The organism is Williamsia sp. R60, from assembly GCF_054063855.1.
In genome coordinates, this window is the sequence record NZ_JBSSGR010000002.1 from 1,134,913 (window position 1) to 1,250,255 (window position 115,343).

General features: G+C 65.3%; 104 protein-coding genes and 1 tRNA gene (2 of these 105 only partly in view). 62 read left to right on the forward strand and 43 right to left on the reverse strand.

From position 1 onward, the window contains the following. Positions 1 to 121, forward strand: the end of a protein-coding gene (locus ACVWY6_RS12225; protein ID WP_457538272.1) for a glycine betaine ABC transporter substrate-binding protein. The gene continues 887 nt to the left of window position 1, outside the view; only the last 121 of its 1,008 coding nucleotides appear in the window; its start codon lies beyond the left edge, outside the window; the stop codon is at positions 119 to 121. A 2-nt stretch (positions 122 to 123) separates the two neighbouring features. Here the strand turns inward: ACVWY6_RS12225 and ACVWY6_RS12230 are convergent. After that, positions 124 to 197, reverse strand: a tRNA-Leu gene (locus tag ACVWY6_RS12230). 261 nt (positions 198 to 458) lie between these two features. On the opposite strand from ACVWY6_RS12230, the gene ACVWY6_RS12235 reads away from it, so the two are divergent. The 6 genes from ACVWY6_RS12235 to ACVWY6_RS12260 all read left to right on the forward strand — a co-directional run bounded on the left by ACVWY6_RS12235 (position 459) and on the right by ACVWY6_RS12260 (position 7,244). Continuing rightward, complete coding sequence (locus ACVWY6_RS12235; RefSeq protein ID WP_084248573.1) at positions 459 to 1,130, forward strand: TetR/AcrR family transcriptional regulator; 672 nt, start codon at positions 459 to 461, stop codon at positions 1,128 to 1,130. A gap of 31 nt (positions 1,131 to 1,161) precedes the next feature. Next, entirely contained in the window at positions 1,162 to 2,340 is a 1,179-nt protein-coding gene (locus tag ACVWY6_RS12240) for an oxygenase MpaB family protein (protein ID WP_457538275.1), read from the forward strand. A 133-nt stretch (positions 2,341 to 2,473) separates the two neighbouring features. Then, positions 2,474 to 4,756 carry an MMPL family transporter gene (locus ACVWY6_RS12245; protein ID WP_457538276.1) on the forward strand — a complete coding sequence of 761 codons (2,283 nt, stop codon included), beginning with the start codon at positions 2,474 to 2,476 and terminating at the stop codon, positions 4,754 to 4,756. Then, positions 4,707 to 5,405 carry a TetR/AcrR family transcriptional regulator gene (locus tag ACVWY6_RS12250; protein ID WP_457538277.1) on the forward strand — a complete coding sequence of 233 codons (699 nt, stop codon included), beginning with the start codon at positions 4,707 to 4,709 and terminating at the stop codon, positions 5,403 to 5,405. Before ACVWY6_RS12245 ends, ACVWY6_RS12250 begins: the two co-directional genes overlap by 50 nt. 47 nt (positions 5,406 to 5,452) lie before the next feature. Beyond that, positions 5,453 to 6,214: an SDR family NAD(P)-dependent oxidoreductase gene (locus ACVWY6_RS12255; RefSeq protein WP_457538278.1), complete on the forward strand. Its 762-nt coding sequence runs from the start codon at positions 5,453 to 5,455 to the stop codon at positions 6,212 to 6,214. A gap of 157 nt (positions 6,215 to 6,371) precedes the next feature. Beyond that, positions 6,372 to 7,244 carry a Bax inhibitor-1/YccA family protein gene (locus ACVWY6_RS12260; RefSeq protein ID WP_116915854.1) on the forward strand — a complete coding sequence of 291 codons (873 nt, stop codon included), beginning with the start codon at positions 6,372 to 6,374 and terminating at the stop codon, positions 7,242 to 7,244. An 82-nt stretch (positions 7,245 to 7,326) separates the two neighbouring features. On the opposite strand, the gene ACVWY6_RS12265 is transcribed toward ACVWY6_RS12260, so the two are convergent. After that, complete coding sequence (locus ACVWY6_RS12265; RefSeq protein ID WP_030170871.1) at positions 7,327 to 8,547, reverse strand: acetyl-CoA C-acetyltransferase; 1,221 nt, start codon at positions 8,545 to 8,547, stop codon at positions 7,327 to 7,329. Between the two features lie 108 nt (positions 8,548 to 8,655). Continuing rightward, positions 8,656 to 9,567: an SGNH/GDSL hydrolase family protein gene (locus tag ACVWY6_RS12270; protein ID WP_031333579.1), complete on the reverse strand. Its 912-nt coding sequence runs from the start codon at positions 9,565 to 9,567 to the stop codon at positions 8,656 to 8,658. A 60-nt stretch (positions 9,568 to 9,627) separates the two neighbouring features. On the opposite strand from ACVWY6_RS12270, the gene ACVWY6_RS12275 reads away from it, so the two are divergent. The 4 genes from ACVWY6_RS12275 (at position 9,628) to ACVWY6_RS12290 (ending at position 14,428) form a co-directional block, all read left to right on the forward strand. Next, on the forward strand, positions 9,628 to 11,016 hold the full coding sequence (locus ACVWY6_RS12275) for a cystathionine beta-synthase (RefSeq protein WP_023963018.1): 1,389 nt from the start codon (positions 9,628 to 9,630) through the stop codon (positions 11,014 to 11,016). Positions 11,017 to 11,098: 82 nt separating this feature from the next. Then, positions 11,099 to 12,271 (forward strand): cystathionine gamma-synthase, encoded by a 1,173-nt coding sequence (locus tag ACVWY6_RS12280; protein ID WP_030170888.1) that lies wholly within the window; start codon positions 11,099 to 11,101, stop codon positions 12,269 to 12,271. A 198-nt stretch (positions 12,272 to 12,469) separates the two neighbouring features. Next, complete coding sequence (ilvA, locus tag ACVWY6_RS12285; RefSeq protein ID WP_457538281.1) at positions 12,470 to 13,687, forward strand: threonine ammonia-lyase; 1,218 nt, start codon at positions 12,470 to 12,472, stop codon at positions 13,685 to 13,687. Positions 13,688 to 13,726: 39 nt separating this feature from the next. After that, a complete protein-coding gene (locus ACVWY6_RS12290; RefSeq protein WP_457538283.1) occupies positions 13,727 to 14,428 on the forward strand; it encodes a Tellurium resistance in 702 nt (233 codons plus the stop codon). 18 nt (positions 14,429 to 14,446) lie between these two features. Here ACVWY6_RS12290 and speB read toward each other — a convergent pair whose 3' ends face one another. Genes speB through ACVWY6_RS12330 form a run of 8 tightly spaced genes read right to left on the reverse strand, consistent with a single transcriptional unit; the run spans position 14,447 to position 21,640 of the window. Next, on the reverse strand, positions 14,447 to 15,409 hold the full coding sequence (gene speB, locus ACVWY6_RS12295; protein ID WP_457538285.1) for an agmatinase: 963 nt from the start codon (positions 15,407 to 15,409) through the stop codon (positions 14,447 to 14,449). 9 nt (positions 15,410 to 15,418) lie between these two features. After that, complete coding sequence (locus tag ACVWY6_RS12300) at positions 15,419 to 16,183, reverse strand: class II aldolase/adducin family protein (RefSeq protein ID WP_457538287.1); 765 nt, start codon at positions 16,181 to 16,183, stop codon at positions 15,419 to 15,421. Further along, the gene (locus ACVWY6_RS12305) at positions 16,183 to 17,379 is read right to left on the reverse strand and encodes an aromatic ring-hydroxylating oxygenase subunit alpha (protein ID WP_457538289.1); all 1,197 of its coding nucleotides are present in this window, start codon (positions 17,377 to 17,379) and stop codon (positions 16,183 to 16,185) included. The genes ACVWY6_RS12300 and ACVWY6_RS12305 overlap by 1 nt, the downstream gene beginning before the upstream one ends. Beyond that, entirely contained in the window at positions 17,379 to 18,284 is a 906-nt protein-coding gene (locus ACVWY6_RS12310) for a sugar phosphate isomerase/epimerase family protein (protein ID WP_457538290.1), read from the reverse strand. The genes ACVWY6_RS12305 and ACVWY6_RS12310 overlap by 1 nt, the downstream gene beginning before the upstream one ends. Further along, a complete protein-coding gene (locus tag ACVWY6_RS12315; protein WP_457538292.1) occupies positions 18,281 to 19,285 on the reverse strand; it encodes a C-terminal binding protein in 1,005 nt (334 codons plus the stop codon). Before ACVWY6_RS12315 ends, ACVWY6_RS12310 begins: the two co-directional genes overlap by 4 nt. Before the next feature lie 26 nt (positions 19,286 to 19,311). Then, positions 19,312 to 20,079 (reverse strand): amino acid ABC transporter ATP-binding protein, encoded by a 768-nt coding sequence (locus tag ACVWY6_RS12320; protein ID WP_023963035.1) that lies wholly within the window; start codon positions 20,077 to 20,079, stop codon positions 19,312 to 19,314. Next, positions 20,076 to 20,804 carry an amino acid ABC transporter permease gene (locus tag ACVWY6_RS12325; RefSeq protein ID WP_457538294.1) on the reverse strand — a complete coding sequence of 243 codons (729 nt, stop codon included), beginning with the start codon at positions 20,802 to 20,804 and terminating at the stop codon, positions 20,076 to 20,078. Before ACVWY6_RS12325 ends, ACVWY6_RS12320 begins: the two co-directional genes overlap by 4 nt. A 5-nt stretch (positions 20,805 to 20,809) precedes the next feature. Beyond that, positions 20,810 to 21,640 (reverse strand): ABC transporter substrate-binding protein, encoded by an 831-nt coding sequence (locus ACVWY6_RS12330; protein ID WP_033335516.1) that lies wholly within the window; start codon positions 21,638 to 21,640, stop codon positions 20,810 to 20,812. Positions 21,641 to 21,893: 253 nt separating this feature from the next. Here ACVWY6_RS12330 and ACVWY6_RS12335 point away from each other — a divergent pair, with 253 nt between their 5' ends. From ACVWY6_RS12335 to ACVWY6_RS12350, 4 genes are all read left to right on the forward strand, one after another. Then, on the forward strand, positions 21,894 to 22,787 hold the full coding sequence (locus tag ACVWY6_RS12335; RefSeq protein WP_023963039.1) for an Lrp/AsnC family transcriptional regulator: 894 nt from the start codon (positions 21,894 to 21,896) through the stop codon (positions 22,785 to 22,787). A 44-nt stretch (positions 22,788 to 22,831) separates the two neighbouring features. Next, complete coding sequence (locus ACVWY6_RS12340; RefSeq protein ID WP_457538296.1) at positions 22,832 to 23,473, forward strand: hypothetical protein; 642 nt, start codon at positions 22,832 to 22,834, stop codon at positions 23,471 to 23,473. 186 nt (positions 23,474 to 23,659) lie between these two features. Next, positions 23,660 to 24,661, forward strand: coding sequence for an AurF N-oxygenase family protein (locus ACVWY6_RS12345; protein ID WP_023963041.1), 1,002 nt, complete (start codon positions 23,660 to 23,662; stop codon positions 24,659 to 24,661). Between the two features lie 2 nt (positions 24,662 to 24,663). Continuing rightward, the gene (locus ACVWY6_RS12350; RefSeq protein WP_457538298.1) at positions 24,664 to 26,208 is read left to right on the forward strand and encodes a 4Fe-4S binding protein; all 1,545 of its coding nucleotides are present in this window, start codon (positions 24,664 to 24,666) and stop codon (positions 26,206 to 26,208) included. A 32-nt stretch (positions 26,209 to 26,240) separates the two neighbouring features. Here ACVWY6_RS12350 and ACVWY6_RS12355 read toward each other — a convergent pair whose 3' ends face one another. From ACVWY6_RS12355 to ACVWY6_RS12370, 4 genes are all read right to left on the reverse strand, one after another. Then, entirely contained in the window at positions 26,241 to 26,495 is a 255-nt protein-coding gene (locus ACVWY6_RS12355) for a hypothetical protein (protein WP_400726170.1), read from the reverse strand. Positions 26,496 to 26,626: 131 nt separating this feature from the next. Beyond that, positions 26,627 to 27,121: a transcription elongation factor GreA gene (gene greA / locus ACVWY6_RS12360; protein ID WP_030170928.1), complete on the reverse strand. Its 495-nt coding sequence runs from the start codon at positions 27,119 to 27,121 to the stop codon at positions 26,627 to 26,629. 96 nt (positions 27,122 to 27,217) lie between these two features. Beyond that, the gene (locus ACVWY6_RS12365; protein WP_457538300.1) at positions 27,218 to 27,991 is read right to left on the reverse strand and encodes a queuosine precursor transporter; all 774 of its coding nucleotides are present in this window, start codon (positions 27,989 to 27,991) and stop codon (positions 27,218 to 27,220) included. Between the two features lie 119 nt (positions 27,992 to 28,110). Beyond that, a complete protein-coding gene (locus ACVWY6_RS12370) occupies positions 28,111 to 28,539 on the reverse strand; it encodes a DUF4307 domain-containing protein (RefSeq protein ID WP_023963045.1) in 429 nt (142 codons plus the stop codon). 129 nt (positions 28,540 to 28,668) lie between these two features. Here ACVWY6_RS12370 and mca point away from each other — a divergent pair, with 129 nt between their 5' ends. Genes mca through ACVWY6_RS12385 form a run of 3 tightly spaced genes read left to right on the forward strand, consistent with a single transcriptional unit; the run spans position 28,669 to position 31,803 of the window. Continuing rightward, complete coding sequence (gene mca, locus ACVWY6_RS12375; RefSeq protein ID WP_023963046.1) at positions 28,669 to 29,541, forward strand: mycothiol conjugate amidase Mca; 873 nt, start codon at positions 28,669 to 28,671, stop codon at positions 29,539 to 29,541. After that, a complete protein-coding gene (locus tag ACVWY6_RS12380) occupies positions 29,538 to 29,792 on the forward strand; it encodes a hypothetical protein (RefSeq protein WP_023963047.1) in 255 nt (84 codons plus the stop codon). Before mca ends, ACVWY6_RS12380 begins: the two co-directional genes overlap by 4 nt. Continuing rightward, on the forward strand, positions 29,764 to 31,803 hold the full coding sequence (locus ACVWY6_RS12385) for a thioredoxin domain-containing protein (RefSeq protein WP_457538303.1): 2,040 nt from the start codon (positions 29,764 to 29,766) through the stop codon (positions 31,801 to 31,803). The genes ACVWY6_RS12380 and ACVWY6_RS12385 overlap by 29 nt, the downstream gene beginning before the upstream one ends. On the opposite strand, the gene rocD is transcribed toward ACVWY6_RS12385, so the two are convergent. Further along, positions 31,716 to 32,951 carry an ornithine--oxo-acid transaminase gene (gene rocD, locus ACVWY6_RS12390; RefSeq protein ID WP_457538606.1) on the reverse strand — a complete coding sequence of 412 codons (1,236 nt, stop codon included), beginning with the start codon at positions 32,949 to 32,951 and terminating at the stop codon, positions 31,716 to 31,718. The two genes, ACVWY6_RS12385 and rocD, sit on opposite strands and share 88 nt — an antisense overlap. Before the next feature lie 254 nt (positions 32,952 to 33,205). Between rocD and ACVWY6_RS12395 the strand changes: the two genes are divergently transcribed. Further along, a complete protein-coding gene (locus ACVWY6_RS12395) occupies positions 33,206 to 33,652 on the forward strand; it encodes an Lrp/AsnC family transcriptional regulator (protein WP_031333588.1) in 447 nt (148 codons plus the stop codon). Positions 33,653 to 33,909: 257 nt separating this feature from the next. Beyond that, positions 33,910 to 34,989 carry a 3-deoxy-7-phosphoheptulonate synthase gene (locus tag ACVWY6_RS12400; protein ID WP_099381836.1) on the forward strand — a complete coding sequence of 360 codons (1,080 nt, stop codon included), beginning with the start codon at positions 33,910 to 33,912 and terminating at the stop codon, positions 34,987 to 34,989. Between the two features lie 25 nt (positions 34,990 to 35,014). On the opposite strand, the gene trhA is transcribed toward ACVWY6_RS12400, so the two are convergent. Next, positions 35,015 to 35,641: a PAQR family membrane homeostasis protein TrhA gene (gene trhA / locus ACVWY6_RS12405; protein WP_457538609.1), complete on the reverse strand. Its 627-nt coding sequence runs from the start codon at positions 35,639 to 35,641 to the stop codon at positions 35,015 to 35,017. Between the two features lie 103 nt (positions 35,642 to 35,744). Here trhA and ACVWY6_RS12410 point away from each other — a divergent pair, with 103 nt between their 5' ends. After that, complete coding sequence (locus ACVWY6_RS12410; RefSeq protein ID WP_030170951.1) at positions 35,745 to 36,527, forward strand: isoprenyl transferase; 783 nt, start codon at positions 35,745 to 35,747, stop codon at positions 36,525 to 36,527. Positions 36,528 to 36,551: 24 nt separating this feature from the next. Here ACVWY6_RS12410 and coaA read toward each other — a convergent pair whose 3' ends face one another. Next, positions 36,552 to 37,484, reverse strand: a complete 933-nt coding sequence (gene coaA / locus ACVWY6_RS12415) for a type I pantothenate kinase (RefSeq protein WP_023963057.1) — start codon at positions 37,482 to 37,484, stop codon at positions 36,552 to 36,554. A gap of 97 nt (positions 37,485 to 37,581) precedes the next feature. On the opposite strand from coaA, the gene ACVWY6_RS12420 reads away from it, so the two are divergent. The 3 genes from ACVWY6_RS12420 (at position 37,582) to ACVWY6_RS12430 (ending at position 41,156) form a co-directional block, all read left to right on the forward strand. Beyond that, positions 37,582 to 38,817, forward strand: a complete 1,236-nt coding sequence (locus ACVWY6_RS12420) for a DUF885 domain-containing protein (protein WP_457538306.1) — start codon at positions 37,582 to 37,584, stop codon at positions 38,815 to 38,817. A 99-nt stretch (positions 38,818 to 38,916) separates the two neighbouring features. Then, positions 38,917 to 40,215 carry a serine hydroxymethyltransferase gene (glyA, locus tag ACVWY6_RS12425; protein WP_062799935.1) on the forward strand — a complete coding sequence of 433 codons (1,299 nt, stop codon included), beginning with the start codon at positions 38,917 to 38,919 and terminating at the stop codon, positions 40,213 to 40,215. Positions 40,216 to 40,292: 77 nt separating this feature from the next. After that, positions 40,293 to 41,156 carry an acyl-ACP desaturase gene (locus ACVWY6_RS12430; RefSeq protein WP_457538309.1) on the forward strand — a complete coding sequence of 288 codons (864 nt, stop codon included), beginning with the start codon at positions 40,293 to 40,295 and terminating at the stop codon, positions 41,154 to 41,156. A 35-nt stretch (positions 41,157 to 41,191) separates the two neighbouring features. Here the strand turns inward: ACVWY6_RS12430 and ACVWY6_RS12435 are convergent, their stop codons facing one another. After that, positions 41,192 to 41,872, reverse strand: a complete 681-nt coding sequence (locus ACVWY6_RS12435) for a GOLPH3/VPS74 family protein (protein ID WP_457538311.1) — start codon at positions 41,870 to 41,872, stop codon at positions 41,192 to 41,194. A 314-nt stretch (positions 41,873 to 42,186) separates the two neighbouring features. Between ACVWY6_RS12435 and ACVWY6_RS12440 the strand changes: the two genes are divergently transcribed. Continuing rightward, entirely contained in the window at positions 42,187 to 43,494 is a 1,308-nt protein-coding gene (locus tag ACVWY6_RS12440; protein ID WP_023963065.1) for a PhoH family protein, read from the forward strand. 198 nt (positions 43,495 to 43,692) lie between these two features. Here ACVWY6_RS12440 and ACVWY6_RS12445 read toward each other — a convergent pair whose 3' ends face one another. Then, entirely contained in the window at positions 43,693 to 45,294 is a 1,602-nt protein-coding gene (locus tag ACVWY6_RS12445) for a serine/threonine-protein kinase (RefSeq protein WP_457538313.1), read from the reverse strand. Between the two features lie 212 nt (positions 45,295 to 45,506). Between ACVWY6_RS12445 and ACVWY6_RS12450 the strand changes: the two genes are divergently transcribed. Further along, entirely contained in the window at positions 45,507 to 46,115 is a 609-nt protein-coding gene (locus tag ACVWY6_RS12450; protein WP_457538315.1) for a L,D-transpeptidase family protein, read from the forward strand. An 84-nt stretch (positions 46,116 to 46,199) separates the two neighbouring features. Here the strand turns inward: ACVWY6_RS12450 and ACVWY6_RS12455 are convergent, their stop codons facing one another. The 9 genes from ACVWY6_RS12455 to ACVWY6_RS12495 form a co-directional block, all read right to left on the reverse strand. Then, a complete protein-coding gene (locus ACVWY6_RS12455; RefSeq protein WP_457538317.1) occupies positions 46,200 to 47,609 on the reverse strand; it encodes a class II fumarate hydratase in 1,410 nt (469 codons plus the stop codon). 90 nt (positions 47,610 to 47,699) lie between these two features. Beyond that, complete coding sequence (gene glpX / locus ACVWY6_RS12460) at positions 47,700 to 48,707, reverse strand: class II fructose-bisphosphatase (RefSeq protein ID WP_023963074.1); 1,008 nt, start codon at positions 48,705 to 48,707, stop codon at positions 47,700 to 47,702. Positions 48,708 to 48,762: 55 nt separating this feature from the next. Beyond that, a complete protein-coding gene (locus ACVWY6_RS12465; protein ID WP_457538319.1) occupies positions 48,763 to 50,574 on the reverse strand; it encodes an NAD(P)/FAD-dependent oxidoreductase in 1,812 nt (603 codons plus the stop codon). 87 nt (positions 50,575 to 50,661) lie between these two features. Then, on the reverse strand, positions 50,662 to 51,837 hold the full coding sequence (locus ACVWY6_RS12470) for a transcriptional regulator (RefSeq protein ID WP_457538320.1): 1,176 nt from the start codon (positions 51,835 to 51,837) through the stop codon (positions 50,662 to 50,664). 109 nt (positions 51,838 to 51,946) lie between these two features. Continuing rightward, positions 51,947 to 54,196, reverse strand: coding sequence for an MMPL family transporter (locus ACVWY6_RS12475; protein WP_457538321.1), 2,250 nt, complete (start codon positions 54,194 to 54,196; stop codon positions 51,947 to 51,949). Between the two features lie 89 nt (positions 54,197 to 54,285). Continuing rightward, a complete protein-coding gene (locus ACVWY6_RS12480; RefSeq protein WP_030170993.1) occupies positions 54,286 to 54,888 on the reverse strand; it encodes a DUF4245 domain-containing protein in 603 nt (200 codons plus the stop codon). Positions 54,889 to 54,952: 64 nt separating this feature from the next. Then, positions 54,953 to 55,231, reverse strand: a complete 279-nt coding sequence (locus ACVWY6_RS12485) for an exodeoxyribonuclease VII small subunit (RefSeq protein ID WP_457538323.1) — start codon at positions 55,229 to 55,231, stop codon at positions 54,953 to 54,955. Positions 55,232 to 55,240: 9 nt separating this feature from the next. After that, positions 55,241 to 56,485 carry an exodeoxyribonuclease VII large subunit gene (xseA, locus tag ACVWY6_RS12490; RefSeq protein ID WP_457538325.1) on the reverse strand — a complete coding sequence of 415 codons (1,245 nt, stop codon included), beginning with the start codon at positions 56,483 to 56,485 and terminating at the stop codon, positions 55,241 to 55,243. 7 nt (positions 56,486 to 56,492) lie between these two features. Beyond that, positions 56,493 to 57,086 carry a lipid droplet-associated protein gene (locus tag ACVWY6_RS12495; protein WP_457538326.1) on the reverse strand — a complete coding sequence of 198 codons (594 nt, stop codon included), beginning with the start codon at positions 57,084 to 57,086 and terminating at the stop codon, positions 56,493 to 56,495. Between the two features lie 69 nt (positions 57,087 to 57,155). On the opposite strand from ACVWY6_RS12495, the gene ACVWY6_RS12500 reads away from it, so the two are divergent. Then, complete coding sequence (locus ACVWY6_RS12500) at positions 57,156 to 58,124, forward strand: 4-hydroxy-3-methylbut-2-enyl diphosphate reductase (RefSeq protein ID WP_051406676.1); 969 nt, start codon at positions 57,156 to 57,158, stop codon at positions 58,122 to 58,124. A gap of 262 nt (positions 58,125 to 58,386) precedes the next feature. Here ACVWY6_RS12500 and mycP read toward each other — a convergent pair whose 3' ends face one another. Both mycP and eccD read right to left on the reverse strand, forming a co-directional pair. Then, on the reverse strand, positions 58,387 to 59,727 hold the full coding sequence (gene mycP / locus ACVWY6_RS12505; RefSeq protein ID WP_457538611.1) for a type VII secretion-associated serine protease mycosin: 1,341 nt from the start codon (positions 59,725 to 59,727) through the stop codon (positions 58,387 to 58,389). A gap of 98 nt (positions 59,728 to 59,825) precedes the next feature. Continuing rightward, positions 59,826 to 61,310: a type VII secretion integral membrane protein EccD gene (gene eccD / locus ACVWY6_RS12510; RefSeq protein ID WP_457538328.1), complete on the reverse strand. Its 1,485-nt coding sequence runs from the start codon at positions 61,308 to 61,310 to the stop codon at positions 59,826 to 59,828. 178 nt (positions 61,311 to 61,488) lie between these two features. Between eccD and eccCa the strand changes: the two genes are divergently transcribed. The 9 genes from eccCa (at position 61,489) to ACVWY6_RS12555 (ending at position 72,395) form a co-directional block, all read left to right on the forward strand. Further along, the gene (eccCa, locus tag ACVWY6_RS12515; protein WP_457538330.1) at positions 61,489 to 65,496 is read left to right on the forward strand and encodes a type VII secretion protein EccCa; all 4,008 of its coding nucleotides are present in this window, start codon (positions 61,489 to 61,491) and stop codon (positions 65,494 to 65,496) included. Between the two features lie 11 nt (positions 65,497 to 65,507). Continuing rightward, positions 65,508 to 66,743, forward strand: a complete 1,236-nt coding sequence (locus ACVWY6_RS12520; protein ID WP_457538332.1) for a type VII secretion-associated protein — start codon at positions 65,508 to 65,510, stop codon at positions 66,741 to 66,743. 194 nt (positions 66,744 to 66,937) lie between these two features. Beyond that, positions 66,938 to 67,381, forward strand: a complete 444-nt coding sequence (gene rplM / locus ACVWY6_RS12525; RefSeq protein WP_023961983.1) for a 50S ribosomal protein L13 — start codon at positions 66,938 to 66,940, stop codon at positions 67,379 to 67,381. Beyond that, entirely contained in the window at positions 67,378 to 67,926 is a 549-nt protein-coding gene (gene rpsI, locus ACVWY6_RS12530) for a 30S ribosomal protein S9 (protein WP_437423786.1), read from the forward strand. Before rplM ends, rpsI begins: the two co-directional genes overlap by 4 nt. Positions 67,927 to 68,023: 97 nt before the next feature. Continuing rightward, complete coding sequence (glmM, locus tag ACVWY6_RS12535; protein WP_457538334.1) at positions 68,024 to 69,382, forward strand: phosphoglucosamine mutase; 1,359 nt, start codon at positions 68,024 to 68,026, stop codon at positions 69,380 to 69,382. 11 nt (positions 69,383 to 69,393) lie between these two features. Next, positions 69,394 to 70,074, forward strand: a complete 681-nt coding sequence (locus ACVWY6_RS12540; protein ID WP_457538336.1) for an HAD family hydrolase — start codon at positions 69,394 to 69,396, stop codon at positions 70,072 to 70,074. A 47-nt stretch (positions 70,075 to 70,121) separates the two neighbouring features. Beyond that, positions 70,122 to 70,448, forward strand: coding sequence for a hypothetical protein (locus ACVWY6_RS12545; protein WP_457538337.1), 327 nt, complete (start codon positions 70,122 to 70,124; stop codon positions 70,446 to 70,448). Continuing rightward, on the forward strand, positions 70,441 to 72,006 hold the full coding sequence (locus tag ACVWY6_RS12550; RefSeq protein ID WP_457538338.1) for a hypothetical protein: 1,566 nt from the start codon (positions 70,441 to 70,443) through the stop codon (positions 72,004 to 72,006). Before ACVWY6_RS12545 ends, ACVWY6_RS12550 begins: the two co-directional genes overlap by 8 nt. Beyond that, on the forward strand, positions 72,003 to 72,395 hold the full coding sequence (locus tag ACVWY6_RS12555) for a hypothetical protein (protein ID WP_457538340.1): 393 nt from the start codon (positions 72,003 to 72,005) through the stop codon (positions 72,393 to 72,395). Before ACVWY6_RS12550 ends, ACVWY6_RS12555 begins: the two co-directional genes overlap by 4 nt. Positions 72,396 to 72,456: 61 nt before the next feature. On the opposite strand, the gene ACVWY6_RS12560 is transcribed toward ACVWY6_RS12555, so the two are convergent. Beyond that, positions 72,457 to 73,308, reverse strand: coding sequence for a dienelactone hydrolase family protein (locus ACVWY6_RS12560; protein ID WP_062799996.1), 852 nt, complete (start codon positions 73,306 to 73,308; stop codon positions 72,457 to 72,459). Between the two features lie 122 nt (positions 73,309 to 73,430). Here ACVWY6_RS12560 and ACVWY6_RS12565 point away from each other — a divergent pair, with 122 nt between their 5' ends. Next, on the forward strand, positions 73,431 to 74,843 hold the full coding sequence (locus tag ACVWY6_RS12565) for an alanine--tRNA ligase-related protein (RefSeq protein ID WP_457538341.1): 1,413 nt from the start codon (positions 73,431 to 73,433) through the stop codon (positions 74,841 to 74,843). 90 nt (positions 74,844 to 74,933) lie between these two features. On the opposite strand, the gene ACVWY6_RS12570 is transcribed toward ACVWY6_RS12565, so the two are convergent. Then, positions 74,934 to 77,063 carry a bifunctional lysylphosphatidylglycerol flippase/synthetase MprF gene (locus ACVWY6_RS12570; RefSeq protein ID WP_457538343.1) on the reverse strand — a complete coding sequence of 710 codons (2,130 nt, stop codon included), beginning with the start codon at positions 77,061 to 77,063 and terminating at the stop codon, positions 74,934 to 74,936. A gap of 113 nt (positions 77,064 to 77,176) precedes the next feature. Beyond that, positions 77,177 to 78,463 (reverse strand): alpha/beta hydrolase, encoded by a 1,287-nt coding sequence (locus ACVWY6_RS12575; RefSeq protein WP_457538345.1) that lies wholly within the window; start codon positions 78,461 to 78,463, stop codon positions 77,177 to 77,179. A 379-nt stretch (positions 78,464 to 78,842) separates the two neighbouring features. Here ACVWY6_RS12575 and glmS point away from each other — a divergent pair, with 379 nt between their 5' ends. From glmS to tsaD, 8 genes are read left to right on the forward strand one after another with little or no spacing between them, the layout of a single operon-like run. Next, complete coding sequence (gene glmS / locus ACVWY6_RS12580) at positions 78,843 to 80,705, forward strand: glutamine--fructose-6-phosphate transaminase (isomerizing) (RefSeq protein ID WP_457538347.1); 1,863 nt, start codon at positions 78,843 to 78,845, stop codon at positions 80,703 to 80,705. A 13-nt stretch (positions 80,706 to 80,718) separates the two neighbouring features. Then, entirely contained in the window at positions 80,719 to 82,179 is a 1,461-nt protein-coding gene (locus ACVWY6_RS12585; RefSeq protein WP_457538348.1) for an NAD(P)H-hydrate dehydratase, read from the forward strand. Continuing rightward, entirely contained in the window at positions 82,176 to 83,351 is a 1,176-nt protein-coding gene (gene alr, locus ACVWY6_RS12590) for an alanine racemase (RefSeq protein ID WP_457538350.1), read from the forward strand. Before ACVWY6_RS12585 ends, alr begins: the two co-directional genes overlap by 4 nt. Next, positions 83,351 to 84,397 (forward strand): alpha/beta fold hydrolase, encoded by a 1,047-nt coding sequence (locus tag ACVWY6_RS12595; RefSeq protein ID WP_457538352.1) that lies wholly within the window; start codon positions 83,351 to 83,353, stop codon positions 84,395 to 84,397. The genes alr and ACVWY6_RS12595 overlap by 1 nt, the downstream gene beginning before the upstream one ends. Next, positions 84,394 to 84,855, forward strand: a complete 462-nt coding sequence (gene tsaE, locus ACVWY6_RS12600; protein ID WP_317713057.1) for a tRNA (adenosine(37)-N6)-threonylcarbamoyltransferase complex ATPase subunit type 1 TsaE — start codon at positions 84,394 to 84,396, stop codon at positions 84,853 to 84,855. The genes ACVWY6_RS12595 and tsaE overlap by 4 nt, the downstream gene beginning before the upstream one ends. A gap of 60 nt (positions 84,856 to 84,915) precedes the next feature. After that, on the forward strand, positions 84,916 to 85,617 hold the full coding sequence (gene tsaB / locus ACVWY6_RS12605) for a tRNA (adenosine(37)-N6)-threonylcarbamoyltransferase complex dimerization subunit type 1 TsaB (RefSeq protein ID WP_457538355.1): 702 nt from the start codon (positions 84,916 to 84,918) through the stop codon (positions 85,615 to 85,617). Next, positions 85,614 to 86,108: a ribosomal protein S18-alanine N-acetyltransferase gene (gene rimI, locus ACVWY6_RS12610; protein WP_457538357.1), complete on the forward strand. Its 495-nt coding sequence runs from the start codon at positions 85,614 to 85,616 to the stop codon at positions 86,106 to 86,108. The genes tsaB and rimI overlap by 4 nt, the downstream gene beginning before the upstream one ends. After that, positions 86,105 to 87,136: a tRNA (adenosine(37)-N6)-threonylcarbamoyltransferase complex transferase subunit TsaD gene (gene tsaD, locus ACVWY6_RS12615; RefSeq protein ID WP_457538359.1), complete on the forward strand. Its 1,032-nt coding sequence runs from the start codon at positions 86,105 to 86,107 to the stop codon at positions 87,134 to 87,136. Before rimI ends, tsaD begins: the two co-directional genes overlap by 4 nt. 7 nt (positions 87,137 to 87,143) lie before the next feature. On the opposite strand, the gene ACVWY6_RS12620 is transcribed toward tsaD, so the two are convergent. After that, complete coding sequence (locus tag ACVWY6_RS12620; protein ID WP_457538361.1) at positions 87,144 to 87,584, reverse strand: MarR family winged helix-turn-helix transcriptional regulator; 441 nt, start codon at positions 87,582 to 87,584, stop codon at positions 87,144 to 87,146. A 155-nt stretch (positions 87,585 to 87,739) separates the two neighbouring features. On the opposite strand from ACVWY6_RS12620, the gene ACVWY6_RS12625 reads away from it, so the two are divergent. The 3 genes from ACVWY6_RS12625 to groL all read left to right on the forward strand — a co-directional run bounded on the left by ACVWY6_RS12625 (position 87,740) and on the right by groL (position 91,397). Next, positions 87,740 to 89,197 carry an MFS transporter gene (locus tag ACVWY6_RS12625; RefSeq protein WP_457538613.1) on the forward strand — a complete coding sequence of 486 codons (1,458 nt, stop codon included), beginning with the start codon at positions 87,740 to 87,742 and terminating at the stop codon, positions 89,195 to 89,197. A 180-nt stretch (positions 89,198 to 89,377) separates the two neighbouring features. Beyond that, positions 89,378 to 89,677 (forward strand): co-chaperone GroES, encoded by a 300-nt coding sequence (groES, locus tag ACVWY6_RS12630; RefSeq protein ID WP_030171070.1) that lies wholly within the window; start codon positions 89,378 to 89,380, stop codon positions 89,675 to 89,677. 91 nt (positions 89,678 to 89,768) lie between these two features. Next, positions 89,769 to 91,397 (forward strand): chaperonin GroEL, encoded by a 1,629-nt coding sequence (gene groL / locus ACVWY6_RS12635; RefSeq protein WP_030171079.1) that lies wholly within the window; start codon positions 89,769 to 89,771, stop codon positions 91,395 to 91,397. 207 nt (positions 91,398 to 91,604) lie between these two features. On the opposite strand, the gene ACVWY6_RS12640 is transcribed toward groL, so the two are convergent. After that, on the reverse strand, positions 91,605 to 91,901 hold the full coding sequence (locus ACVWY6_RS12640; RefSeq protein WP_031333284.1) for a WhiB family transcriptional regulator: 297 nt from the start codon (positions 91,899 to 91,901) through the stop codon (positions 91,605 to 91,607). 439 nt (positions 91,902 to 92,340) lie between these two features. On the opposite strand from ACVWY6_RS12640, the gene ACVWY6_RS12645 reads away from it, so the two are divergent. From ACVWY6_RS12645 to ACVWY6_RS12655, 3 genes are all read left to right on the forward strand, one after another. Then, a complete protein-coding gene (locus tag ACVWY6_RS12645) occupies positions 92,341 to 93,171 on the forward strand; it encodes a hypothetical protein (RefSeq protein ID WP_457538364.1) in 831 nt (276 codons plus the stop codon). A gap of 115 nt (positions 93,172 to 93,286) precedes the next feature. After that, positions 93,287 to 93,853 (forward strand): sigma-70 family RNA polymerase sigma factor, encoded by a 567-nt coding sequence (locus ACVWY6_RS12650; protein ID WP_023962026.1) that lies wholly within the window; start codon positions 93,287 to 93,289, stop codon positions 93,851 to 93,853. A gap of 5 nt (positions 93,854 to 93,858) precedes the next feature. Next, the gene (locus ACVWY6_RS12655; protein ID WP_457538366.1) at positions 93,859 to 94,767 is read left to right on the forward strand and encodes an anti-sigma-D factor RsdA; all 909 of its coding nucleotides are present in this window, start codon (positions 93,859 to 93,861) and stop codon (positions 94,765 to 94,767) included. Positions 94,768 to 94,796: 29 nt separating this feature from the next. Here the strand turns inward: ACVWY6_RS12655 and ACVWY6_RS12660 are convergent, their stop codons facing one another. After that, complete coding sequence (locus ACVWY6_RS12660; protein ID WP_023962030.1) at positions 94,797 to 95,189, reverse strand: DUF5319 domain-containing protein; 393 nt, start codon at positions 95,187 to 95,189, stop codon at positions 94,797 to 94,799. A 280-nt stretch (positions 95,190 to 95,469) separates the two neighbouring features. Here ACVWY6_RS12660 and guaB point away from each other — a divergent pair, with 280 nt between their 5' ends. From guaB to ACVWY6_RS12685, 5 genes are all read left to right on the forward strand, one after another. After that, on the forward strand, positions 95,470 to 97,014 hold the full coding sequence (gene guaB, locus ACVWY6_RS12665) for an IMP dehydrogenase (RefSeq protein ID WP_062800274.1): 1,545 nt from the start codon (positions 95,470 to 95,472) through the stop codon (positions 97,012 to 97,014). A 136-nt stretch (positions 97,015 to 97,150) separates the two neighbouring features. Next, positions 97,151 to 98,269: a GuaB3 family IMP dehydrogenase-related protein gene (locus ACVWY6_RS12670; RefSeq protein WP_369792669.1), complete on the forward strand. Its 1,119-nt coding sequence runs from the start codon at positions 97,151 to 97,153 to the stop codon at positions 98,267 to 98,269. Between the two features lie 153 nt (positions 98,270 to 98,422). Beyond that, positions 98,423 to 100,147: a GMC family oxidoreductase N-terminal domain-containing protein gene (locus ACVWY6_RS12675; protein ID WP_457538615.1), complete on the forward strand. Its 1,725-nt coding sequence runs from the start codon at positions 98,423 to 98,425 to the stop codon at positions 100,145 to 100,147. A gap of 64 nt (positions 100,148 to 100,211) precedes the next feature. Then, the gene (guaA, locus tag ACVWY6_RS12680) at positions 100,212 to 101,804 is read left to right on the forward strand and encodes a glutamine-hydrolyzing GMP synthase (protein WP_243404374.1); all 1,593 of its coding nucleotides are present in this window, start codon (positions 100,212 to 100,214) and stop codon (positions 101,802 to 101,804) included. 403 nt (positions 101,805 to 102,207) lie between these two features. Beyond that, complete coding sequence (locus ACVWY6_RS12685; protein WP_457538369.1) at positions 102,208 to 102,873, forward strand: class I SAM-dependent methyltransferase; 666 nt, start codon at positions 102,208 to 102,210, stop codon at positions 102,871 to 102,873. A 52-nt stretch (positions 102,874 to 102,925) separates the two neighbouring features. On the opposite strand, the gene ACVWY6_RS12690 is transcribed toward ACVWY6_RS12685, so the two are convergent. After that, positions 102,926 to 103,141: a hypothetical protein gene (locus ACVWY6_RS12690; protein ID WP_457538370.1), complete on the reverse strand. Its 216-nt coding sequence runs from the start codon at positions 103,139 to 103,141 to the stop codon at positions 102,926 to 102,928. Next, complete coding sequence (locus tag ACVWY6_RS12695; protein ID WP_457538372.1) at positions 103,134 to 104,471, reverse strand: PspC domain-containing protein; 1,338 nt, start codon at positions 104,469 to 104,471, stop codon at positions 103,134 to 103,136. Before ACVWY6_RS12695 ends, ACVWY6_RS12690 begins: the two co-directional genes overlap by 8 nt. 237 nt (positions 104,472 to 104,708) lie before the next feature. Here ACVWY6_RS12695 and ACVWY6_RS12700 point away from each other — a divergent pair, with 237 nt between their 5' ends. Then, positions 104,709 to 105,947, forward strand: coding sequence for an ATP-binding protein (locus ACVWY6_RS12700; protein ID WP_243404373.1), 1,239 nt, complete (start codon positions 104,709 to 104,711; stop codon positions 105,945 to 105,947). A 13-nt stretch (positions 105,948 to 105,960) separates the two neighbouring features. Further along, on the forward strand, positions 105,961 to 106,632 hold the full coding sequence (locus tag ACVWY6_RS12705) for a response regulator (RefSeq protein WP_023962046.1): 672 nt from the start codon (positions 105,961 to 105,963) through the stop codon (positions 106,630 to 106,632). 69 nt (positions 106,633 to 106,701) lie between these two features. Here the strand turns inward: ACVWY6_RS12705 and ACVWY6_RS12710 are convergent, their stop codons facing one another. Then, positions 106,702 to 107,880, reverse strand: a complete 1,179-nt coding sequence (locus tag ACVWY6_RS12710) for a serine/threonine-protein kinase (RefSeq protein ID WP_457538375.1) — start codon at positions 107,878 to 107,880, stop codon at positions 106,702 to 106,704. Positions 107,881 to 108,072: 192 nt separating this feature from the next. Between ACVWY6_RS12710 and ACVWY6_RS12715 the strand changes: the two genes are divergently transcribed. From ACVWY6_RS12715 to ACVWY6_RS12725, 3 genes are all read left to right on the forward strand, one after another. Further along, on the forward strand, positions 108,073 to 108,888 hold the full coding sequence (locus ACVWY6_RS12715; protein WP_243404372.1) for a hypothetical protein: 816 nt from the start codon (positions 108,073 to 108,075) through the stop codon (positions 108,886 to 108,888). After that, positions 108,889 to 110,487, forward strand: a complete 1,599-nt coding sequence (locus tag ACVWY6_RS12720) for a DNA polymerase Y family protein (RefSeq protein WP_457538378.1) — start codon at positions 108,889 to 108,891, stop codon at positions 110,485 to 110,487. It abuts the gene before it with no gap. 139 nt (positions 110,488 to 110,626) lie between these two features. Next, on the forward strand, positions 110,627 to 112,000 hold the full coding sequence (locus ACVWY6_RS12725) for an LLM class flavin-dependent oxidoreductase (RefSeq protein ID WP_030171128.1): 1,374 nt from the start codon (positions 110,627 to 110,629) through the stop codon (positions 111,998 to 112,000). 21 nt (positions 112,001 to 112,021) lie between these two features. Here ACVWY6_RS12725 and ACVWY6_RS12730 read toward each other — a convergent pair whose 3' ends face one another. Genes ACVWY6_RS12730 through ACVWY6_RS12740 form a run of 3 tightly spaced genes read right to left on the reverse strand, consistent with a single transcriptional unit; the run spans position 112,022 to position 114,896 of the window. Further along, on the reverse strand, positions 112,022 to 112,564 hold the full coding sequence (locus ACVWY6_RS12730; protein ID WP_030171131.1) for a DUF1697 domain-containing protein: 543 nt from the start codon (positions 112,562 to 112,564) through the stop codon (positions 112,022 to 112,024). Next, positions 112,564 to 113,829: a serpin family protein gene (locus ACVWY6_RS12735; RefSeq protein WP_457538381.1), complete on the reverse strand. Its 1,266-nt coding sequence runs from the start codon at positions 113,827 to 113,829 to the stop codon at positions 112,564 to 112,566. Before ACVWY6_RS12735 ends, ACVWY6_RS12730 begins: the two co-directional genes overlap by 1 nt. Then, positions 113,826 to 114,896, reverse strand: a complete 1,071-nt coding sequence (locus ACVWY6_RS12740; RefSeq protein WP_457538616.1) for an alanine racemase — start codon at positions 114,894 to 114,896, stop codon at positions 113,826 to 113,828. The genes ACVWY6_RS12735 and ACVWY6_RS12740 overlap by 4 nt, the downstream gene beginning before the upstream one ends. 276 nt (positions 114,897 to 115,172) lie before the next feature. Between ACVWY6_RS12740 and ACVWY6_RS12745 the strand changes: the two genes are divergently transcribed. Next, positions 115,173 to 115,343, forward strand: the 5' end (the start) of a protein-coding gene (locus tag ACVWY6_RS12745; RefSeq protein ID WP_457538383.1) for an error-prone DNA polymerase. 3,117 nt of this gene lie beyond the right edge of the window; the window shows 171 of its 3,288 coding nt (coding positions 1-171); it begins with the start codon at positions 115,173 to 115,175; the stop codon falls past the right edge of the window.

Below are 115,343 nucleotides of genomic sequence, written 5' to 3' on the forward strand. Positions count from 1 at the left end.
CGCGGCACTCACCAACGAGGTGATCACCGATCTGAACAAGCAGGTCGACGTCGACGGCCGGGATCCGAGCATCGTCGCGCGCGACTGGATGGTGTCCAAGGGGTTCATCACCAAGGAATAGGGTGCCCCCAGTCGGATTCGAACCGACACTTGACGGATTTTAAGTCCGGTGCCTCTGCCGATTGGGCTATGGGGGCGTTCCCGGACGCAGGATCCCGGGCGAGACCAGAATCTCACGGGAGCTCAGGGCCGCCGCGGGGCCCCCGGCCGAGTCGGGGCGGAAGCCGGTCTGAACGCTCCCGAGCGATCGGCGGCCCAAGAGCTGACCGCGAGACAAGCTGTTTCGACCTGCACAAGTGGACGGGGACGGCCGGCTCACTCGCCGCAGGCATGTGACGAATCGCCGTAATTGACCTCGGGCAACTATGTGAGGCAAGGAAAGTGGCAAACTGAACGACATGTCTGACGGATCCACTCGACGCAGTCGCGGCCGACCGCCTGGCCCCGGTGTCGATCCTGGGGCACGGCGCGAGGAATTGCTTGATGCCGCTGAGGCGGAAATCATCGAAAACGGGGTCGATTTCGGTCTCGCCGGTGTCGCGAAACGAGCTGGCTTGACCCGCTCGGCCGTGTACGCGGCGTTCGCCGACCGCAGCGATCTCCTGGCCGCGCTCGCGCAGAGACACACCCAAAACCTCGTCTTAGAGGTCGGGACCATGGTGAACACCCTGCACGACCCCAAGGAACAGACGCGGTCGGTGATCGACATCCTCGCCCGGTGGATGGAGGACAACAGCAAGCTTGCAGCTGTTCTGGCTCCACGCATGCAGGTCGGCGTCGGTTCGGCCGAGGTCACCGGATTCATCGAGCAGGTCCTGGACATAGCCCTGGCGCAGCTCGGGGCCGACACCCGGGCGTCCGGGCCGTGGGCGCGTGCCCTGGTCGGAGCCATCTGGACCGCCGTGGACTGGTGGAGCAAAACGCCCACGATGGATCGTGCCGAACTCGTCGACCACATCACCGAACTGATCTGGGCCGGCTTTGCCGGCGTGGGCGGCGAACGGGTGCGACTGCCCGAGGTCGAGCTGCCGGTCGAGACAGACGAAGCCGGAGAAGTGGTCAAGGGTTGACCTCGAGCACCTGTTAAATACACCATGATTCATGGGTGCATCGGAGATCACAGGCGCAGCGAATTGGGACGTCGTCCGCGAACGCCATCCTGACCTCGTCGATCGGCTCGAGGCCGGGTTGCATATGGGTGACCCGCTTGCCCAAGCCGCCATCGAGGAGATGTTTGCCCTCGAAGGATATGGCTGGCGAGACATCCTGCGAATCCTGGACGATCCGCTCGGTCTGATCGACGACGCGCCGCACTGTTTGCGGGCTCTGCTCGATGCTGCGTCGACGCCGCCGCCGTGGTTCGACTCGGCCGTCGCTCAAGCGGGTGGTCGAGCGTGGTGGAAGTTCGGAACCCTCCAGTCCAGCACGCTCTATCAGTCGTTGATCTACGGCTATCAGGCGCGCGGATTCGTCCGGCCGCTCGCGGCCACCGGCCGGTTCGAGGAGCACACCTACGACCGTGTGCTGGGTACCGGTCGCTGGATCGCGCTGGCGACGGCACCGGGTCAGATGCTTCCCGGCAATGCAGGTTGGGTGCAGACTCTCCGGATCCGCCTGGTCCACGCGATGGTCCGACACCATCTGATCACCGAAGGTGGCTGGGATGTGACCGAGTGGGGCGTCCCGATCAGCCAGACGTACAGCGCCCTGACCATCGGTGGGGGGTTCTTGGCGTTGCCGATGAAGGTGGCACGCGACCTCGGCATCCAGTACTCGGCAGCCGAGCACGAAGCGATCGCGCATCTGTGGCGCTGGATCGGCTGGGTCATCGGGGTGGACGAGCAGTTGCTGCCCAACAACTTCGGCGCCGCCAACGAATTGTTCGATGTGGGAGCACAATTCGACCTCGAACCAGATGAGGCGTCGAAGACCTTGACCCGGGCATTGCTGCGGGAGGGCTACCGGATAGACATCCCGCTGATGCCGGGTCCATTGGCCACGATGATGAACTCGGTACTGCGGCCCATGTTGTCCGTGTCGTTTTCATCGATCTCGACGCGATGGATGGACAAACCGTCCGCGGGAAAGATGGGCCTTCGCCGCACGCCGTTGCATCACCTCGTCGATGTGGCCAGGCCAGCGGTTCGCGCCCGCGAGGTGGCACGGGTGATCGGATTGCTCGGCGACGAGGATCGGGTGGTCCGGCGCGAGATGCGGGTTGTCATGTGGGGCCTGGGCATGGACGCTCAACAGATCGCCCACGTGGACTCGGTTGCGTAGTGCCCGTGCTCTGGTCGGGCATGGGTTGCAGACCTTTTCCCGATCATTAGCGCTGGTAAATGGCATTGACCCCGCTAAGATAGTGCTGATAACTTAACGGCGATCACTTGAGAATGACTCGAAAGGATCTGCCGTGTTGTCCTCGTTGGCCCGTGGCGTCATCGCCGCCCCGAAGCGCGTCCTGGCCGGAGCGCTGCTGTTGCTCATCATCTGCGGGGTCCTCGGCTCGTCGGTGTCCGGTCAGCTGGCCGCCGGCGGTTTCCAGGACCCGGATTCCGAATCTGCCAAGGCGATCGAGGTGATGAGCGACACCTTCGAGCGCGGGGGCCTGCAGGTGGTCATCCGCCTGCACGAGCCGGGAACACCCAACATCTCCGACAGCGATACTGCGCGGACCGCGGCAGACGCCGTGGTGCGCGAACTCGAGTCGTTGAGTTTTGTCGAGAGGCCGATCATCTCGGCGTGGAACAACCCGGAAGCAGCAGCCGCGCTCATTTCCGAAGACCGCACATCCGGGCTGATCACGTTCACGGTCGCGGGGGGCGACAAGGACGCTGCGGGCAACGGCAGGATGATCGAAGATCGTTTCAGCGCCCCGTCTTTCACCGGCCAGTTCCCCGGGATCGACGTTCTCGTCGGGGGACAGGCGATGGTCTACTCACAGGTCAACGAACAGACCAGCCGTGACCTGTTCGTCGCTGAGGCAGTGGCGATCCCGATCAGTTTCCTGCTTCTCATCTGGGTGTTCGGAGGACTCACCGCGGCAGTGCTACCGCTGGCGATCGGTATCTTCGCGATCATCGGAACAACGGCTGTGCTGCGAGGTTTCACACTCTTCGCCGACGTGTCCGTCTTCGCCCTCAATCTGACGACGGCCATGGGGCTCGCGCTGGCCATCGACTACACACTCTTGATCATCAACCGCTACCGAGAAGAAGTGCAGGCCGGACGGAACCGGGATGACGCCCTTGTCGTCACCGTCGCGACGGCAGGCCGCACAGTTCTGTTCTCCGCTGTGACAGTGGCCTTTTCGCTCGCTGCGATGGCGATCTTCCCGATGTACTTCCTGCGCTCGTTCGCCTATGCGGGACTGGCCGTGGTGGCGCTGGCCGCCGCTGCCGCGCTCGTGGTGGCACCGGCAATCATCGCTGTGCTCGGCCCGCGCATCGACTCACTCGATGTACGCAGGCCCATCCGGAGGCTCCTCGGCCGAGACGAACCGCGTGTGCCCGAACCCGAAGAGTCGATGTGGTACCGCTCCACACAGTTTGTCCTGCGTCATGCCGTCCCGGTCGGGTTGGCCGTCGTCGCGTTGCTCCTCGTCCTGGGTGCCCCGTTCCTCGGTATCAAGTTCGGCTACCCGGACGACCGTGTGCTCCCGGAGTCGGCGTCTGCGCGCGTACTCGGTGACGAACTGCGAGAAGACTATTCGCAGAACGCATCCGCGTCCGTCAACATCGTGATCCCGGAGGCCCGCGACCTCGACGAGCCCGCGATGTCGCGGTATGGCCAGGACCTCTCCCAGGTGGCCGACGTCACCGCGGTCACCACCCCGGTCGGAACGTTCGTCGACGGACAACGGGTGGGCAACGGTGGCAACAACATGACCGCCGACAACGCCGCCTATATCACCGTCTCCTCGACCGTCGATCCGTTCTCCGAACGCGGTCAGGACCAGCTCGACGCGCTTCGTGAGGTGCCGGCACCCGCCGAGACGTTGTTCAGCGGTCTGGCACAGCAGAACATCGACAACGTCAACAGCATCATCGACCACCTACCCGAGGTGTTTGTTGTCATCGTCGTGACGACGTTCATCCTGTTGTTCCTGCTCACCGGTTCGGTGCTGCTACCGGTGAAAGCGCTGGTGCTCAACGTGTTCTCGCTGACGGCGACATTCGGCGCGATGGTCTGGATCTTCCAGGATGGCAATCTCGGAGGGCTCGGAAGCACCACCACCGGCACGCTCATCGCCAACATGCCCGTACTCATGTTCTGCATCGCTTTCGGGTTGTCGATGGACTACGAGGTGTTCTTGCTGTCGCGGATACGGGAAGAGTGGCTCAAGTCCGGCAGGACCAGGGCGGACAACGATCACGCGGTCGCGTACGGCTTGGCCCGAACCGGCCGGGTTGTGACGGCCGCCGCGCTGCTGATGGCCATCGTCTTTGCCGGAATCGCCTTCTCGCAGGTGTCTTTCATGCGGATGTTCGGTGTCGGTCTCGCGTTGGCGGTCTTGATGGACGCGACGTTGATCCGCATGTTCCTCGTTCCTGCATTCATGAAGATCGCCGGACGGGCAAACTGGTGGGCACCGGCGCCCCTACGCAAGTTCCATGACAGGTTCGGTCTGAGTGAGGAAGGTGGCCATGACAGTCGAGCGACTGAGGCGCCGCAGGTCCCCTCGCGGCTCGGGTGAGCAACTGCGCGCGGAGATCCTCACCGCTGCAACCGAATTGCTTCTCGAGAGTGGAGACGAGTCAGCGGTCTCGATCCGTGCTGTCGCCAATCGGGTAGGGGTCACGCCGCCGTCGATCTATATCCACTTCGCGGACAAGGACACACTGATCGACGAAGTGGTCGCGCAGTACTTCACCCGACTGGACGAAGTGATGCGGGCTGCCGGGGCCGAGCACGAGGACAGCTGGGAAGCGGCACATGCGCAGGGGATGGCCTATGTGCGTTTTGCGGTCGAGAACGCGGAACTGTACCGGGTGGCGACCATGAAGGTCTGCGCCGAGGGCACCGATGCCGACGCCGTTCTCGGGCAGTCGGCTTTTGTTCATTTCGCCGAGACGATCGAGCGTTTGATGGACGAGGGGTTCGTCGACAAGGGCGACCCGACCCCCGTGGTGCTCGAGTTGTGGACCGCCGCACACGGAGTCGCCGCGTTGATGATCGCAAAGCCTTACATTGCGATCGGCGAGGATTACGAACTCGCCGAAAGAGTCCTGACTTCTGTGTGCCTCGGGCGGGCCACCAAGGACTTGATCGGTGGAGACGTCGGGCCCACGAAGATCCGCGACTTCATCGTCGAACAGCGAAGCCGCCGAGGTCCCGATTCGTGACTCCATTCGCGGGGTGAACGTGTTCTAGTTTCGCTAGTGTCTGCTGCATGGGAGTTCTGGACGGCAAGGTTGCGTTGATCACCGGCGGCGGCAAAGGGGTGGGCTTCGGCATCGCTTCGGCACTGAGCAAGGAAGGTGCCGACATCTTCATCTGCGGCCGTCACGAGAATCCGTTGGCCGCGGCCGCCGAGAAACTGCAAGCCAACGGTGTGCGGGCAGAGTACCTGGTGGGCAACGTCAGCGAGGCCGACGATTGCTCCACCATCGTCGAGGCGTGCGCAGAACGGTTGGGTGGGGTCGACATCCTGGTGAACAACGCCAACGATGCGATGCCGATCCCGCTGCTCGACGTGTCCGACGACGACTTCACCAGGTTTTTCCGAACCGGGCCGCTCGCCGTGTTGCGGTTGATGAAGGCCTGTCATCCGCTGATGGTTGCCAGAGGTGGGGGATCGGTGATCAACCTGGTGACGTCGTCGGCGGTCCGCTGGGACATGGCCACATATGGGCCCTATGCCGCCGTCAAGGAGGCGACGCGCTCGTTGACCCGGGCGGCGGGCTGCGAATGGGGTAAGGACAACATCCGCGTCAACGCCATTGCGCCGCATGCCATGACGCCGTCGTTGCAGTGGTGGACCGAGACGTACCCGGAGGAGGCCGAAGCGTTTGTCAAGAGCATCCCGCTGGGCCGGATCGGTGATGCCGAGCAGGACATCGGTCGAATCGCGGTGTTCCTGTGCAGTACGGATGCGGCGTATCTCAGCGGTGTGACGATTCCCGCCGATGGCGGTCACAGCCGGTGGGGCTGACCAGATCGATGCTCTGAGCCGACTTTTCGGCCCGACAGCTGATCCCGCAGGGGAGTCGACTGCACCGAAGTTCAAGAGAAGGTAAAGTCGGAACTCGATAGCCACGCCGCTCGTTGAGCGTGCATAAGTGGGATCACTTGATGAAGGGACCAAAACGGTGCGTGAAAGCAGCAATCCGGTGATGCGCGGAGTAGTGCGCAGCAACCAGGGACCCGGCGGCTACGCCGGCTTTGGCGCTGGTGCAGCCGGCGCCGGCCAGGGCGCGATGTGGAATCAGCAGACGGGGCAACCGCCTGCCGATCCGTTCGCCCGTCCAGGGCAGCAGGTCGGATCGCGAACCCTGACCATCGACGACGTCGTGATGAAGACAGCCGCCACCCTCGGTGTCCTCATCCTCTCGGCGGCCGTCTCGTACTTCCTGGCCAGCCAGAACGAAGCATTGGCGATGCCGCTGATGCTGGTCGGCGCGCTGGGTGGGCTCGGCCTCGTCCTCGTCGCGACATTCGGTCGTAAGCAAGACAATCCGGCCATCGTGCTCAGTTACGCGCTGCTCGAAGGTCTGTTCGTCGGTACGGTGTCGTTCGTCTTCGCCAATTGGGTTGTTGCCGGCGACGTCAGCGCCGGTGTCCTGATCGGCCAGGCGGTGCTCGCGACATTCGGCGTCTTCGGCGGCATGCTGATCGTCTACAAGACTGGCGCCATCCGCGTCACCCCGCGGTTCACCCGGATGATCTTCGCGGGCCTGATCGGCGTGCTCGTGCTGATCCTCGGCAACCTCGTCATCGGGTTCTTCAACGGTGGCGACGGACTGGGCCTTCGTGACGGCGGACCGATCGCGATCATCTTCTCGCTCGTCTGCATCGCGCTTGCGGCATTCAGCTTCCTGATCGACTTCGACGCCGCGGATCAGCTGATCCGTTCGGGCGCACCGGAAAAGGCGGCCTGGGGCATCGCTCTCGGACTCACCGTCACCCTGGTCTGGCTGTACGTCGAGATCCTGCGCCTGCTGAGCTACTTCAACTCGGACTAGTTCGACAGCGCTTCGGCGACCAGAACCACCAAAGAGCCCCGCGACCACAGGTCGCGGGGCTCTTTGGTGTTCTGCTGAGTGATCAGCTGAGGCGTTCGAGCACCATCGCCATGCCCTGTCCGCCGCCGACGCACATGGTCTCCACACCCAGGCTCTTGTCGTGGGTGCTGAGGTTGTTGAGCAGCGTCGCGGTGATGCGGGCACCGGTCATGCCGAACGGGTGGCCGAGGGCGATCGCGCCGCCCGAGACGTTCAGCTTGTCGTGGTCGATGCCGAGCTCGTTGGCCGAGCCGAGCACCTGGACCGCGAAGGCTTCGTTGATCTCGAACAGGTCGATGTCGCCGATGCCCAGGCCGGCGTACTTCAACGCCTTGCGCACGGCTTCGATCGGTCCCAGGCCCATGATCTCGGGGGAGAGGCCCGTGGCCGCGGTGGAGACGATGCGGGCCAGCGGGGTGAGGCCGAGCTCCTTGGCCTTGGTGTCGCTCATGACCACCAGCGCGGCGGCGCCGTCGTTGAGCGGACACGCGTTGCCGGCCGTGATGGTGCCGTCGGGACGGAAAACCGGCTTGAGCTGACTGATCTTCTCGTACGTGGTTCCGGCGCGGGGACCGTCGTCGGTGGTCACCTTGGTTCCGTCGGCAAGGGTGAGCGGCTCGATCTCGCGTTCGAAGAAGCCCGACTTGATGGCTTCCTCGGCACGGTTCTGGCTGCGCACACCCCAATGATCCTGGTCTTCGCGGGAGATGCCGGTGTAGGTGGCGACGTTCTCGGCAGTCTGGCCCATCGGGATGTAGACGTCGGGGATCAGGCCTTGCTCACGCGGATCACTCCATGTGCCTGCGCCACCGGCGGTGGCCTTGTCGGTGCGTTCCATCGCTTCGGCGAACATCGGGTTCTTGGTGTCGGGCCAGCCATCGGCGCTGCCGGTGGCGAAGCTCGACACGCTCTCCACACCGCCGGAGATGAACACGTCACCCTCGCCCGCCTTGATGGCGTGGAATGCCATGCGGGTGGTCTGCAGCGACGACGAGCAGTAGCGGTTCACCGTGACACCGGGAACGTGGTCGAGGCCGAGTTGCACGGCAACTGAACGCGCGATGTTGAAACCGGCCTGCCCTGCGGGCTGCCCACTGCCCAAGTGCAGATCATCGATGTCTGCGCGGTCGAGCGATGGCACCTTGTTGAGCACGGCTTCGATCATCTGGCGGGCCATCTCATCGGGCCGCAGATCCTTCAGTGACCCCTTGTTCGCGCGCCCGATCGGTGAACGGGCGGTGGCGACGATGACTGCTTCTGGCATATGGACTCCCTGTCGAATCAAGTTGAACACGCAAGTGTTTAAGGGTTTCTGATCGAACGTTACGCCAGCTGGAGAACACGCTTGCCGGGACCTGACCGCTCGCTGTGATCAACGATGCCGGGCAGCGCGTTCCACGTACTCGCGCATTCGGCGGCTCCACCGGTTGTCCTCCGCGATCGCGGAGACCTCGGGTGGGTCCGGTAGCGGCCCGCTGCCCCATTCGCCGACGGCCGCGAGGACGGCGGGCAGCAGAGTGCGCGCGGCAAGTTCGTATCCCGCTGCCGACGGGTGATAGTTGTCGGCCGACAGCATCCGATCGGGCGCGGCCAAGAACTCGCGGGCAAGGAGATCGGCGAGGGGCACCGGCTTGCCGCCGGCGGCGGTGGTCTCGACGGACTGCGCCGCGGCCAGACGCAGGCCCCACTGGCGGATCACCGTGCGCAACGGCTGCGGGATCATCGCGACCACTCCGAGGTCGGGACATGTGCCGACCACCACATGCGCGCCCGCATCGCGCAGCCGCCGTACCGCGGAACCCAGCCGTTTCGCCGAGGCGCGGATCCCGCTGGTGCTGGTGACGTCGTTGGCCCCGATGAAGATCACCGCGACGTCGGGCGGGGGGCCGGCGATGAGCATGGCGTCCACCTGACCGGACAGCCCACGTGACGTCGCACCGACGATCGCCTTGGTACTCAACCGGATACGCCGGCCCGTCTCGTCGGCGAGCATTCGCGTCAACTGGACGCCGGGTGTCTCGTCGGCGACCTCGGCGCCGAGACCGGCCGCCGTCGAGTCGCCGAAGATCATCAGGTGCAGATCAAAAGGTTCGCTCCGCCGGAAACGGATCGGTCCGACGCCGTCGGGGCCATAGATCCCGTCGCCGTTGGGCGCGTTGTCGGTGCGGTGCGGGATGACTGTGCGCGCTGCTCGCGCCTGGCCGTTGAGGAAGGTCCACGCACCCCACCCGGCACCTGCCGTACCCGCCGTGGCGGCCGCGGTTGCTGCGAGGTCGCGAATCATCCGCTGCCTTGATCCGGACACAGCTCCAACATAATCGAACGCGTCTGGGACCATGGAGTCATGCGCATCGCAAGTCACGTCGTCGATCTGATCGGGAACACACCTCTGGTCCGGCTGAACTCGGTTGTCCAACCGGGATCTGGCCTGGTCGCCGCCAAGATCGAGTACCTCAACCCAGGCGGTAGCTCCAAAGACCGCATCGCCGTCAAGATGATCGACGCCGCCGAGGCGTCGGGCGAGTTGAAGCCCGGAGGCACCATCGTGGAGCCGACCTCCGGCAACACCGGCGTGGGGCTCGCCCTGGTCGCCCAGCAGCGGGGCTACCACTGCGTGTTCGTGTGCCCCGACAAGGTCGGCGAGGACAAGCGGAACGTGTTGCGTGCCTACGGGGCCGAGGTCGTGGTGTGCCCGACTGCGGTTCCGCCCGAGCACCCCGACAGCTACTACAACGTCTCCGATCGCCTCACCAGGGAGATCGAAGGCGCATGGAAGCCCAACCAGTACGCCAATCCGGCAGGACCGGAGAGCCACTACGAGACCACCGGCCCCGAGATCTGGAACGACACCGACGGCAAGATCACCCACTTCGTCGCGGGCGTGGGCACCGGCGGAACGATCACCGGCACCGGGCGCTACCTCAAAGAGGTGTCCGGCGGGAAGGTCAAGATCATCGGTGCCGACCCCGAAGGATCGGTGTACTCGGGCGGCACCGGTCGTCCGTACCTCGTCGAAGGTGTCGGTGAGGACTTCTGGCCCACCGCCTACGACCCGGCGATCCCCGACGAGATCATCGCGGTCTCCGATGCGGACTCGTTCGAGATGACCCGGCGGCTCGCCCGCGAAGAGGGACTGCTCGTCGGTGGCTCCTGTGGCATGGCGGTTGTCGCCGCACTCCAGGTCGCCGAACGTGAGGGCCCGGACGCGCTTGTGGTGGTACTGCTGCCCGACGGTGGACGTGGCTACATGGGCAAGATCTTCAACGACAGGTGGATGAGCAGTTACGGCTTCCTGCGTACCCCGCTCGACGGCAACGCGAAGAAAGAACCACTGGTCGGCGACGTGCTGCGCGGCAAGTCGGGAGCACTGCCCGACCTGGTGCACACCCACCCGTCCGAGACGCTGCGTGACGCCATCGAGATCCTGCGCGAGTACGAGGTGTCGCAGATGCCCGTCGTCGGGGCCGAGCCACCGATCATGGCCGGTGAGGTCGCCGGCGCTGTCAGTGAACGCGAGCTCCTCAGCGCCGTGTTCGAGGGCCGGGCAAACCTCGCCGATCCGGTCAGCGCTCACATGGGCGAGCCGTTCCCCCTGATCGGCTCGGGCGAACCGGTGTCGGCGGCCACAAAAGCACTCAGCGACACCGATGCCCTGATGGTCGTCGAAGACGGCAAACCGATCGGCGTCATCACGCGGCACGACCTGCTGGCCTTCGTCAGCTCGATCGGTTAGCCAGACCAGGTCACCCAGGGCGGAAACCGGTTCGCATCGGCCGAACTGCAGGCCGGGCGGGCCGGGCTCTACCCTGGATGTCATGAGTGAGCAGCGCAGCAAGACCGACTCGCACAACTGGCAAGGATTCTCCACCAAGGCGATCCACGCCGGTTACGAACCCGACCCCGCGACCGGTGCGGTCAACGTACCGATCTATGCCAGTTCGACCTTCGCCCAGGACGGCGTGGGAGGCATGCGCGGCGGCTTCGAATACGCGCGTACGGGCAACCCCACCCGTCAGGCACTCGAGGCCAACATCGCGGCCCTGGAAGAGGGCAGCTTCGGCCGGGCCTTCGCCTCGGGCATGGCCGCCACCGACGCCCTCCTGCGTGCAACGCTGCGTCCCGGCGACCACCTGGTGATCCCCAACGACGCCTACGGCGGCACGTTCCGATTGATCGACAAGGTGTTCAGCCAATGGGGCATCGAGTACTCGGTCGCGCCGGTCACCGACGTCGACGCCGTGCGTGCCGCGATCCGACCCAACACCAAACTCGTCTGGGTCGAGACACCCACCAACCCGTTGCTGAACATCGGTGACATCGAGGCGCTCGCCGCAGTGGCGCACGAAGCGAAGACAAAACTGGTGGTGGACAACACCTTCGCGTCGCCCTACCTCCAGCGGCCTTTGACACTCGGCGCCGATGTGGTGCTGCACTCGACCACCAAATACATGGGCGGGCACTCCGACGTGGTGGGTGGCGCACTGGTCACCGACGACGAACAGCTCGACGTCGACATCGCGTTCCTGCAGAACGGCGCCGGAGCAGTACCGGGACCGTTCGACGCCTACCTCACCATGCGGGGCATCAAGACACTCGGCGTCCGGATGGATAGGCACAGCGACAACGCCGAAAAGCTCGTCGAGTTCCTCAGCTCCCATCCCAAGATCGACTCGGTGCTGTACCCGGGCCTTCCCAACCACCCCGGACACAAGGCCGCCGCCAAGCAGATGACCCGATTCGGCGGCATGATCTCGGTGCGCGTCTCCGGCGGATCGGAAGCAGCACAACAGTTCTGCGACCGCACCGAGGTGTTCACCCTCGCCGAGTCACTGGGCGGCATCGAATCCCTCATCGAACACCCCGCCGCGATGACCCACGCCTCCACCGCCGGCTCACTGCTCGAGGTCCCCGCCGACCTCGTCCGCCTGTCGGTCGGGATCGAAGACATCGGTGACTTGATCGGGGATCTCGAGAACGCGCTCGGCTAGTCTGCTCGCTGTGTTGGTCTGGCTCGCTTCGCTCGCGGGTGAGCGGCCCCCAGGTCGCGTGCTCTTCCTTCGTCGACTCAGTCGCTGCGCTCCCTCGCTCCTCTGTCCAGAGCACGCGGGGCCACTCACGGGTTTGAACAACACTTCGTTGCTCGCTCGAATGCCACGGGCGCGCCAAAACTAGACCATTATTGTCAGATGGTGAGTGCACAGCCGCTGGTGGACCTGGCCCACATCGACCGGGCGGTGCAACTGCTGGCACCGGTGATGCGCCGGACTCCGGTGGTCGCGTCGCGGGCGCTGTCCGAACGTTGTGGTCATGATGTCTGGTTGAAATGCGAAAACCTGCAGCGCACCGGATCATTCAAACCCCGGGGTGCTTATCTGCGGATTGCCGGACTCGACGAGCAGCAGCGGGCACGAGGTGTGGTCGCGGCCAGTGCCGGCAATCATGCCCAAGGCGTGGCCTGGTCGGCGGGCACGCTGGGGATCTCGTCGACGGTCTTCATGCCCACCGGTGCCTCACTTCCGAAGGTGGCGGCCACCAGGGCGTACGGCGCAGACGTCATGATGCACGGTGCCACGGTCGATGAAAGCCTGGATGCCGCAATTGCTTTCGCCGACGAGACGGGGGCCGTGCTGATCCACCCGTTCGATCATCCGGACATCGTGGCCGGGCAGGCCACCATCGGCATCGAGGTGCTCGAACAGATGCCTGATGTGGGAACAGTGCTGGTTCCGCTGGGTGGTGGGGGTCTGCTCGCCGGCGTCGCAGCCGCGATCAAGCTGCACAACCGCGCCATCCGGGTCATCGGGGTGCAGGCAGCGGCCGCTGCGGCGTGGCCGGATTCGCTGGCCCGCGGCGGCCCGGTCAAGGCGACGTCGATGAACACGATGGCCGACGGCATCGCGGTGGCCAAACCCGGAGTGGTGCCGTTCGCCCATGTGTCCGAACTCGTCGACGAGGTGGTCACGGTCAGCGAAGAGGCGATCTCCCAGGCGCTCGTCCTGGTACTCGAACGCGCCAAGCTGGTGGTCGAACCGGCAGGCGCCACAGCGGTCGCTGCCATCACCAGCATTCCCGACCTGCGGCTCGACGGGCAGGTGTGCGTGGTCCTCTCGGGCGGCAACATCGACCCGCTCCTATTGACCCAGGTCACCACCCACGGCTTGCGGGCGGCCGGTCGATACCTGACGATCACCGCAACAGTTCCGGATCGTCCCGGCGGCCTGGTCGCCCTGCTGGAGCTGCTGCGGGACATCGGGGTGAGCGTGGTCGACGTCATCCACTCCCGCGTCAGCGGCGAGCTGAGACTCGGCGAGGTGGAAGTCACCGTGAGTCTGGAGACCAAGGGGCCCGAACACCAGGCACGCGTACGCGCGGCGCTCACCGAATCCGGGTACTCGTTCACCTGACCGCACGCGCGGGTGTCCGAATTTCCCTAGGCTCAACCCATGGCCATCGACTACACCAAGCGTTCCAAGCCTTCGCAGGCACCGTCGACCCCTGCGCCGGTGCCTCCCGCGACACCGGCACCAGCGGCCGCGTCGGCGGTGAACCTCAGCAAGATCGCGCTCACCAAGCAGGCGCCGTCGGTGAACCTCGCCAAGCCCGGAGCATCCGGCGGCACGATTCGGATCAACCTGAACTGGGCGCAGGGGGAGTCGTCAGGAGGGCTGTTCGGCAAGCGCAAGAAGGGCGTCGACCTCGACCTGCGATGTCTTTATGAACTGGCCGACGGCTCCCGTGGCGGGATCGGTGCGCTCGACCGTGTCTTCGGCTCCCTCGAGAGCAGGCCGTTCATTCAACTGGACTCCGACGACCGATCCGGTAATTCGGCGGGCGGTGAGAACATGTTTGTCAACCTCGCCAATCCTGCTGTGTTCCGGCGCATCCTGGTGTTCGCCGACATCTACGCGGGAAGCCCGAACTGGGCCGCAGTTGATGGCGTGGTGACCGTGGAGTCGCAGTTCGGACCCCCTATCGAGGTCCGGATGGACTCGGCCAAGAACAACCTGCGTACCGCATCCATCGCGCTCATCGAAGTCGGCGCTCAAGGAGTGACCATCACGCGAGCGGTCGAGTACTTCTCCGGCGGAGACAAGATGGACAAACATTTCCGCTGGGGCCTGAACTGGGGCCGAGGTAGCAAATAGCCTGCACCCCAGTCCCTCTCAGCTCGTCGACGGTTGCGCGTCGGCGGCCATCACCGACAACAGTTCGTACGCCACATGTGCGGCGGCGATACCCGTGATCTCGGCGTGGTCATACGCGGGCGCCACCTCGACGATGTCGGCACCGACGATGTCGAGCCCGGACAGCCCGCGCAATGTGTTCAGCAATTCGCGCGACGTCATGCCGCCCGCTTCCGGAGTGCCCGTACCCGGTGCGTGCGCGGGGTCGAGCACGTCGATGTCCACGGACACGTACACCGGGCCTCCGGCGACGCGGCGATGGATGCGCTCGATGATGCTGCGCACCGTGTCGAATTGATAGTCGTCGGAGCGGATCAGCTGAAAGCCGAGCACGCCATCTGCTTCGAGATCTTGCGCGCTGTACAGCGGCCCCCGGATACCCACGTGCATCGACCGTTCCATGTCGATGAGACCTTCTTCGCTGGCCCGCCGGAACGGGGTGCCGTGTGTGTACGGCGCCCCGAAGTAGGTGTCCCAGGTGTCCAGATGGGCGTCGAAGTGGAGCACCGCCAGCTTTCCGCGCTCACGATGCAGCGCCCGCAGCAGCGGGAGTGCCAAGGTGTGGTCACCGCCCAGCGTCAGCAGCCGCGCCCCGTCCGATCCGAGGTGCGTCACGGCACGGTCGACCGTGTCGAGGGCTTCGACGATGTCGAAAGCGTTGACCGCGACGTCGCCTGCGTCGGCAACCTGGTGCACGGCGAACGGCGAGATGTCCATGGCGGGGTTGTAGGGCCGCAACAGCTTTGACGACGCGCGGATGTGGCCGGGGCCGAAACGTGCACCGGGGCGGTAGCTGACTCCGGTGTCGAACGGGACACCCACGATCTTGACGGCGGCCGACCGGACATCATCGAGACGCGGCAGGCGGGCGAAGGTGCCGGGTTCGGTGTAGCGGGGCACCAGACTTGCATCGACTGGGCCTTGAATCGAGTTCAACGTCACTGCTTTTCCTCAGTCCTTGTAGTCAGGTGCAATGCGCTCGACCAACCGCACCATGGCGGACCAGGCGAGGTCGATGCCGATGTCGTCGGTGAGATCGTCGCCGGTGTCTTCGGCGTTCAGTTGACGTGCGGTGTGTTCACGGATCGCCTCGTCCGGGACGATGACCTCTCCCGCCCGGGTGGCGGCGACCTGTATCTCGCAGGCCTTGTTGAGGTAGTACATCCTCAGAAAAGCTTGCGCGGGTGTGGAACCCACGGTGAGCAGACCGTGGTTTCGCAAGATCAGCGCTGGATGGTTGCCGATGTCCCGAACCAGCCGCTCTTGTTCGTCGAGGTTGAGAGCGACGCCCTCGTAGTCGTGGTAGCCGACGCGGTTGTGGAACTCCATCGAGATCTGGTTCAGGCCGAGGAGGCCGGTTGCCGAGGCCGCCACGGCGCAACCCGCCACCGTATGGGTGTGAAGTACACAGTGCGCGTCTGGCCGGCTCCGATGAATGGCACTGTGGATGACAAACCCGGCCGGATTGACCGGCGGACCAACGGGTTCGGTCAACTGACCGTCCACATCGATGCGGACCAGATTCGATGCGGTGATCTCCTCGAACAGCAGCCCATAGGGATTGATGAGGAAATGCTCGTCCGGGCCGGGGAGTCGAACCGAGATGTGTGTGAAGATTAGATCGGTCATCCGGAAATGCGCGATCAACCGGTACACAGCGGCCAGTTGTCTGCGTACTTCGAGTTCCTCGGCCGGAATGGTCGTGAGATCCGGCATCAGTAGCCGACCTTTGCGGACACCAGCTTCTGGAACATCGCGGTGATCTGATCCCAGTGTGTGACCAGATTGGTGCGGTCCGCCGCGGGGGATCTGCGACCGCTCTGCAGCTTGTGCAGGATTGGCATGTCCTGCTCATTGACCTCGAACAATATGTCCGTCAATCGCTTTCGCTCGGTGCTGAACCGCTCGCCCGTCGCCGTCTCGTCGACAAACACGGCCATGTGCTCGACGGTTCGTTCCGGGCCGGCGGCGTCGAATCCGATCACCTGGAACCAATCCGCTTCCAAGAACAGCAGGGCGTTCGGGAACACACAGAAGATGTCCTGGCTCTCGGTTCGAGCGGGGGGAACGTCGCCGAGGAATGGCAGCGCCTCGTCGGTCTTGGCGGCCTTACCGGCTGCGCCATGCGGGTAACAGCCCCCGAGGATGTGGTCGGCCAAACGGACATCGTCCACGTCCAGCGACGCACTGACCGGCCCGACCTGCGGGTGGATGAACGGCAGGTGGTAGAAGTCGAGGAAGTTCTCCACCACCAGTTTCCAGTTCACGGCGATGTCGAACCGGCGCTCCTCGGCCAAGTGGATGCGGTTGAAGTCGACGTGGTCCCATCGCGCCAGGATCGGTGCGAGCATGGCGGCGAAATCGGCATCGATCTGGTCCGTTCCGCCGGCCTCGGCGCTCTCGAGTGCCAGATTGACGAAGACCATGCCCGCCCACACCTGGCCGGCGACAGGCAGCAGACCCAGGTGCTCGGCACCGTCGGGTACCGCGCGCGTGCGCTCCCGGGTGAAATACGGTGTGGCGTGCAGACTTCCGTCGAGGTTGTAGGACCAGCAGTGGTACGCGCACTGAATCCGCTTGCGAACCTTCACCGGCTCGTCGGTCATGGCCATGCCACGGTGTCTGCAGGAGTTGTGGAACACCCGAATCTGGTCGTCGTCGCCGCGGATGATCAGAAGGGGCTTGCCGCCGATGTCCACCGGATGCACCATCCCTGGTTCGTCGACCCAGTGCGCGTAACCGGCCCACACCCAGCCGGACGAGAAGATCCGCTCCTGCTCGAGTGCGTATTCGGCCGGCCCGCTGTAGGCGCGCGCCGGGATGAGCGCGTGTCCGGTGGTGTCCGAGGACAGTGGGCCCGGCAAAACCTGGTTGCCGGTGGCGGTGACCGGGTTCGGGCTGTGTGTGGTCATCAATGACTCCCGTGAGGTGATGGAACGGTGATCGGCGAAGTGGCCGGGGGAGAGGAGGGTTCGATCGCCGAGGCAGCGAACGCCTCGTGGGCCCAGCTCTTGAGGATCAGGGCCTCGGTCCACCGGTCCGACAGTTCGGCTCCTGCGGCGTCGGTGATCGCGTAGGGACGCGTACCGAGCTCGGTGCAGAACATGATCTGCCGGCCTGGGGAACTCCGCGCCCGAATGGATCGGAAGCCCTGTTCCCACCATCCACGGAACCGTTGCTCCCAACGCTCACCCGCTGGGGTGCCGAGGGGGATCTGGACCTGCGCGCGGGTGGCGATCCTGCCCTGAAGTGATCCGCAACGGTCCAGGATGGCGGTCACCAGGTCTTCGTATTCACGCGTGGGTTCGTCGGGCATCTCGTTGGCGCACACATAATGGGAGAGATCTCCGGCAAGCTCGATGCGTGGGTCCAGGTGACGCAGGAGCAGCTCGCTGAATCGGATGTCGTTGGTGACGGTGTTGCGGTGTGTCTCCAACTGCATGTCGATCTGCTCGTCACGGCACAGCTCGTACCACCTCGCCACGGTGCCGGCGAGGGCTTCGGGATCGAACCCGTAGATCTGCGCGCACACGACCATCTGGCCGGCGCCGACCTGGTGGGCGTAGTCAATCGCCGCACGCAGATCGTCGATGGTGTGAACAAAAGCGAAGACGGCGGCGTTCAGGTCTGACCCCTGGATGAGTGGGGCGAGCTCAGCGGCAGCAGGCGCCCGCCGTGCCCCGAGATCCACCGCAACGCCGTTGAAACCCGCGGCGGCGATGAGATGGATCTGCTCCGGAAGCGACCACTGATCTGCGGTGTTGGGTAGGTCCTCCATAGCCCACATTGACTGGAAGACAGCGAGTTCCGCGCTCATGGCACCGGCACCACGGGGTCGTTGACGGTCAGCACGGGTGTGCCGGTCTGCATCCACCGGACCACGTTCTGCGCCTGAGCGACGATGTACCCACGCGTCGTGGCATCCGACAGGTACGCGACGTGAGGGGTCGAGAGCACATTCGGGTGCCCGATGAGGGGATCGGCGGGATCAGGGGGCTCGGTGTCGAAGACGTCGAGTGCGGCCGCCGTGACACGCCCGGTGTCGAGAGCACGACGCAGCGCCGCCGAATCGATGAGTGTGCCGCGCGCGACGTTGATCAGATGGACTCCCTGACGCATCCTGGTAAATGCGTTGTCCCCGAGGAACTCCCGGGTGTCCTCGGTCAGCGGGAGGTGCAAGGAGATGACGTCGGATCGGCTCAGCACGGTGTCGAGGTCTGTCACCCGCGCGCCGTCGATGCCTACCAGCCCGTTGCCTGCGGCCGGTTCCGGACGGTCGGTGCGGATGTCGAAGCCCAGCACCTCGCGCACCGTCGGTGCCGCAAGGGCAGCATATCTACGACCGGTGCTGCCCAGACCGAGTACGCCGACCGTCATCTCGGACAATCGCCGCGGCAGAGGGGTGGGACGGTCCAGCCAGCCGCGTGTGGTGGGGAACCCGGAGAAGAAGGGGAGCCGGCGAATCAGTGCAAGTGTGAGGGTCCAGGCATGAGTGGCCACCTCCTCGGCCGCGACATCACCCACCGTGCACACCCAGATGCCCAACTCGGCTGCGGCATCCACATCGACGTTGTCGTGTCCACGCGAGAGCAACGCGACGATCTTCAGGTTCGGCAGCCGCAGCAACAGATCTCGGTCGATCGGTGCGTAGCCGACGAGTAGAGCGGTGGCCCCGGCGGCGTCGCGGGCGATGACGTCTGGGTCCCGTGTCTGCAGTACTTCGACCCGAAAGCCATTGTCTCTCAGCAATTGACACCCGATGTCGGGGTCAAGGTCGTCGGTGTCGGTGTAGACCGCGAGCGGTCCGTTGTCGGGCATCGATGCTCCAGGATCAGCGCAGACGTTCAGCGCAGGTGCGAAAGGAATTGTTGCGTCCGTCGGTGTTGCGGGTCGTCGAAGAACGGCCCCGGCGGTCCGGCTTCGACGATCATCCCGTCGTCGAAGAGAGCGACCTCGTCGGCGACGCGACGCGCGAATCGCGTCTCGTGGGTGACCACCACCATGGTCATTCCCTGTTCGGCGAGCTGTTCCATCACCTCGAGCACTTCTCCCACCAGTTCTGGGTCGAGAGCCGACGTCGGTTCGTCGAACAGCATCACCGACGGGTTCATCACCAGTGCACGGGCAATTGCCACCCGCTGCTGCTGACCACCGGACAGTTCACTCGGAAAGTGCCTGAGCCGGTGTGCCATACCGACCCGTTCGAGCATGGCGGTGGCCTGTTCTCTGGCCTCGGTCCGTCGTATCCCGCCGACCTCGGTGAGCGCCAGGGTGACGTTGTGGAGCACATCGAGATGTGCGAACAGGTTGAACCGCTGGAACACCATGCCGATGTCGCGGCGCTGACGGGCCAGCTGGGTCTCCCGCAGAGACCGCGTCGCCCCGGTTGATCCGACGGACACACCCAGTTGTTTGCCGTGTAGCAAGATCTCACCCTGGTCCGGTGTCTCGAGCAGAGCCATCAAGCGCAGGATCGTGGACTTGCCCGAACCCGAAGGGCCCAGCAGGGCTTTGACCTCACCCTTGTTCACCGTCAGGTCGACTCCCTTGAGCACTTCGGTCTGGCCGTAGGAACGGTGCAGGTTGATCGCCTGCAGGACTGGGCTGCTCATACTGGGACCTTCTGCACGGTCGGGGTGATGCCGGATGTGTTGTGACCTTTGGAAATCCATCGGTATCGAGCCTCGATGAAGTACTGGATGACCATGGCCACACTGACGATCACGAGGTAGTACACCAGGGCGGCCGAGTAGTACTCGGCGTAGCGGAAGGTCACAGACACCTCGGCTTGCGCGGTGGTCAGCAATTCTCGTAGTGAGATGACCGATGCGAGTGACGTGTACTTCAGCATGGCGATGAACTCGTTACCGCTGGGCGGAATCGCAACCTTGATGGCTTGAGGGAGAACCACTTTGAACAACACCTTGTGCGGCGGAAGGCCCAGTGCCCGCGCCGCGATGTGCTGGCCGTCGTCGACGCTGAGCAGCGCCGACCGCAGGATCTCGGCCATGTATGCGGCCTCCACCACCGCGAAGCCGATGAAGGCCGCAAGGAAGGGGGTGAACCAGTTCTCACGAAGGCCGGGGAACAGCTGTGGTCCGGCGTTCCAGATGAGCAGCAGGACAAGCAAGGTGGGTATGGCCCGAAAGAACCAGACGTAGACCCAGCCCGCAGCACGGGGAGCGGGATTCTTGGCGATGCGCAGGAGGGCAACAAGGAACCCGATCACGGTGGCTGCGATCATCGCGCTGATGGCCAGGCCAAGCGACAGCAGCGCGCCGCGGAAGAATGTCCCGGACGTCAAGGCGTCGGTGAAGACGCTCCACTCGAAGACCATCGCGGTCAGGTGACTATTCGGTTGGGATCGAGACCATACTGCTCGGCGAGCTTGCCGAGTGTGCCGTTGGCGTCGAGCTCTTTGAGGCTGGTGCTGACCGCTGGGCTCAGCGGCGAACCCTTGAGCGTGAAGACGCCGAACTGGGTGTCGGCGGGGAACACATCGGGGATGGACTTCAGCTTGCCCTGGGACTTCTCGACCATGTCGACGACGGCAACATCGGTCTCAATGAGAGCGTCGGCCTTCGAATTGGAAAGAGCAGCAACAGTTTCTGATGTCTTGGGGTAGGGCTGCACCGTGATTCCCGGCTTGCCCTCGGACTCGAATCGGCTCGACAGATCACGCAGGGTCTGTTCGTTCGACCCGCCGCCCTGCACCGCGACCGTCTTGCCCGAGAGATCGTCGGCCGTGGTGATGTCGCTCGTGTCCGTGCGCACGATCAACCCGGGGCCGGTCTCCATGAAGGGTGAGCCGTCGGCGACCTCGAGTCGCTCGGGACTCATGTAGAGCGCGGCCCAGAGGATGTCGCACCGTTTTGCCTGCAGGGCCGGCATCAGTCCGTCGAAAGCCGTGTTCTGCCACTTGATGTCGAGTTCCCAGAGATCCGCGAGTGCCCGCGCCGCGTCGGGATCGAAGCCGACGGGACTGGAGGTGTCGCCGTCCTTGAAGTACTCCATCGGCGGGTACTCGGGGTCGGTGCACACCGTCAGTTCGCCGCTCTTGAGAAGTCCCGCAGGCGCTTTGCCGGAGGCCTCGGTGCTTTCCGCACCGCCACCGCAGGCGGCGATGGTGGTGGCCAGCAGTACTGCGGCCGTAGTCGCTAGAACTCTTCGCATGTGTGGATCCTCAGGGTGTTGATTCATGAGCACCGGCGATGGTGCGGAACTGTCGGGTCTCACCGTAGGATCGCCGGCATAGGTCAGCAAGGCGAAATCTGCAATCAAACCCGGATCGATTGAAGGAAAGCCCAATTATGTGTGCATTTTGTAAACAAAGATCTACTGATTATGCACCCACCTGCAAAAACGTCCCGCCGACGATCGGACCGGTCAATTGTTAAGTTCTCGTGAGCAGAGTCGATCGGGCCCGATGCCCGAGGTCGACATGCGCATCGTGGAGGCTCTCCGTCGCGATGGCAGGGTCTCTACCCACGAGCTCGCCGACCAGCTGGGCCTGTCCAGAACCACCACGGCCAGGCGCCTGAGCCATCTGCTCGATGGTGGATTCGTCAGCGTGGTCGGTCTCGTGCACCCGCTGACCATCGGGATCAAATCGCTTGCCCACATCTCGATCTCGGTGGACCGGCCCGTGCGCCGAGTGGCCGAGGCCATCGCCGCCATGCCGGAGGTGCCTTTTGTGAGTCTGGCCTCGGGTGCCTTCCCGCTCATCGCCGAAGCCCGTGCCTACAGCGATGGTGATCTCGCGACTGTGCTCGATCGGGTGCGCTCGGTGGACGGGGTTCGTTCCACGGAGACACTCTTCTACACAGAGTTGGTGGTCGACGTGCTGCGCCCGACCCGAGCTGACGCTGTCGAGATCGACCGGGTCGATTCGCGGCTTCTGATGCAGTTGCAGATGGACGGCAGGCTGTCGTACACAACCCTGGGCGAGCGGGTCGGGGTGTCGACCGGCACCGCCAGGACACGGGTGCTGCGCATGATCGACGAAGGAGTCGTACGGATCGGCGCGATCGCGAGGTCGGGCCGCGATACGGAATTCGATGTCGGGGTGGGTATCTCGTTGCGGGGCCCCGCCTCGACCGGGGGCGACCTGCTGTCGGAGATGCCCGAGATCCGCTTCCTGGCAGCCACTTTGGGGCGCTATGACCTGCTCGCCACCGTGCACGCGGATTCGCTGGCCGACATCGTCAGCGTTCTCGACCGGTTGCGTGCGCTGCGACCCGTGCTCAGGCTCGACAGCTGGGTCCACCTCGACACCGTCAAAGAGAGCTACCACTACCCGGTGGAGGCGATGAAGCCGTGAGCGCGCGTGGGGCGTCGTGGCCGACGCCGTCAACCTCTGGTCCGGTGCGGGCACGTGTCGTCGCTCCGCAGGCGACCTCGGGACGCGTCGACCCCACGGTAGCGGCCGGGTTCGCAGCGGCCGGACTGATCTCCGGGGGCACTGTCCTCATTCGCAACTGGCCACGGGAACGCGGACCCGGTGAAGCCATCTGCGACGTCTTCGCCGAGATGGACGGCTACGTGGTGACGTCGGATGCCGGTCTCACGGTCACCTCGCGGTCGACCAGCGGGGTACTCGGTCCTGTCGACGTGGCGGTGCGCGACGCCGCGGGTCTCATCCCGTTGATCGCCGTGCTGGCCACGCGAACAACGGGGGTGAGCCGCCTGAGGGGCGTCACCGAAGACGACGTCACCGGCGTCATCGACAACGTACGCAGACTCGGAGGTGTCGCCGCCGTCGTCGATGAGGAGCTGATCATCGAGCCTCGACCACTGGCCGCGGGTGTGTGGGATGCCGAGGGCAGTGCCCCATCGGCCATCGCGGGCGCGGTCCTCGGGCTGGTCACTCCGGGCGTGCAGGTGGCGGGCTGGAACGTTGCGGAGGATATGTATCGGGGGCTGACCACCGAGTGGCTACGCATGATCTCCGCCGACGAATACCTCGTTCCGGGCAGCGCGAAGCTGCCTCATGAGTACATGCACTGAAAGTTCGTGTCGCCGGCAACCGGTTCGCGTCACGAGCGGGAAGTTCCTGCTCAGGGCGGGTCGATCAGCCAGATGACATTGTGGGGTGTGCCAATCGTGGTTGATTTATGACAACGGACGTTGACAAGCTAGGGCGTACCCCCTAGCGTTCGTCTAGAACACGTTGCACAGGCCAGGAGAGTCGTTTTGACGAAAGCGCTGAAGTACGTCCCGGAACACACCCGAGACACCGATGGGCACGACTACGGCCAGGTCCTCGACGACCTGTCCAGCGCCTCGGTGCACAGGAACTTCGACCCGTATCTGGACATCGACTGGGACGCGCCGCACATGGCGATCACTGAGAACGATCCGCGGTGGGTGCTGTCCAAGGTCGTCGACCCGATCGGCAGGCATCCCTGGTATCAGCAACAGCCGCTCGACAAGCAGATCAAGATCGGCATGTGGCGTCAGGCCAACGTTGCCAAGGTGGGCCTTCAGTTCGAGTCCGTCCTGATCCGCGGTCTGATGCAGTACAGCTTCAAACTCCCCAACGCAGCCAAAGAGTTTCGCTACACGACTCACGAGGCCAAAGAGGAGTGCAACCACACCCTCATGTTCCAGGAGTTCATCAACCGCACCGGGGTGGACGTTCCCGGCGCCAAGCTCGGTTACCGGTTGATCTCGCCCCTGGTCCCGTTGGCCTCCACCATCTTTCCCACGATCTTCTACTTCGGCGTGCTCGGTGGGGAAGAGCCCATCGATCACATCCAGAAGGACTTCCTGCGCAATCGCGACGAGATGCACCCGACCATGATGGCCGTGATGCAACTGCACGTCGCCGAGGAAGCCCGGCACATCTCCTTCGCCCACCACCTGCTGCGCGAGACGGTGCCCCGCAAGTCCTGGGTGCAGCGCTTCCTCCTGTCGCTGATGCTGCCGATCGTCATGCGGGTGCTGTGCGGGGCGATCACCGTGCCACCCAAGTCTTTCGAGCGCGACTTCGACATCCCGCGCGAGGTCATGAAGGACATCTTCTGGAAGTCCGAGAGCTCCAAGCAGTTCCTCCGGAACGTCTTCGGTGACGTCCGGATGCTCGGAGAGCAATGTGGCCTGATGAACCCGGTGTCGCGTGTGTTGTGGCGACTGCTCGGCATCGGCGGACGTCCTTCGCGCTATCGCAGCGAACCGACGTACACGGCGGCCTGAGAGTGCCCCATGTGGTGACGCAGGCGTGTTGCGCCGATGCGTCGTGCGTCTACGCGTGTCCGGTCAACTGCATTCATCCGACTCCGGACGAGCCCGATTTCCTCACGTCGGAGATGCTGTACATCGACCCGGCCACCTGCGTGGATTGTGGTGCATGCGTGAGCGCCTGCCCGGTGGGCGCGATTGTTCCGGGCAACCGGATCGAGCCCGCGCACGAGCGCTATCCGGCCATCAACGCCGACCACTACTCCGATGCAGCAACCCCGGCGGTCCGATTCCCGGTGGATCCGGGACTGCGCCTGCCCTTGGCGCCCATCTCGAAGCCCAAGCCGATGGCGTCGCCCGGCGGGGAACCGGTGCGCGTGGCAATCGTCGGCTCAGGCCCGTCTGCAATGTATGCCGCCGACGAACTGCTCCGGTACCCGAACGTGAGCGTCACCATCCACGAGAGACTGGACAAACCGTTCGGTCTCGCCCGTTACGGCGTTGCGCCCGATCATCTCTCGACACGCAAGGTGATGGCGCTCTTCGACGAGATCGCACGAGACGATCGGCTCGACATCCTTCTCGGAAGCGAACTCGGTCGCGACATCACCTTGGACGAACTGCAGCGCGACAATCACGCCGTGATCTATGCCGGCGGAGCCGGCACCGACCGCCGATTACAGGTTCCCGGCGCGGATCTGCCCGGTGTGGCCAGCGCGACGGAGTTCGTCGGCTGGTACAACGGCCACCCCGACTTCGCCGACCGTCGATTCGACCTCTCATCGCGGCGGGTGGTGATCATCGGCAACGGCAATGTCGCTCTCGACGTCGCACGCATCCTCGCGACCGACCCGCAGCGGCTGGCTCCGACATCCATCTCACGGACCGCGCTCGAGGCGTTGCGTTCGTCAAAGGTCGAAGAGATCGTCGTCGCCGCGCGCCGTGGTCCCGATGGCGCCGCCTTCACCCTCCCCGAACTGATCGGGCTGGCCGACGGGGGTGTCGACGTCACACTCGACCCCGGTGCGCTGGACGCTGTGAAGGCAACCGCGCCAACCGATTCGACTGCGGCGGCCAAGCTGCAACTGCTGGCCGAGCTGGCAGGTCGTCCCCGTCGCACCGGCCCGAGCATCAGGCTTGCGTTCCTCCGATCGCCCGAACGCTTCGAGTGTGACGCGGCCGGGATGCTCGACGGCGTCACTTTCGGGATCAACCGGCTCGATTCGCAGAGGGGTGGAATCGAGCCGACCGGTCAGGTCGAAACCGTTGCCGCCGGAGTGGTTCTCACGTCCATCGGATACCGAGGCGTGGAAGTTCCCGGCTTACCCTTCGACCCTGTGCGCGGGGTGATCCCGAACGAGCAGGGCAGAGTGGTCGCGTCGGCGGGCCCGATCCCCGGCCTGTACGTGACCGGATGGATCAAGCGAGGCCCCTCCGGTTTCATCGGCACGAACAAATCGGACTCGGCCGAGACCGTCGCCCGTCTACGGGAAGACCTCGAAGCCGGCCGACTGGTCGGACCGGCGAAGAAGAGCCGTCGCAAGCGCCTGTCGGTCCACTGAGCAACCTTCATCATCGCCTGCGGCGAGCAGGGTCAGGTGGTGGCGTCGGGCGCCGAATCGCGTTGCGCCCCACCGGCCTCGAGTACGTCTTGGACAGCCTCTGGGGTGGTGGTGCCGCCATTGATGACGTAGATGCGCTCTCCTTGGTGGGAACCGTTGGCCCACGTGTCGTTCTGCTGCCAGTCGATGATTTTGCCGTCGTTGTCGAACGCGATGGCGTCGTAGTCGGGATGCTCTCCCGCGAAGTGGGCGATCTGACGGGCTGTGGCGCTGACTTCTTCAGACATGGCGCCCGAGTACCCGGACTGCAGCCGTTCGACACATTGTGTGGCCCGGCCGGTGTCGGTGGCCTGCACACAAAAATGCCCTACCGGCGACGTCCTTCGTGGACGCCCCGATAGGGCACTCGAGTGCTTGCTCAGGCGTGGTACGGCTCCGCGCTCACCAGGGTCACCGAGATGGTGGCCCCGCTGGGCACGGTGTACTTACGGGTCTCGCCGACCTTGGCGTCGATCAACGCGCCGCCCAATGGCGACTTCGGTGAATAGACCTCGAGCTTCTCGTCGGACGAACCCTGTTCGCGGGTCGCGATCAAGAAGGTCTCGGTGTCGTTCTCGTCGCCGTCGTAGTACACCTTCACCACGGAACCGGGCAGTGCAACCCCCGACTGCGTCGGCGTCTCGCCGACCTTTGCGGTGTTGAGCAACTCCTGGAGCTGACGGATGCGGGCCTCTTGCTGACCCTGCTCGTCGCGGGCGGCGTGGTAGCCACCGTTCTCCTTGAGGTCACCCTCTTCGCGGCGCTCGTTGATCTCGGCGGCAATCACCGGACGATTCGCGATGAGGGCGTCGAGCTCCTCTTTGAGCCGATCATGGGACTCCTGGGTAAGCCAGGTCACCTCGGTGTCGGTCATGCTCGTCACTCCCTCTCGTTAAATACAGCAACACGGCCCCTCTCGGGACCGTGTATCAGCCAAGAGTAGCAGGACATATGGACACGGCTCGAATTCTTATCGAATTGTGCCCTGCTGGGCGAGGGCTGTGCGGTAGGTGGGTTCACGGCTCTTGAGCCACCCGACCACCAGGTACGTCAGCGGCATGATGGCCAGCTCGACCAGCGTTTTCCACACGAATCCGATGAGGGTGTAGTTGATGAAGTCGGACCAGGTCGAGATGCCCAGGGCCGACGCTGCGATGGAACAGAAAACCAGGGTGTCGAAGAACTCGCCGACCACGGTGGAACTGAAAAGCCGGGCCCACAAACGTTTTTCTCCCGAGCGCTCTTTCATCTTCACGAGAACCCAGGAATTTAGGAATTCACCCACGACATATCCGGCGAGTCCGGCGGCGAGGAATTGCGGAACCACTCCCGCAACGGTCTCGAACGATTCTTGACCGTCGTAGAAGTCGGCGGCCGGCAGGTGGACGGTGAGCCAGAAGCACAGGGAAGCGATCAGGAGGACGGCGAAACCGGTGAGGATCGTGCGGCGCATCGCCTTGAACCCGTACACCTCGCTGATCACGTCGCCCAGCACGTAGGCGAGGGGGAATAGGTAGAACGCTCCGTCGGTGACCAGGCCGTCCATGGACAGTGGCCCGAAGTCGAAGTGGAGGTCGGGGAACAACACCACACCTTTGGTGCCGGTGATGTTGCTGATCATCATCACGCCGACGAAGAGTCCGACGAGTGTGGGGAAGTAGTGACTGGTGATGGTGGCGAACGCCGGGCCCGTTCCCTTGGCGGTGAGCGGGTCCGGCTGCCCAGACTGTGTTGTTGGTGTCATGGGTGCCGATTATGGGGCACGTCCGGACCGGCCGGTGCGCCGGTCACGCGCTGCGCTGAGCGTCACGCGTCGGTGTGAACCGGTGCGCGAGGCACAGGGCCGTGCGCACTATGGAGAAGTCAGGGGGCCACGAGGTACGGCGGCACGGTGTCACTGCATCCGTAGACCTCGCCGACCGCGGGAGGGGCAGAGGTGCGGACCACTGCCGACATCGGCAGCCGGGTGTCCTGGGATGCCGGGACGTACACCTCGCGGCGCCCGGTCTCGGACCCGTCCTTGGATCTGGCCCGCACCACACAGGTGGCGGGAATGGTCGGGTCCTTGCGGTTGACGGTGAACTTCACCTCCACCGAGGTGTCGTCGAGGATGTCGTATCCGGTCGCTTCGCCGGAGATCTCCGGATCGGCGAATCGCTGGTAGGCGACCCAGGCGATCAATACACCGATGATGATCACCAGGCCGGTGAGCGCGAGGAACCAGCGTCTGCGTGATCGAGGTGAGCGTTCGGCCGGATAGCGGCCCTGCGGGAGGCTGCGGGCGCTGGTCATGGGTTCATACCTACCATGGAGTGGCAGAACCGAGACCGGCGCGGCGCGAGCCCGGGGTGCGGTGGGAGTATGGACAGGCGATTGACGACGGTGTGAAGGTGAGGACTACGCGTGGGTGGACTACGACTCATGGCGGTGCATGCGCACCCTGACGACGAGTCCAGCAAAGGTGCGGCCACCATGGCCAAGTACGCAGCCGAGGGTCACGACGTGTTGGTGGTGACCCTCACCGGTGGCGAGCGCGGGGACATCCTGAATCCGGCGATGGATCTGCCGGGCATCAAGGATCGGATGCCGGAGGTCCGTCGCGAGGAGATGGCCAAGGCGGCCGCAGCTCTCGGTGTACAGCAGACCTGGCTCGGATTCGTCGACTCGGGGTTGCCCGAAGGTGACCCGCTGCCACCGGTACCCGAGGGCTCGTTTGCCACGGTCCCGCTCGACGAGGCCACCGAGGCGCTGGTACGGGTGATCCGGGATTTCAAACCGCACGTGATGATCACCTATGACGAACTCGGCGGGTATCCCCATCCCGACCACATCCGGTGCCACGAGGTGTCGATGGCGGCGTACGAGACGGCGGGCGATCCGGACCGGTTCCCTGACGCCGGCGAACCGTGGACGGTGTCGAAGATCTACTACACGCACGGCTTCATCCGCGACCGGATGGTGTTGTTCTCCGACGAGTACGCCAAGATCGGCAAGGAGAGCCCCTTCAAGGAGTGGCTCTCGAAGTGGGATCCCGAACGCGGCAACCTGATGGGCCGCGTGACCACCCAGGTGACATGCGGCGAGTACTTCCCGCAGCGCGACGAGGCGCTCCGGGCCCACGCCACGCAGATCGACCCCAACGGCGTGTTCTTCGCGGTCCCGATGGACTGGCAGCTCCGACTGTGGCCGACCGAGGAGTTCGAGTTGGCGAAGACCAGGGTCAAGACCGCAATCCCCGAGACCGACCTGTTCGCGGGTATCGAACCCGATGCAAATGAAGGTGAGGCGTCATGAGTGCCACTGCATATGCTGCGGCGCAGCTCACCGACGTGTTGGCCAAGACCGAGGGCCCGGAGTTCGGCAAGGCGTCGCCGCTCGGCCTCTTGGTCATCTTGTTGCTGCTGGTGGGAACCGTCTTCCTGATCTGGTCCATGAACCGGCACATCCGCAACCTGCCCAAGAAGTTCGAGCGGGACCATCCTGAGGCCGACCAGGCCGCCGACGACGGGACCGACCTTGACCCGAGACACCAACAGCCTCGCTGAGGCCACCAGTCCCTACCTCCGTCAGCACGCCGACAACCCGGTCCACTGGCAACAGTGGAGCGCCGACGCGCTCGCCTGGGCGCGCGAACGTGACGTGCCGATCCTCCTCTCGGTCGGTTACGCGGCATGTCACTGGTGCCACGTCATGGCGCACGAGTCGTTCGAGGACAACAACACCGCGGCCGTGATGAACGCGAACTTCGTGTGCATCAAGGTCGACCGTGAAGAACGCCCCGACATCGACGCGATCTACATGAACGCCACCGTCGCGATGACAGGGCAGGGCGGGTGGCCGATGACGTGCTTCCTGACTCCCGATGGCCGTCCCTTCTACTGCGGCACCTACTTCCCGCCACGGCCCGGTCGCGGTATGCCGTCGTTTGTCCAACTGCTCGAGGCGATCACCCAGACGTGGGAGCACAAGCGTGACGAGATCGACCGTGTCGGTTCTGCCGTTGCAGACCAGTTGCAGGCCAATGCTTCCGGCCTGCCCGAAGCTCAGGTGCCCATCGACCCGGAGCTGCTCGACCATGCGGTGACCACGATCCTCGAGGACGAGGACCGCACCAATGGTGGATTCGGTGGCGCACCCAAGTTTCCGCCATCCGCTCTGCTCGAAGGGCTGATCCGGGAGACCGAGAGGTCCGGTGACCTCCGGGCGCTCGACGCTGCTGTGCGGACCGCGTCGGTGATGGCCCGGGGCGGTATCTATGACCAACTCGGCGGGGGTTTCGCGCGGTATGCGGTGGACCAGAACTGGGTGGTACCGCATTTCGAGAAGATGCTCTACGACAACGCGCAATTGCTGCGGGTGTACGCGCATCTTGCGCGCATCACCTCGGATCCGTTGGCGCAGAGGATCACCGAGGAGACGGTTGCCTTCCTCGAAGCCGACCTCAAGGTCGTCGGTGGTTTTGCTTCCGCCCTTGATGCCGACACCGACGGTGTCGAGGGACTCACCTACGTGTGGACGCCCGCGCAACTTGCAGAGGTTCTGGGGGCCGACGACGGTGCCTGGGCCGCCGACTTGTTCACCGTGACGCCCACCGGAACCTTCGAAGAGGGGGCGTCCACGCTGCAACTGCGGCACGACCCCGACGATGTCGAGCGATACCGTTCGGTGCGGGCGCGGCTTTCGGCGGCACGGGCCGAACGCCCGCAACCCGCGCGTGACGGCAAGGTGGTCAGCGCGTGGAACGCCATGGCCATCACCGCGCTCGTCGAAGCGGGCGCCGGACTGAACCGGCCGGACTGGGTGGATCTGGCGACCTGGTGCGCCGAAGAGCTGTTGCAGCGCCACATCGTCGACGGACGGCTGAGACGCTCCTCGCTCGACGGGCACGCGGGTGCCCCGCTGGCCGTCCTCGACGATCATGCGGCGCTGGTGACCGCTCTGCTGGCGCTGCATCAGGTCACGGGCGAAAGGCGTTGGCTCGAGGCCGGACTCGACTTGCTCGACACCACCATCGACCTGTTCTCGGATCCGGAAGCGACCGGTTCGTGGTTCGATGCAGGCGTCGACGCCGAGGGCTTGCTGACCCGACCGCGCGATCCGATCGACGGCGCGACCCCCTCGGGCACCTCGTTGATCGCCGAGGCGCTGCTGACCGCGGCCCCGCTGTCGCCGGTGCAACGCCGCCCGCGTGGATCGGGTGAGTACGCCGCGCTCGTCGATGCAACGTTGGCGCGCGGAGGCGTACTGCTGGCCAAGTTGCCGCGGTCGGCCGGACACTGGCTGGCAGTGTCGTCCGCAGCGGTCGCAGGTCCGGTGCAGATAGCGGTGGCCCAGACGGACACCGAGCCGACCGCACTGCTGACCCGGGCTCGCGTTCTAGCACCAGGCGGCACCGTGGTGGTGGGAGGAACGCTCGACTCGGCGCCCCTGCTCGAGGGCCGACCACCCGTGGACGGCAGGGCCGCGGCCTACGTGTGTCGTGGGTCGGTGTGCGGCCTACCGGTGACCTCGGCGGAAGCGCTGGCCGAGCAGCTGGCCAGTACGTCCGCGAATTGATCCATCGCCCAATCGATCTCGTCGACCGTGATGACGATGGGTGGGGCGAAGCGCAAGGTTGATCCATGAGTGTCCTTCACCAGCACACCCCGCTGGGCCAGTGCGGTGCTCAGTTCCTTGCCCGTTCCCAGAGAAGGGTCGACATCGATGCCGGCCCACAGCCCGAGGCCGCGAATGCCGGTGAGGCCCTTGGTGCTCAGCTCGTGTAAGCGGCGATGAAGATGGTCTCCGAGTAGGGCGGCGCGCTCTTGCCAGTAGCCGGTCTCGAGCATGCCCACCACAGTCGAACCCACCGCCGCGGCAAGCGGATTGCCGCCGAATGTGGAGCCGTGCTCTCCCGGGTGCAACACTCCCAGCACCGAGCTGTCGGCCACCACTGCCGATACGGGCAGGACACCCCCGCCGAGCGCTTTGCCCAGGACGTAGAGATCGGGGACCACCTGCCAGTGGTCGGAGGCGAAGGTCTTCCCTGTTCTTCCCAGGCCGGACTGGATCTCGTCGAGGATGAGCAGAACGTCTGTCTCCGAACAGATCCGGCGAACCGCCGGCAAGTAGTCGGGCGGTGGAACGATGATGCCCGCCTCGCCCTGGATCGGCTCGAGCAGGACCGCGACGGTGGTGTCGTCGATGGCTGCGGCCAAGGACTCGGCGTCGCCGAAGGGGACGGTACGAAAACCCGGCGTGAATGGGCCGAAACCGCGGCGCGCGGTCTCGTCGTCGGAGAAGCTCACGATCGTGGTGGTCCGCCCGTGGAAGTTCCCACTCGCCACCACGATCGAGGCTGTCTCGGCGGGTACGCCCTTGACGTCGGTGCCCCATTTGCGAGCGACCTTGATGGCCGATTCGACGGCTTCGGCACCGGTGTTCATGGGTAGGGCCATGTCCTTGCCGCACAGGTCGGCAAGATCGCGGCAGAAGGGGCCGAGCCGGTCCGAGTGGAGCGCGCGACTCGTGAGCGTCACGCGTGTGAGCTGATCGGACAGCGCGGCATGGATCTCGGGGTTGCGATGTCCGAAGTTGAGCGCTGAATAGCCTGCGAGGCAGTCGAGGTATCGCGCACCTGCGACATCGGTGATCCAGGCACCTTGTGCCGAGGCGGCGACCACCGGCAGGGGCGAATAGTTGTGTGGGACATGGCGGGCGGCCATCGCGATGTGCTCGGCAGCGGCGAGACCGGGACGGGGGATCGGCGAGGGGATGTCGGTGTCGAGGGTCATCTGCTCAGGGCCGGATCGAGCGGCGGCAAACGTGAGCAGGAGGGCTTCATTCATCAAGGGTAGGGACACCATCTGACGCAAGCAATGCTCGTGCATTGCGCACAGAGAGCATATTTGTTGTCGTATCTGGCAAAATGGGGCGATCCGTTGCGTCGGGTCAGCGGACCATCGAGCGGAAGTGACGACTGGCTGTGTTGGACAACCTCGACGAGGCGATCCTGGGATGTCTCACCAAGGACGCACGACAGACCTACGCCCAGATCGGCGAGCAGGTCCGGTTGTCGGCACCGGCGGTGAAACGCCGGGTCGACCGGTTGGTGTCGTCCGGTGTCATCCGGGGTTTCACCGTTGTGACCGACCCGGCGGCACTGCAGTGGACAACCGAGGCGTACGTGCAGGTCTTCTGCCGCGGAACCGTCGCCCCGGACATCTTGGCGCGGTCGTGGGAACACATCACCGAGGTGGTCAGCGCCGCGACGGTGACGGGGAAGGCCGACGCGATCCTGCGTGTGGTGGCCCGCGACGTCCAGCATCTCGAGGAGGCGCTCGAACGGATCCGCTCGGCGGAAACGGTGGACCACTCCGAGAGCATCATCGTGCTGTCACGAGTGATCGACCGCGGCCGGCCCTGATCGCTCCGGAGACCGCGCCTGACATGCGACATTGGGCACCGTGGCATTCCCGTGCTACTTTGGCCGACGTGAACATCAGTGCGCGCGTGTATTGGCGCTTTATCGAGGCTCCGGGTGGAGCCGCCGATACAGCGCTACGCTGACGCGTCCACACACCCGGAGCCCCGAGCAGTGACCACCTTTGGTCGCTGCTTTTTTCTTTGTCAGGGCACCGGTCAACAGGTGATGGTGCCCTTCGAATCAGGAAGGCACACAACATGACCAGCGGACTCCACGGACACGGAACGTTGTCCGGTCCCAACACCTCGGACCGCAGGATCCGCGCGCTGCGCGAGATCCCTTCACCCGACACCGTGCGCGCCGAACTGCCGCTGACCGGCCGTCGGGCCGAAGTGGTGCAGCGCGACCGCGACGAGATCGCCGACATCCTGGCGGGTCGCGACGATCGGCTGCTCGTCATCGTTGGGCCGTGCTCGGTGCATGACCCGGTCGCCGCGATCGACTACGCGCGCCGGCTGGCACCCATCGCAGCCGAACACGCCGATCGGCTGAAGATCGTGATGCGGGTGTACTTCGAGAAGCCGCGGACCACGGTCGGGTGGAAGGGCCTCATCAACGACCCCGGCATGGATGGCAGTTTCGACGTGGAACGCGGACTGCGCGTCGCCCGCGGCCTGCTCCTCGACCTCATCGATCTCGGCCTGCCCGTCGGTTGCGAGTTCCTCGAACCCACCAGCCCGCAGTACATCGCAGATGCGGTGGCGTGGGGCGCGATCGGCGCCCGCACAACGGAGTCGCAGGTGCACCGGCAGCTGGCCTCTGGCCTGTCGATGCCGATCGGCTTCAAGAACGGTACGGACGGGAACGTCCAGGTGGCCGTAGACGGTGTGAAAGCCGCTGCAGCGCAGCACGTCTTCTTCGGAGTCGACGACTTCGGTCGCGGTGCGATCGTGGAGACCGAGGGAAACACGGACTGCCACATCATCTTGCGCGGCGGCACAGCGGGTCCCAACTTCGATGTCGGCTCGGTGGACGGGGCGCTGGCATCGCTCGCCAAGGCAGGTCTTCCCGAACTCGTCATGATCGACTGCTCCCATGCCAATTCCGGTAAGGACCACATCCGGCAGGCAGAGGTTGCCACCGAGGTCGCCGCGATGATCGCAAGCGGTCAGCGCGGGATCAGCGGGGTCATGCTGGAGAGCTTCCTCGTCGCCGGTGCCCAGGCCCCGGACGCCGAGCCCCTCACCTACGGACAGTCGGTCACCGACAAGTGCATGGACTGGGATGCGACGGTGACTGTGATGCAGGCGCTTTCGGCGGCCAAGACGCGGATCTGACCGCAGCGGGTGGCTGGTCGGTGACCTATTCGAACAGGACCAGCCACACGGCGATGTAGTGCACGATCGCCGCGATCACCGTGCATGCGTGAAAGAACTCGTGATGTCCGAAGGTGGTCGGCCACGGGTCGGGCCAGCGGGTGGCGTAGAGGACGCCGCCGATCGTGTAGAACAGGCCACCGACCGCCAGCAGCACCACCACCGCCACCCCGACGGAGTCGATCAGCTCGGGGATGACGGCCACGATGGTCCAGCCCAGCAGGATGTAGAGCGGGACCCCCAGCCATCGGGGTGATCCCGGCCAGAGGACCTTGAGGGTGACGCCCGCCAGGGCGCCGGTCCACACGACGACGAGGACGGCGACCTGTTCGGGGGGTTCGAGCCCCATCACGCAGAACGGGGTGTAACTGCCCGCGATGAAGATGAAGATCATCGAGTGATCGGCCCGCTTCATCCAGAGCTTTGCCGTGTCGGAGGTCCAGTCGACGCGATGGTAGGTGGCGCTGACGCCGAACAGACCACAGACGGTCAGGGCGTAGATACCGCACGCCAGTGCTGCCATCGGACCAATCAGTGCCCACGCCACCGCAACCAGGACGAGGCCCGTGATGATGGCGACGAAACCTGCGTACAGGTGGATCCAACCGCGCATTCGGGGCTTGAGCTCGGCCAGCAGCGCCAGTTCGGAATCGATCACAACTTACGGTACCGAAGGTTCGGGCTGACCTCCATCGTCGCCGCGTAAGGTGTAGCGGGTGAAGCTCATCCCCGACGCCATGCGCGGACCCATGTATCGGGTCTACGAGCGTCGGCTGACTCACTATCTGGATCCGTCACAGAACCCCAGGCACATTGCGATCATCTGCGATGGCAACCGGCGATGGGCTCGCGAAGCCGGATTCGAGAACGTCAACCACGGGCACCGGGTCGGGGCGCAGAAGATCGCCGAGGTTCTCCGGTGGTGCAGTGAACTCGGCATCGAGACCGTGACCATCTACCTGCTCTCCACCGAGAACCTGAATCGTGATTCGGCCGAGCTCGGCGAGCTGCTGCAGATCGTGCCCGACATCGTCGAGGAGATCTCGGCGCCGGGCCAGCCATGGCGGGTACAGATAGTCGGCGCGCTCGACCAGCTGCCAGACGAGGTTTCCGCGCGGCTCAAGGCGGCGCAACAACAGTCCTCCGGACGTACGGGACCCAACGTGAACGTCGCCGTGGGCTACGGCGGCCGCCAGGAGATCGTCGATTCCGTCCGGTCCCTGCTGGCCGACCGCATCGCGGCGGGCGACTCACCCGATCAGCTCATCGACGCCGTCACGGTGGAAGCCATCGACCAGAACCTCTACACCCGCGGCCAGCCGGACCCTGATCTGGTGATCAGAACATCAGGGGAGCAACGGCTCTCGGGATTCCTCCTGTGGCAGAGCGCGTATTCGGAGATCTGGTTCACCGACGCCTACTGGCCGGCGTTCCGGCGCGTGGACTTCCTGCGCGCACTGCGGGATTACGCCGCCCGCAGCCGACGCTTCGGCAAGTGATCTGAGCCGGGTCGGCGTCTGGCGTCAGATCTTGCGCAAGCGCACGCGGTTGATGGCGTGATCGGCGTCTTTGCGGAGTACAAGAGTGGCGCGCGGCCGGGTCGGGAGAATGTTCTCCACGAGGTTCGGCCGGTTGATCCCGTTCCAGATGTCGCGGGCGGCAAGGGTGGCCTGTTCGTCGGTCAGCGACGAGTAGTGGTGGAAGTGCGAATGTGGATCGGCGAATGCGGTGGTGCGCATCGCGAGGAAACGATGGATGTACCAGTCCTCGATGTCCTCGATCCGGGCATCGACGTAGATGGAGAAGTCGAAGAGGTCCGACACCATCAGCCGTGACCCGGTCTGCAGTACGTTCAGCCCCTCGACGATGAGGATGTCGGGTTGTTGCACATGGTGTTTCGTGTCGCGGACGATGTCGTAGGTGAGGTGGGAGTACACCGGCGCCGAGACATCGGCGGCCCCTGATTTCACCTCGGTGACGAACCGGAGCAGAGCGCGGCGGTCGTACGATTCCGGGAAACCCTTGCGGTGCATGATTCCGCGCCGTTCGAGTTCGGCGGTGGGGTAGAGGAATCCGTCCGTGGTCACCAGGTCGACCTTCGGATGACTCTCCCACCGCGCCAGCAACGCCTGGAGCACACGCGCGGTGGTCGACTTCCCGACGGCCACACTGCCGGCGACCCCGATGATGAAGGGCACCTGGCGTTCGGGCTGCCGCTCGCCGAGGAATGTCGCCGTGGCCGCGAACAACCGTTGCCGGGCGGCGACCTGGAGATGGATCAAACGGGACAGCGGCAGGTAGACGTCGGCGACCTCGGTGAGGTCGATCTGCTCACCGAGCCCTCGCAGGTCGCGCAATTCACCCTCGGTCAACACCATGGGCATCGACTGACGAAGGTCGCGCCATTGCCTGCGGTCGAGTTCGATATACGGACTCGGCTCGGTCATTCGCGACATGTCAACAATCGATCCGTGGGACCCATGGCATGTCATCAGTCTTGCGAACGCCTGGCAGGCAGGTGACTTCGGGGTGGTTTCGGTACCGTTTGACCCCATGCACACCAATGCTGTCGTCGAGCAGTATCTGCGGCTCGGGCTCGCTTTCGATCGCCTTGAACCGGGCTTCGTCGATGCCTTCACCGGCGATCCGGCCTTGCGCCGAGAGGTCGAGAACGCGGCGGCGCCCGATCCCCGGGAACTGGCGCGCCGAGCCGCGACGCTTCGGGCCGAAGCGGGCGGGGCGGGTCTGACTCCTCAGCGTGCCCAGTTCCTGACCTCCGCTCTGCGTGCGCTCGAATGCTCCGCCCGAAAGTTCGCCGGCGACGAGATCACCTTCGTCGACGAGGTGCACAACTACTTCGACGTCGACATCGAGATGGGCGACCCCGAGCTCTATCGGCAGGCGCATCTCGATCTCGACGCGCTCCTGCCCGGTGGTGATGACCTCGCGGATCGTTACGCCGCGCATCGCCGCTCCGAGGAGATCCCAGCCGACAAGATCGCCGATGCGGTCTCGGCCTTCAGCAGCGCCCTGCGCGACAAGGTGCGCGGCACCTACACATTGCCGGACACCGAGGTCGTCGACTTCGAGGTCGTCGCGGACAAACCGTGGTCGGGTTTCAACTATTACCTCGGTGACTACCGCTCCCGCGTCGCCATCAACGGCGACCTCACGCAGTACATGTCGTCGCTGCCACATCTGATCGCGCACGAGGCCTACCCGGGACACCACACCGAACATTGCCGCAAAGAGCAGATCCTTGTGGGTGGGGGACAGATCGAGCAGACGATCTTCCTCGTGAACACGCCCCAATGCCTCATGGCCGAGGGCCTCGCCGACCATGCGCTGGTCGCCGCGGTCGGTCCTGACTGGGGTACGTGGGCGCAGGAGATCTACGCCGACCTCGGCCTGCGTTTCGACGGCAGGCGCGCCGAGGCGATCGGCAAGGCAACCGGGGGACTGCTCGGTGTGCGCCAGGACGCGGCGCTCCTGCTGCACGACAGAGGTGCCGACCACGACACCGTTGCGGCGTACCTGCGGCAATGGTTGCTGGCGACAGACGAGCGGGCCAGGCAGATGCTGCGTTTCCTGTCGTCGCCCCTGTGGCGCGCGTACATCAGCACCTACGTCGAGGGCTATCGGCTGCTGCAGACGTGGCTCGAAGCCGGTGTCGCGGAGGGCGCAGACACTTCGGTTCCTGCCGGTGGCCACCTCGCTCGGTTCGGCCGCTTGCTCGACGAACCCCTCACCCCGGCGGCGCTGCGCGCCGAACTCGCTTTCCAGAGCTGATCGGCTCAGGCGCAGTTTTCACCACGTCGTACCCGTCTCCTAGACTGGCGGACGAGTACTCACCACCTCTTACGCTGCTTCGCGCGCCCAAGGAGAACAATGACCGACGTCAACACCGCATCCCTGGCTGAGCTAGATCCGGATGTGGCGGCCGCGATGAACGGGGAGCTGACCCGTCAGCGGGACACCCTCGAGATGATCGCGTCGGAGAACTTCGTACCGCGCGCGGTGCTGCAGGCGCAGGGCAGTGTGCTCACCAACAAGTACGCCGAGGGCTACCCGGGTCGCCGGTACTACGGCGGATGCGAATACGTCGACGTCGTCGAGGACATCGCCCGCAACCGGGCCAAAGAACTGTTCGGTGCCGAGTTCGCGAACGTGCAGCCACATTCGGGTGCCCAGGCCAACGCTGCCGTGCTGGCTGCCCTGATGGAACCCGGCGAGACGCTGCTCGGGCTCGACCTCGCCCATGGCGGCCACCTCACCCACGGCATGCGGCTGAACTTCTCCGGCAAGCTCTACGAGAACGCTTTCTACGGCGTGAGCAAAGAGGACTTCCGGGTGGACATGGACGAGGTGCGCAAGATCGCCCTCGACACCAAGCCGAAGGTGATCGTCGCCGGCTGGTCGGCCTACCCCCGGACCCTCGATTTCGAGGCCTTCCGGTCCATCGCCGACGAGGTCGGTGCCCACCTCTGGGTCGACATGGCCCACTTCGCCGGGCTGGTCGCCTCGGGGCTGCACCCGTCACCCGTGCCGTACGCCGATGTGGTGTCGTCCACGGTCCACAAGACTCTCGGTGGCCCGCGGTCGGGGATCATCCTCGCGAAGCAGGAATGGGCGAAGAAGCTGAACTCGGCCGTGTTCCCCGGTCAGCAGGGCGGCCCGCTCATGCACGTGATCGCCGCGAAGGCCGTGGCCTTGAAGATCGCCGCCAGCGACGATTTCAAGGAGCGACAGGAACGCACTCTGGTGGGCGCGAAACTGCTCGCCGAGCGGCTCACCGCCAAGGACGTGAGCGACGTCGGCGTATCGGTCCTCACCGGTGGTACCGATGTGCACCTCGTGCTCGTCGATCTGCGCAACAGCAATCTCGACGGTCAGCAGGCCGAGGATTTGCTGCACCAGGTCGGGATCACCGTGAATCGCAACGCTGTGCCGTTCGACCCGCGACCGCCGATGGTCACCTCCGGTCTGCGCATCGGAACCCCGGCACTTGCGACACGGGGCTTCGGTGAGGATCAGTTCCGCGAGGTCGCCGACATCATCGCGTCCGCGCTTGTCGGTGGTCAGTCGGCCGACGTCACCGCCCTGCGTCAGCGGGTGTCCCAGCTCGCTCTCGACTTCCCGTTGTACGAGGGCCTCGAGCAGTGGGGTCTGCTCAGCACGACACGCTGAGCGTCGACGGCCGAGCGCCCGCAGTGCGGACCCGCCGGGCATTTCGCATATCCCGGGTCGGCCTCTAGTCTGTCCGGGTGAATGATTTGACCCAGGACGAGCTGCTCTACGCCTTGGAAAAGGCGATTCCGGAGATCATGGAAGAGCACCACGCTGCTGCCGAGGCATGGAACCCGCATGACTGGGTGCCGTGGGACGACGGCCGCAACTTCGCCTTCCTGGGCGGCGTCGATTTCGACCCCGATCAGCCGGCGCCGCTGCCTGCCGATGCCGCAGCCGCAGTGCTCGCGCTGCTGCTGACCAAGGACAACATGCCGTCCTACCACCGGTTGATGGCACAGAAGGCGTCGATCTTCGGTGCCTGGCAGCAGGTCATCGGTTCGTGGACGGCCGAGGACAACCGGCATTCGATCGCGTTGCGCGACTATCTGGTGGTCTCGCGTCTGGTCGATCCCGAGGTCGCCGAGAATCTTCGGCTGCATCACATCACCAAGGGCAAACTCCAAAGTCCGGTCTCGCTGACCGACTATCAAATCCTCGACGTGATGGCGTTGCTCGCCGTGCACGAGTTGCAGTGCGTGGCCTTCGAAGAGAAGCTGCTCGCCGATTCGGACAACGAGGTGCTCACCGCCATCGTCAGCCGCATCCTCCACGACGACCGCGTTCAGGCCAAGACGTTCACCAACTTCTTGAACGCCGGCGTGGACGCCAACATCTCCGAGTTGGTCACCGCCGTCGACAAGGCGATCTCCGAGATGGAACTGATCGGTGCCGACGTGGACAATTTCGGTGATCTCGACCTCATTGCCAAGTACAACGCGGATGCATCAACCTATGTCGCGTCGACGTTGGTCGCTGACCTCAAGCTGCAGAGCCTCGGCGGGCTGAGCGACAAAGACGAGGCCGCACGGCTACGGATCCTGGCGGCCGCGGGCCTGTAGGCCTCCGGCACAGAGCCGGCCGGAACCGATCTGGTTCAGCCGCCGCCGTTGCTCGTCCCTGCGGCGGCAGCCGCGATCGTGGCCGTCGTGATGGCTGTCGTGGCGGCGGCAACCGCGTCTCTCACGGCATCGGCAGCCCAGGCGCCCTCGGCGACCTTTTTCGCGCGCTTCTTGATCTCGCGCCCGGGTACGTCCGAGCCGTCCACCGTCTTGTGTGCACGGTCGACCGCCGACAGCAACGCGATGAGGGCGCCCGCGCGGTCGTCGGGCGGGACCTGACGCACGAGAACCGTGGTGATCGCCTTCTTCAGCTCGTTCTTGTGACCGGTGTCGAGTGCGGGAAACCGGGTGCGGCGGATTCCCAGCACCTCGGTGTCGTGGCGGTCGAGGAGCCCCCGTTTCACCATGCGTTCGGCAAGCTCGGTCTTGAGTCCCTTTCCGATCTTGTTCACCAAACTCTGCGCAGTCCGGTCTTTCTCCGCGATTGTGCGAACCGCCCGCGCGAGAAGCGGGTCGGTGACGCGCGCAGCATCGACCACGTGCACCTTGGGTTGCTTCCAGCGACTCCGTTTGCCGGCATCCACAGCACCGGCGAGGGCCAATTCGAGGAGAACCGCGCCGCCGAGAGCTGTGCTCACGGCCGTACCGGACGGGGTGGTGCCCTTGTTGTCATCGAGCAGCAGAAGCAGAAGGTCTTCGGCGATGAGGGTGCTCATGTCCATCGACGTCAGCAAGATGGCGTCCGAAATCGGGCAAGGAACAGCCTGCTGTCACCCACTGGACAGTTAACCGATTATTCACGGACACGCGTCGTTTCCGACGAGCCGACACGCCGCACTCGGCGTACTTTGACGAGTGACGGGCCGCGGGGAAGTGGTTCGTCCGGGAGGTTCGATCGTTGACTTGCTTGCGTGAGTGCGAGGGGACCGGCCCCGGTCCTTGTGGACGTGGCAACCCTGCCACTTCTGCCAGAACCGACCGGTCCAGCAACACCAGTCGAAGTGGTGCCACTTCGTCTTAGGAGCCCTTCGTGACCACACGCGATGCTCGTACCTATGTCCTCGACACCTCGGTGTTGCTGTCCGACCCTTGGGCGGTAACACGATTCGCCGAACACCACGTGATCTTGCCGCTGGTGGTCATCGGTGAACTCGAGGGCAAACGCCATCATCATGAACTGGGCTGGTTCGCCCGCGAGGCGTTGCGGATGCTCGACGACCTCCGCCTCGAGCACGGCCGGCTCGATCAGCAGATCCCGATCGGGGATCTCGGTGGCACCGTCCAGGTAGAGCTCAACCACACCGATCCGGCAGTCCTGCCGGCGGGCTTCCGCACCGACACCAACGATTCGCGAATCCTGGCTTGCGCGTTGAATCTTCGTGCAGAGGGCAAGGATGTGACGCTGGTGTCCAAGGACACCCCGTTGCGGATCAAGGCCGGAGCGGTGGGGCTGGCTGCCGACGAGTATCACGCTCAGGACGTGGTGACGTCCGGTTGGTCGGGTATGACCGAACTGGATGTCGATTCTTCGGTGATCGACACGTTGTTCGCCGACGGCGTCGTGGATATCGATTCAGCACGGGATCTGCCCTGCCACACCGGAATCCGGTTGCTGGGAACCAATTCGAGCGCCCTTGGTCGGGTGAACCCGCAGAAGCAGGTGCAGTTGGTCCGGGGGGAGCGTGAGGTGTTCGGACTGCGTGGTCGCAGTGCGGAGCAGCGTGTGGCCCTCGATCTGTTGCTCGACGACAGCGTGGGCATCGTGTCGATGGGCGGCAAGGCCGGCACCGGCAAGTCTGCTCTGGCCCTGTGCGCAGGTCTCGAAGCGGTGCTCGAGCGGCGAACCCAACGCAAGGTGGTCGTCTTTCGGCCTCTGTATGCCGTTGGTGGACAAAACCTCGGCTATCTCCCGGGCAGTGAGTCCGAGAAGATGGGGCCCTGGGCGCAGGCCGTGTTCGACACCCTGGAGGGGCTCGCGTCCACGGAGGTGATCGAGGAGGTCCTCAGTCGTGGCATGCTGGAAGTTCTTCCCCTGACCCACATTCGGGGCCGTTCACTGCACGACTCCTTTGTGATCGTCGACGAGGCGCAATCGCTGGAGCGCAATGTCTTGCTGACGGTGTTGTCGCGCTTGGGATCTGGTTCGCGTGTGGTGCTCACCCACGACGTGGCCCAACGCGACAATCTCCGTGTCGGTCGGCACGACGGCGTAGCTGCGGTGATCGAAAAGCTCAAGGGTCATCCACTTTTCGCGCATGTGACGTTGACGCGTAGTGAGCGGTCGCCGATTGCGGCCCTCGTGACGGAGATGCTGGAGGAATTCGCGCCGGGAGCGTAGCGAGCGGGCGAAGTTCGGGCGCAGCGCGCCGGGAGCGTAGCGAGCGGGCGAGTTTGGACTCAGCGCGCCGGGAGCGTAGCGAGCGGGCGAGTTTGGACTCAGCGCGCCGGGAGCGTAGCGAGCGGGAGAGGTGCGGCAGATCGCAGTGATGCGGTCTGCCGCACCTTTGTTTGTGGCAGGGTTGTCCGGCGGTGGGCGTCAGCAGTTGTCGGGCGAGATGGGAATGTCGGGGTCGCTGGTGGTGTCGAGCACTTTGCCGTAGCGCTCCGGGTAGGCGGGGAGCGCGGCGCAGACTGCCGATCGTCCTTGTCCGACAACCACATAGGCGGCATAGATCAGGTTTCCGCTGTCGTCGCGTGGTCGCAGTGACGGACACGACTGGTCGGTGCGTAGGTATCGCGCGCCGGGGTGGTTGTCCAGGGCGGCGGCCATGTCGCTGCGGTATCCGGCTGGATCGGTGGAGTTGGCGACCACGATGATGCCGGTTCCGTCGCATGCCGGAATGCTGATCGGTGTCGACAGTCCGAGGTCGGCAGCGTTGGTTACCTGCTGAACCGAGGGCGTCGAGGTGGTGGCCCGCACCCGCTGCGACTGTTCGGCCTGCTGTGGGGGAAGTGGTGCCGGTCCCAGGGCGGACTGCGTGATGGTGGTGACACTCGTTTGCGGTCCGGGATTCTGCTCCCCGGCGGCGGCGGGTTCGTCGTCTGACTTCGGCCAGAGGACTGTTGCCGCCACCACCGAGGCCGCGATGACGAGGACGGCGAGCAACCCGATGATCAATGGTGTGTGAGACCGGCCGGTCGAGGGTGAAGGCGGGGGTGGTGGTCCCGCAGGTCCCGGGTACCCGGGGCGCTGCATCACGGTCGGCGCCGTCGCGGCGGACGAGATGTGATCCGGCGGTGGGGTGGTGCCCGGTGGGTTCGTAGGCGGTACGGAGGGCAATCCGAGCAGGGTGGGGGCGTGCTGGGCGTCGTGTTGGGTGTGCGCGGCGGGGGGCGGAGATCCGGGCGTCGGTGGAAGATTCATGGCGGCGCTCAGTTCGTGAGCGAACTCGCCACACGAGTTGTAGCGGTCGCCGGGTTCGGTGGCCAGAGCCCGATCGAGAACGGGACGGATGGCGGGAGGGATCTCGCGACCGGCGCCAGGAGGCGCACCGGTCAGCAGCGCGAACACAGTGCACCCTAGAGCGAACACATCGGCTCGGGCATCGACGGGTAGGCCGCGGAGCTGCTCGGGTGCGGCGTAGGCCATCGTGCCCACCACAGCGCCTGTCGAGGTGAGTCCGGCGACGTCCGAGGCCGGGCGCGCGATGCCGAAATCCATGAGCATCACGCGGTGCGGGATGGATTCGGTGAGCATGATGTTGCCGGGTTTGACGTCCCGGTGCAGGAGCCCCCGTCCGTGCGCGTAGTCGAGTGCGGCGGCCACCTCGGTGGCTATCTGGACAACCAACGCCGGCTTCACGCCGCGCGGGTAGATGGCCAGCAACTCCGCGGCATCGGTCCCCGGCACGAAGTCCATGCTGATCCATAGGTTGCCTTCGAACTCTCCGCGGTCGTGCACGGTCACGATGCCGGGATGCCAGAGTTGGGCCGACAGATCGGCTTCGCGGATGAAGCGACGCCTGAACTCATCGTCGGAGGCGGTACTCGAGCCGGGAAGGGATGCCGGGAGGACCTTGAGGGCGTCCGACCGCGGCAGCCGTGGGTGCTTGGCGAGGTAGACCTCGCCCATTCCGCCGGCACCGAGCTGACGTTCGATGGTGTAGCCGGCAAAGACGCTGCCCGATGCGAGCGGCATGAAGACCCCCGATTTTCTCCTGTGGCGACCGGCATCGAAGCACTTTCCCCTCGTGCACACGGTCGGCAGTGATCAGATTAGTGCAACCTTGTGATCGGTCTGAGACGCACTACGAAGAACCGCCCTGGCATACTCACGTGGTGCTGATGTTGTCTGTGAGGCGTATGTGGTCAGTGTTGTCACTGCTCGCCGCCATATGTGTCGCAACCGCGATGGTTGCTCCCACCCGTGCCGGTGCTGTCGAGGTGGTGACCCCGCCGGCGTTCCCGACGTCGACCCAGATGATCACGGTGAGTTCGGCGACCGTGACCGACACGACGGCGACCCTGACGGCTTGGGAACGCGACGAGGCGGGCACCTGGACCGCGGTCATCGGACCAACCGAGGCTTATCTCGGTGCGGAGGGAATCGGCATTCCCCGCGACAACGTCTGGCGGACGCCGATGGGTGTGTTCGCGCTCGACCAAGCCTTCGGCAATCAGCCGAACCCCGGTACTGAGATGCCCTATTTCCAGGCCGACGACCAGGATTGGTGGGACGCCCTGCCAGGGTCGCCGACGTACAACACCCATGTGCGTGCACCGCAGAGCCCGGGTGGCGACAGTGAGCACATCCGGTCCACCGGTGACATCTACGACTACGTGGTGAACATCGCGCACAATCCGCAGCGGGTACAGGGCTACGCGTCAGGCATCTTCCTGCACGTCACCAATTACGAGCCGACCTGGGGCTGTGTCGCCATCGACCGCGACATCATGCGTCAGATCGTGCAATGGCTCGACCCGTCCCGTCAGCCCGTCATCAACATCGGGCTCGCCTGACCCTGATACCGAAAATGTGCCCTTTTGGCGAATGAAAGCCCAGGTCGGGCTCGCCAAAAGGGCACATTTTCGGGATGTGGAGAGCTACCGCTCGCGGTCGAGGTTGGCCATCTTGAGCACGTCGAGGCGCTTGTCGAGTTCTTCCTCGCTGAGCTTGTCGCCGATCAAACCGCGATCGATCACGGTCTGACGGATGGTCTTCTTCTCTTTCAATGCCTGCTTGGCCACCGCGGCGGCCTCTTCGTAGCCGATCGCGCTGTTGAGTGGGGTGACGATCGAGGGAGACGATTCTGCGAGGGTCTTGAGGCGCTCTTCGTTGGCCTCGAGGCCGATGATGCAGCGATCGGCGAATAGCCGGGACACGTTGGCGAGGAGTTTGACCGACTCGAGTACGTTTCGCGCCATCATCGGGATGTAGACGTTGAGTTCGAACGCCCCGTTGCCACCGCCCCATGTGACCGCCGCGTCGTTGCCGATGACCTGCGCGGCGACCTGCGTAACAGCTTCGGGCAGAACCGGATTGACCTTGCCGGGCATGATGGAGCTGCCGGGCTGCAGATCGGGCAGCTGGATCTCACCGAGACCGGTCAGCGGGCCCGAACCCATCCAGCGGATGTCGTTGGCGATCTTCGTGAGCGAGACCGCCACGGTCTTGAGTGCACCCGACAACTCGACCAGCCCATCGCGTGCGGCCTGGGCCTCGAAGTTGTCCTTTGCCAGCGAGAGTTCGTTGACACCGGTCAGATTGATCAGTTCGGCGACGACCTTGGTCCCGAACCCGTCGGGAGCGTTCAGACCAGTACCCACCGCGGTTCCACCGATGGGCAGTTCACCGACCCGGACCAACGTGGCCGAGACGCGCTCCGCCGAAGCCTCGAGCTGGCGGGCGTACCCACCGAACTCCTGGCCGAGGGTGACCGGCACCGCGTCCATGAGGTGGGTGCGACCGGACTTGACGACCTCGCGCCAAGCAGAAGCCTTGTCGGCCAGGGCTTCCTGCAGATGCTGCAGGGCCGGGATCAGATCGGTGACCGCGGCTTCGGTGGCAGCCACGTGGGTCGCGGTGGGGAAGGTGTCGTTGGACGACTGCGACATGTTGACGTGATCGTTGGGGTGGATCGTGACGCCGTTGTTCTTTGCGATCGAGGCGATGACCTCGTTGGCGTTCATGTTGGAGCTGGTACCCGACCCCGTCTGGAACACGTCGATCGGGAACTGACCGTCGTGCTTGCCGTCGGCGATCTCTTTTGCTGCCGAGATGATCGCGTCGGCCTTGTCACCGTCGAGCAGACCGAGATCCTTGTTGACCTGAGCACATGCCGCCTTCAGCAAACCCATCGCGCGGATCTGGGTGCGCTCGAGTGGCCGGTGGCTGATCGGGAAGTTCTCGACCGCGCGCTGGGTTTGTGCTCGCCACAACGCGTCGATCGGCACCCGGACCTCGCCCATGGTGTCGTGCTCTATCCGGAACTGTTCGGCAGGTGAGTCGCTCATGCCTCGATACTTTGCCACCTGTGGTGAGGGTGCCCGAAGGGCACCCTCACTGTGCTGCGGCTCCGCAGTGCGGAGCGCAGCTCGGCGGGATCAGTCCTGGAAAGTGTTCGCGGCGATCTCGGCGACCTTCTGGCGGGTGTGGCGGCCCTCGACTGTGCGAATGGTGCCCGAGCGCGAGCGCATCACCAGCGAGCGGGTGGTCGCCCCGTTCGCCCGGTAGCTGACACCACGGAGCATGTCGCCGTTGGTGACGCCGGTGGCGCAGAAGAACATGTTCTCGCCGCTGACGAGGTCTTCGGTCTTGAGTACCCGATCGAGATCATGGCCGGCGTCGATGGCCTTCTGCTTCTCGGCCGCGTTGCGTGGCCACAGTTTGCCCTGGATCTCGCCGCCCATACATTTCATCGCCACGGCGGTGATGATGCCCTCCGGGGTGCCTCCGATGCCCATGAGCATGTCGACGGAGCTCTCCTCCTGCGCCGCGGCGATCGCGCCTGCGACGTCGCCGTCCGAGATCAGTCGGACCTTGGCGCCCGCGGCGCGGATCTCGCCGATCAGACCCTCGTGGCGCTCGCGGTCGAGGACCACGACGGTGAGGTCGGCGACCTCGATGCCCTTCGCCTTGGCAACGGCCTGGACGTTGAACTCGACGGATTCGTTGATGTCGACGACGCCCGCCGCATCGGGACCCACGGCGATCTTCTCCATGTAGAAGACGGCAGACGGGTCGTACATGGTGCCGCGCTCGGACACTGCGAGCACGGCGATCGAGTTGGGGCGACCCTCGGCCATCAGGGTGGTGCCGTCGATCGGATCGACGGCCACGTCGACCTCGGGACCTTCGCCGTTGCCGACCTCTTCGCCGTTGTAGAGCATCGGCGCTTCGTCTTTTTCGCCTTCGCCGATCACGACGACACCGCGCATCGACACGGTGGACAGCAGTTGCCTCATCGCGTCGACCGCGGCGCCGTCGCCGCCGTTCTTGTCGCCTTTACCAACCCAGCGGCCCGCGGCGAGAGCGGCCGCTTCGGTCACGCGCACCAACTCCATTGCCAGGTTGCGGTCCGGGGCCTCGAATTGGTGGGAATCGGCTGACATGGAGGGCCTCCTGGAATCGCGGCGAATACTGTTGAAGGCCATCCTTTCATGCCCGTTACTGCAGGTGGTGCACCGGTGCCTGGCCGTAGACGTGCACGTTCATCCCTGCCTCGCGGGCTTTGAGCTGCAACGCGAGGTAACGCGAGTAGTGCCGGGACTGGTGCAGATTGCCGCCGTGGAACCACAGGTTCGCCTGTGCGGTGGGCTTCCACATGTTGCGGAGCTCGCCTTCCCAGGGCCCCGGGTCCTTGGTCGTTCCCGATCCCAGCCCCCAGCACTTGCCGACCTTGTCGGCCACCTCCTGCGAGATCAGCTGTGCGGCCCAGCCGTTCATCGAGCCGAACCCGGTCGCCATGACGATCAGATCGGCGTCGAGCTCGGTGCCGTCGGACAAGATCACCGAGTGCGAACGGATCTCGGTGATGTGGGCGGGTGCCTTCAACGCGACCTTGCCGTCGGCGATGAGTTCGGAGGCGCCGACGTCGATGTAGTAGCCCGAGCCGCGACGCAGATACTTCAGGAACAACCCCGATCCGTCGTCGCCGAAGTCGAGCATGAACCCGGCGGCCTCGAGACGGTCGTAGAACTCCTTGTCCTGCTCCCGGATCGTGTTCCATGCGGGGATCTGGAAGTCGGCCAGCAGGCCGTACGGAATGGACCCGAAGATCAGATCGGCCTTCTCGTGGTCGATGCCGTTTGCAAGTGCCTCCTCCGAATAGAGCGGACCGAGCACCTCGCGCATCAGCGACTCGGACCGCACGATGTGTGTGGTCGACCGCTGGATCATCGTGACGTCGGCGCCGTTCTCGTACAGGTCAGCGCAGATGTCGTGTGCGGAGTTGTTGGCTCCCAACACAACAGCCTTCTTGCCCGCGTACTTCGCGCCACCGGTGTGCTGCGAGGAATGCACCAGATCACCCTGGAAGGTCTCGGCGCCGGGAATGTCGGGGATGTTGGGGATGCCCGACATTCCGGTGGCCATCACCAGCTGAGTCGGCTTGAGCGTCAAGGGTTGTCCATCACGTTCGAGTTCGACCGTCCACTCCTGGGCCGCGTCGTCGAACGAGGCGCGGTGGCACACGGTGTTGCTCCAGTAGTCGAGCTCCATGATCTTGACGTAGCTCTCCAGCCAGTCGCCCATCTTGTCCTTCGGGGTGAACACCGGCCAGTCGTCCGGGAAGGGCAGATAGGGCATGTGGTCGTACCACACCGGATCATGAAGGGACAGTGAGTAATACCGGCTTCGCCATTGGTCGCCGGGCCGGGGGTGCTTGTCGATGACCAGTGCCGAGACCCCGAGGCGCCGGAGCCTTGCGGCCAGCCCGATCCCGCCCTGCCCTCCGCCGACGATGAGCACGTACGGCTGGGCGGTGGTGCCGAGCGATTGCTGCTGTTCGGTTCGCCGGTCGAGCCAGTTCTTACGCCCGGGGACCACACCGTGTTCAGCCCCTTTGATGCGCCGGTTTCCCTTGCTCTCGGGGAACTCGAGGAGTTCCTGCGCCGAGGTGAGGAAGGTCCAGCACTTGCCGTCGCGCAGGCGCATCAGACCCTTGCCCCGCAGGACCGGGGTCGTGAACGTGTACCAGGCCTCCGTCACCCCGTCTGCTTCGGTTGCCTCGCCGTCGAGCCGAAAATTGCTCGGAGCCGACGTCGGCAACGTCGCCGAGAGCATCGCGGCCAGATCGTCCTTGCCCTCGGCGGTGGTGAGGTTCCAGCTCAACGCCACCAGATCGCGCCAGTAGCAATCGTCGACGAACAGTTCGGTGACAGCACTGACGTCGCCGGTGTCGCGGGCATGTGCAAGGGCGCGTTCCAGGTCGGTGAGGAAAGCCTGCGCCGTCTGAGTAGGCGAGACGGTGGTGGTCATGTACAACTCCTTCGCGTGAGGTGGATCACACCTGACGGTAGGGGTCGATGTGGACGCCCGGGAGGGTTGCAGGGGGTTGCAGCGAGGTCACATGACCGAGGCGGGGACCGTCAGCCGATAGGGCCGGGTGGCCAGAAGTGGGCCGAGCGTGCGGCGGATCCGCGAGATCTCGGCGCGAACGCTCACCGTGTGATCACCTGGCCCGTACAGCCGGGCGGACAGCTCCCTCGCGCTGAGCCCACCGGGATGCGCTGCGAGAAGCCGCAACACATCGAACTGCCGTGGGGTCAGCGGGTGCGAGGTGTGGTCGTTGTCGTCCACCGAGATACGGGCACACGGTGGTTCGGCGGTGAGCTCGAGGGTGGTGAGGCGTTGGGTAGATCGCTCGAGCTGCCACAGATCTCCGACCGGGAGGCTGTCGAAGTGCCCGAGGCTGGGGATCCAGACGGTGCCGGGGCGCAGTCCGCCAGGGACGAACAGCCGTTCACTGACCGCGAGGCCCCGGGTGGCGACGACCCAGCCGCCGCGGTCGAGAACCAGCGCATCGACGCCGCCGGGCTCGAGCAGGCCGGCCGCGGCCTGGCTGTGGGTTCGGAGGCTCTCAAGGTGCAATGACCGTAGTTCGGCATTGATGGCATCAAGCGTGGAGCACACCAGCGACAGCGTGTGCGGGTGTGCTGTGCGCAGGCCGCCGGAGAGCGTGACCGCTCCGAGCACCGAATCGTCTCGTGGGTCGATCAACGGCCCGCCCGTGCACACCCAGCTGTGGTGGTCGGGGTGCGCGTGCTCGGACCCGAAGATCTGCACTGGTGACCGGTCGGCGAGGGCGGTGCCCAAACCATTTGTGCCGACGGCCTTCTCGGTCCACGACGCGCCCTCGACGAAGCCGAGCGTCTCGGAGCGCCGACGCACCTGTGGTGGGCCGGCCACCCACAGGACCACACCGTCCCTGTCGCAGAGCACGAGTTCGGTGGCGGTGTCGGTGCAGCTGGCCAGCAACCGTTCGCGTAAGGCGTCAGACGCGTGGGTGAGCAGTGGGTCGGCCCGGCGCCGATGGGCCACCTCGTCTGCCGGTCGATGGTCGGGATCCTGGTATCTGGGCGGCTGCCGCTCCCACGATCTCGCCACCTCTTTCCGGACGCCGGTCGGGATGGCACCCGTCGCCGACCACTGCTCGAACATCGCGTCGAGCCGTCGCATGTGGACACGCGGGTCCTGGTCGATACGCAACGCGCTCGACGGGCGGGTCAACGGTGACGACACAGGGTTTCTCCGGCTCTGATGGACACCGTGATTCTACGTGAGCCGGGTCACACAACACTCACCCCCGTGGACACGTGTCGACGGGGGTGAGGTGGCCGGTGACGCGAGATCAGTCGGCGGAACCGACGGTGGCAGGCTGCGGCTTGTCGTCGCCGGCGTCCGAATCGATCGGGATCTTCCGGATCGCAGTGCCCTCCATGTCGACATTGGGCAGGACCTTGTCGAGCCACTTGGGCATCCACCAGGCCTTGTCGCCCATGATCGTGATCACCGCAGGCACGATCACCATGCGCACCACAAACGCGTCGAAGAACACGGCCGCCGCGAGAGCGAAGCCCATCATCTTCGAACTGGTGTCGGGTGCCAGCATGAACGCCGCGAACACGGCGATCATGATGACGGCTGCCGATGCGACCACGCGGGCACCGTGCTTGTAGCCGATGATCACCGACTCCTTGGCGGACAAACCGTGCACGTACTCCTCACGCATACGGGTGACCAGGAAGACCTGGTAGTCCATCGCCAAGCCGAACACCACACCGATCATGAAGATCGGCAGGAACGAGATGATCGGCTGGGTGTGCGTGATCAACCCGAAGTGGCCGAGCTGGAAGATCGCCACCGTGGCACCAAATGTCGCGCACACCGAGAACAGGAACCCGATGGTCGCGGTCAGGGGGACCAGGACGGAACGGAACACGACCATCAAGATCAGGAAGGCCAGCCCGACCACCAGGACCAGGTAGGGGATCAGAGCTGAACTCAGCTTGGCCGAGATGTCCGACATGATCGCCGTCTGCCCACCCACGTTGAGGGTGACGCCCTCGGCATCCGTGGTCGAGGAGTAGTCGCGGATCTGTTCCATCAGATCGTGGGTCTGCGGACCGCTCGGTGACTGCTGCGGCGTGACCGAGATGAGGGCTGACGTCGCGCCGGCCTTCGTGTCCTGTTTGTTCGGACCGTTGCCCGTCCAGGTCAGCTGACCGGGATTGGCGACGTTCTGCAGGGTCTTGATGTGCTCGACCGTCTGGTCGGCCGCAGCGGCGACGGACCCGCCGTCGGTGTCGTTAAGCACCACCAGGAGTGGGCCGTTGATACCTTCACCGAATCCTCGCTGCAGCAGTTCGGTCGCGGGCACCTCAGCGTCGGTTGTCGATGACAGCCCGAGCTCCAACTTCGACATCGGCAAGGCGACCACAACAAGCGCGAGCAGCGACACGACCGCGATCGGCCACGGGTATTTCGTCACGAACTTCGCGAAGCGATGGCCGTTGGACATCGAGTCCTCGGGCTCGTCGCCGTGACGGACCTTGGGGATGCGCGGCGAGAAGGCGAACCGACCGAACGCCCCCAGCAATCCCGGGATCAGAGTGATGGCGCCGAGCACCGCGATCAAGACCGCGAGTGCCGCCGCCAGGCCCATCTGCGAGATGAACGGGATGCCCACCACCGACAGTGCGGCGACGGCGATCATCACCGTGAGACCCGCGAACACAACTGCCGAACCCGCGGTTCCGACGGCACGGCCCACGGCGGCCTCTCGAGATCCGCCCAGGTTCAGTTCACTGCGATAGCGGGAGACGATGAACAGCGCGTAGTCGATGGACACCGCGATACCGAGCATGGTGATGATGCCGGTTGCGCTCTCGTTGATGTTGAACACGCCGGCGCCCAGGGTGACCAGCATGATGGTGATCATCACACCGAGGATGCCGGTGATGATCGGGATGAATGCCGCCACGATGGCACCGAAGGCAACGATCATCACCACGAACGCGATGACGAATCCGAGCATCTCGGCGGTGCCGCCCTGCTCGAAGACCTGCATCAGGGAACCGGTGCCCTGGACATCGAGACCGCCGACGCGGAACTCCTTGAGGATGTCCTCGAATTGCTCTTTGTCCTCGAGGGTAAGGTCTTCGACGTTGATGTACTGATCGATCTGCATCAAACCGACCCGGCCGTTGTCTCCGAGGACGTTGGGGGCCAACGCCGGGTCGGCCGCGGCCACCTCGACCGGGTTGACGATAGTGTCGGGCGCGACCAGATCGGGCAAGGTCCTGAGTTTCGCGACGAGTGCGTCGATGTCCGCGGTGTGCGCTTCGAGCCCGTTGTCCGCGGCGACGAGAACACTCGTGGACGCCTTGAACTGCTCGTCGTTGATTGCCGGGAAGTTCTCCTTCATGAGGGACATGGCTTTGTCCGAGTCGGTACCCGGGAGCTCAAAGTCCTTGGAGAACTTGGGATTCAGACTGCTCACCAGTGTGATGACCAGGGCCGCAAGCAATAGCCAACTGACGATCACCCACCATTTGTGCCTAAACGAGAATCGTCCGAGTCGATACAGAAACATTGCCATAGCGCCAGAGCCTATAGCCCTAGGGCGACAACAGTCCTCACCCGGAAGATTGATATTCAGGGAACATTCCCGGCCGACGGGTCGGACAACTATCCGGTGGGGAGAACCCGTCCGTTCGAGTTGGCGCCCGGCAACGGCGAGGCGGCCAGTACCGCCGATGCCAGTGTCGAGAAGTCGTCGTCCTTCGCCTTGTTGGACTTCAGTCCGATCCGGACGTCGCCGAGGTCGGTGACCCACACCGTCCGGCCACCGTCGGGTTTGCCATAGGCAACCCATTTTCGGCCGCCAACATCGCGGGTGCCCGCGCCGAGCAGGGTCTCGTCGTCCGAGAGGTATCCGACCACGGCATCCTGGGTCGCATTCGTCTGACTGAGCTGAATGTAGACGCCGTTGGCCGTGATGTAGCCGGCATTGGAGACGACGGTGTTCTCCAGGGCGACGGTGGTACCCGAGTTGGGCTTCCAGTCCGCCGGTGTCTGGGGCAGCCGGATGGGGAACGTGACCGATCGGGCATCGGCACGGAGCCCGTTCGCGACGTCGTACGCCGGGACCTTGTCGTCGCCGGAACCGCCGGTCAATCCGACCGAGCAGTTACCGGACACGACCGCGATGAAGGCACACAGCAACAGCAAGGGGATCAACGACCAGATCATGTCCTTGTTGTTATTGAGGATGCGGGGTTTTGCGGCCACGATCCGAGTATTGCAGGCAGCGGCGATCGGTCATAAACGCCGAGTACGGGGCAGTGGTGCACGCTCAGTCCTGATCGTCGAAGTCGTCGTCTTCGTCGTCGGCGTCTGCAAGGTCCTCCTCGGAGCCCAGGACTGCCTCGATGCGTGTGCGTGCGCCCTCGAGGTGTTCTTCGCACCGGCGTGAGAGGGCCTCCCCACGCTCCCACAGTTCCAGGGACGCATCGAGGTCGAGGCCGCCCTGTTCCAGGGTGCGCACGACGACGATCAACTCGTCGCGTGCCTGTTCGTAACCCAATTCCGATACCGGGACCGGTCCTTCGATGTCCTGCTTCTTCGCTGCCACGTCTGTCCTCTACTTCTCCACGCCCATCACCGCTGCACGGGTGGCGCCGTCGGCGACCCGGACACGGAGCTGGGTGCCGATCGGCATGTCCAGCACCGAGCTGACCACGTGTGGGTGGTCATCCGGTGTGTTCGTACTAGCCGAGCCGGGCACCCGCTGAACGACGGCGTATCCACGCGCCAATGTCTGGGCCGGACCCAAGGTAGCCAATCGCGCCGACAGATGTTCCACGCGCTGGTCCTCGTGGGCGACGAGCCGCGCCACGTCACGGCGGATGTCCGAGGCCGCGCGATCAAGCCATGCGCTGCGCTCATCGATCATGCGGAACGGGTGCGCGAGCACCGGGCGTCCACGCATCGCATCGAGGCCGCGGACCTGTGTGGTGACCCAATTACGCAGTGCTCCTGCACTTCTGGACCGCAGGTCGCGGATCATCGCGAGCTCCGAGGCGACGTCTGGCACCACTCGTTTGGCCGCATCGGTGGGCGTTGCCGCCCGAAGATCGGCCACGAGGTCGAGCAGGGGCGAGTCGGGTTCGTGCCCGATCGCGCTCACCACCGCGGTGGTCACCTTGGCCACCGCGCGGCACAGGGCTTCGTCGGAGAACGGCAGCAGGTCCTCGACACTGCCGCCACCCCGGGCCAGGATGATCACGTCGACGTCCGGGTCGGCGTCCAGCTCGGCAAGATGGCGAAGAATGCGGGGGACCGCGGTCGGCCCCTGGACCGGCGCGTCGCGGATCTCGAAACGCACTGCGGGCCAACGACTCTGCGCGACCGAGACGATGTCGCGCTGAGCTGCGCTGGCGCGGCCGGTGATCAGTCCGATAGTTCCGGGCAGGAACGGAAGTGGTCGTTTGCGAGCCGTATCGAACAGGCCCTCAGCGGCGAGGAGTTGTCGTAGCCGCTCGATGCGGGCCAGGAGCTCGCCGATCCCCACCGGCCGGATCTCGGTGACGCGGAGCGAGACGGTGCCCCTGCCGGTGTAGAAGACCGGGCGGCCGAGCATCACCACGCGGGCGCCCTCGGTGAGTGGAACCTGGGCGCGGGTGAGCAGATCGGGGTTGCACGTCACCTGGATCGAGATGTCGGCAGCGGGATCACGAAGGGTCAGGAAGGCGGTACGCGTGCCGGGTCGCCGGTTGATCTGGGTGAGTTGACCCTCCACCCAGACCTGCCCCAGTCTGTGTAGCCAGTCCGCGATCTTGGTGTTGATGGTGCGAACCGGCCATGCCGTGTCGGGCGTATTGCTCACCCGGGTACTACTTGCTCGCGGCGGTCACACGATTGTCGAGCATCGTCAGGAACGGTGCCCGCGAGCGGTGGGACCTCTCATACGCCGCAAGGTCCTGCAGTTCGCTCAAGCCGACCGTCTTCAACTTCGCGCGGAGTTGCGCCAGGGTGAGGTCGTTGTAGTCGAGCAGTTCGACGATTTCCGGGACGTCGTCGGACGGCGTCGTCGAGACCAGTTGCACATCGTCGGTGTCGATGTCGGGCGCCGAGCTGTACAAGGCGAACCGTCCGGCTCCGGCAGCCGGTGCGGCACTCTCGCCGGAGTCATCGGAGTCGCCACCGGGAACCAATGTGGGCGCGGACGGATGTGCGAGATCGTCGTCTTCGTCGAAGGTCGCCCACTCCGGCTCTTCTTCGTTGTGCCCCAGCAACGCGTCGAAAACATCGTCTCCCTTGATCGCCATCTCGGCGATCTGCTGCTGGAAACGCATCAGAGTCTGGAGAGTCTGACTCACGGCGGTCATCGGAAGTGTGATCGCGGTGGTCGGCAGTTTTCGAGTCTCTTCCAGCACCGTTACAACAACCCCGGCGGCGACCCTTGCGGCATAAGGTGGTCGGATCATCCCATTACTGTGCCTCATGCCACCGGTCGTGACCACCAGGAGGGTCGTATTGCCCGTACCCTGAACATCATGAGTTCGGCCGAAATCAGCCCTGGAGGCAAGACAGTCCTGCTCGCCGAGCCGCGCGGTTACTGCGCCGGTGTCGACCGAGCCGTCGAAGCGGTGGAAAAAGCGCTCGAGAAGCACGGTGCGCCGGTGTATGTGCGTAAGGAGATCGTGCACAACCGCCACGTCGTCGAGACGCTCGCCGACCGCGGCGCGGTGTTCGTGGACGAGACCGACGAGGTGCCCGAGGGCGCACTCGTCGTGTTCTCCGCGCACGGTGTGTCACCGGCGGTCCACGAGTCCGCCGCGGAACGCAACCTGCGCACCATCGATGCGACATGCCCGCTGGTCACCAAGGTGCACCAGGAGGCCAAGCGGTTCGCACGCGACGACTACGACATCCTGCTCATCGGCCATGAAGGCCATGAGGAGGTCGAGGGAACCGCCGGAGAGGCGCCCCAGCACGTCCAGTTGGTCGATGGACCCGACAGCGTCGATGCCGTGACGGTGCGTGACGAATCGAAGATCGTCTGGTTGTCGCAAACCACGTTGTCCGTCGACGAGACGATGCAGACGGTGTCACGGTTGCGGGAGAAGTTCCCCCTGCTCAACGACCCACCGAGCGACGACATCTGCTACGCCACGCAGAACCGTCAGGTGGCGGTGAAGGCGATGGCGCCGAAATGCGATCTGGTCATCGTGGTGGGTTCGAGGAACTCGTCCAACTCGGTGCGGCTGGTAGAGGTGGCCCTCCAGGCCGGGGCACGCACGTCCTACCTGGTCGACTACGCACGTGACGTGGATCTGACCTGGCTCGAAGGGGTCGAAACCGTCGGTGTGACGTCGGGTGCATCGGTGCCGGAGGTGCTGGTGCGGGGTGTTCTCGATCTGCTCGGTGAGCACGGATACAACAACATCGAAAAGGTCACCACTGCCGAGGAGACGCTGACGTTCGCGTTGCCGCGTGAGCTTCGGCCGGCGCGCGCGAAGTAGCGGCCCAAGCTCGCGAACATCTCACGCACGGGCGCGGTGGCGTTCAACTTCAACAGCACCGAGTACGGTGGCGACGTCGCTGTGTTCCGGGGCACCGCCCGGTTGGACCCGGAAGGGCCGACACCCGAGGAATGGGAACAGTACGTCGCCAAGTACCGTGGCGGCTTCGCTTCGCTCGAGACCTCACCGGAGGAATTCCGCGATCAGTATTCAACGCTGATCGAGTGGTGCTGGAGCATGTGCGGGGCTGGTGAGCCCGAGCTCAGTATTCTTCCGGTTCCAGCCGCCGTAGTCGTCGGGCAGGCAGGGACACCGCCCATCCTGCGACCAGTATCACCGCGCAGACACCGCCGCCGATGATGGCCACCGTGCGTGCGGAGTGGTCGGGCGCGGGTGGTCGCAGCGGAGGCGGAATCGCTTGCGACGCAGTCCAATCAGACTTCTCAGGGGGTAGTTCGTACGTCAGGGCGGCAACCGGGTCGACAACGCCGTGGCCCACCGTGTTGTCGCGTCCGGTGCCCGGTGAATGCGCCGTCCTGGTGATGCGCTCGATCACCTCTGCGGCACCGAGTTCGGGAAACCTGGATCTGACGAGTGCCGCCACACCCGCGACGTAGGGCGCAGCGAAACTGGTGCCCTCCACTCGTACGGGACCTTTCTCGGTGGACTGGGCATCAACGATCCGTCTGGATCCGCGGGCGCTGTCAAGACTGACGATCGCGGTTCCGGGAGCGGCGACGCCCACCCATGGTCCGGCCAGACTGAATGGCGCCGGCGCCCCGCCGACCGAGTCGACCGCGGCAACGCTCAGCACATAGGGCGTGTACCACGCTGGGCTGGCGACTGTGGTGACCGTGTCCCAGCCGGCGAGGTCGGGGTCTGCCGGGTCCGGCAGAGGATTCTGCTGCGCACACTGGGAATTGCTGACGAGGTTGCCCGCCGCCGCGACCACCACGACATCGCGGTCGAACGCGTACTTGACGGCGGCTCCCAGCTGCGCGTCGTGGAGGTCACCACCGGCGGGGCCGCAGGCCACCTCGGAGATGTTGATGACGTCGGCGCCGAGGTTGACCGCACGCACAACGGCATGTGCGAGGGTCTGCACCGTGCCGAATCCTGTTCCGACGGTTGGCTTGTCGCGGGTCTCCGAGCGTCGGTCCTTGGCGACGAACGCGGCGCTGGACTGCCGGATCGCGATGATCGAGGATTCGGGGGCAACGCCGCTGAAGGCGTCATCGGGGGACGGGACCGCAGCGATGATGCCCGCCACCAACGTGCCGTGGCCGTCGCAGTCCTCAGTTCCGTCGGTGCGGGCGACGTAGTCGCCACCGGCGGTCAGTCGCGGCAGCCGCGGATGCCGGGTGACGCCGGTATCGATCACCGCGATCTTCTGCCCGGCTCCCCGGCTGAACCGCCAGGCGTCGGGTAGTCGCATCATCGTCTGTGCCGCCGACGGGACCTGCGGATCGGTGCCGGGCGACAGCACCGGTTCCGCGCACAAGGTGTCCTGCTCCGTCGGTTCGGGCGGACCCACGGGTGCGTCGCGGATGACGGCACGCGGATCGATCGAGGGCGGCGTGATGCCTTGTGCCGGGACGGGCATGCTCGCCAGCACCACCAGGAACCCGACGGCCGACAGCGCTGCGATGCGAACGCGCTTGGATGGGGGGCGAGGATGACAACGGGTCGATGCCAACGCAGTCACAGGTCGCGGACCGCTGCATAGAGATTCATGATCCAGAACATCAAGGGGACGATGGTCGCGATCAAGAGGTACTCGATGATCTCCACTGTTCGCCGCACCACGGGCGAGAAGCTGGATCTCGGGGCAACCACGCCGCAGAGCAGCGCGGCCACGCTCACCGCCGCTGCCGCGCCGGCGGCCACGACGACATGATCGCCCGGTCCCAGGGCCACTTCGCCTACCACGGCGGCGAAGCCGACAGCTCCTGCGGCGATGAGGACCGCTGCCTGGGCGAGGTCGGCGTGTGATCTGCCCCGTAAGCACAGGACCGTGGTGATGATGAGGGCGAAAACCGTGCAGCGCCAACTGAAGTCGTCTGCAGGGTAGGCGACCAGGGCAATGCCCGCGACCGCTGCGACCGCAGTGCCGGCGATGATGCCGGTGAGATAACGACCGGCGGTGTGCGCGCGGAGTTCCAGTGCGGCTGCCGACGGCAACGCCATCGCCCCGATCGCGCCGATGCCCTCGATGGCCGGGCGAGGCGCTGAATCGGCCGGGTCGATGGCGGCCCCGGCTGTGGGAACCGGCGGCAGTGGCAGTCGGGCGAGGGCGATCGTGAGGCGGGGCGCCATCGAGATGGCCAGTACCGACCCGGCGCAGAGCGCCGCCCCGACCCGCACGGTGCCGGGCGACCACAGCAACTGGGCCGCTGCGGCGGCGGTGGCGAAGGCGGTTGCCGTGACAATCGCGGAATGGATCAGCGGCCCGGCTGTGGAGATCCGGTAGGACAGCACCGCGACGACGGCGGCGACGCAGCCACCGAGGGTGAGGTGGGCGGCGCCGAAGTCGCCGGGAGGCAACATCATTCCCGTTGCGAATGCGAGAGGAAACGAGCACAGCGAACACATCGCCGCCGTCGAGCGGTCGAGGTAGAAGCGACCCACGACAGCTCCGGCGACAACAAACGCCAGCGCCAGCAACCCGGTGACGATCGCAGGCCACAGGTCGCCGTACGCATTCCGTTGCTGGAGGAGGGCGAGAGCGGTGAGGGTGGACGCGCCCACGGCCACCGCGTAGCCCATCGCCTGTGCCGCGCCCGCCGACCACCCGCTGGACTGGGCTCCACCCAGGCGCGCCACCGCATCGATGACGTCGTCGAACAGAACTGCGGTCTCGCGCGCCGGAACGGACCGGAGGATCAGCAGGTCCCCGTCGCGCACACCTGCCTCGGCGAGACTGCGTCCGGGCGCGATGGGGTCGTGGCCGACCCGGGAGAGCGTCCAGTGGTCGCGAACAGGTCCGGGACGTGCCTCCGAATCGTCGGTCTCCGGTGCCCGGGAGGTGATGAGCGACACCAGATCCGGGATCAACGCCGCGACGGGAACCGCGGCGGGCAACCCGACGTCGAATTGGGTTGTGCCCCCGATGACGGAAACACGTGCAAGCGCCGGTTGGATGCCGGCAGCAGCATCCAACTCGGCCAAAAGATCGGCAGCGGTCATGAATTTCCCCCCAAGGTCCCCACCAGTACCGAAGACCATAGCGAATGAGACCGACAACCGTTGCCGTCGGATGACGTTTTCGCACCCTTGCGGGTGCCGCCGACGGAGTAATGGTGAATGATGGGCGGCCGGGGGAAGTTTCTGTTCCAGGGGTGGGGTAACAATCCATGATGTTCAGGTGACGGCAGGCACGACCGAAGGGTTTGTGCGGCGGGCACGCGTGCCTGCTCCACGCGCGCCCGGCGGCGAGGTCAATATTCAAGTGCCACCGGATGTTCCGCGTGTGGTTCCGGGCAGTCTGCTGATGAAGATGATGCCTGTGGTGATGGTGGTCGCCGTGGTGGGCATGATCTCGATGATGGTCGTGACCGGCGGCCGGAACATGCTGTCCAACCCGTTGTTCATGATGTTCCCGATGATGATGCTGATGTCGATGTTCGGCATGTACGCGGGTTCGGGCAATCGTGGTGGCAAGCGCGCCGCGGAGCTGAACGAAGAGCGCAAGGACTACTTCCGGTATCTGTGTCAGGTACGCGACGAGGTCCACGACACCGGAGCTGCTCAGCGTGAGGCACTGGAATGGAGTCATCCCGAACCGGCCGCTCTACTGGGTGTCGTCGGCGGCCGGCGGATGTGGGAACGCCGGCGCGCCGACAGCGATTTCGGCCATGTTCGGGTGGGCGTGGGATCGCAACGTCTGGCGACGCGTCTGATGCCGCCGGAGACGGGCCCACTCGAAGACATCGAGCCGGTGTCGGCGGTGGCGCTACGACGGTTTGTGCGAACGCATTCAGTTGTCCACGGCCTCCCGACGGCGGTGTCGCTGCGGGGCTTCCCGGCGATCAACATCGAAGGTGCCCGGCAGGAGACCCGGCAACTCGCGCGGTCGATGGTTCTGGAACTGTGCGCGTTCCACGGCCCCGATCAGCTGATGGTCGCGGTGGTGACTGCCGACCCCGGCGCCGAATCGTGGGATTGGTGCAAGTGGCTGCCCCACGTGCAGCACCCATACGAGCGCGACGGTATGGGCTCGGCGCGGATGATCTACCGGTCGCTGACCGAGCTGGAGGACGACCTGGCCGTCGACCTCCTCGAACGTGGCCGGTTCTCGCGTTCGGCCCCACCGAGCGCCGGCCGGATCCAGCTGGTGATCGTGATCGACGACGGGTTCGTCTCGGGAGACGAACGGGTGGTCGGTGACGCGGGCATGGAGGCGGTCTCGATCCTCGATCTGTCGGCACCCCCGGACGGACTCGCGGTCCGCCGGGGCCTACAGCTGGTGGTTCGGGACGGGAAGATCGGCGCGCGAAGCGCTTTCGGAGTCGAAGAGTTCGCGGACATGGATTCGCTGACGGTCGCCGAAGCGGAGGCCTTCGCCCGATCGATGGCCCGCTATCGCCTGGCGACCGCAGCACAGATGGTGAATCTGGAACAGGAGGTCGCTCCGTCCGACCCCGGTCTGATGAGTCTGCTCGGAGTCGCCGATGCCACCCGCCTCGACCCACATCTGACATGGGCACCCCGCAGCGCGCGGTCGCGGCTGCGCGTCCCGATCGGTTACTCCACCAGCGGTACGCCCGTGGAGATCGACATCAAGGAGGCAGCCGAAGGCGGGATGGGTCCGCACGGGCTCTGCATCGGTGCGACGGGGTCCGGCAAATCGGAGTTCCTGCGTACTCTGGTGCTCTCGCTCGTCAGCTCCCATTCGCCTGAGGCACTCAATCTCGTTCTGGTCGACTTCAAGGGTGGGGCAACGTTTCTGGGCCTCGACTCGTGCCCGCATGTGGCAGCCGTCATCACCAACCTCGAAGAAGAGTTGTCGATGGTCGACCGGATGCGCGACGCGTTGTCGGGGGAGATGAACCGGCGTCAGGAGGTGCTTCGCGCGGCGGGGAACTTCGCGAACGTGGGGGAGTACGAACGTGCGCGCGCCGCGGGTGCGCCGTTGGAACCGCTCCCGGCGTTGTTCATCGTCGTCGACGAGTTCTCCGAACTGCTCGCGCAGAAGCCGGATTTCGCGGACCTGTTCGTGGCCATCGGACGACTGGGCCGGTCGCTGCACATCCATCTGCTCCTTGCTTCGCAAAGGCTCGAAGAAGGCAAGATGCGAGGCCTGGACAGTCACCTGTCCTACCGCATCGGACTGAAAACCTTTTCCGCCAACGAGTCCCGATCAGTACTCGGTGTACCCGATGCCTACCACCTGCCCAACGTGCCGGGATCGGGCTACCTCAAATGTGATTCGGCGGAACCGATTCGATTCAACACGTGTTACGTGTCGGGTCCGTACTCGCCGCCGGTCGCGGCGGGCGCCGAGCACATCGCGTCGTCGGGCGGCCCGGTGGGCCTGAAGATGTTCACCGCCGGCCCTGTGCCACTCGACCCCATCGTGCCCCCGGTTGCGGCCGAGGTGGCCGGCCCCGACCCCGCCGGTGATCCGGAACCGCCCGCACCCAACTCCAGAACGCTGCTCGAGATCGTGGTGGACCGCATCGCCGGGCAGGGACGTCCGGCACATGAGGTGTGGCTGCCGCCGTTAGGTCAACCGCCGACCATCGACATGCTGGCCCCGCACTGGCGGACCCCGCAGATCGGTCGGCTGGTGTTCCCGATCGGCATCGTGGACCGCCCGTACGACCAACGGCGCGACGTTCTCACCGTCGATGTCGCCGGATCGCGCGGCAACGTGGCGATCGTCGGTGGACCGCAATCGGGTAAGTCGAATGCGGTGCGCGCGTTGATCGTTGCGGCGGCTGCCACCCACAGTCCGGCGCAGGTCCAGTTCTATTGCCTCGACTTCGGCGGCGGCAGTCTGGCCGGGATCGCCGGCCTGCCGCATGTCGGATCGGTTGCGAGCCGCTCGGACATGGATGCCGTGCGGCGGACGGTGGCCGAGGTCGCAACGGTGATACGGCAGCGGGAACTGCGCTTTGCCGAACTCGGCATCGAGTCGATGCGCGACTACCGCCAACGCCGCCTTGCCGCTGACGCATCGGTGCAGGCGGATGTCTTCGGTGACCTGTTCCTGGTCGTCGACGGCTATTCGGTGATCCGCGGCGAGTTCGACTTCCTCGACGAGCAGATCAACACCATTGTGGCGCAGGGGCTCTCGTATGGGGTCCACGTGGTGCTCACCGCTGCGCGCTGGGCCGAGATCAGGCCGGCCGTCAAAGACCTCATCGGCAGCCGCCTCGAACTGAGACTCGGTGACCCACTCGACTCGGAGATGGGCCGCAAGGTCGCCGGACTCGTGCCCGAAGGCAGGCCCGGGCGTGGTCTGACCGCCGAGCACCTGCACATGCTGATCGCTCTGCCGCGCACGGATTCCGACACCTCGCTCGATTCACTGAGTGCGGCCGTGGCGCAGACGGTGCAGCAGCTGGTGGCCGTCTACCCCGGTCAGCAGGCCATGCCGGTCCGCAAACTCGCCGCTCATCTGGAACGGTCCGAGGTGGTGGCACGTGTGCACGACGCCGGGATCGAGCTGACGGCCGGTGAAGTCGCGATCGGTGTCGGCGAAGCCGAGTTGGCCCCGGTCATCCTGGACTTCCGGGTTCAACCACACTTTCTGGTCTTCGCCGACGTGGAGCACGGGAAGACCACGCTGCTACGCAACATCGTCGCTGGTCTGGTCGAGAACAGCACGGCGACGCAGACGAAAATCGTCCTGGTCGACTATCGGCGCACCATGCTCGGTGTGATCGACACCGATCACCTCGCCGGGTATGCGAGTTCGGCCCAGACCCTCACCCCGATGGTGAACGAGTTGGTGGCGTTCTTCACCGCCCGGATCCCGGGGGAGAACGTCACCCAGCAGCAACTCCGTGACCGCAACTGGTGGTCGGGGCCGGACGTGTACATCGTCGTCGACGACTACGACATGGTGGCCACCGGAAGCGGAAACCCGTTGAGCCCGTTGCTCGACCTGCTGGCCCAGGCCCGCGACATCGGCCTGCACCTCATCGTCGCGCGCCGTTCTGGCGGCGCCGGACGAGCTCTGTTCGATCCGATCATCGGGCGTCTCAAGGACCTGTCCACCGATGGGCTGCTGATGAGCGGTGACCGCGACGAGGGGTACCTGCTGGGCCGGGTGCGGTTGCAGCGCCTGGTACCGGGTCGGGGAGAACTGGTGTCCAGATCGCGACCGCAGCAAATGATCCAGGTCGCCCACATGCCGCCGTTGTGATGACACCCGACGTGAGAGACAAAGACCCCGAGGCGTCGCCGACGGTTCGACCGATACGGATGGTGGTCGCCGACATCGCCTACGACGACGTGGTGGTTGCCGGGCGTGAACCCTGTTCCGTCAAAGCCCTTGTCCGCGGCATCAACGGATCGTCGGTGGCCGTCGACGGGGTGAGGATTTCTACCGCGGCGGCATGGTCAGAGGTGTTCGCCCGAGCGCTCGAAGGCCTCGGGGCCGTGGAGTTGGCACACCCGACGACATGGGGTGTCCGACGCACCGAGATCTTGCGGCAGGCGGCGCAACCCCACTGTGGCCAACTGGTGCTGACACCGCGTGCTGCGGTCATCGCCGAATCGCATCTGGGATCTTCCACGCAGCGGGCACTGGTAATGGAGGTCCACTCCCGGATCGACATCCATGAGATGGATCGGTCCACCGGCAGGTGGACCGTTGTCGGGACCTCGGTGGCCACTGCCGAGACGGTCGCCCTTCGATTGGGTGACATCGTCGACAACCGCGTCGAGGCAATCCTCGTCGACGGCACCGACCCCGCGGCAGTTGCGGAAATTCTGCGGTGTTGCGAAGTCCACACAGTGGTCGGTCGGGTCGCGGCCGTGCAGCGATCACTGATTCACCGCTTCGGCGGCTCCGCATTGCCGGTGGACGAGGGCATTCGCGAACCGCCGACCGTCGGCCGGACCCCGATGCGCCGGCGCGTCGCCGGGGCGATCGCAGCGACTGCTGCAGTGCTGATCGCAGTGGCGGTGATCGCGTTGATGGTCGACAACGGACGCGAGGGTGTGTCGCCGTCTGCGGACCGCGAGGCCCAGCTCGGCCGCGTCGCCGTCACAGTCCCCGCCGAGTGGCGCGAGAGCTCGGAGCCGGCAGCCGAAGGAGTTGTGTCCCGCACCACCTTCGCCGCACCCGGCGACGACCGCCGGATCATCGTCTTGCAGAACACGGTGCGCAACACGTCGACCTTGGTCTCGGTGGCGGGTAGCCTCCGCAATCGCATCGGGCAGCGCGGCGACGACGTCGTCCAGGAGTTCTCGGCCAGCACGCGTTACGCAGGCCGGGAGGTGATCAGCTACCGCGAGGTGCCCGTCTCCGGAGGGCCGATCAGGTGGTACCTGCTGGTGTCGGCGGGGTTGCAGGTGAGCGTGGGATGTCAGGGCGGATCCGCAGGTGAGACGATCGACGAGCAGTGCCGGGTCGCGGTGGGTGCGGTGCGGATAGGAGCGCCATGACGTGCGAGTCCGCCGCACGGCCGGCGCCGCTCGGCGGCGTTTTGACCTGTTGACTGCCCGGCCGGTACTGTTGACCGTTGGTGCGCGACCGCCTGTAGCCAGGTGTAGTCGAGGCCCGGGTCCCCACTGGTCGCCGGGAACTACCTCTGCCGCGTTCCAGACCAGCTCCAGTTCACCAGACATGAGGACTATCTGTGCCTACTTACACCCCGAAGGCCGGTGACATCACCCGTACGTGGCATGTCATCGACGCCACCGACGTGGTGCTCGGCCGCCTCGCTGTGCAGAGCGCGACGCTCCTGCGCGGCAAGCACAAGCCGACCTACGCACCCCACATGGATGGTGGCGACTTCGTCGTCATCATCAACGCCGAGAAGGTTGCCGTCAGCGGAAACAAGCGCGACGACAAGCTTGTCTACCGCCACTCGGGTTACCCGGGCGGCCTGAGGTCCCGCACTGTCGGTGAGTCGCTGGCAACCCAGCCGGAACGCCTCGTCGAGAAGGCGATCGTCGGGATGCTCCCGAAGACCAAGCTCGGGCGGGCCATGGCCTCCAAGCTGAAGGTCTACGCAGGCCCCAACCATCCCCACACGGCGCAGCAGCCCGTGCCCTTCGAGATCACCCAGGTTGCCCAGTGACGGCGCCGGAGGAGCAGAACGTGTCCGATGTGAACGAAGCCGAAGCAGTGGCTCCCGAAGTGGTCGAGGCCGAGGTCGGCGCTGACGACTACACGGTGGACGACACCACCGCAGACGTTGCCGACGAGCCGGCCGTCACCCGCGCGCCGATCGATCTCGATCGCCCGATCCAGACCGTGGGCCGTCGTAAAGAGGCCGTCGTCCGCGTCCGGATGTCACCGGGCACCGGTGCCTTCAAGCTGAACGGCCGCACCCTGGAGGAGTACTTCCCCAACAAGGTGCACCAGCAGCTCATCAAGGCGCCGTTCGTCACCGTCGAGCGCTCCGACACTTTCGACATCGCTGCCAATCTGCACGGTGGCGGACCTTCGGGACAGGCCGGAGCTCTGCGTCTGGCCATCGCTCGTGCCCTCATCGAGGTCACCCCAGAGGATCGCGGAGCCCTCAAGAAGGCCGGCTTCCTCACCCGTGACCCGCGTGCGGTGGAGCGCAAGAAGTATGGCCTCAAGAAGGCCCGTAAGGCTTCGCAGTACAGCAAGCGCTGATTTCTTCAGCCCGCAAGAAACACCAAGTCGAACTTGGCACAGGCAGGCGTTCAGTTTCACTGGACGCCTGCCTGTGTATTTAGAGCGAAGGATGTCAATGGGGCACCTGTTCGGTACCGATGGCGTACGTGGTCTGGCAAATGCCGACCTGACCCCCGAGTTGGCGCTGTCGCTGTCGCAGGCGGCGGCACGTGTACTGCCGCAGGATCGGTCCGGGTCCGGCCGTCCCACAGCGCCGGCCTCTGGCCGGCCCATAGCGATCGTGGGCCGGGATACGCGGGCGTCGGGGGAGATGCTCGAAGCCGCCGTCTGTGCCGGTCTGACCGCGGCGGGTGTCGATGCCCTGCGAGTCGGCGTCGTTCCCACCCCGGCTGTTGCGTATCTGACCGACTTCTACGACGCTGCCTTCGGCGTGATGATCTCGGCCTCGCATAATCCCATGCCCGACAACGGGATCAAGTTCTTCGCCGCTGGTGGGCACAAACTCGCCGACGCCGCCGAGGACGCGATCGAGTCCGCGCTGGACACCGTGTTCGACCGGCCGACCGGTGCGGATGTCGGCCGCGTTCGCGATGCGCACGATGGACTCGACGCGTACCTGACCCATCTGTCCGCAGCTGTGGACGTCAACTTGAAGTCGGTGACCGTGGTGGTCGATTGTGCCCATGGCGCCGCCTATGCGGCCGCGCCGCGTGCCTATCGCGCTGCCGGTGCCACCGTGATCGCGATCAGCGCGGACCCCGATGGCGAGAACATCAACAAGGATTGCGGCTCAACACATCTCGACCGGGTTCAGGCAGCAGTTCTGGAATACGGGGCCGACCTCGGACTCGCCCACGACGGCGACGCGGACCGCTGCCTCGCCGTCGATGCCGCGGGACAGGTCGTCGACGGCGACGCCATCATGGCCGTCTTGGCCAGTGCCATGAAAGATGCCGGCCGCCTCAAGGACAACACCCTCGTCGCCACCGTGATGAGCAACCTCGGGTTGCATCTGGCGATGACCGATGCCGGGATCACTGTGCGTACCACCGCTGTCGGTGACCGTTACGTCCTCGAGGAGCTCCGTGCCGGCGGATTCTCGCTCGGTGGTGAACAGTCGGGACACGTGGTGATCCCTTCGCACGGCACCACGGGAGACGGCATCCTGACCGGGCTTGCGTTGATGGGCCGGATGGCCGAGACCGGTAGGTCGCTGGCCGATCTGGCATCCATCATGAGTGCGTTGCCGCAAGTGCTCCTCAACGTGCGGGTTGCCGACAAAAACGTTGTGGCCGAGGCAGCTTCGGTCAAGCAGGCAGTGACCGACGGCGAGGCCGAACTCGGCGCCACCGGACGAGTGCTGCTCCGGCCCTCCGGTACCGAGCAACTCGTGCGTGTCATGGTGGAGGCAGCCACCACAGAGCAGGCGCATTCGGTGGCCACCAAGATCGCAGCCGCTGTCGAGTCTGCCTGACTTTGCCACCCGTGAGCGCTGTCCTGTTCGACTTCTCGGGCACCCTTTTCCGGTTCACCGAACGGTCCGAGTGGTTCACACGCCTGCGCCAGGAATCCGGGGAAGAGTTCGAAGGAGAGGCGCAGTCCGAGATCATCCGAAGGATGACCGCTCCGGTCGGGATGCCGCCGGGTCTGCCTACCGAAGACGAACTCGCATGGGAACGAAGAGATCTGGACCCGCTACTGCACCGTAGGGCTTACTTGTCGGTTCTGAGGGCATCCGGACTCACGTTGCCCGGTCATGCGGAATTGTTGTACGAGCGGGTGGTCGATCCGTCGTCGTGGGAACCGTATCCGGACACCGGAGACTGCCTGCGGCGACTCCGGGAACGCGGAATCAAGGTGGGGGTCGTCAGCAACATCGCGTTTGATGTCCGCGCGGTGTTCGACATACATGACATGGCCGGACTCGTCGACGACTTCACCCTGTCCTATGAGGTCGGTGTCACCAAACCCGATCCGCGAATCTTCACTCTCGCTGCGGGTCACCTGGGTGTTGACCCCGTCGATGTGTTGATGGTGGGTGACAGCGAAGAGGCTGACGGTGGTGCCCGGGCAGTGGGATGCCGGTTCGCGCTGGTCGAACCTGCGCCTGTCGAACAGCGGCCACACGCACTCCTCGACGCGGTGTCCGGCTTGCTCGCGCAATAGAACGGAACCTCTCCATGCCCCGCAACGTCTGATTTCGGGGAGGCATCATGAGCGAGCAGACGTGGATGGACACATCCGCAGTACAAGGGGTCGGCGAGGTATTTCGGAGTGGTGCCCGGGCGGTCGAGGTCGCTGCGGGTGCTGTCGCCGACTGCTCGTTTGGCTCACATGCGGGAACGCGGTACGCGACCCACGGCGAGCAGTATGCAGCTGGACTGCTTGCGGTGGTGTCATCGGTGAACCGCTTCGTCGAGTCGTCGCGGAGCATCGCCGGGGGACTCTTCGATGCAGCCGCAACGCTGACAGGCGAGGACGTGGTGAATGCTGCGACGTTCGAGGCCGCGACAACCGGGGATGGCGGCCTCCATGGGTGAGACACCCGGTCTCGCACAACAATTGACGGACCAACGGTGTGCGGCGGAGAACAGCGTCCGCTTCTTCGACAACGTCGGCCCCCTGGCGCGGCGGCTGGGGATGGAAAACCTTCCCTCCGGTGACGTGTGCCGGAATCGCCTGCTCGAGACCGAGGACCTGGACACCGACAGGCTGCGAGCCGACGGTCGAATCGTGTTGGGCCTTCAGACCGTCGCGGCGGCCGAACTGCAGAATCAGACCGGCCAGGACGCCGTACTGGGAACCTGTTGGCCTACGGGGTCCGGCATCGTCGCCCGCACTCGCCTTCAGGACGCGCACATCCCGCGCGCGACGGTTGATGTGGCGGCGTTGGCGGACATCGGCTCTGGGATGGTGGTGGCTGCCGACGCCATCGAGGCGGCCCGGTTGGCCAAGTTCTGGTGCGTCGCCGCCATCACACCCGACGCTCTGCTCGGGATCCCGATCAGTTCATGGCTGACACTGGTCACCACCCCGGGTTCGCCCGCTGCCGAACTGACAGCTGCGATCGACAGCACCGTCGCGTTGTTCAACACCGCCGTCACCTTGTGCGACGACGCCATCGATGCAGTTCTCACCGGGCTGTGTACGGCGATGGCACATGTGGACGTCTCGGACTACGCAGGCGGCGACTGTGAGAGGGGACAGCTGGTGTCCTCGGACGAGACACTGGTGCGATGCGCCGCTCACAACTCTGAACCGATCGCCTCCGAGCGCGATTGCCACGCTGCGGTAGAGGTTTCTGGACCAGCCGGCGGGGTTCGCGAATCTCCGGGCATCACAACGGTGTCCGCACCGGCACCGGACTCCGGGCCGGTGAACTCGACCTCGGCGTGCGAACCGGGGGCGCAGTCCGTGAAGGCGCAGCCGGTGATGACGGCACAGTCGGGGGTGGCGAGCCCATGGACGCCCATGGTGGGTGGTGCCGATCTCTCAGCGGTACTCGGGTCCGTCGCTGTGGCAGTCGGTTCGGCTGTGGCAGGCTCGATCACAGGTGTGATCGAGATGGTGGCGAACGCAAGCGGCGCAGTGATGCCGCCTTCGGCGAGCCCCGACGGCACCGAGCATGCGGCGGACGCGGGCGGTGAGACAGCTGAACCGCCGGCCTCGACCCCGTTGGGAGACAAAGGGTTCGACCTGAAAGGGTCATCCGACTCGGGCGCGCCCGAGTGTCCGGACCCTCAGTTGTCTTTGGCGCCATCGGATGCCGTCCCGCCGGAGGAGCGAGCGTGCGAGACCACCACCGGGGACGGCCAGAGCAAGGTCGGTGACGACCTGACTTTCGAGGAGCAAGCGCCGGTACCGGCGACTCCCGGTGACCCCGAACCGCCAGACGCGCCCGAGACGGATCGAGACCCTCTCGAGCAATGTCCGACTCCTGGTTCCCCGCGGATCCAAGCTCCGAGAAGCAAAGACGATGTCGATACCCCCGGCGCTCCTGGCAATCTCGATGCGACACCGGTGACACCGCAGGCATCGGAGCGCGACGCGGTGACACCGCCCGACGACGGACTCCTGGCTCTGGCCGGTGAGCAATGAGCCTTTCCGACCTGTTCGACAACATCGCCGCCAGAGTCGGTACTCACAGTGCCGAGGCCGTGGCCGGCTACCGCAAAAGCCAGCAGGCACTCGGTGAGAAGGTCCGGACGAGTGTCGAGAACGCAACGCACGGTCGCGGTGTCACACGGGCATCGGTGGCTGCGGGCGGCGCAATCCTGCTCCCTGCGAACGACATCGACCTCAGTCCCCACACCTCGTACCCAGCCCCGGGTGAGTCAGCGGACACCCCGACGATCGGGGCGAAGGCAACTCTGGGCACCGGTGCGAAGGACTCATCGACGCCGCTCCCCGGTCAGTCCGGCGTAGAGGTGGAGGACTGTCAGGACACTGCGTTCTCGTACACATCCGGTTGGCTGTCCGACCGCTGAACGCCGGAGCTCGGTGTGGTGCCAGCCGTTGGGCAACAGCGTTGGACCTCGAGCAACCGCGCTAGCCCTTGAGCAGCTTGGTGAGTGGGTCGACGATCTCCTCCATGCCAGGCGCGAGTGCATCAGGGTCGATCGTCATCAGCTTGCCGAGTTCGGCTGCCGGGTCACTGAATGCGGCGTACGTGACGTCGCCCGTCAGTTGGTGCAACAGGAATCCGGTGAGTACCGCGCGCGTCAGCTTCTGCGTCTTCTTGTCGTTGCCCCCGGCACCCAGCCTGGCCCGAACACTGAAGCCTTCGGCCAGTCCTCGGTTGTCGGATTTGGGGACGAGGCGCAACACCGACTGTCCGGCCAGAGCACGACGCAGCGCGAGCGCATTGGACGTCATCGATTCGAGTTCGCCGGGCGCGGCAAGGATCAGCGCGGACTGCCGGACCTCCGCGGCGGCGGGGAGCACGGCAGAACTGGTCGGCGCCGGGTAGAGGGCAGCGAGTGCCTTGGCCTTGCTGCTCCGTGATGCGGCCAACGTCGCGGCCGATGCGCCGAAGCCATGACCGGCGACCGCCAGACGCTGTTTGTGCACGGTGATGTCGCCGGCACCGAGGCGGACCTCGGTGATGATCGACAGGGTGGTCTCGAGATCAGCGGCCAGTCCTTGATCGGAACCGAGCATGCCCTTCTCGGTGGTGGGCGCCGCGGCGACGATGCCCCAGGAGGCCAGATGCGCGAGGGTCTTGTTGTACTGCTTGGCGCCCGTGAGCCAGCCATGACCGAACGCCACCCCGGGCAGGTCCTTCCCGGCGGCGGGCGCGTAGACGGTGCCCGGCAATCCGACAATCGCCATATCGCCGCGCAAGACCTTGTGCGGTCCTGTCTTGGACAGCTGCGAGAGGAGCTTCTTGGGGTTGGCCACGAACTGACTCTAAGCGATCGTGTTGCCGGCCGACATCACCCGTTGCCCGTATCGGAGACAATTTTCGGGCCAACGCGCCGATTCGGCGCGCACACCGGCCGTGATCTTGGGACAGTTACCGGATGGATGCCAACGAAATCCGCAGCGCCTACCTCTCGCTGATGCAGGAGCGCGGCCACGCCCTCATCAACAGGGCCCCGCTGGTGCCGAAGGACGACCCCACCACACTCTTCACCGGCAGCGGGATGCAGCCGTTGCTGAGATACCTGTTGGGCGCCGAACATCCGGACGGCAACCGGCTCGCCGATTCGCAGACCTGCCTTCGGTCGCAGGACATCGAGGAAGTCGGCGACAACCGGCACACCACATTTTTCGAGATGCTCGGCAACTGGAGCTTGGGCGATTACTTCAAGTCCGAGCAGATCCCGCTGTTCTGGCATTTCCTGACCGAGATCGTCGGACTCGATCCGAACAGGATCTACGTGACGGTGTTCTCGGGAGACCCCGAACACGGCGTCCCCCGCGACGATGAGAGCGCGGACATCTGGACCGAGTTGTTCACCAAGGCCGGTGTCTCGTCGGACAGGGTGGTGTTGCTGACCGAAGAACAGGGCAACGAGCAAGGAAACCAGGGCGCGCGGATCGCGTATTACAGCGACAAGAACTGGTGGTCGCGGTCCGGCGGTCCGGACACGATGCCCGTCGGCGACCCAGGCGGACCGGACAGCGAGGTCTTCTACTACTTCCCACAGGTGGAGCACGACACGGCTTTCGGCAAGTACCCGCATCAGAACTCCGATGGCGGTCAGTACATGGAGATCGGCAATTCGGTGTTCATGCAGTATTGCAAGACCGACGACGGGTTTGCGTTGCTGCCCAAGCAGAACGTCGACTACGGCGGCGGTCTCGAGAGGATCGCCGCGGCATCCATCGACAGTCCTGACGTGTATCGCATCAGCCTCCTCTGGCCGATCGTCCAGAAGATCGAGGAGCTCTCGGGTGTGAGCTACGACGACAACACGGTTGCGATGCGAGTGATCGCCGACCACATCCGCGGTGCGGTGTTCCTTGCGGTGGACGGTGTGGTGCCGTCGAACAAGGAACAGGGTTATGTGATGCGACGGCTCGTTCGGCGGGCTATCCGTTTCGCCCATCAACTCGGTGTTCAGCAGAACCTGCTGACGGAGTTGGTCCCGGTCGTCGCCGGTCTGTACGCCGAGGCCTACCCGGAGGTGGCCGATCGGCGTGACGTGGTGATCGCCGTGCTCGAGAAGGAGGAACGGGCCTTCCGGCGCACCCTCGGCAAGGGCTTGCGAGAGTTGAAGCGACTGGGCAAGACCGGTGACACCGTCAACGGTGACGACCTCTTCAAGCTCTACGACACATTCGGATTCCCGGTGGAGCTGTCCACCGAAGAGGCCGTCAACCGAGAGCTGCCGCTGACCGAGAACTGGCGAGCAGAGTTCGATGCTGCCATCGAGGTGCAGCGGCAGCGGTCGCAGGCCTCGACCAAACTCGGTGCCGGGACCGCCTGACCCAACCGAACTGCTGGTCAGCCCCGTCGGTGTGTATCCGCCGACGGGGCTTGCCTCTGTTCGCTGATGCCCTTACTCCCGTGTGCGGCCTTACTCCCTTGTAGTGGCCAACTTCAGCATCTGACCTGGGGTGGCGTTGGGCAGGTACGCCCTGGTGAGCGCTAGTCCGATCCGTGGCAGATCGCCTTCATCGCGGAAGCACATGTACACCGGCTCGTACCTCGGTTGGAACTTCATCTTGAAGGCGTGCAAGGAGCGAAAACCGTAGAACGGTTCCATTGCTGCTCCCAGCATGTCCAGCAGACGGTCCATGGCTTCCACCTCGCCGGTGTCGTCGGCGGCACGGGCGAGCGGAGCGCCCGAGAGTGAGAGAATCTGCGCGCCTTCGGCTTTGAAAGCCAACGCAGAGCTCGCGATGAGGAATTCGATGACCGGGCGGAAACCGTCGTCGCGTCGGCGCATCACGTCGAGCGTCCAGCCCTTCACCTGATCATCTCCACCGAACACCGGCAGCCACGACAAGACTCCGTGCACCGAACCCGTCTCGTCGATGGCAAGCGCCACACGGACTTCCGGGTCGAGGGCCTCCTCGACGCTGCCGAGGGTGAAACCCATTTCCGGCAGGCCCTTGTCGCCGACCCATTCCTCGGAGATCGCCCGCACCTGGGCGAGTACGGCGAACGGCTCGTCCTTCAGGGTTGTCAGTTTGAAGTTGATGCCTTCCTTCTTCGCCCTGTTGATCGCCGATCGGATGTCCTGCCACGGTTTGCCTTTGAAGGCCAGTGTGGGCAGGTCGATGATGGTGTCCTCGGCGATCTGCAAAGTGCGCCAGCCCATCTCGCGGGCGATCTCGGCCGTTGCCTCACTGACCGAGAACCAGCAGGGGATGCGTGCGCTGCTCTCGGCCATGTCGGTGAACTCGCGGATCGTCTCGGCCAGTTTCTCCGGAGCGCAGACGGGGTCCGCGAGGGCGATGACGGTGCCGGCCGGTCGCTGGTAGCCGATCACGCCTTCGCCGTCCTTGGTGAACGCGTATTGATTGTTCTCCCAGGTGATCATCCAGCTCATTGTGCTGCCCCCATATCTCTTCAGGAGGCTGCGTACCTGTTCGGCCGGATTGGATCCGCCCATGCCCGCCATGGCTTTCCGGCTGCGCAGCGGGACGTTGAACGCATACCGCCCGGCGAACAGCAACGACAGTTCGACGATCCACAACAGTCCGGTACCAACCGTGACCGCGCCCTGACCCTTGAAGTCGGAGGTGATCACCGCGACCAACACGAAGACGAGCAGGGCGACGTACAAGAGCCCGTAGATCACGGTGATCCACCATGCCCAGCGCCGTCCGCGCCGCAATTGGTCGGCGATCAGCAGCACGATCAGAACACTGACGATCGACCCCCAGCTGAGGCTGTCGTCGGAATCGGTGGGACCGAAGGGCCCGTCGCCGGGAAACACTGCGACAGCGATGTTGACGACACCGATGAGGACCAGGCCGAGGAAGCTGATCATCCGGATCTCTTGCCGCGTTCGCGGCATCACACCGGATTCACCTCGACTGAAGAACTTTTCGCCGACCACGAGCATCACCACTGCGGCGATGAGGTGGGTGACGTCATGCAGTGAGCCCTCGAAGAGGAAAGAAACGGCAACGTAGGCAAGGAGTATCGCCCGCACCCGCAGTCGCCACGGCGAGCGGAGTCTGGCACTTGCCGCGGCCACGGCAGCAACGATGGCGGTGGAATGCCCCACGTCCTGGACGTCGGCGAGATGGTCGACCCATTCCCAGCTGGTCGGCCGGAACAGTGCGATGAACGCGACGGCGCCCAGCTCGCCGATCAGTTGCCCCGCAATGGTGACAATGGCCACCCTGACCGTGCCCAGCAACCACTCACACCACCCGACAACAATGGCGAAGATGACGATGAGTGCGATGTAGTGAGCAGGTGTCAGCCCGAAGAGGGTGCCCGACAACGGAGTCCACCACTTACCGTCGGTGAGCGGGGGATAGCCATAGGCGACATCACCGAACCAGGACCGGTTCTCCACCGTCTCCCACAACGCTCCGGTGACGATGCCGAGAACGATCGTCACCGCGACCACGGTCGAGGTGAAGGGAACCTTGCGGATGGTCCAAGCCACCGGACCGAGCACCTTGTCGGCCCGCGACGATGTCGGTTCGGCCGGGGGTGCCTCGGCAGTGGTGTCGGTCGTGCTCATCGGCGCCTTTCGAGTTGTGGAGCCGGTCGCGCCGGCCGAACGGACGGGCCCGTACCCGCCGCTGGTGGTCGAGATGTGTGCAGAGTCGCTATCCGATGGGATTATTCCCTAGATCACGGCAATCCCAGGCGCTTACCGAGCCATGGCATCTCCAATTTCAAGCCTGCCGACCAGACGGCGAACGAATGTCCACCCGGGACGACGTTGAAATGGACGTCCATCCCGGCAGCCTGTGCGGCTTGGTAGACCTGCTGCAGCCCGGGCCGGTATTCGGCATCGTCCTTGCCCACGACGAAGGCACCGGCCACCTGGGGGTACTTCTTCGACTTCATCAGGTCCATCGGGTTGACCGCGGTGAACTTGGCCGCGTCGCCGCCGAATGCCTGGTCGATGGTTCGTTTGCGGTCACCGAGGGTGGGCTCGAGTTGACCCGACATGTCCAGGAACGTCGGATACACCTCTGGGTGGTTGGTGGTCATCTGCAACGCGCAGGTACCGCCGTACGACAACCCGCCGATAGCCCATCCCGACGGGTCGGTCTCGACCTGCAAGGTGTTCTTCACCCAGGTGGGCACGTCCACCGACAGGTAGGTCGAGACGTTGCCGAGGTTGGAATCCATGCACAGAGGATTGGCGAGTTCGTCGCCGGTGGCATCGGCGACCACCACGACGGGCGACAGTCCCTCGTTGGCGGCAGCGTATTGATCCATCGTCTGCGTCAACCGGCCGCCGACGAGCCAGTCTTCCGGCGACCCAGGTTGGCCGGCCATCAGCACCAGTACCGGTAGCAACGGACGGGGTTCGGCGAAGTAGGCGGGTGGTAGATATACCTTGGCCGGCCGGGCGTTGAACTTCGAGACCTCACCCGGGATGGACGAGGTGATCACACCGCCCTGCGACGGCAGGCCCGCGGGCTTGCGCCACTTGTCCACCTCCACGGTCTTGATGTCGGTGCTGCGGGCCTCGTCGATGGACACCGTCCTGACGTTGTTGATCCCGAAGACGGAGCCAACGGTCGGGTATTCGTCGAAGTGGTCGTTGATCTGGGCGAGAGCCATCACCACCGCGAACACCGTCGCGAAGACCGTGATGATCCGGGCGACCACCCCCCGGCCACGGATGAGCCTCGGAATGAACAGCAGCAGTGCGAACACCGCTGCGCCGCCCCACATGTAGTTGGACGCCGGGATGGGGTCCGAGAACAGTTTCCAGACGTCCTCGATGAGCCATTTCGACACGAACACCAGGAGGAGGCTGACGACCGCAGCGATTGGTACGACAGCAAGAAGATAGGTCTTCTGGGGCAGCAGGATCAGCCACAACAGCCCCAGGGCGCCGAGTAGGAAGATGGCCCACGGCAATGGTCCGTCGAGCACCGATATGTCCCACAGCCAGTCCATGTACGTCCTTCGGGAGGATGGACCCAAAAGTGGAGCCCGCATCGAAACCTACAGCGAAATGCGAGGTATCACGTGTGTACGGACCAAAAAAGAGTGTTTGCAGATCGAACCGTGACCAGAGGGGATCGCTACAGGATTTTCACGTGGAACGCGGTAGAGAAGTGGCGGGTGACCCCGGTGGTGGAGGACATACGGATCGAACGTATCAAAGGCGTCCCAACCGACGCATCCCCCTCGACTCCCTGAGCTTGACGCTCGAGAACTGCAAGAGTTCGCACAGCGTAACCCATAACTTCACCTGCTGTCAGTGCGAACGCAAGAATCAGCACTTCACCAGCGACTTCTGTGTAACCGCGCGCGGCAAGTACCCTGTAGCACTATGTGTGGAATCGTCGGATACGTGGGCAGACGCGACGCCCTCGAGGTTGTCGTGGAAGCCCTGCGCCGGATGGAATACCGCGGGTACGACTCCGCTGGTGTGGCAATCCTCGACGGCGCCGGACATGCCGCAGTCGAGAAGAAGGCCGGACGGCTGGAGAACCTGGACAAGGAACTGGCCACCATCGGCCGCGAAGCATTTGCGGGCTCGACTGGTATGGGACATACGCGCTGGGCCACCCACGGGCGGCCGACCGACCGAAATGCGCACCCCCACACCAGCCTCGACGGCAAGATCGCCGTGGTCCACAACGGCATCATCGAGAACTTCGCGGTCCTGCGGGAAGAGGTGGAGAAGGCCGGCATCGAGTTCTCGTCCGACACGGACACCGAGACCGCCGTCCACCTGATGGCTCTGCAATACGCCAGTGGTTCGACGGCGGGGAACTTCGTCGACAGCGCATATGCGGTGCTGGGCCGGCTCGAGGGTGCGTTCACGCTCGTGTTCACGCACGCGGACCACCCCGACACCATCGTGGCCGCGCGCCGGTCCACTCCACTGGTGGTGGGTGTGGGCGAGGGCGAGATGTTCGTCGGCTCCGATGTCGCGGCATTCATCGAACACACCCGTGAGGCTGTCGAACTCGGTCAGGACCAGGTGGTCGTGATCACCGCCGACGACTACACGATCACCGACTTCGACGGCAACGAAGAATCCGGCAAGCCCTTCCACATCGACTGGGATCTGGCGGCTGCGGAAAAGGGCGGGCACGACTTCTTCATGCTGAAGGAGATCGCCGAGCAGCCACAGGCTCTCGCCGACACCCTGCTCGGGCACTTCGAGAACGGCCGGATCATCCTCGACGAGCAGCGACTCACCGACGACGACCTGCGCGACATCGACAAGGTGTTCGTGGTCGCCTGCGGTACTGCTTACCACGCGGGGTTGCTCGCCAAGTACGCCATCGAACACTGGACGCGTCTGCCGGTCGAGGTCGAGTTGGCCAGCGAATTCCGTTACCGCGACCCGGTTCTCGATCGTTCCACCCTTGTGGTCGCCATCTCGCAGTCGGGCGAGACCGCCGACACATTGGAAGCGGTCCGGCACGCCAAAGAACAGAAAGCCCGGGTCTTGGCCATCTGCAACACCAATGGTGCGCAGATCCCACGAGAATCCGACGCCGTGCTCTACACCCACGCCGGACCCGAGATCGGGGTGGCGTCCACCAAGTGTTTCCTCGCGCAGATCGCAGCGACGTACCTGGTGGGGCTGGCGCTCGCACAGGCCAGGGGTACGAAGTATCCCGATGAGGTGGCACGCGAATACGCTGCGCTCGAAGCGATGCCGGCCGCGGTTGCCACAGTGCTCGAGACGGTCGAGCCGGTGCGTGCACTGGCCCGCGACCTGGCCGACCGGGGGACCGTCCTGTTCCTCGGGCGTCACGTCGGATACCCCGTCGCGCTCGAGGGTGCACTCAAACTCAAAGAACTTGCGTACATGCACGCCGAGGGCTTCGCTGCCGGCGAGCTCAAGCACGGGCCGATCGCACTGATCGAAGACGGCGTTCCGGTCATCATCGTGATGCCCTCACCGACGGGGCGGGCACTGCTGCACTCCAAGATGGTCAGCAACATCCGGGAAATCCAGGCGCGTGGAGCGACCACCATCGTCATCGCGGAGGAAGGTGACGAGTCGGCACGGGGCGTCGCCGACCATCTGATCGTGATCCCGCAGACGCCCACGTTGCTGCAGCCACTGGTTTCGACTGTGCCCCTGCAGGTCTTCGCTGCGGCTGTCGCTCAGGCGCGCGGGTACGATGTGGACAAGCCGCGCAACCTGGCCAAGTCCGTCACCGTCGAATAGGCCGGGCGGGGCGATGATCGACTACTTCACCGCCGACTCGATCCGGGCCGCCGAGGTGGCGACCGGAGATCTGTTGGTGCGCGGGGTGTTGATGGGTCGTGCGGCTCGCGCTGTCGCGGATGTGGTTGCGGCGGAACTGGTGTCACGATCGGGTAGTTGCTACGGACGCAAGGTCGGTGTACTTGCGGGAGCCGGCGACAATGGGGCGGACGCTCTGTTCGCGGGCGCGCTACTACGCCGGCGGGGCGTCGACGTGCGCGCTGTCCTGCTGGCCGGCGACCGCACTCACGCAAGCAGTCTCGCCGCTTTCCGCGGCGCCGGCGGACGTATCACCGACAGCTTCTCGCCCGACGTCGATGTGGTGATCGACGGCATCGTAGGGCTGAGCGGTTCGGGACCACTGCGCCCGAAAGCGGCTCGGATCGTCGGTGAGCTCGCCGCGCCCATCGTGGCGGTGGACATCCCGTCAGGCGTCGATGCGGACACCGGGCAGGTCAATGACCCGGCCGTGCGGGCCGCGGTGACAGTGACATTCGGTGAATACCGGGTGGCTCACGTGCTCGCCGCACCCCAGTGTGGCCGGATCGTGTTGGCCGACATAGGTATCGAGGCTCACCGCCCCGCATTGCGGCAGTTGAGCAACGCCGAGGTGGCCGCGATGTGGCCGGTGCCCGGACCGTCGGACGACAAATACAGCCAGGGGGTTGTCGGTGTCGTCGCGGGCTCGGCGCGTTATCCAGGGGCCGGCGTGTTGTGCAGTGGGGCGGCTGTCGCCGCCACCTCAGGAATGGTCCGGTACGTCGGAACGGCAGCGCCGCAGGTGCTTTCGCATTTCCCCGAGGTTGTCGCCAGTGATGAGCCGGAGAAGGCGGGCAAGGTGCAGGCGTGGGTGATCGGGCCAGGCGCCGGAACCGATGACACCGGGATTAGGCGACTGCGACACGTGTTGGACACCGACCTGCCCGTGCTTGTCGACGCCGACGGACTGACACTGTTGGCCACCCAGCGTGAGCTGCTCACCACCCGCACCGCACCTACCTTGATCACCCCGCACGCCGGCGAGTTCGCCCGGATCACCGGACAGCCCCCCGGCGTCGACCGGATCGCGGCCGTGAAGGATCTCGCGGCAGAACTGGGTGCGACCGTGCTCCTCAAGGGGCGGGCGACACTGATCGCGGATCCCTCCGGGCAGGTACTGGTGAACGACGCAGGATCGTCGTGGGCTGCCACGGCAGGCGCCGGCGACGTGTTGTCGGGCATCGCAGGCAGTCTGCTGGCCGCAGGTCTGGAACCGTCGTTTGCCGCGGCTGCGGCAGCGCGAGTACATGCGCTGGCGGCGATCGCCGCGTCTGGGGGAGGGCCGAATCACGGCGGCGGGAATGCCCCGATCGGTGCGTCGGCATTGCTGGCGGCGGTGTCGCCCACCTTGCGTGCCCTCCTCGGCGGTGTCGAGTGCGACAATGGTGGGCGATGAATTCTCCGGCGCTCGAGGCCCGCATCGACTTGTCGGCGGTTGCCCACAACATCGAGGTCCTACAGGCACACACCACCGCTGCGCTGATGCCTGTGCTCAAAGCGGACGCGTACGGTCACGGCGCCGTGCAGGTCGCTGCTGCAGTGATGAGCGCTGGTGCGGCCGAGATCGGGGTCGCGACCATCGACGAAGCGCTGGGGTTGCGCCGGGGCGGGATCGACGCGCCGCTGCTGGCCTGGCTGCACGGCAGTTCGGCGGACTTCGGTGCTGCGATCGAGGCCGATGTGCAGATCGGTGTCTCCTCACCCCGCGAGCTGACCGCGGTCGTCGAGGCGGCTCGTACGGCGGGCCGTACCGCGTCGGTCACCGTGAAGGTCGACACCGGCTTGGCCCGTAACGGGGTGGCGGCAGATGAGTGGGACGAGCTGCGGGACGGCGTCGCTACTGCCTCGGCGGAACAATCGATCGTGCTACGCGGAGTGATGTCCCACCTCGTGCGCGGTGACGAACCCGGCCATCCACTCAACAGCCTGCAAGGTGAACGCCTCGATGAGGCCGTGGCCGACCTGCGACGCATCGGCGTGGGTCCAGAGATCGTGCACATCGCCAATTCCGCGGCCACGCTCACCAGGCCTGATCTGAGCCGAGATCTCGCCAGGCCCGGTATCGCCGTATACGGCCGATCGCCCGCCCCAGACCTCGGTGACTTCGGTTTGATCCCGGTGATGACTCTCTCGGCTGAAGTCTTGTCGGTCAAGAAGATCCCGGCAGGCCAAGGTGTTTCGTACAGTCACACGTGGACTGCACCGAGCGACACCACCGTTGCGTTGCTGCCGGCAGGCTACGCGGACGGGGTTCCGCGACTGCTGTCGAACACCCTGCGGGTCCACATCAACGGCCGGAGCTTTCCGAATGTCGGACGTGTCTGTATGGACCAGATGGTCGTCGACCTCGGCGCGGACGGCGGTGGTGTCGAAGTGGGCGATCGCGCGGTGCTGTTCGGGACGGGGGAGCATGGTGGACCCACCGCTCTCGAGTGGGCCGATGCCATCGGCACCATCGACTACGAGATCGTCTCCGGAATCCGCGGGCGGGCGGTGCGGACGTATGTCGGTGCGCCAGCGCCGATCCCGAACGGCCGCCACACCTCCGTCGCGGCGGGGCCCGGCTGATGGAGCGCACCGGACGCTGGGAGATCTTGGCCGGTACCGCCGGCATCGCGACTCTGGGCGCTCTCGCCGTGGGGGCGGCAGCGCGTTCGCTGACGCGGCGGCACCCCACCACCGACCCCAACTCCATCGAGGACTTCGGGGCGATCTACAGCGATCGCCCGAGCATCGTGGTCGCCGATGATGGTGTGCCGCTGGCTGTTCGGGAAGTCGGTCCGGGAGATGCGCCGCTCACCGTCGTTTTTGTCCACGGCTTCTGCCTCCGCATGTCCACGTGGCACTTCCAGCGCCGCGATCTCGCGCAGACGTGGGGTGACGACGTCCGCATGGTCTTCTTCGATCACCGGGGGCACGGTGAGTCTGCGCAGGCGGCCGCGGGCTCGTGCACCATCACGCAGATGGCCGCGGACCTCGAAACCGTTCTGCGCGTGGTTGTTCCGAATGGACCCGTGGTGCTGGTGGGGCACTCGATGGGCGGCATGGCGATCATGGCGTTGGCCAGTAGACGACCGGAACTGTTCGGGTCGAAAGTGGTCGGTGCCGGATTCGTGGCGAGCGCAGCCCACGGGATCACGCAGGCCGGCTTGGGACGTGGACTGCAGAATCCGGTGGTCGACGCCTTCAGGCTGTCCGTCCGGCAAGCCCCGCGAGCGGTGGAGGCAGGCCGGGGCGTGACGAGGATGCTGATGGCGCCGGTGCTGACCGCGGGCAGTTTCGGCTCTACATACCATTCACCCGCCGTGATCGAGTTCACCGAATCGGTCATCCAGAACACGAGGATCGACACGGTCGTCAACTTCTTGCGTGCTCTCGAGGAGCACGACGAGACCTCCGGGCTCCCGGTGCTCTCCGCGATCCCGACGATGGTCGTGTGCGGGTACGAAGACAAGGTCACGCCGGTGGCGAACTCGGTGGAACTGCACAACCGTCTGGGCAAGAACTGCGAACTGATCGGCGTTGCCGAGTGCGGCCACATGGTGATGATGGAGAACCCGCCGGCAGTCAACGACGCGATCAGCGAGCTCGTCGAGCGGGTACAGCGACCGTGACATCTGACGACCAGGCGGACTTCGAGCAGGAGACCCTGCCGACGGTGCAGGACACCGAGGCGTTCGGACGTAGCCTGGCCGCCGGCCTGGGCGCGGGAGATCTGGTGATCCTCGACGGGCCACTCGGCGCCGGCAAGACCGCTCTGGCACGGGGGATCGGGGCAGGTCTCGGCGTGCAGGGTCGCGTCACCTCACCCACGTTCATCATCGCGCGGGAGCATCGGCCGGGGCCGGGAGGTGGACCGGCGATGGTTCACGTCGACGCCTATCGGCTGGGTGGTCTGGAGGAACTCGACGCCCTCGACCTCGACACCGACCTCACCGACTCCGTGGTTGTCGTCGAATGGGGGGAGGGTGTGGCGGAACGGCTGAGTGGACGTCATCTGCTGGTTCGCCTGCGCCGTGACCTCGACACCGACGAGCGCACCGTCAACTATGGCTGGGTCACCCGCGGTTGACGCAGTCGGCGACGTCCGGTCGCCACGGCGCGTCGGCCGTCACGGGTAGGCTGGCTGATCGTGCTAGTCCTCGCAGTCGATACCGCAACGCCCGAGGTCGTGACCGGGATCGTGGAACTCGATACCGGCACGGTCGGATCATCGCCCGGCCGGCTCGCCGTGCGGTCCGAACGTGTGGAGACCACCACGCGGGGCCACGCGGAGATCCTCACCACCCGCATCCTGGAATGCCTCGAAGAGGCAGGCGTCGCCAGGGCAGACCTCGACGCAGTTGTGGTGGGGAAAGGTCCCGGACCGTTCACCGGATTGCGTGTCGGGCTGGCCACCGGCGCTGCCTTCGGCGATGCGCTGGGCGTCGACGTCCACGGAGTGTGCTCGCTGGACGCGATCGCGGTCGCGGCGAGCGACGTCGACTCCCTTCTTGTTGTCACCGACGCGCGCCGTCGGGAGGTCTACTGGGCGCGGTACACACGTGGCGCCCGTACCGACGGTCCGGACGTCATGGCTCCCGCCGATCTCGCTGCCGCGCTCGAGCACGCAGCGGCGACCTCGCCGGGCTCGGCGGGCATCGACGCGATTGCCGGGTCTCCCGCTCATACCGCGCTTTTCGACTACCCGGTGCTCACCGCTTCTGCTCCCACGGCCATCGGACTGGTTCAGGTGGCGTTGCCAGGACTCCTGTCGAGGACGCCACCCGCGCCGTTGACGCCGCTGTACCTTCGTCGACCGGATGCCGTGGAACTCAAGGACCGCAAGAAATGACCTCGTCGAAAGTGGAGATCGGACCACTTCTCCCTCGCGACGCGGCCCGTTGCGCGGCCATCGAGAGCCTGCTGTTCGCGGGCGACTCGCCGTGGCCCGCACAAGCATTTCGTGCCGAGATCTCGACACGACACAATCACTACTTCGCGGCCCGTGACGGCGACGACCTGGTCGGCTACGCGGGTATCTCCGTGCTCGGACCGGAGGGCGACCACGAGTGTGAGATCCACACGATCGCGGTCGCCCCGGAGCATCAGGGACACGGTCACGGACGGGAGCTGCTCGCGACCCTGCTCGAGATCGCGGACAAGTGTTGGGCGCCGGTGTTCCTCGAGGTGCGTACCGACAACGAGGCGGCCATCAACTTGTACCGCCGCAACGGTTTTGAGATCGTGGGAACCCGGAAGGGCTACTACCAGCCCAGCGGGGCAGACGCGTACACGATGCGGCGTGAGCAGAGATCAGCCCCGCCCAAGGGAGGCCGACCATGATCGTCCTGGGTATCGAGAGTTCCTGTGACGAAACAGGTGTGGGAATCGTCCGGTGGAATGCCGACCGTACGACCACACTGCTGGCCGATGAGGTGGCCTCCAGTGTCGATGAGCATGCCCGATATGGGGGAGTGGTCCCCGAAGTCGCCTCCCGCGCACATCTGGAAGCCATTGTCCCGACCATGCGGCGTGCACTCGCGGCGGCGGACATCCGAGTGCCCGACGCCGTGGCGGTGACCATTGGTCCGGGACTTGCCGGTGCGCTGCTCGTAGGGGTTGCGGCAGCGAAAGCGTATGCGGCTGCGTGGGATGTGCCGCTGTACGCGGTGAACCACCTCGGTGGTCACGTTGCGGTCGACACCCTCGAACACGGCCCGATGCCGCCCTGCGTGGCGCTGTTGGTGTCGGGCGGACACACACACCTGTTGCACGTCGACGACCTCGGTGCGCCCATCGTGGAGTTGGGCACGACGGTCGACGACGCCGCCGGTGAAGCGTTCGACAAGGTTGCCCGCTTGCTGGGCCTCGGTTTCCCGGGCGGCCCGGCACTCGATGCGGCTGCAGCACAGGGTGATCCGAACGCCATCCGGTTTCCCAGGGGCATGACCGGCCCGCGAGATGCGCGGCACGACTTCTCGTTCAGCGGTCTCAAGACTGCGGTTGCCCGATACGTGGAGCAATGCCGCCGTGATGGTGTCGAGCCGCCCGTTGCGGATATTGCGGCGTCTTTCCAGGAAGCGGTGGCCGACGTACTGACCATGAAGGCCGTGCGGGCATGCAGAGACGTCGGTGTGGACACGTTGGTGCTCGGCGGCGGCGCGACCGCGAACTCGAGAATCCGGTCGCTTGCGCGAGAACGCTGTGAGGACGCCGGGGTCACGCTGAGGGTTCCGAAGCCGCGGTTGTGCACCGACAACGGTGTGATGATCGCGACCCTGGGTGCTCACGTAATTGCCGGTGGGGCAGTCCCGTCGGATCTGACGGTGGCCACCGACCCGGGTCTGTCGGTGCAGATCAGCAACTATTGATCCGCGATCAGCTCTGTGGGCCTTGATTCACTTCGATTGCGCCGCAGATCGATCCGGATGAATGGCATTCGGCCTCGGCACGGAGGATGGCGCGCTGGACGGGCTTGGCCGCCTCGTATCTGGCTCGCCCCTCGTCGGTGAGCTGTGTGAAGACGGAACGGCGGTCTTGCGGACACATGGATCGGCATGCCAATCCGTCTTTCTCGAGCCCGGCCACGAGACGGGACAGAGCGCTCTGACTCAGGTGGACTGATCCGGCGAGCTCGCTCATCCGGAGTTTGCAGTCGTGCGCGGCCGAGAGGAGCTCGAGAACCTCGAACTCGCTGTTCGAGATCTGTTGCGCTGCTTGCAATTCCCGGTCCAAATCGCACTGGAGGCGGTGGTACCGCACCGACAGCGAATGCCAGGCCTGGGCCAGGTCATCGTCGCTTCGGTGCGGGGTGGACATAGGGGCATCGTATCAGATGCAACCACATTATGTTCGTCTGCATTTTATGTAGACACATTAGATGCAAATGCATATGGTTCTGGACCATGACGGTTGAAACCACACCCGAAGACCCGAAGATCCAAGAACTCAGAACGACAAAGGAGAAGGAGTTGATGGCCGGCGACGCGCCGGCCACCGAGCACGTCACGTCTGCCGGCGGATGGACCGGCAAGACCTGGTTGTTGCTGGTGGTTCTTGCCGGCGCGCTGTTCCTCGACGGGCTGGACGTCTCGATGGTGGGGGTTGCGCTCCCCTCGATGGGCTCCGAACTCGCCATGGACCAGGCGCAGCTGCAGTGGATCGTCAGCGGATACGTCCTCGGCTACGGGGGCCTGCTGTTACTGGGAGGAAGAGCCAGTGACCTACTCGGTCGTCGCAGGGTGTTCCTCACGGCACTGGCCGTGTTCGGTGTCGCCTCCGTCGTCAGCGCGGCGACCGAGATCGACACCCTGATCATCGCGCTGCGCTTCGTCAAAGGCGTGGCTGCGGCCTTCACGGTGCCCGCAGGCCTGTCGATCATCACCACGACCTTCGCCGAGGGGCCGGCCCGCAACAAAGCACTGTCGATCTACACCGTGTGCGGTGCCAGCGGGTTCTCCCTGGGCCTCGTCTTCGGTGGGCTGCTCACCGAATTGTCCTGGCGCGCAACACTGATCTTCCCCGGTCCCGTTGCGCTGCTGCTACTCGTGGTGGGTGCCCGGGTGATCGCGAAGTCGCCCCGCTCGGCGTTCAACTGGTCGCACTTCGACGTCATCGGCGCGGTCACCAGTACATCTGCACTGTTGATCCTCGTGTTCGCCGTGGTGCAGGCGCCTGAGGTCGGCTGGGCAGCGACGTCGACCATCGTCCTATTTGTCATCGCAGGTCTACTCGCTGCGGCCTTCATCGCGGTGGAGGTGCGGCACAAACACCCCCTGCTCCGCCTGGGGATCTTGCGGTCGATGACGCTCGTGCACGCCAACCTGTCGGCCGCGGCGATGTTCGGTGGCTATGTGGCCTTCCAGTTCGTCGTCACGCTGTACCTGCAGAACTCCCTGGGTTGGTCGCCGATCGAGATGGCACTCGGGTTCCTGCCCGCCGGGGTGCTCGTGGTGGCCAGCGCGTTCTTCATGGACCGGGTGCTCGACCGCGTGAGCACCAAGCTGCTCATCGCGGGCGGCTTCGTGGCGTTCCTGATCGGATACCTGTGGTTCCTCCGCGTGGAGCCGGGTATGAACTACTTGGTCTTCCTGCTGCCGACCATCCTGTTCCTCGGCATCGGGTTCGCGGCCACGTTCCCCTCGGTCAACTCCCAGGCCACCGCCGGTGTGTCGGACGACGAACAGGGACTGGCCTCAGGGCTCGTCAACACCAGCATCCAGATCGGTGGTGCGCTGATGATGGCGGTGATCACTGCCATCCTCGGCAGCGCCGAACCCGGGCGTCCGGGGGAGTTGATCGGCGGCATGGTCCCGGCCATCACGGTGATCGCAGTGCTGACCGTGGTCGCCCTCGTGTCGACGCTGGGCCTGATCGGATGGGAGCGTCGTCGCGACCGCGCCGTCGCGACGAAGGTATCCGCCCCGGTATGAGAAGTTCGCACACTCTCACCTTGAGTGCTGGCACTCGCATGTATAGAGTGCTAGTCGGCACCCAGTGAGGTTCCGGCACCCGCGACGACGGGACCGATCCAGGCGCCGTATACGTTCCGAACAGCTAAACAGGGTCCGGTCTTCGGGCCCGAACTACCCCGAAAGTGGAGGGCTCACATCGTGGCGAGCGTGAACATCAAGCCGCTCGAGGACAAGATCCTCGTTCAGGCCAATGAGGCCGAGACGACGACTGCGTCCGGCCTGGTCATCCCCGACACGGCCAAGGAAAAGCCGCAAGAGGGCACCGTCGTCGCCGTTGGCGAAGGACGCGTGAACGAGCAGGGCAACCGGATCCCGGTCGACGTCAAAGAAGGCGACACCGTCATCTACAGCAAGTACGGCGGCACCGAGATCAAGTACTCCGGCGAGGAGTACCTGATCCTGTCGGCGCGTGACGTGCTGGCAGTCATCTCCAAGTAACTCTGGTTCGACACCGCCCCGGCGTCCCCATGCGGGGTAGCCGGGGCGGCTGTCGTTTCATCACCCGACCAAAATCTTAGGAGCCACACACATGGCCAAGCAGATCGAATTCAATGAGCAGGCCCGGCGCTCGCTGGAGCGAGGGGTCAATCACCTCGCCGACGCGGTGAAGGTGACTCTTGGACCCCGCGGCCGCCACGTGGTGCTGGCCAAGGCGTTCGGCGGTCCGACCGTGACCAACGATGGCGTCACCATCGCCCGAGAGATCGACCTGGAAGACCCGTTCGAGAACCTGGGTGCCCAGCTCGTCAAATCTGTTGCCACCAAGACAAACGACGTGGCCGGCGACGGCACGACAACGGCCACCGTCCTGGCGCAGGCGATCGTCAAGGCCGGACTGCGCAACGTCGCCGCCGGGGCCAACCCGATCGCTCTGGGCCTGGGGATCTCCAAGGCCGCCGACGCTCTCTCCGAGTCGCTGCTCGCCGCTGCCACCCCGGTAGAGGGTGCTGAAGCCATCGCGCAGGTCGCCACCGTGTCGTCTCGTGACGCAGAGGTCGGCGAGATGGTCGGCAAGGCCATGGCCCGCGTCGGCGCCGACGGTGTCGTCACCGTGGAGGAAAGCTCGGGACTCGTCACCGACCTCGAGATCACCGAGGGTGTGCAGTTCGACAAGGGATACCTGTCGCCGTACTTCGTCACCGACATCGACAGCCAGGAAGCCGTCCTCGAAGACGCGCTGGTGCTCATCTACCGGGACAAGATCAGCTCGCTGCCCGACTTCCTGCCGCTTCTGGAGAAGATCGCCGAATCCGGCAAGCCCGTTCTGATCATCGCCGAAGATGTTGAAGGCGAAGCGCTTTCCACCCTGGTGGTCAACTCGATCCGTAAGACGATCCGCGCTGTTGCGGTCAAGGCGCCGTTCTTCGGCGACCGTCGCAAGGCGTTCCTGGAGGACCTGGCGATCGTCACCGACGGCACCGTCATCACCGCCGACATCGGCATCACCCTGGCCGACGCCGGGCTCGAACTGCTCGGCGGCGCACGCCGGATCGTCGTCACCAAGGACGCCACGACGATCGTCGATGGTTCGGGAACCTCCGACGCCATCGCGAACCGTGCCGAGCAGCTCCGTCGGGAGATCGAGGCCAGCGATTCCGACTGGGATCGGGAAAAGCTCGCCGAGCGCCTGGCCAAGCTGGCCGGCGGGGTGGCAGTGATCCGGGTCGGCGCAGCCACCGAGACCGCACTCAAGGAGCGCAAGCACCGCGTGGAAGACGCCGTCGCTGCAGCGAAGGCAGCTGTGGAAGAAGGAATCGTCCCCGGCGGTGGTTCGGCGATCGTGCAGGCTGCCGCAGCGGTCCTCGACGATCTCGCCGACAGCCTCGACGGTGATGAGGCGCTCGGTGTACGGGTGGTCAAGCAGGCCGCTCAGGCGCCACTGTTCTGGATCGCGGCCAACGCCGGAACCGACGGGGCCGTGGTGGTCTCCAAGGTTGCCGAACTCCCTCGCGGCCACGGTTTCAACGCCGGCACCCTGACCTATGGCGACCTGCTCGCCGACGGCGTGGTGGACCCGGTGAAGGTTACCCGCTCGGCCATCGTCAACGCTGCGTCGGTGGCGCGGATGATCCTGACCACCGAGAGCACCATCACCGACAAGCCGGCCGAGTCCGAGGCCGACCACGGTCACGGTCACGGTCACGGACACGCGCACTAGTTGTTGCCCGACCTCGAACGCCCCGGCCCCACGGCCGGGGCGTTTGACGTTCACCGGTTGTTCGGGTGTTGTTTCTCGGATTTGTCTTGACAACAAAAGCGAGGAGCCGATATCAGGCGTCCTCGCTTTTGTGAAGATTCAATTGTTTGAGATTGAAATCCAATTCTGTTTTGTTTCTTTGCGTTGGATTTCGTGGGGCTGCAAAGGTCAGCTCGCGATGCGGCGCCCGACTCCGCGCTTCATCAGCATTCCGCGCTCGGACTCGGACAGGCCGCCCCAAATGCCGTATGGCTCAGCGACCGCCAGTGCGTGTTCGCGGCATTGAGCTACCACGGGGCACTGGTGGCACAGTTCTTTCGCGCGACGTTCCCGCTGGGCCCGGGCACGGCCACGCTCGCCGTCCGGATGGAAGAACATTGATGAGTCGACACCGCGGCACAAGCCCTTCATCTGCCAATCCCAGATGTCGGCATTCGGTCCGGGAAGGTGGTTCGGCTGAGGCATCTGCGTGCTCCTCTGTGACGTGCCGGTGAGGCGTAATTGTGACTGACTTGTCGAGACCGCGTTGTTTTCGACGTCCAGCACACCGTATGCAAAGCGAGGAAATGGAGTCAACAGGCCCCGATTCCGCCAATTGAAGACGCGAACTTCGGGCGATGTTAACCATTTGTTTATCGACGCCCTGTTGTTTTGTGATGGCGACTGGCGTCGAGGCATGGCGAAGGTAGACGGCGTAAGCGCACGTCAGGGGCCATTCGAGTGCTGCCGCCCGAGCTCGCGGTGGCTTGAGGACCGCGTATGGAGGGAAAACGCGGAAGTGCGGCAATTTACCCGCAGGAAATGTTCCGGTGACCTCAGATTGACGTCGAGGCGACTTTTGAGCCGGTTTCAGTAAGTTAAATTCACGCTAACTTGGTTACCGCGCCGTGATGTGAGGAGGGCGATGCAGGTCACACTACCCGCGATCGCCTTCGGCGGCAGTGCGGGCGAGTACCCGGTTCCCGTGGCCGGCGACGGTTGGGACAGGTGGTTTCGCGCCGTCGCGTTGGGCGGCACCGGCCACTACGCCGCGGCGGCGACCGAGTTGCGCCGGATCGCCACCACCAGCACCGACGTCGTTCTCCGATCCCTCGCCGCGAGTACGCGCGCCGCGCATCTGCGACAGGGTGGAGAGCACTTTCACGCCGTCCACCATGACGCGCACGCACTGGCCCTGCTCGCCACCCCGGTGGCAGGGTTCGATTCGGCCACGATCGCCGGACCCCGGGTGTCTGCTTGGTGCGACGCACTCACCGGACTGGCCGCCGACGATCTCGGGCGCGGGATGTTCGGTGCCGCCGCGCGACTGCTGGACCGGGTCGACGCCCTACTGATCGACTCGCATGAACGCATCGAGGGCAGCAGCGAATGGGTGTGGCACGGCCGACCGGCCCTGCGCTCACTGTGGGTCCGGGCCGAACTCGCGATGTACACCGGTGACCCCGAGACCGCACAAGAACACTCGTCGGCAGCCCTTGCCGTGGCCCGGGGGTGTCCCTCGCAGCGGCATCTCATCAAGTCCGAACTGATCGCTGCTGCGGCCGCGGCGAGCGCGGGGGAGACGACGCGCGCCATCGAGGGAGCCCAGCGAGTTGGTGATGCGGCAGCTTCCGCCGGTCAGCTGCCGCTGTGGTGGGCATCGGCCATGTTGCTCGAAGCGCTCGGCGCCGGAGGATCGCCGAGTGCGGCCGATCTGAGGCACGAACTGGCCGCTCGCGGCGGCGGGATGCGCTAGCGGCGAGAACGCTAGGCCGTTCGCTGGCTAAGCTACTAGCGACTTACCGCCGGGGGTATGGCCTCCGCGCGGCCGGCACCAATCGGCGAAGGTAACGCGGAGACGTCTACGAGCGATGATTTTTACAGGTGAAGAGTTGGACCGGGTTGTCACTGCCGCAGCGCAGGGCGACCGATCGGCTCTCTCCGACGTACTCGAAAGTGTCCGCCCCCTGGTTGTGCGCTATTGCAGGGCCAGGGTCGGAGGTGGTGAGCGGCATTCGCTCTCCGCCGACGACGTAGCGCAGGAGGTCTGCATGGCCGTCATGACAGCTCTGCCCCGGTATCAAGACCAGGGCAGACCGTTCATGGCGTTCGTCTACGGCATCGCCGCCCACAAGGTTGCCGATGCTCATCGAGCGGCCGGTCGTAACAAAGCCGAGCCGGTGGATGAGATGCCCGAGCGGATGGCCGTCGACGACGGACCCGAACAGCGGGCGCTGGACTCCGACGCGGGCCGTCGGATGAACGAACTGTTGTCGACGCTCCCGGACAAGCAGCGTGAGGTGCTGGTGCTCCGACTGGTTGTGGGGTTGTCGGCCGAAGAGACCGCGTCCGCTGTGGGGAGTACGGCGGGAGCGGTGCGGGTGGCTCAACACAGGGCACTCGCGAAATTGAAGACCGAGATCGAGAAGGGTAGGTGAGGGCGATGGGTGACAGGCGCGATCGACGTGGTGGCAAGGGGTTCGGTGATGAATCCGACGAGCGTTTCCAGAGCGTGCCCTCATCGGCATCCGAGGCGCTCGACGAAGACTCCATCCCGGTGAACCTCGGCGCGGTTCGTGCCGACGACGAGTTCATCGACGCTCTGGTGTCTCAGCGCGGAGTGCCTGCGCACACGCCTGTGGACCACGAACTGGCGGCGCTGCTGTCGAATTGGCGCGCCGAAGTGACGGGCGCCCCGATGCCTGCCGGTCCGACCCTCGAAGATGTCGAGGCGGGCATCGCCGCGCAGCGAAGGACCGCGACCCGTCGCCGGTCGCTGACGGTGGCCCGTTACACGGCCGGCGCCGCGGCAGCATGTGCGATCGTGTTCGGCGGTCTGTCAGTGGTGGCCCATGACGCCTCGCCCGGCGATCGGCTCTGGGGAGTCAAGGAAGCGATGTTCGGGGCGGATGCCTCGGCAACGCTTGCCGCCGGGGACGTCGAGAACGACCTCGATCACGCCGTCGACCTGTTGTCGACGGGTGACAAGTCTGCGGCCCAGGACTATCTGAACCGTGCGGAGTCCCAGCTTGCCGATGTCACCGACACCGACAGGCGGGCCGAGCTGCAGGCGAAGATCGACCAGTTGCGTGGTCTGCTCACGGCGATCCTGCCGACCGTCACTCTTCCGACGACCGTTACCCTTCCGCCGTTGGAGACGCAGTTGCCACAGCTTCAGCTGCCCCCGGTGACGATCACCGAGACGCAGCAGACGGTGACGGCGATCCCGTCGGAGACGACCTCAGTGTCCACGCCACCACCGACCACCGATGAGACCGTGACCAGTGAGTCGCCGGTGACCCCGACGACCACCTCGACCACCAGCAGCGTCCCGCTACCGCCGCCGGGCTGATCGGCCCGAGCCCGCGGTGGGGAAGAAGATCAGTCCTCGTCTTTGGCGTGCATCGTCGCATCTGCGTAACCGCGGCAGTAATCCCAGGTGACGTACGCCTCGGGACTGGGGTCCACGGCCGGCTCGTGCGGTCGTACCGTGCCCTCGACCAGGAGCTGCAGCAGGTTTGCGCGCAGCATGTCCCAGTCGTGATAGTGGTCGAGCTGGCAGTCGTCGCACACCACGACGAGACCGCGGATCCCCTGGCGGTGCAGAAGTGCCTCGTAGACAGCGAGATCGGCGAGGTCTTCCTCGATCGCCATGCGTTCGTTCGCGTCCAGTGGCTCACCGGGTGGGGCGGCGTCCAGCGCCGCCGATGGGTCCCCTCGGGGATCGTCGGCGAACGGGTCCGGTGGCAGCCCCGGCGGCAGATGATCTCGCACGCTGACCACGGTAGTCAGCCTCACCCCACCGGCGCCAGTCTGTGCACCGCATGAATGAAAGATCGACGCCGGTTGGATGAACCATCCTCCTTCACATAGGTGAACGACCTGTGGGGCGTGAGGGGAGGGTCGACCGCCGAGTCAGCGCTCGACGAGGGCACCGCCGAGGGCGGGGTGCGACGTCCTGAGGAGGTCCGCCGAGCAGATAGGATGGACTCATCGAAATGACAACATGCCGATCCGAAGTGGAACAGGCCTGACCGGAATGAGCGTGCCCGGAATGAACAACCCGACAGCCGGCTCCGCCCAGGCACGAGGCCCGGTGTGGACCGGCGGCGACGACCCGAACAAGGTCGCCATGCTCGGCCTCACCTTTGACGACGTCCTGCTGTTGCCCGCGGCCTCCGACGTGATCCCGAGCGACGTGGACACCTCGTCGCAGCTGACCCGCGACATCACACTGCGGGTGCCCCTGGTGAGCTCGGCGATGGACACCGTCACCGAGTCCCGCATGGCCATCGCGATGGCCCGCGCCGGTGGGATGGGTGTGCTGCACCGCAACCTCTCGATCGAGAACCAGGCGGGGCAGGTGGAAACGGTCAAGCGGTCCGAAGCCGGCATGGTCACCGATCCTGTGACCTGCAGCCCGTCGAACACGCTGGCCGAGGTCGACGCGATGTGTGCTCGCTTCCGTATCTCGGGCCTGCCCGTCACCGACGACGCCGGCGAGCTCGTCGGCATCATCACCAACAGGGACATGCGTTTCGAGGTCGATCAGAACCGGCCGGTCTCCGAGGTGATGACCAAGGCGCCACTGATCACCGCCCAGGAGGGTGTATCCGCCGAAGCCGCGCTCGGCCTGCTGCGACGGCACAAGATCGAGAAGCTCCCCATCGTCGACGGCCACGGTCGCCTGACCGGTTTGATCACGGTGAAGGACTTCGTCAAGACAGAGCAGCACCCCAATGCCACCAAGGATGCCGACGGGCGACTGCTGGTCGGGGCCGCGGTCGGAACCGGCGGTGACCAGTGGGATCGGGCCATGGCCCTGTCGGACGCCGGGGTGGACGTGATCATCGTCGACACCGCGCACGCGCACAACCGTCTGGTCCTGGAGATGGTCAGCAAACTCAAGGCAGAGATCGGGTCGAAGGTGCAGATCGTCGGCGGGAACGTCGCGACCCGTGCCGCCGCTGCCGCTCTCGTCGAGGCCGGTGCCGATGCGGTCAAGGTCGGGGTCGGACCCGGTTCGATCTGCACCACCCGTGTGGTCGCCGGCGTGGGCGCCCCGCAGATCACTGCGGTCATGGAAGCAGTTGCGGTCTGCAAGCCGGCTGGGGTTCCGGTCATCGCCGACGGCGGGCTGCAGTTCTCGGGCGACATCGCCAAGGCGCTGGCGGCGGGGGCATCGACCGCGATGCTCGGCTCGCTGCTCGCCGGCACCGCGGAAGCCCCGGGCGAGCTGATCCTGGTGGGCGGCAAGCAGTTCAAGAGCTACCGGGGGATGGGCTCACTCGGCGCGATGCAGGGGCGTGGCCAGGCGAAGTCATACTCGAAAGACCGCTACTTCCAGGACGATGTGCTCTCTGAAGAGAAACTCGTGCCCGAGGGCATCGAGGGACGAGTGCCGTTCCGTGGACCGCTCAACCAGGTGATCCATCAGCTGGGTGGCGGATTGCGCGCGGCGATGGGGTACACCGGCTCGAGCTCGATCGCAGAGCTGCAGAACGCCCAGTTCGTCCAGATCACGGCAGCCGGCCTGAAAGAGAGCCATCCGCACGACATCACCATGACCGTCGAGGCGCCCAACTACACTTCTCGCTGAGTTCCCAGGCGGCCGGCTTCGATCAGTTCGGGCAGGTCAAACCAGTTCGTGAACCGATCTGTCGGTGGTCACCGATGCGGTTCTGTGTGCAGCAGTGACGAAAGGCACCTTCGTGCAAGATCATGTGGAAATCGGGATGGGCCGAACGGCTCGCCGTACCTTCGAGCTCGCCGACATCAACATCGTGCCGTCTCGGCGCACCCGCTCGTCGAAAGAGGTGTCGACCGCGTGGCAGCTCGATGCCTACCGGTTCGAGATCCCGATCTTGAGTCACCCCACGGACGCGCTCGTCTCGCCGCAGTCGGCTGTCGAACTGGGTCGGCACGGGGGTCTCGGCGTCCTCAACGGTGAAGGTCTCTGGGCTCGCCACCGCGATGTCGAGGCCAAGATCGCCGAGGTGGTGCGGATCGCCGAGGACGAGATCGATCCGACAGCGGCAGTGCGCAAGCTGCAGGAACTCCATGCGGCACCGATCGATCCTGACCTACTCGGTCAGGCTGTCTCGTCGATTCGTGAGTCCGGCGTCACCACCGCGGTGCGGGTCAGCCCACAAAAGGCTGCCGAGCTCACGCCGGTGCTGGTGGCTGCAGGGGTGGAGCTCCTGGTCATCCACGGCACCATCATCTCCGCCGAGCATGTCTCACAAGGTGATTCCGAACCGCTGAACCTCAAGACCTTCATCGCCGAACTGGACGTACCGGTGATCGCCGGTGGCGTGCACGACCACCGCACCGCCCTGCATCTGATGCGTACCGGTGCTGCCGCGGTGATCGTCGGTTACGGCTCCACCGCGGGGGCCACCACCACCGGGGAAGTCCTCGGGATAGGGGTCCCGATGGCCACCGCCATCGCCGATGCCGCGGCGGCCCGCCGCGACTACCTCGATGAGACCGGCGGTCGCTACGTCCACGTGATCGCAGACGGCGACATCCACAACTCCGGCGAGCTCGCCAAGGCGATTGCTTGCGGCGCCGACGCCGCCGTCCTGGGCACACCTCTGGCTGCGGCAGCCTCGGCGCCCGGCCGCGGCTATTACTGGTCCGCTGCCGCCGCGCATCCGTCGATGCCCCGTGGCGCACTGCTGGCCGTGGCCGAGGACGAAGGCAGGCCGGATCTGCAGACGGTGTTGCACGGGCCAACCGACGACCCGTTCGGACACCTCAACATCGTTGGCGCATTGCGGCGTTCGATGGCCAAGGCCGGCTACTCCGACCTCAAGGAGTTCCAGAAGGTCGGCCTGTCGGCCTGCGACTGATCGCTGGCCTCTGGGTTTTCTCGAGCGAGAATTCGCCATACATTACCGGCCGGTAACGTACCAATGTACGATGGCGTGGTGTCTGTATCACGCGGTAACAGCTACTCCCAGCCCGAGCAGCCGGCCACTCGCGAGAAGCACGATTACGACGTATTGATCGTCGGATCGGGCTTCGGTGGGAGTGTCAGCGCCTTACGGCTGGTCGAGAAGGGCTACAAGGTCGGTGTCGTCGAAGCGGGACGACGGTACGCCGACGACCAGTTCGCCAAAACCAGTTGGCGACTGCACAAGTGGCTGTGGGCTCCCAAGCTCGGGATGTTCGGCATCCAACGCATCCATCTGCTCAAAGACGTGATGGTGATGGCCGGTGCGGGCGTCGGCGGCGGGTCGCTGAACTATGCCAACACCCTCTACAAACCGCCGACACCGTTCTTCCGGGATCCACAGTGGGAGCACATCACCGACTGGGAGAGCGAGCTGTCGCCGTATTACGACCAGGCCAGCCGCATGCTGGGTGTGGTCAGCACCCCCATCGTCACCCACGCCGACCGCGTCATGCGGCAGGTGGCCGACGAGATGGGGGTGGGGGACACCTTCGGGCCGACCCCCGTGGGCGTCTTCTTCGGTGAGAAGTCCGGTGGCACAGGAACTCCGGGCGAGCGGGTGGCCGATCCGTACTTCGGTGGTGCAGGCCCCGACCGGACGGTGTGTGTCGAGTGTGGCGCCTGCATGACCGGATGCCGGTACGGCGCGAAGAACACCCTGCTGAAGAACTACCTCGGTCTGGCCGAATCACGCGGGGCGACGATTCTCGACCGCACCACGGTCACCGGGCTGGATCCGCAGGCAGACGGCAGCTGGAAGGTGCACACGGCTCGGTCGGCGGCCTGGGGCCGGATCGGTGCCCGCCGCCGGACCCTGACCGCGGGTCAGGTGATCGTCGCCGCCGGTACGTTCAACACCCAGAAGATCATGCATTTGGCCAAGGACAGGGGTTCGCTGCCGGAACTTTCCGAGACGTTGGGTGTGCTGACCCGCACCAACTCCGAATCGATCTTGGGCGCCATGCGCCGTTCCTACGATCCGGCACAGGATTTCTCCGAGGGCATCGCGATCACCTCGTCCTTCCACCCGTCGCCCGACACGCACATCGAACCAGTCCGATATGGCAAGGGATCCAACGCCATTGCGGCACTGCAGACATTCCTCACCGACGACAAGCCGGGTCGGTCGAGGCGGCTCAAACTGCTCGACAAGGCCCGTGAAGAGGGCTGGCGGGGCGTTCTGCAGCTGGTCTGGTTGCGGCATTGGAGTCAGCGCACGGTGATCCTCCTGGTGATGCAGAACCGGAACAATTCGCTCACCACCTTCGTGAAGAAGTTCGGGCCGTGGCGTCTGGTCACCACCAAACAGGGCCATGGGGAGCCCAACCCCACGTGGATCCCTGCGGGTAACGAAGCCACCGAGCGTGCGGCGAAACAGTTCGACGGTCTGCCCGGCGGAACCTGGGGAGATGTGTTCAACATGCCGCTCACCGCTCACTACCTCGGCGGGTGTGTGATCTCCGATAGTCCCGACACCGGTGTGATCGACCCCTACCACCGGGTGTGGAATTACCCGACCCTGCACATCACCGACGGTGCGGCCATCTCGGCGAACCTCGGGGTCAATCCCTCGCTGTCGATCTGTGCCCAGGCCGAGCGCGCAATTGCGTTGTGGCCCAACAAGGGTGAGCGCGACATCCGGCCGCCGCAGGGGCAGCCCTACGAACGGATCTCGCCGACGCCGCCCAAGGCGCCGGTGGTTCCGGCGGATGCGCCCGGTGCGCTTCGGCTGCCACTGACGGTGATCACCAAGACCGACGGTGTGAGCGCCTGAGTGCCGACCTCGTCCGGTTGCCGGTGGGACGGGCCCGACCCCGGCCGGGTTTAGACTGACAGGCGTGGCAGACAGCGAAGATACAGGTGTGGAATCAGCGGCTCCGCGACCGGTTCTGGTGGTCGATTTCGGGGCGCAGTACGCCCAGCTGATCGCGCGTCGCGTGCGTGAGGCCCGGATCTACTCCGAGGTGATCCCCCATACCGCCGACCTGGACGAGATCAAGGCGAAGAATCCGGTCGCGCTGATCCTGTCCGGGGGACCTGCGTCGGTTTATGCGGACGACGCCCCGGGAATCGACGGCGATCTGTTCGACCTCGGCGTTCCGGTGTTCGGGATCTGTTATGGCTACCAGGCCATGGCGAATGCGCTGGGCGGCGTCGTGGCGAACACCGGCGGGCGCGAGTTCGGTCGCACCACGTTGACAAATGAGGGTGGCGTGCTGCACTCGGGCACCCCGGCCCAACAGCCGGTGTGGATGAGCCACAACGACGCGGTCCAGGAACCGCCGCCCGGGTTCGAGGTCACCGCTTCGACGGCGGGCGCCCCGGTCGCGGCGTTCGAGAGCATCGAACGCCAGATGGCCGGTGTGCAGTACCACCCCGAGGTGATGCACACACCGCACGGGCAACAGATCCTGACCCGGTTCCTGCATGAGGTCGCCGACCTCAAGCCCACCTGGACCGCGGCGAACATCGCCGACGCGCTTGTGGAGCAGGTCCGTCAACAGATCGGTGACGGCACCGCCATCTGCGGTCTGTCCGGCGGGGTCGACTCGGCGGTGGCTGCCGCGCTGGTACAGCGGGCCATCGGAGATCGTCTGACCTGTGTCTTCGTCGACCACGGATTGCTACGGGCCGGCGAACGCGAGCAGGTTCAGCAGGACTTCGTGGCCGCTACCGGCGCTCGTCTGGTGACGGTTGACGCCGAGGAAACGTTCCTGCGTGAGTTGGCAGGCGTCAGTGATCCGGAGACCAAACGCAAGATCATCGGCCGCGAGTTCATCCGTGCCTTCGAAGGAGCGGTGAGCGATGTGCTCGGCGACCGGGCAGCCGAAGGGGAGAAGGTCGACTTCCTCGTGCAGGGCACCTTGTACCCCGACGTCGTGGAGTCGGGCGGCGGAACCGGTACGGCGAACATCAAGAGTCATCACAACGTCGGTGGTCTGCCGGAGGATCTCGAGTTCAGCCTGGTGGAGCCACTGCGCCTGCTGTTCAAAGACGAGGTCCGGGCTGTTGGGCGCGAGTTGGGTCTGCCGGAGGAGATCGTCGGACGCCAGCCCTTCCCGGGTCCGGGTCTGGCGATCCGGATCGTCGGCGAGGTCACCGCAGACCGTCTCGAACTCCTCAGAAAGGCTGATCTGATCACCCGTGAGGAACTGACCTCCGCCGGTTTGGATCACCAGATCTGGCAGTGTCCGGTGGTTCTGCTCGCCGACGTGCGCAGTGTGGGTGTGCAAGGCGACGGCCGCACGTACGGCCATCCGATCGTGTTGCGTCCGGTGTCGAGTGAAGATGCGATGACGGCCGACTGGACCCGCATTCCTTACGAGGTGCTCGAACAGATCTCGACGCGGATCACCAACGAGGTGCCTGAGGTGAACCGGGTGGTACTCGACGTCACCAGCAAGCCCCCGGGCACCATCGAATGGGAATAGGCTCGCTGTCGTGCCTGCGGGCGCGGCGCGTTCCATTCGTCGACGTGAATGAATAGTTTCACTCCCGTATGGGCCTTTTCCATTCATTCGCTCTGAATCGGATTTCCGGCCTTTCTTTTGGGCTGCGACCAGCACGCATTTCAATGTTTGATTTGTGTCTGCCTATTGTGAACATGCTGACGAATCAATCAGAGTGATCGCCGGGGCAACCCTGAATCGTCTCCGTGCTACGTTTGCAAAAGTAATGGTGAGTGCGAGCGGGGTCGTATCACCGAATTGTCGAATCGGCCTCGTTTGTGAATTCACCATTCGGGCAACAAGGTGAAGTACACGGTTCATATGTGGGACACAACACGTTTGTGTTGGGTGTCCACGAACAGGTTGGGGGCATCAGATGGCGATCATGAGCGGCAACAATTCGGTCAAAGAACGTTGGTCTCTTCTTCGAATCGAAGACCATGACCACATTGCATCGGATTCGAAACACTGGAATTTCAACACCCATTACTACCCATTCATCGAGCGGTCGCTGCAGGGACGAGCAGCGTCGGTGCTCGACGTCGGATCGGGCGAGGGAATGCTGACCCGACTTCTACATCGATCCATACCGCACGTGGTCGGGATCGACTGCGATGAGGCGAGCGTAGACATGGCGGCGGCGAAGTCGGACGACATCGACTACATCTGTGGTGACGTCCTCAGTCATCCGTTCGAACCGGAGTCGTTCGATGCGGTCGTCTCGGTTGCGACACTGCATCACATGGATCCCCGCCATGGCCTGCGGCGCATGGGAGAACTCATCCGCCCTGGCGGAACGCTTGTCGTGGTCGGCTGTGCGTGCAGTGAAGGTCTACGCGATCGTGCGTTGGATTACGTGTCCATCGTGGCCGCGGGCGCCGCAGTGGCACGGCGAAACGTGTGGAAACAGCCGTCGCCCATTGTGTGGCCGCCACCGGTCTCGTATCGGGAAATGCGCACCCATGCGTCCGAACTCCTGCCCGGATCACGTTTTCGGCGGGAATTGCTCTACCGCTATTCGATTACGTGGACAAAGCCGCTGTCACGGTGAACGACGCATCGATCCGGCCGCTGCTTGCGCGGCCGGATCGATGCGAATACTGCTAGCTGGTCGTTTCGTGCTCGGACACCCCGGGCAGCTTTTTCTTGTCTCTGCCTCCGCTGAAGATCAGGATGAGTCCCACCCCGACAGCAACGGCGAGCGCGATCCACATCGTCGAATCCGAGCCGTTGAGTTCGGGGCCGCCCGCGATGGCCCACAAGGCCACCAATAGTCCGGCAAATCCGGTCACGGCTTGAAATGGTGCGAACTTAGTCACGGATGACCTCCACATTTCCGATTTTCGAATGGGCGTCGATGGTCAGCACCGGACCTTGGGGTCCATCAGGTCCGCCCTCGAGACCTTCGGGGCATTTGACCTCTCCGATGGCCACTTCACAATCGGCGCGCAGGTTCATGTTCTCGGGCGCGATGATCTTGAAGTCGCCGACACCCATGTCGATCGTCACCTTCTTGTCGGCGTCGAGTTCGAGTGCGGTGAGGTCGAGTCGTGCCGAACCCATCGTCAGGGAGTACTCGTCCTGGAGATCGGCGACCGAGAGCGGCTTCCAATCGCGGTCGCCGATGCCGCCCTCGGGCAGGTTCACGTTGCCGATCACCGTGGCGACCACCACGAACCCGGCGAGGGGAATGGCGATCGGGATCAGGCCACCGCCCTTGCGGACGAAAGCTCCGATGACCAACCCGCCGGCGACCACGGCCAACGCGATGGCCCCGACCCGTGCCGGACCGAACCAATCCACCTCCGTGCCGATCGCCGCCGCAACCGCTGCGACGATGACCGCGATACCGAGCACCACCGGGGTGAAGCGAGACGACGGTGTGCGCTCCACCGGCGACGACGGCTCCGGCAGATCCCAGGCGAAAGGCGCCGCACCCAGTGGGTCCCACGAAGGTGGGGTCGGGAGCGGCGGTTCGACATCGGAGTCCGCCTCCTCACCATCAGTCGTCTGCGTTGCGTCGGTCGCCGTCGCCGGAGGGTCCTCCTTGAGCCAGGCGCGGGGAGTCCAGCTCTGGAAGTGCCCGCCCGCAGCAGGGCTGTGCACACCTGTGGCGGTCTGCCACCACGAACCGCCTGCGGTGACCGGATCGCCGGCAGCCTGTTGCCCCAACGTGTCGGCGCTCGTACCGGGCTCGGGGACCGGTGTGCGCTGGTAGAGCAACCACCAGCCCAGCATCATCAGCGCCAGGCCGAAGAGGCCACCACTGCTCCACGCGAGATGGGGTCCGGCGATCAGGGCCACGACGGCCACGACGGCCACCGCGACAACGGTCGGAGGGTGGGATGAGGCATGGCGCATTCCGTGCCGAAAGCGTTTGGGGCGCATCGCTGTTTCCGGAGACGACTGTGCAGGAGCGCCCTCGGGCAGCACGATCCACGCAGCGATGTAGAGCAGGATGCCTGCACCGCCGAACAGTGCCGAGACGATGAACGCCACCTTCACGAGCGTGGGGTCGACCTTGTACCGGACACCGATCCCGGTGCACACACCGCCGATCGTCGAACCCGACGCCGCACGTGCTGGGCGCGTTTGCCACATGTTCTGCAGTACTTCGGCATTGATGGTGGGACTGGATGCAGCATTCATGGTCGAGCTCCGCTTCGCTTCGTCGGGAGTGATGGTCGAGCTCCGCTTCGCTTCGTCTTCGGGACTTCTGGTCGAGCTCCGCTTCGCTTCGTCTTCGGGACATCTCCGCTCATGTGTTCAATACTGATCACGGGTCGGGCACCGCACCATCGGGATTCACCCTGATCTGCTCCCTGGAATCACATCTGGGGATTGTCCCTGATGTGTGCGACCGCGAGCGCGTGCCACTATCGACTGGTGCCAACAGTCGAACGTGTCCACCGCCGTGATGGTGGCCGTGTCATCGGCGGCGTCGCCGGAGGCGTGGCCGACCACCTCGGAGTGGACGCATTCCGGGTGCGCGTGGTGTTCGTCGTGCTCAGCGCACTGGCCGGGGCCGGCGTGTGCGCCTACGGTCTGCTCTGGTTCATGTGCCCGCCGGGTACCGACACCGAACCGCCCACCTCGTCCGAACGGCGGCAGGGAATCGGCCTGGCGATCGTCGGCGTGGTCGCAGTGGTGTCCGTGGGGTTCGTGGCCTCAGGCACCCCGGCGCAGTTCCTCATCCCGCTCGTGGTGGTGGCGGTGGGCGCATCACTCGTCTGGCGCGAACTCGATTCGACATGGAGGCCCAGGTCCGCGTCGGCCCGGGCGATCACCTGGACCCGAATCGCCGGTGGCGCAACGCTGGTGGTGATCGGCCTGGTGGTGGTGGTGCTGGCCGGGAACAACCGGATCGGCGGGTTGAGCACCACGCTGCTGGCCGTCGCCGCGACGGTACTGGGTGTGCTGCTGCTGACGATCCCGTTGTGGTTGCGGATGGCCCGGATGCTGGGTGCCGAACGCGCCGCACGCATCCGCAATGCCGAACGGGAAGAGATCGCGGCGCACCTCCACGATTCCGTGCTGCAGACCCTGGCGCTGATCCAGAAGCGGTCGGGACATGCCGAAGAGGTGCAGCGCCTGGCGCGGAGCCAGGAACGCGAGCTGCGACGCTACCTGTTCGAAGGTGAAGGGCAGCAGAGTGATTCGCTGACCACCGCACTCAAGGCCGTGGCCGCCGAGGTCGAAGACCACTACGGCGTCGAAGTCGAGGTGGTGACCGTCGGCGACGTCACGGCCGATGATCCCTCGTGGAGCGGCGATCACCGTCGATGGGCTGCGCTGATCGCGGCGACGCGGGAGGCACTTGTCAACGCCGCCAAACATTCCGGGGAACGCTCGGTTGATGTGTACGCCGAGGTGGAGAGCTCGCAGGTGGAGGTGTTCGTCCGCGACCGTGGCGTCGGCTTCGATCCCGACCAGGTACCAGAAGATCGCCGCGGGGTGTCGGGGTCGATCAAAGCGCGGGTGCAGCGGCACGGCGGTAGCGTTGAGATCAAGTCGACCGCCGGTCGAGGGGTCGATGTCCGGATGTCGATGCCGCGTGGCGGCGAGACGCCGATGGTCACGGACCTCGGTGAGGACGCCGGTTCCGAATCGGATGCGGTGAATTGAGAGAGTTGGGGCGATGACCGGCCGAAGTGAGCCATACCGGGTGTTTCTGGTGGACGACCACGGTGTCTTCCGCTCTGGCGTACGAGCGGAACTGGCCTCGGAGACCGACATGGCCGTGGTCGGGGAGGCAGGGGCGGTCGCCGATGCGATCGCGGGCATCCTCCAGTCGTCACCGGACGTGGTGTTGCTCGATGTGCACATGCCTGCCGGTGGAGGGATCGCGGTGCTGCGAGGTGTCGCCGACGCCGCACCGCAGAAGTCACCCGTCTTCCTGGCGCTGAGTGTGTCCGACGCCGCCGAAGACGTCATCGCCACCATTCGCGCGGGTGCCCGCGGCTATGTCACCAAGACGATCGGTGGCTCGGAATTGGCCGACTCCGTGCGTCGTGTCGCAGACGGGGACGCCGTGTTCAGTCCGCGACTGGCCGGATTCGTGCTCGATTCGTTCACCGGGAAATCGCCCGTGCCGGAACCACATCTGGATCCCGAACTCGATTCGCTGACCCCACGCGAGATGGAGGTCCTGCGGCTGCTTGCCCGGGGGTTCACATATCGGGAGATCGCCGAGGACCTCGTGATCTCCATCAAGACGGTGGAGACCCACGCGTCCAACGTTCTTCGCAAGACCCAGCAGTCCAATCGCAACGCACTCACCAGGTGGGCCGCCAACCGGCACATCAGCTAGTGCCGACGCGCGGCCGTGTGCGCGGCGCACTGATCTGAACCGGTGCGTAGCGCTCGAGACGACGCGGGTCTAGCGGATCAGTGCGATGAGGGTGACCGCGATGGCGGCGAGCACCACGAATGCCAGGAACACCGCAGCCGCGAGAGCGGCGTGGCGGGGCGGAGTCTTCTCGGGTTGTTGGTCGAATCCGGAGAACGCCGGCCGTGAGTGCTGGGTGACCTGCCACGACTCGCCGACACCCGAGGTCGGGTGGGCCCGTCCGGCAGTGGCCGGTCCCGGAGCTGCCGGGAGGCCTGACTGGGTGGTGGTCGGGATGCGCCGGGTGGCTGGCCGCGGGGGGAGGGGCGCGGTTCGTCGATCCAGCGGACTGGTGAGGATCTGCGCGGTGTTGCCGGCATCGCCCGCGGCGATCTGGGCAAGCCGATCGCGGATCCCGGCCATCGTCGGCCGGCGGGTCGGGCTCGGCTCGAGCATGGCGAGCAGAGCACCCTCGAGGGCTCCGGCCCGCTGGGGCCGGATGATCTCGCCGCGGGCGACCTTGTGCAGCAGCACCAGGGAGTTCTCGTCGAGCCCGAACGGCGGCTGACCTTCCACACAGGTGTAGAGGGTGGAGCCGAGCGAGTAGACGTCGGAGGCCTCCGACGGATCCTCGCCACGGGCGACCTCGGGTGCGAAGTACGCCGGGGTACCGGTGATCACACCGGTCTGGGTGAGCTGCACATCGTCCTTGGACCGCGAGATCCCGAAGTCGGTCAGCTTCACCAGCCCGGCGTTGCGTCCTTCTGCGATGAGGATGTTGCCCGGCTTGATGTCGCGGTGCATGATGCCTGCGTTGTGGGCCTCGGCCATGGCGTCGGCCACCTGGGCACCGATCTGGGCCACCTGCTTGACGGGCATGGTGCCGGTTTGATGGAGGATCTCGGCGATGCTGCGCGAGGGCAGGTACTCCATCACCAACCAGGGTTCACCGGCGTCGAGTGCCACGTCGTGCATGGCGATGGCGTTGCGATGACTCAGCCGGGCCGCGATCCGGCCCTCACGCATGGCTCGCTGTCGCATCTCGGCCGCGGAGTCCTCGGTCATGCCGGCCACCGACAACACCTGCTTGATGGCGACCTGCCGGTCGAGGAGGGTGTCGTGTGCCAGCCAGACGGCGCCCATGCCACCGCCACCGATCTTCGAGCGCAGACGGTACCGCCCGGCAACCAGATAATCGGGGCCGGGAACGCGGTAGGAGGAGGCGCTCATTGGTCTGACCTTAGTGGACTCCTGAGACTGGAGTGGGTGGTGTGCCGGGCGAGGACGACTCGCCCGGACGACGCGCCGAAGCGTATTGACGCTTGTCGGAGTGCTGACCTACATTCGAAAAGAATCGAAAATGTGTTCGAGTCAGACCGGTGGTTGCAACTTCCCTGCGCCACTTCCCCCTTGGTGGGGAGTATGGACAGGGGTGCGATGCAGACCATGGAGACAGCTCCGGACAAGGCGCAGAAGCTGGCGATGTTGCGGCAGACCCTCGCTGCTGCCACCACTCGATCAAAGCCCGAATCCGTTGTGCCACAAAGGCAGATGTCGGCGGTTGTCAATGAGCAGGAGAAGTACACCGACCGCGAGAGGCTGGCTGTCCCGCCGGCTCTGGAACGAGTGCTCCCCGGTGCCGGGCTGATCCGTGGTCAGGTGTTGGCCCTGGAGGGTGCACGGTCGCTGCTGTTGTCGCTGATCGCACAGGTCAGTGCCGACGGCGGTCATGTGGCGGTCATCGGGCAGCCGCAGCTGTGTCTGCTCGCGGCGGTCGAGATGGGGGCCGATCTGTCCCGGATCGCGGTGATACCCGACCCCGGGCCAGATCCGGTGGAGATCGCCGCGGTGCTGCTCGATGGACTCGACCTGGTGGTGGTGGGCCTCGGTGGTATCTCGGTGCCACCCTCGCGCAGCCGGGTGGTGATGGCCCGCGCTCGTAGCAAGGGCGCGGTGCTGGTGGTCACCGACGGCACGTGGTCGGGAGCACATGTGAAGTTGCAGTCGCGGGTCTGTGCGTACCGGCATCAGCCAACCGCCCACCAGCCTTCCGCTGTGCGGCGTGGTTACGGCCGACTCGGAGGTGTCTCACTCGCGGTCCGTTCACACGGACGCGGATTCGCCGGAGCCGATACCCGGCTGGACGTGATGCATTGCGGCGACCGGGTGCAGCTCGTCGATGTGGTCGACTCCCAGAGCAATTCGTACGATGCTCCTTCGCTGCCGGTGGCGTTGTAGATGAGTGATCGGGTGTTCGGGGTCTGGTGCCCGGATTGGCCGGCCGTCGCCGCGGCGGCAGAGATGGATCTGTCGCCGGATCGTCCGGTTGCGGTGCTGCGGTCCGGCCGCGTGATCGCCTGTTCTGCCGCGGCACGTGCGGTGGGGGTGCGCCGGGAGATGCGCAAACGCGATGCCCAGGCGCGGTGCCCCCAGCTGACCGTGACAGATGCGGACGAGGGACGTGATGCCCGGTTGTTCGAACCGGTGGCCGCCGCCGTCGCCGAACTGATCCCGATGGTCGAGGTGTTGCGGCCGGGACTTCTGGTGCTGCCAGCCCGTGGGGTTGCGCGCTATTTCGGTGGTGAAGAGGCGGCGGCCGAAAAACTCACCGACGTGGTGTCTGCCTGTGGCATCGAATCCCAGGTGGGTATCGCCGACGAACTCTTCACGGCGATCATCGCTGCTCGGCACGGCAAGGTGGTACCTCCGGGCGAGGATGCAGAGTTCCTTGCGCCGCTGCGTATCTCGCAATTGGCGGTGGAGCCCAGCATGTGTGCCGACGATCGCCCTGCCCTGGTCGATCTGCTGTGGCGGATGGGGCTTCGAACCATCGGCGCCTTTGCCGAACTGTCGTCCACCGATGTCGCCACCCGCTTCGGGGCGGACGCGATCTTCGCGCACCGCACCGCTCGGGCATTGCCGCAACGCCCGCCGTCGGGGCAGGCGCCGCCACCGGATCTGGTCGTCGAACATCGCTGCGACCCACCGGTGGACCGCGTCGATGCCGCCGCCTTCATCGGCAGGCGACTGTCCGCCCAGCTGCACGATGTACTGGCCGCGGCGTCCGTGGCCTGCACGCGGCTCACCGTGCAGGCCACCACCGAGAGCGGTCGTGAGTACTCCCGCACCTGGCGCTGTGCACAGCCGCTGACCCCCGACGCGACAGCTGACCGGATCCGCTGGCAATTGGAGGGGTGGCTTTCCGGCCGCAGCGCCGCCGACCGCCCTGATGGGCCCGTGGTGATGTTGCGTCTCGATCCGGTGGAGGTGATCGGCTCGGGCGCGATGCAACTCGGGCTCACGGGTGGGGGATTGGCCGGAGGAGACGGAGAAGTGGCCGAGCGGGTGCGCCGGGCACTGGTGCGGGTCCAGGGGTTGCTGGGAGGCGAACGCGTGCAGGTTCCGGTACGCAGTGGTGGCCGTGGGCCCGGGCAGCAGATCACCCTGGTACCCCTCGGGGACGAATTGGTGGCACAGGCAGACCCGGATGCCCCCTGGCCGGGGCAATTGCCGGGACCGTCGCCCTCGGTGCTGCCGATGGCACCGGTGACCCTTCTCGACGCCGAGGACTCCCCGGTGCAGGTGACTGCCCGAGGCAGTTTCAGTGCCGATCCGGCCAGTCTGACCTGGGGTCGGCGCAGTTGGTCGTTGAGCTGGTGGGCGGGGCCGTGGGCCACCGACGAACGGTGGTGGGCCGCAGGGCCGGGTGATGGTGGCGGTGGTGTCGATGTGCATGTCGGGACATACGCCAGAGCGCAAGTGCTGCTGGAGGATTCACGAGCACTATTGCTGCACTATCAAGATGGGCAGTGGACCGTCGAAGGTGTGTACGAATGACGCACGGTACGCCGCGCGGCGGATGTGCGGCCTTGTTTCACCCAGGGTGACGAGAACACTTGGACAGTCCGGCGTTCCCGACTTCGATGGCAGCGAGCGCCTTCCGGCGCCCTCTCGACACCCGAAGGACCTGATACCGATGAGTCGTCAACTGCACCTGGGCGGATTCCTGATCGCCTCGCCCGTCACCCATTCCCATGCCGCATGGAGGCACCCGGGCTCCACGACGGAATTCTTCTCGCCCGAGCACTATCACCGTGTCGGTCGCATCCTCGAGCGCGGCAAGTTCGACTTCGCGTTCTTCGCGGATCTGCTGGCCGCACCCTTGCGTTTCGGTGCAGATCAGTCCGAACCACTGCGTCGTGGCACCCAGGCCGCCGCGACACTCGATCCGTCCGTTGTCGCCGCCAGCATCGCCGCGGTCACCAGCAATCTGGGCATCGCGATCACCAAGTCCACGACCTACTTCCACCCGTACGAACTCGCTCGGGTCTTCGGATCCCTCGACCACATATCCCGCGGCCGGGTGGCATGGAACATCGTCACATCCCTGACCCAGGCCGAAGCGCTCAACTTCGGTTTCGACCAGCACGTGGCACACGACGAGCGGTATCTGCGAGCCGAGGAGTTCGTGCAGACCGCAGTGGAGTTGTGGTCGGCGTGGGACGAGGACGCCGTTGTCGCGGACAAGGCGAGCGGGGTGTGGGCCGATGCGGACAAGGTTCGTCCGGTTGACCACGACGGCCGGTATTACCGCACCCGGGGCCCGCTGAACCAGCCGAGATCACCCCAGCATCGGCCGGTACTCATCCAGGCCGGATCATCCTCCACCGGAAGGGATTTTGCGGCCCGCTGGGCCGAAGCCATCTTCGAGATCGACCCGACCCCGGAAGGGCGCCGGGCCTACTACGACGACGTCAAGTCGCGTGTGGTCGACGTGGGCCGCAATCCCGACCATGTCAAGATCCTGCCCTCGTTCATCCCGTTCATCGGCGAGACCGAATCGATCGCCCGGGAGAAGCAGGCGTTCCACAACGAACTCGCAGATCCGATCTCGGGCCTGATCACACTGTCGGTGCACACCGACCACGACTTCTCGCAGTACGACCTCGACGCCCCATTGGAAGACATCTCCGTCTCCGGAACGCAGGGACTGTTCGATGTGGCGAGGCGGCTGAGTGAACGGGACAGCCTGACGCTCCGCGACATCGGCAAGCTCTACGCGCAGGGAGTGCTGCTGCCGCAATTCGTGGGTACCGCTTCCGATGTGGCCGATCAGATCGAGGCCGGGTTCACCGGGGGAGAAGCCGATGGCTACATCGTCTCCACGGCCCAGACACCGGGAACCTTCAACGACTTCGTCGACTATGTGGTCCCCGAGCTCCAGCGTCGCGGTCTGTTCCGCACGGAGTACCAGGGCAGCACGTTGCGCGAAAACCTGGGGCTCGGGCATCCGGACGAAGACCTGCCCGCAGACATCCGCGAGCGGTCGCTGGTACCCGCTGCAGGCTGACACCCTGCAGCGCAGGGCAATTCACTGCAGCTTACGTAAGGTGTTGAGGTTCCGGTTGGTGAGGAACCAGCCGGAATCCGACTTCTTCTTCGATCCGGTGCGTTTACCGATCACGCTCTCGAGGGTGTCGCCTTTTCGTACCTGCCAGTACAGCACCGATTCGCCTGCTGCGATCTGTTCCTGCTGCGGATCGAGTTCGCCCGCGATGGCGGCGACGACGTCGACCTGAGCGGGGTCGGAGTAGAAGACGACATATGCGTGCCAGTCGTCTCGTTCGGGGAATGGGTAGGCGTCGATGATCGCAGTGAGCCTGTCGACAGGCACCACAAGAACCCTTGCCGCGTAGCCGAATCGGTCGGACAGAGCCTTCTCGAGTGCAGCGGTGAGTCCGTCCACGTCGGTACTCGGTGACTCGAACAGCACATTGCCGCTGGCGAGCACTGTCTTGACGTTCGTGTGCCCGAGCGCTTCGACGCAGGCCTTGAGATCGGCCATCTTGATTCGGATGCCACCCACGTTGACACCGCGCAACAGAGCCGCGTATCGGTGCGCCGTCCGCGCCATCAGACCCTCCCAGGCTTGTTGATCGATCCGAGGAACAGCGGCAAACCCGTTGAGGCGTCGATGATCTGGTACACGAATGGTCGGTCGGCGACGAAGAGTTCCATCTGCTCAGGGGGCACCGCGGTCACTCCGGCATCGATCTGGGTCGCCGACGCTGCCACCGTGCCTTTTTCGCCCACCGTGATGGTGCTGTCCTGGGCGGCGGCCGTGACGAGCAGCTGGGGACTGATGCCGTTCAGATCGGCAGCGTCGGTGAACAGTTCCCGGACGCCGAGCGCTTCGAGCACGGTCTTGAGATCCACCGAACTCTCCACCTCCCATCGCGGCAGGCTCACCGACACCGAGGTGGTGGGCGCCGAACGCAGCTGTGTGCTCGCCCCGGACAGCACCTGCTGGTCGAGTATCGTCCTCACGTCGCGGCCCTCGGGCAGAAACACCTGCATGGCCAGTCCGTCGGAATAGGGCAGTTGCACACCGGTCCACCCCGCGCCGGAGACCCAGCCGGCCGAGACCGTCTTGCGCATCATGTTGACCTCGTCGACCGATCCGTCTGCGGAGGTGAAATCGGTTGGTGCAGTGGAATCCGGTGAGAACGGCTGTTGCCACGCGGCTGCGAGGTAGACGGTCGAAAGGAGGCTGATCACCGTGTCCGGATTGTAGTCGGTGGGGGTCTCGAGGATCTTGCCCCCGGTGTTCACCGCCAGCCACTTGTCGATGGCGGATTCGGTGTCAGGCGATGTGAAGTCCACCGGATACACCCCGCTGTCGAAACGGCTGCCGAGCACTTCGAGGTATTCGGCGCCGACCTCGACCGAATCGTCGATGAAGATTCCGGCAGCCTGATGGAACACCGGTGGGGTGGGAGGTTTGTCCTCGTCGACGCCACCGGGATCACCATCGAACCGATCGAGCTGGCCGATCAGCGCCGCACTGGCATCGTCGTCCTGTTGACCGATCACCGCATCGAGTTCGGCAGCGGTGGTGCCACCCGCGCCCGCCCGCAGCATCTGTAGTGCGATCATCGCGCTCCACGGTGAGATCACCTGATTGTCCTCGAGGTCGGTGCCCCGCAGCACGTCGACGCCGAACCCGGTGGTGTCGACGACCATGGTGTCTGCCGTTTCGCGCACTTCGTCGACGCCGATCTGGTCGAAGCGGACTCCGGAGGCCTTGGTCAGTTGTGCGGTCACCGCCTGCTCCGTTTCCCGGGCACAACCGGCCACGGTCAGGGTGATGATCAGCATCACCGTCCACAGGGCTCTCACGAGTTGGCTCCTCGTGCGCTCACCCGCCACGGCGTCACCTCACCGGCGAGGTCGACCACCATCAGCTCGTTCGCGAGATTGACTGCGGCACAGACGTGATTGGGCGCCACCTGGACCCGGTCTCCCACCTCCGGCCGCGACTTCGAATTGGCGAAGTCGACGGTGGCGTGGTGTTCGGACAGTGCGATGACACGTGCGTCGGGATAGGTCGGCAGACGGCCACCGCCGCTGGCCCACGCGGGCTGGTCTGCTCCCAGAACCTTGCTGCCACAATCGAGTACCACTTTGCCTGCTTCGCGGTGGACGACCGTGGTGACCGCGGTGAGCGCCACCTGCGCAAACGTGCAGATACCCAACTCCACCTGCTGGGCATCACCGAACACGTACACCCCCGGCCGGATCTCGGTGAGCACCGAAGGATCCGCCTCGCTCGCCGAGGGTGTCGAACCACCACTGCGGATGACCGGATCGATACCGCCGTTGCGCAGCGACTGGGCTGCCATGGCAACGGCTCCGGACTCTTGCCTCGCCACCCCGGCGGGACGGCCGGGCTGGTAGCTGTGTCCGGGAAAGGTGAACGCGCCGAGCACTTTCAGTCCTGCCGCCACCGCACGGTGTCCGACATCGCCGGCGCGCTGAGGATGCACCCCGGTCCGGTGATGACCGCTGTCGATCTCGACGAGCACACGCGCGCCGGGCAAGTGCTGCGCCAACTGCCCGGCGCCTGCCGCCGAATCCACGGTCAGGAGCACCTCGGCCTGATCCATGACCCTGCGAAGTCGTTGCGCCTTGCTCTCGGTGACCCAGAGCGGATAGGCGATGAACAGATCGGTGATGCCCGCCGCCGCGAACACCTCGGCTTCGCCGATGGTGGCGACGGTCAGCCCGACCGCTCCATGCGCGATCTGACGGTGGGCGAGTTCGGTGCTCTTGTGGGTCTTGGCGTGCGGGCGCAGCGCCAGACCCGATCCGGCGGCGAACTCGGACATTCGTGCGAGGTTGGCGTCGAGAACGACGTCGTCGACGGCGAGAAACGGGGTGTCCAGGGCTGCGGTGGCAGTGAGCACCCTGTTGTCGGGGCCTGAGTCGACACTGTCGGTGTGGGTCACCGCGCCGTGCCGTTGAGGTGTGTGAGGGTGCGGCCGGCTGCTGTCGAGTGTGGCGAGGGGTGTTGTCTCCGGCCGCTCGGGCCACCGACATCGCGGTGCATCATGTGGGTCAACAATGCCAGAGTCGGGTCACCCGTGCCGACATAATCGGCTGTCCGGGCCGGTCCGTGGTGAGCGCTGAGAGCCGGCAATTGCCGGGCTTGTTCTTCGAAAACATGTTCGATACGGTGAGGTGTGGGTTGGCACAACGGCCCTCCGACCTGGTCGGAGCTGGAACGGGTTCTTTCCGGGCGGCCGCATGTCGGCGGCCGATCCGGCGAGACCTTTGCCGGCGACGGTGGCGACAGTCCGGCGTGGTCGCGTAAACGCACGCCCTACGAGGCCGGCGAGTTACGACGAGGCAAG

Coding starts and splice junctions, on each gene's coding strand:
- ACVWY6_RS12730 (WP_030171131.1), bottom strand. CDS start 112,564: ATGGCGCGGACGGCGCACCGATACGCGGCTCTGTTGCGCGGTGTCAAC.
- ACVWY6_RS12465 (WP_457538319.1), bottom strand. CDS start 50,574: ATGACCACCACCGTCTCGCCTACTCAGACGGCGCAGGCTTTCCTCACC.
- ACVWY6_RS12250 (WP_457538277.1), top strand. CDS start 4,707: ATGACAGTCGAGCGACTGAGGCGCCGCAGGTCCCCTCGCGGCTCGGGT.
- ACVWY6_RS12370 (WP_023963045.1), bottom strand. CDS start 28,539: ATGACCAGCGCCCGCAGCCTCCCGCAGGGCCGCTATCCGGCCGAACGC.
- groL (WP_030171079.1), top strand. CDS start 89,769: ATGGCCAAGCAGATCGAATTCAATGAGCAGGCCCGGCGCTCGCTGGAG.
- alr (WP_457538350.1), top strand. CDS start 82,176: ATGAATTCTCCGGCGCTCGAGGCCCGCATCGACTTGTCGGCGGTTGCC.
- ACVWY6_RS12355 (WP_400726170.1), bottom strand. CDS start 26,495: ATGTCTGAAGAAGTCAGCGCCACAGCCCGTCAGATCGCCCACTTCGCG.
- greA (WP_030170928.1), bottom strand. CDS start 27,121: ATGACCGACACCGAGGTGACCTGGCTTACCCAGGAGTCCCATGATCGG.
- ACVWY6_RS12475 (WP_457538321.1), bottom strand. CDS start 54,196: ATGGCAATGTTTCTGTATCGACTCGGACGATTCTCGTTTAGGCACAAA.
- guaB (WP_062800274.1), top strand. CDS start 95,470: ATGAACAACCCGACAGCCGGCTCCGCCCAGGCACGAGGCCCGGTGTGG.
- ACVWY6_RS12330 (WP_033335516.1), bottom strand. CDS start 21,640: ATGCGAAGAGTTCTAGCGACTACGGCCGCAGTACTGCTGGCCACCACC.
- ACVWY6_RS12620 (WP_457538361.1), bottom strand. CDS start 87,584: ATGTCCACCCCGCACCGAAGCGACGATGACCTGGCCCAGGCCTGGCAT.
- ACVWY6_RS12270 (WP_031333579.1), bottom strand. CDS start 9,567: ATGATTCGCGACCTCGCAGCAACCGCGGCCGCCACGGCGGGTACGGCA.
- ACVWY6_RS12565 (WP_457538341.1), top strand. CDS start 73,431: ATGGATGCCAACGAAATCCGCAGCGCCTACCTCTCGCTGATGCAGGAG.
- ACVWY6_RS12595 (WP_457538352.1), top strand. CDS start 83,351: ATGGAGCGCACCGGACGCTGGGAGATCTTGGCCGGTACCGCCGGCATC.
- ACVWY6_RS12640 (WP_031333284.1), bottom strand. CDS start 91,901: ATGCCTCAGCCGAACCACCTTCCCGGACCGAATGCCGACATCTGGGAT.
- ACVWY6_RS12380 (WP_023963047.1), top strand. CDS start 29,538: ATGAGTGCCACTGCATATGCTGCGGCGCAGCTCACCGACGTGTTGGCC.
- ACVWY6_RS12315 (WP_457538292.1), bottom strand. CDS start 19,285: ATGCCCGACAACGGACCGCTCGCGGTCTACACCGACACCGACGACCTT.
- rimI (WP_457538357.1), top strand. CDS start 85,614: ATGACCTCGTCGAAAGTGGAGATCGGACCACTTCTCCCTCGCGACGCG.
- ACVWY6_RS12720 (WP_457538378.1), top strand. CDS start 108,889: ATGAGTGATCGGGTGTTCGGGGTCTGGTGCCCGGATTGGCCGGCCGTC.
- trhA (WP_457538609.1), bottom strand. CDS start 35,641: ATGCGCGGTTGGATCCACCTGTACGCAGGTTTCGTCGCCATCATCACG.
- ACVWY6_RS12495 (WP_457538326.1), bottom strand. CDS start 57,086: ATGATCCGACCACCTTATGCCGCAAGGGTCGCCGCCGGGGTTGTTGTA.
- ACVWY6_RS12645 (WP_457538364.1), top strand. CDS start 92,341: ATGCAGGTCACACTACCCGCGATCGCCTTCGGCGGCAGTGCGGGCGAG.
- ACVWY6_RS12255 (WP_457538278.1), top strand. CDS start 5,453: ATGGGAGTTCTGGACGGCAAGGTTGCGTTGATCACCGGCGGCGGCAAA.
- rocD (WP_457538606.1), bottom strand. CDS start 32,951: ATGGCCGCCCGCCATGTCCCACACAACTATTCGCCCCTGCCGGTGGTC.
- eccD (WP_457538328.1), bottom strand. CDS start 61,310: ATGACCGCTGCCGATCTTTTGGCCGAGTTGGATGCTGCTGCCGGCATC.
- ACVWY6_RS12545 (WP_457538337.1), top strand. CDS start 70,122: ATGAGCGAGCAGACGTGGATGGACACATCCGCAGTACAAGGGGTCGGC.
- glmS (WP_457538347.1), top strand. CDS start 78,843: ATGTGTGGAATCGTCGGATACGTGGGCAGACGCGACGCCCTCGAGGTT.
- ACVWY6_RS12450 (WP_457538315.1), top strand. CDS start 45,507: ATGGTTGCTCCCACCCGTGCCGGTGCTGTCGAGGTGGTGACCCCGCCG.
- ACVWY6_RS12710 (WP_457538375.1), bottom strand. CDS start 107,880: ATGAGCGCCTCCTCCTACCGCGTTCCCGGCCCCGATTATCTGGTTGCC.
- ACVWY6_RS12400 (WP_099381836.1), top strand. CDS start 33,910: ATGACCAGCGGACTCCACGGACACGGAACGTTGTCCGGTCCCAACACC.
- ACVWY6_RS12300 (WP_457538287.1), bottom strand. CDS start 16,183: ATGCCGGATCTCACGACCATTCCGGCCGAGGAACTCGAAGTACGCAGA.
- ACVWY6_RS12685 (WP_457538369.1), top strand. CDS start 102,208: ATGAGCGGCAACAATTCGGTCAAAGAACGTTGGTCTCTTCTTCGAATC.
- ACVWY6_RS12655 (WP_457538366.1), top strand. CDS start 93,859: ATGGGTGACAGGCGCGATCGACGTGGTGGCAAGGGGTTCGGTGATGAA.
- ACVWY6_RS12695 (WP_457538372.1), bottom strand. CDS start 104,471: ATGAATGCTGCATCCAGTCCCACCATCAATGCCGAAGTACTGCAGAAC.
- ACVWY6_RS12275 (WP_023963018.1), top strand. CDS start 9,628: ATGCGCATCGCAAGTCACGTCGTCGATCTGATCGGGAACACACCTCTG.
- ACVWY6_RS12320 (WP_023963035.1), bottom strand. CDS start 20,079: ATGAGCAGCCCAGTCCTGCAGGCGATCAACCTGCACCGTTCCTACGGC.
- mycP (WP_457538611.1), bottom strand. CDS start 59,727: ATGCCCGTCCCGGCACAAGGCATCACGCCGCCCTCGATCGATCCGCGT.
- ACVWY6_RS12575 (WP_457538345.1), bottom strand. CDS start 78,463: ATGGACTGGCTGTGGGACATATCGGTGCTCGACGGACCATTGCCGTGG.
- coaA (WP_023963057.1), bottom strand. CDS start 37,484: ATGTCGCGAATGACCGAGCCGAGTCCGTATATCGAACTCGACCGCAGG.
- mca (WP_023963046.1), top strand. CDS start 28,669: ATGGCGGTGCATGCGCACCCTGACGACGAGTCCAGCAAAGGTGCGGCC.
- ACVWY6_RS12335 (WP_023963039.1), top strand. CDS start 21,894: ATGCCCGAGGTCGACATGCGCATCGTGGAGGCTCTCCGTCGCGATGGC.
- ACVWY6_RS12670 (WP_369792669.1), top strand. CDS start 97,151: ATGGGCCGAACGGCTCGCCGTACCTTCGAGCTCGCCGACATCAACATC.
- ACVWY6_RS12555 (WP_457538340.1), top strand. CDS start 72,003: ATGAGCCTTTCCGACCTGTTCGACAACATCGCCGCCAGAGTCGGTACT.
- ACVWY6_RS12715 (WP_243404372.1), top strand. CDS start 108,073: ATGGACAGGGGTGCGATGCAGACCATGGAGACAGCTCCGGACAAGGCG.
- ACVWY6_RS12240 (WP_457538275.1), top strand. CDS start 1,162: ATGGGTGCATCGGAGATCACAGGCGCAGCGAATTGGGACGTCGTCCGC.
- ACVWY6_RS12305 (WP_457538289.1), bottom strand. CDS start 17,379: ATGACCACACACAGCCCGAACCCGGTCACCGCCACCGGCAACCAGGTT.
- ACVWY6_RS12625 (WP_457538613.1), top strand. CDS start 87,740: ATGGCCGGCGACGCGCCGGCCACCGAGCACGTCACGTCTGCCGGCGGA.
- ACVWY6_RS12500 (WP_051406676.1), top strand. CDS start 57,156: ATGAGTTCGGCCGAAATCAGCCCTGGAGGCAAGACAGTCCTGCTCGCC.
- ACVWY6_RS12705 (WP_023962046.1), top strand. CDS start 105,961: ATGACCGGCCGAAGTGAGCCATACCGGGTGTTTCTGGTGGACGACCAC.
- ACVWY6_RS12325 (WP_457538294.1), bottom strand. CDS start 20,804: ATGGTCTTCGAGTGGAGCGTCTTCACCGACGCCTTGACGTCCGGGACA.
- ACVWY6_RS12365 (WP_457538300.1), bottom strand. CDS start 27,991: ATGACACCAACAACACAGTCTGGGCAGCCGGACCCGCTCACCGCCAAG.
- ACVWY6_RS12550 (WP_457538338.1), top strand. CDS start 70,441: ATGGGTGAGACACCCGGTCTCGCACAACAATTGACGGACCAACGGTGT.
- ACVWY6_RS12280 (WP_030170888.1), top strand. CDS start 11,099: ATGAGTGAGCAGCGCAGCAAGACCGACTCGCACAACTGGCAAGGATTC.
- glpX (WP_023963074.1), bottom strand. CDS start 48,707: ATGTCAGCCGATTCCCACCAATTCGAGGCCCCGGACCGCAACCTGGCA.
- ACVWY6_RS12290 (WP_457538283.1), top strand. CDS start 13,727: ATGGCCATCGACTACACCAAGCGTTCCAAGCCTTCGCAGGCACCGTCG.
- ACVWY6_RS12585 (WP_457538348.1), top strand. CDS start 80,719: ATGATCGACTACTTCACCGCCGACTCGATCCGGGCCGCCGAGGTGGCG.
- ACVWY6_RS12570 (WP_457538343.1), bottom strand. CDS start 77,063: ATGAGCACGACCGACACCACTGCCGAGGCACCCCCGGCCGAACCGACA.
- glyA (WP_062799935.1), top strand. CDS start 38,917: ATGACCGACGTCAACACCGCATCCCTGGCTGAGCTAGATCCGGATGTG.
- ACVWY6_RS12235 (WP_084248573.1), top strand. CDS start 459: ATGTCTGACGGATCCACTCGACGCAGTCGCGGCCGACCGCCTGGCCCC.
- glmM (WP_457538334.1), top strand. CDS start 68,024: ATGGGGCACCTGTTCGGTACCGATGGCGTACGTGGTCTGGCAAATGCC.
- ACVWY6_RS12265 (WP_030170871.1), bottom strand. CDS start 8,547: ATGCCAGAAGCAGTCATCGTCGCCACCGCCCGTTCACCGATCGGGCGC.
- ACVWY6_RS12435 (WP_457538311.1), bottom strand. CDS start 41,872: ATGAGCACCCTCATCGCCGAAGACCTTCTGCTTCTGCTGCTCGATGAC.
- tsaD (WP_457538359.1), top strand. CDS start 86,105: ATGATCGTCCTGGGTATCGAGAGTTCCTGTGACGAAACAGGTGTGGGA.
- ACVWY6_RS12650 (WP_023962026.1), top strand. CDS start 93,287: ATGATTTTTACAGGTGAAGAGTTGGACCGGGTTGTCACTGCCGCAGCG.
- ilvA (WP_457538281.1), top strand. CDS start 12,470: ATGGTGAGTGCACAGCCGCTGGTGGACCTGGCCCACATCGACCGGGCG.
- ACVWY6_RS12310 (WP_457538290.1), bottom strand. CDS start 18,284: ATGAGCGCGGAACTCGCTGTCTTCCAGTCAATGTGGGCTATGGAGGAC.
- ACVWY6_RS12445 (WP_457538313.1), bottom strand. CDS start 45,294: ATGCCGCTCGCATCGGGCAGCGTCTTTGCCGGCTACACCATCGAACGT.
- ACVWY6_RS12455 (WP_457538317.1), bottom strand. CDS start 47,609: ATGAGCGACTCACCTGCCGAACAGTTCCGGATAGAGCACGACACCATG.
- ACVWY6_RS12420 (WP_457538306.1), top strand. CDS start 37,582: ATGCACACCAATGCTGTCGTCGAGCAGTATCTGCGGCTCGGGCTCGCT.
- ACVWY6_RS12725 (WP_030171128.1), top strand. CDS start 110,627: ATGAGTCGTCAACTGCACCTGGGCGGATTCCTGATCGCCTCGCCCGTC.